The organism is Caballeronia sp. LjRoot34 (assembly GCF_964253815.1).
GTDB lineage: Bacteria > Pseudomonadota > Gammaproteobacteria > Burkholderiales > Burkholderiaceae > Caballeronia.
The window spans coordinates 3056596-3170053 of sequence record NZ_CAXUSB020000001.1; the positions used below are offsets into that span (position 1 = coordinate 3056596).

At 60.2% G+C, this 113458-nt stretch carries 103 protein-coding genes, 1 tRNA gene and 1 other RNA gene (2 of these 105 running past the window's edge); 46 read left to right on the forward strand and 59 right to left on the reverse strand.

The annotated features are described in order from the left end of the window. Positions 1-400, reverse strand: the 5' end (the start) of a protein-coding gene (pncB, locus tag ACSQ36_RS13735) for a nicotinate phosphoribosyltransferase (protein ID WP_436182281.1). The gene continues 791 nt to the left of window position 1, outside the view; only the first 400 of its 1191 coding nucleotides appear in the window; its start codon is at positions 398-400; its stop codon lies off the left edge, out of view. A 441-nt stretch (positions 401-841) separates the two neighbouring features. Between pncB and fdxA the strand changes: the two genes are divergently transcribed. The 8 genes from fdxA (at position 842) to kdgD (ending at position 7561) form a co-directional block, all read left to right on the forward strand. After that, positions 842-1165, forward strand: a complete 324-nt coding sequence (fdxA, locus tag ACSQ36_RS13740; RefSeq protein ID WP_089159225.1) for a ferredoxin FdxA — start codon at positions 842-844, stop codon at positions 1163-1165. A gap of 132 nt (positions 1166-1297) precedes the next feature. Next, positions 1298-1373 (forward strand) — tRNA-Asn (locus ACSQ36_RS13745). Positions 1374-1754: 381 nt separating this feature from the next. Beyond that, positions 1755-1997: an antitoxin gene (locus ACSQ36_RS13750; protein ID WP_436182282.1), complete on the forward strand. Its 243-nt coding sequence runs from the start codon at positions 1755-1757 to the stop codon at positions 1995-1997. Next, entirely contained in the window at positions 1994-2386 is a 393-nt protein-coding gene (locus tag ACSQ36_RS13755; RefSeq protein ID WP_436182283.1) for a type II toxin-antitoxin system VapC family toxin, read from the forward strand. The genes ACSQ36_RS13750 and ACSQ36_RS13755 overlap by 4 nt, the downstream gene beginning before the upstream one ends. Positions 2387-2695: 309 nt before the next feature. After that, the gene (locus tag ACSQ36_RS13760; RefSeq protein WP_436182284.1) at positions 2696-3439 is read left to right on the forward strand and encodes a FadR/GntR family transcriptional regulator; all 744 of its coding nucleotides are present in this window, start codon (positions 2696-2698) and stop codon (positions 3437-3439) included. 512 nt (positions 3440-3951) lie between these two features. Next, entirely contained in the window at positions 3952-5199 is a 1248-nt protein-coding gene (locus ACSQ36_RS13765) for an MFS transporter (protein ID WP_436183172.1), read from the forward strand. A gap of 31 nt (positions 5200-5230) precedes the next feature. Beyond that, positions 5231-6589: a glucarate dehydratase gene (gene gudD, locus ACSQ36_RS13770; RefSeq protein WP_436182285.1), complete on the forward strand. Its 1359-nt coding sequence runs from the start codon at positions 5231-5233 to the stop codon at positions 6587-6589. Between the two features lie 54 nt (positions 6590-6643). Then, positions 6644-7561, forward strand: coding sequence for a 5-dehydro-4-deoxyglucarate dehydratase (gene kdgD / locus ACSQ36_RS13775; RefSeq protein ID WP_436182286.1), 918 nt, complete (start codon positions 6644-6646; stop codon positions 7559-7561). 220 nt (positions 7562-7781) lie between these two features. Here the strand turns inward: kdgD and ACSQ36_RS13780 are convergent, their stop codons facing one another. The 3 genes from ACSQ36_RS13780 to ACSQ36_RS13790 are packed head-to-tail and all read right to left on the reverse strand — an operon-like array spanning position 7782 to position 10515. Continuing rightward, on the reverse strand, positions 7782-8366 hold the full coding sequence (locus tag ACSQ36_RS13780; protein ID WP_436182287.1) for a LutC/YkgG family protein: 585 nt from the start codon (positions 8364-8366) through the stop codon (positions 7782-7784). Between the two features lie 2 nt (positions 8367-8368). Next, the gene (locus ACSQ36_RS13785; RefSeq protein ID WP_436182288.1) at positions 8369-9775 is read right to left on the reverse strand and encodes a lactate utilization protein B; all 1407 of its coding nucleotides are present in this window, start codon (positions 9773-9775) and stop codon (positions 8369-8371) included. Further along, positions 9772-10515, reverse strand: coding sequence for a (Fe-S)-binding protein (locus ACSQ36_RS13790; protein WP_436182289.1), 744 nt, complete (start codon positions 10513-10515; stop codon positions 9772-9774). Before ACSQ36_RS13790 ends, ACSQ36_RS13785 begins: the two co-directional genes overlap by 4 nt. Positions 10516-12220: 1705 nt before the next feature. Here ACSQ36_RS13790 and ACSQ36_RS13795 point away from each other — a divergent pair. From ACSQ36_RS13795 to ACSQ36_RS13810, 4 genes are all read left to right on the forward strand, one after another. Then, the gene (locus ACSQ36_RS13795; RefSeq protein WP_436182290.1) at positions 12221-13006 is read left to right on the forward strand and encodes a FadR/GntR family transcriptional regulator; all 786 of its coding nucleotides are present in this window, start codon (positions 12221-12223) and stop codon (positions 13004-13006) included. Beyond that, entirely contained in the window at positions 13003-14064 is a 1062-nt protein-coding gene (locus ACSQ36_RS13800; protein WP_436182291.1) for an aldose epimerase family protein, read from the forward strand. The genes ACSQ36_RS13795 and ACSQ36_RS13800 overlap by 4 nt, the downstream gene beginning before the upstream one ends. 337 nt (positions 14065-14401) lie before the next feature. Continuing rightward, positions 14402-14875, forward strand: a complete 474-nt coding sequence (locus ACSQ36_RS13805) for a CreA family protein (protein WP_213769025.1) — start codon at positions 14402-14404, stop codon at positions 14873-14875. 169 nt (positions 14876-15044) lie between these two features. Continuing rightward, positions 15045-15809, forward strand: a complete 765-nt coding sequence (locus tag ACSQ36_RS13810) for a DUF4088 family protein (RefSeq protein ID WP_213769024.1) — start codon at positions 15045-15047, stop codon at positions 15807-15809. A 12-nt stretch (positions 15810-15821) separates the two neighbouring features. Here the strand turns inward: ACSQ36_RS13810 and ACSQ36_RS13815 are convergent, their stop codons facing one another. The 3 genes from ACSQ36_RS13815 to ACSQ36_RS13825 form a co-directional block, all read right to left on the reverse strand. Continuing rightward, on the reverse strand, positions 15822-17900 hold the full coding sequence (locus tag ACSQ36_RS13815) for an ATP-dependent helicase (protein ID WP_436183173.1): 2079 nt from the start codon (positions 17898-17900) through the stop codon (positions 15822-15824). A gap of 221 nt (positions 17901-18121) precedes the next feature. Further along, on the reverse strand, positions 18122-18382 hold the full coding sequence (locus tag ACSQ36_RS13820; RefSeq protein ID WP_213769022.1) for a hypothetical protein: 261 nt from the start codon (positions 18380-18382) through the stop codon (positions 18122-18124). Positions 18383-18441: 59 nt separating this feature from the next. Beyond that, positions 18442-18843, reverse strand: coding sequence for a hypothetical protein (locus ACSQ36_RS13825; protein ID WP_436182292.1), 402 nt, complete (start codon positions 18841-18843; stop codon positions 18442-18444). Positions 18844-19211: 368 nt separating this feature from the next. Between ACSQ36_RS13825 and ACSQ36_RS13830 the strand changes: the two genes are divergently transcribed. Further along, positions 19212-19433 (forward strand): RNA-binding S4 domain-containing protein, encoded by a 222-nt coding sequence (locus ACSQ36_RS13830; protein WP_213769020.1) that lies wholly within the window; start codon positions 19212-19214, stop codon positions 19431-19433. Positions 19434-19656: 223 nt separating this feature from the next. Here the strand turns inward: ACSQ36_RS13830 and ACSQ36_RS13835 are convergent, their stop codons facing one another. Next, the gene (locus ACSQ36_RS13835) at positions 19657-19785 is read right to left on the reverse strand and encodes a hypothetical protein (protein ID WP_436182293.1); all 129 of its coding nucleotides are present in this window, start codon (positions 19783-19785) and stop codon (positions 19657-19659) included. Between ACSQ36_RS13835 and ACSQ36_RS13840 the strand changes: the two genes are divergently transcribed. The 3 genes from ACSQ36_RS13840 to fumC all read left to right on the forward strand — a co-directional run bounded on the left by ACSQ36_RS13840 (position 19784) and on the right by fumC (position 24918). Continuing rightward, entirely contained in the window at positions 19784-21208 is a 1425-nt protein-coding gene (locus tag ACSQ36_RS13840) for an MATE family efflux transporter (RefSeq protein WP_436182294.1), read from the forward strand. The two genes, ACSQ36_RS13835 and ACSQ36_RS13840, sit on opposite strands and share 2 nt — an antisense overlap. 598 nt (positions 21209-21806) lie before the next feature. Continuing rightward, positions 21807-23447 carry a phospholipase D family protein gene (locus tag ACSQ36_RS13845; protein ID WP_436183174.1) on the forward strand — a complete coding sequence of 547 codons (1641 nt, stop codon included), beginning with the start codon at positions 21807-21809 and terminating at the stop codon, positions 23445-23447. A gap of 76 nt (positions 23448-23523) precedes the next feature. Next, complete coding sequence (gene fumC, locus ACSQ36_RS13850) at positions 23524-24918, forward strand: class II fumarate hydratase (protein ID WP_436182295.1); 1395 nt, start codon at positions 23524-23526, stop codon at positions 24916-24918. Positions 24919-24999: 81 nt separating this feature from the next. On the opposite strand, the gene ACSQ36_RS13855 is transcribed toward fumC, so the two are convergent. The 3 genes from ACSQ36_RS13855 to ACSQ36_RS13865 all read right to left on the reverse strand — a co-directional run bounded on the left by ACSQ36_RS13855 (position 25000) and on the right by ACSQ36_RS13865 (position 27657). Further along, positions 25000-26553, reverse strand: a complete 1554-nt coding sequence (locus ACSQ36_RS13855; RefSeq protein WP_436182296.1) for a class I SAM-dependent methyltransferase — start codon at positions 26551-26553, stop codon at positions 25000-25002. A gap of 309 nt (positions 26554-26862) precedes the next feature. Then, a complete protein-coding gene (locus ACSQ36_RS13860) occupies positions 26863-27390 on the reverse strand; it encodes an acyl-CoA thioesterase (RefSeq protein ID WP_218627507.1) in 528 nt (175 codons plus the stop codon). 123 nt (positions 27391-27513) lie between these two features. Beyond that, positions 27514-27657 (reverse strand): hypothetical protein, encoded by a 144-nt coding sequence (locus ACSQ36_RS13865; protein ID WP_213769015.1) that lies wholly within the window; start codon positions 27655-27657, stop codon positions 27514-27516. A 160-nt stretch (positions 27658-27817) separates the two neighbouring features. Between ACSQ36_RS13865 and ACSQ36_RS13870 the strand changes: the two genes are divergently transcribed. Beyond that, entirely contained in the window at positions 27818-28585 is a 768-nt protein-coding gene (locus ACSQ36_RS13870; protein ID WP_436182297.1) for an ArsR/SmtB family transcription factor, read from the forward strand. Between the two features lie 89 nt (positions 28586-28674). Next, complete coding sequence (locus tag ACSQ36_RS13875) at positions 28675-28854, forward strand: alkyl sulfatase C-terminal domain-containing protein (RefSeq protein ID WP_436182298.1); 180 nt, start codon at positions 28675-28677, stop codon at positions 28852-28854. A 64-nt stretch (positions 28855-28918) separates the two neighbouring features. On the opposite strand, the gene ACSQ36_RS13880 is transcribed toward ACSQ36_RS13875, so the two are convergent. Further along, entirely contained in the window at positions 28919-29752 is an 834-nt protein-coding gene (locus ACSQ36_RS13880; protein ID WP_436182299.1) for a thymidylate synthase, read from the reverse strand. 302 nt (positions 29753-30054) lie between these two features. Continuing rightward, complete coding sequence (locus ACSQ36_RS13885; RefSeq protein ID WP_158940049.1) at positions 30055-31431, reverse strand: sigma-54 dependent transcriptional regulator; 1377 nt, start codon at positions 31429-31431, stop codon at positions 30055-30057. A 732-nt stretch (positions 31432-32163) separates the two neighbouring features. Between ACSQ36_RS13885 and ACSQ36_RS13890 the strand changes: the two genes are divergently transcribed. The 3 genes from ACSQ36_RS13890 to ACSQ36_RS13900 all read left to right on the forward strand — a co-directional run bounded on the left by ACSQ36_RS13890 (position 32164) and on the right by ACSQ36_RS13900 (position 34921). Next, positions 32164-32478 carry a hypothetical protein gene (locus ACSQ36_RS13890; RefSeq protein ID WP_436182300.1) on the forward strand — a complete coding sequence of 105 codons (315 nt, stop codon included), beginning with the start codon at positions 32164-32166 and terminating at the stop codon, positions 32476-32478. A gap of 454 nt (positions 32479-32932) precedes the next feature. After that, positions 32933-34336, forward strand: coding sequence for a sigma 54-interacting transcriptional regulator (locus ACSQ36_RS13895; protein WP_436183175.1), 1404 nt, complete (start codon positions 32933-32935; stop codon positions 34334-34336). An 84-nt stretch (positions 34337-34420) separates the two neighbouring features. Continuing rightward, a complete protein-coding gene (locus ACSQ36_RS13900) occupies positions 34421-34921 on the forward strand; it encodes a dihydrofolate reductase (RefSeq protein ID WP_436182301.1) in 501 nt (166 codons plus the stop codon). A 119-nt stretch (positions 34922-35040) separates the two neighbouring features. Here ACSQ36_RS13900 and pmbA read toward each other — a convergent pair whose 3' ends face one another. Further along, positions 35041-36411, reverse strand: a complete 1371-nt coding sequence (gene pmbA / locus ACSQ36_RS13905; RefSeq protein WP_436182302.1) for a metalloprotease PmbA — start codon at positions 36409-36411, stop codon at positions 35041-35043. Positions 36412-37741: 1330 nt separating this feature from the next. On the opposite strand from pmbA, the gene yjgA reads away from it, so the two are divergent. Continuing rightward, the gene (yjgA, locus tag ACSQ36_RS13910; RefSeq protein WP_436183176.1) at positions 37742-38392 is read left to right on the forward strand and encodes a ribosome biogenesis factor YjgA; all 651 of its coding nucleotides are present in this window, start codon (positions 37742-37744) and stop codon (positions 38390-38392) included. Next, positions 38376-38996: a molybdopterin adenylyltransferase gene (gene mog, locus ACSQ36_RS13915; protein WP_436182303.1), complete on the forward strand. Its 621-nt coding sequence runs from the start codon at positions 38376-38378 to the stop codon at positions 38994-38996. Before yjgA ends, mog begins: the two co-directional genes overlap by 17 nt. A 12-nt stretch (positions 38997-39008) precedes the next feature. Here the strand turns inward: mog and orn are convergent, their stop codons facing one another. Further along, positions 39009-39647, reverse strand: a complete 639-nt coding sequence (gene orn, locus ACSQ36_RS13920; protein WP_436182304.1) for an oligoribonuclease — start codon at positions 39645-39647, stop codon at positions 39009-39011. Positions 39648-39783: 136 nt separating this feature from the next. On the opposite strand from orn, the gene ACSQ36_RS13925 reads away from it, so the two are divergent. The 3 genes from ACSQ36_RS13925 (at position 39784) to ACSQ36_RS13935 (ending at position 42367) form a co-directional block, all read left to right on the forward strand. Beyond that, positions 39784-41052, forward strand: coding sequence for a M48 family metallopeptidase (locus ACSQ36_RS13925; protein WP_436182305.1), 1269 nt, complete (start codon positions 39784-39786; stop codon positions 41050-41052). Then, positions 41049-41975, forward strand: coding sequence for a ribosome small subunit-dependent GTPase A (gene rsgA, locus ACSQ36_RS13930; RefSeq protein ID WP_436182306.1), 927 nt, complete (start codon positions 41049-41051; stop codon positions 41973-41975). Before ACSQ36_RS13925 ends, rsgA begins: the two co-directional genes overlap by 4 nt. Positions 41976-42040: 65 nt before the next feature. Continuing rightward, positions 42041-42367 carry a DUF2007 domain-containing protein gene (locus ACSQ36_RS13935; protein ID WP_436182307.1) on the forward strand — a complete coding sequence of 109 codons (327 nt, stop codon included), beginning with the start codon at positions 42041-42043 and terminating at the stop codon, positions 42365-42367. Between the two features lie 37 nt (positions 42368-42404). Here ACSQ36_RS13935 and ACSQ36_RS13940 read toward each other — a convergent pair whose 3' ends face one another. The 6 genes from ACSQ36_RS13940 to rpsP form a co-directional block, all read right to left on the reverse strand. Beyond that, positions 42405-43343, reverse strand: a complete 939-nt coding sequence (locus ACSQ36_RS13940) for a CobD/CbiB family protein (RefSeq protein WP_213769035.1) — start codon at positions 43341-43343, stop codon at positions 42405-42407. 114 nt (positions 43344-43457) lie between these two features. Next, on the reverse strand, positions 43458-44144 hold the full coding sequence (locus tag ACSQ36_RS13945) for a CoA pyrophosphatase (protein ID WP_436183177.1): 687 nt from the start codon (positions 44142-44144) through the stop codon (positions 43458-43460). A gap of 195 nt (positions 44145-44339) precedes the next feature. Further along, the gene (gene rplS, locus ACSQ36_RS13950) at positions 44340-44729 is read right to left on the reverse strand and encodes a 50S ribosomal protein L19 (RefSeq protein WP_213769036.1); all 390 of its coding nucleotides are present in this window, start codon (positions 44727-44729) and stop codon (positions 44340-44342) included. 140 nt (positions 44730-44869) lie between these two features. Then, positions 44870-45640, reverse strand: coding sequence for a tRNA (guanosine(37)-N1)-methyltransferase TrmD (gene trmD / locus ACSQ36_RS13955; RefSeq protein WP_436182308.1), 771 nt, complete (start codon positions 45638-45640; stop codon positions 44870-44872). Between the two features lie 27 nt (positions 45641-45667). Next, positions 45668-46375 carry a ribosome maturation factor RimM gene (gene rimM / locus ACSQ36_RS13960; RefSeq protein ID WP_436182309.1) on the reverse strand — a complete coding sequence of 236 codons (708 nt, stop codon included), beginning with the start codon at positions 46373-46375 and terminating at the stop codon, positions 45668-45670. 79 nt (positions 46376-46454) lie between these two features. Beyond that, complete coding sequence (gene rpsP, locus ACSQ36_RS13965) at positions 46455-46709, reverse strand: 30S ribosomal protein S16 (RefSeq protein WP_213769038.1); 255 nt, start codon at positions 46707-46709, stop codon at positions 46455-46457. A gap of 213 nt (positions 46710-46922) precedes the next feature. On the opposite strand from rpsP, the gene ACSQ36_RS13970 reads away from it, so the two are divergent. Together ACSQ36_RS13970 and ACSQ36_RS13975 are read left to right on the forward strand one after the other, a co-directional pair. Beyond that, positions 46923-48128, forward strand: a complete 1206-nt coding sequence (locus ACSQ36_RS13970; protein WP_436182310.1) for a PQQ-dependent sugar dehydrogenase — start codon at positions 46923-46925, stop codon at positions 48126-48128. Positions 48129-48298: 170 nt separating this feature from the next. Beyond that, positions 48299-48793, forward strand: a complete 495-nt coding sequence (locus tag ACSQ36_RS13975) for an NINE protein (protein WP_436182311.1) — start codon at positions 48299-48301, stop codon at positions 48791-48793. Between the two features lie 66 nt (positions 48794-48859). On the opposite strand, the gene ACSQ36_RS13980 is transcribed toward ACSQ36_RS13975, so the two are convergent. Together ACSQ36_RS13980 and ACSQ36_RS13985 are read right to left on the reverse strand one after the other, a co-directional pair. After that, positions 48860-50005: a PA0069 family radical SAM protein gene (locus ACSQ36_RS13980; RefSeq protein WP_436182312.1), complete on the reverse strand. Its 1146-nt coding sequence runs from the start codon at positions 50003-50005 to the stop codon at positions 48860-48862. A 68-nt stretch (positions 50006-50073) separates the two neighbouring features. Next, entirely contained in the window at positions 50074-50562 is a 489-nt protein-coding gene (locus tag ACSQ36_RS13985; RefSeq protein WP_213769041.1) for an Lrp/AsnC ligand binding domain-containing protein, read from the reverse strand. Between the two features lie 150 nt (positions 50563-50712). Here ACSQ36_RS13985 and ACSQ36_RS13990 point away from each other — a divergent pair, with 150 nt between their 5' ends. Further along, positions 50713-52005, forward strand: a complete 1293-nt coding sequence (locus tag ACSQ36_RS13990) for a D-amino acid dehydrogenase (RefSeq protein ID WP_436182313.1) — start codon at positions 50713-50715, stop codon at positions 52003-52005. Positions 52006-52235: 230 nt separating this feature from the next. Here the strand turns inward: ACSQ36_RS13990 and ACSQ36_RS13995 are convergent, their stop codons facing one another. The 5 genes from ACSQ36_RS13995 to ACSQ36_RS14015 all read right to left on the reverse strand — a co-directional run bounded on the left by ACSQ36_RS13995 (position 52236) and on the right by ACSQ36_RS14015 (position 56836). Then, positions 52236-52541, reverse strand: a complete 306-nt coding sequence (locus tag ACSQ36_RS13995) for a type II toxin-antitoxin system RelE/ParE family toxin (RefSeq protein ID WP_436182314.1) — start codon at positions 52539-52541, stop codon at positions 52236-52238. Between the two features lie 7 nt (positions 52542-52548). Beyond that, entirely contained in the window at positions 52549-52818 is a 270-nt protein-coding gene (locus ACSQ36_RS14000) for a ribbon-helix-helix domain-containing protein (protein WP_213769044.1), read from the reverse strand. A 434-nt stretch (positions 52819-53252) separates the two neighbouring features. Next, entirely contained in the window at positions 53253-55043 is a 1791-nt protein-coding gene (locus ACSQ36_RS14005) for an acyl-CoA dehydrogenase (RefSeq protein WP_436182315.1), read from the reverse strand. A 94-nt stretch (positions 55044-55137) separates the two neighbouring features. Next, positions 55138-56073, reverse strand: a complete 936-nt coding sequence (locus ACSQ36_RS14010) for an electron transfer flavoprotein subunit alpha/FixB family protein (protein ID WP_436182316.1) — start codon at positions 56071-56073, stop codon at positions 55138-55140. A gap of 13 nt (positions 56074-56086) precedes the next feature. Then, a complete protein-coding gene (locus tag ACSQ36_RS14015) occupies positions 56087-56836 on the reverse strand; it encodes an electron transfer flavoprotein subunit beta/FixA family protein (RefSeq protein ID WP_436182317.1) in 750 nt (249 codons plus the stop codon). A 266-nt stretch (positions 56837-57102) separates the two neighbouring features. Between ACSQ36_RS14015 and ACSQ36_RS14020 the strand changes: the two genes are divergently transcribed. Continuing rightward, positions 57103-57999, forward strand: a complete 897-nt coding sequence (locus ACSQ36_RS14020) for a lysophospholipase (RefSeq protein ID WP_436182318.1) — start codon at positions 57103-57105, stop codon at positions 57997-57999. A 35-nt stretch (positions 58000-58034) separates the two neighbouring features. On the opposite strand, the gene ACSQ36_RS14025 is transcribed toward ACSQ36_RS14020, so the two are convergent. Further along, complete coding sequence (locus ACSQ36_RS14025) at positions 58035-58958, reverse strand: histone deacetylase family protein (RefSeq protein WP_436182319.1); 924 nt, start codon at positions 58956-58958, stop codon at positions 58035-58037. Positions 58959-59266: 308 nt separating this feature from the next. Here ACSQ36_RS14025 and mltB point away from each other — a divergent pair, with 308 nt between their 5' ends. After that, entirely contained in the window at positions 59267-60439 is a 1173-nt protein-coding gene (mltB, locus tag ACSQ36_RS14030; protein ID WP_436182320.1) for a lytic murein transglycosylase B, read from the forward strand. 94 nt (positions 60440-60533) lie between these two features. Here mltB and cysM read toward each other — a convergent pair whose 3' ends face one another. The 17 genes from cysM to gyrA form a co-directional block, all read right to left on the reverse strand. Beyond that, positions 60534-61436, reverse strand: coding sequence for a cysteine synthase CysM (cysM, locus tag ACSQ36_RS14035; protein ID WP_213769051.1), 903 nt, complete (start codon positions 61434-61436; stop codon positions 60534-60536). Between the two features lie 1252 nt (positions 61437-62688). After that, positions 62689-63012 (reverse strand): ComEA family DNA-binding protein, encoded by a 324-nt coding sequence (locus ACSQ36_RS14040; RefSeq protein ID WP_436182321.1) that lies wholly within the window; start codon positions 63010-63012, stop codon positions 62689-62691. Positions 63013-63086: 74 nt separating this feature from the next. Continuing rightward, positions 63087-64079 carry an ADP-glyceromanno-heptose 6-epimerase gene (rfaD, locus tag ACSQ36_RS14045; protein ID WP_436182322.1) on the reverse strand — a complete coding sequence of 331 codons (993 nt, stop codon included), beginning with the start codon at positions 64077-64079 and terminating at the stop codon, positions 63087-63089. Further along, on the reverse strand, positions 64076-65077 hold the full coding sequence (rfaE1, locus tag ACSQ36_RS14050) for a D-glycero-beta-D-manno-heptose-7-phosphate kinase (RefSeq protein ID WP_436182323.1): 1002 nt from the start codon (positions 65075-65077) through the stop codon (positions 64076-64078). Before rfaE1 ends, rfaD begins: the two co-directional genes overlap by 4 nt. Continuing rightward, positions 65055-66446, reverse strand: coding sequence for a UDP-glucose dehydrogenase family protein (locus tag ACSQ36_RS14055; protein WP_436182324.1), 1392 nt, complete (start codon positions 66444-66446; stop codon positions 65055-65057). The genes rfaE1 and ACSQ36_RS14055 overlap by 23 nt, the downstream gene beginning before the upstream one ends. A 138-nt stretch (positions 66447-66584) precedes the next feature. Continuing rightward, positions 66585-67760: a lipopolysaccharide assembly protein LapB gene (gene lapB / locus ACSQ36_RS14060; protein WP_436182325.1), complete on the reverse strand. Its 1176-nt coding sequence runs from the start codon at positions 67758-67760 to the stop codon at positions 66585-66587. Between the two features lie 82 nt (positions 67761-67842). Further along, positions 67843-68136 carry a LapA family protein gene (locus ACSQ36_RS14065; RefSeq protein WP_213768313.1) on the reverse strand — a complete coding sequence of 98 codons (294 nt, stop codon included), beginning with the start codon at positions 68134-68136 and terminating at the stop codon, positions 67843-67845. Positions 68137-68504: 368 nt separating this feature from the next. Then, positions 68505-68843, reverse strand: a complete 339-nt coding sequence (locus ACSQ36_RS14070) for an integration host factor subunit beta (RefSeq protein WP_213768314.1) — start codon at positions 68841-68843, stop codon at positions 68505-68507. Between the two features lie 21 nt (positions 68844-68864). Then, positions 68865-70580 carry a 30S ribosomal protein S1 gene (gene rpsA, locus ACSQ36_RS14075; RefSeq protein ID WP_031361047.1) on the reverse strand — a complete coding sequence of 572 codons (1716 nt, stop codon included), beginning with the start codon at positions 70578-70580 and terminating at the stop codon, positions 68865-68867. A gap of 172 nt (positions 70581-70752) precedes the next feature. Next, positions 70753-71433 (reverse strand): (d)CMP kinase, encoded by a 681-nt coding sequence (gene cmk / locus ACSQ36_RS14080; RefSeq protein WP_213768315.1) that lies wholly within the window; start codon positions 71431-71433, stop codon positions 70753-70755. 73 nt (positions 71434-71506) lie between these two features. Continuing rightward, positions 71507-72814, reverse strand: coding sequence for a 3-phosphoshikimate 1-carboxyvinyltransferase (aroA, locus tag ACSQ36_RS14085; protein ID WP_436182326.1), 1308 nt, complete (start codon positions 72812-72814; stop codon positions 71507-71509). Between the two features lie 17 nt (positions 72815-72831). After that, positions 72832-73755: a prephenate dehydrogenase gene (locus ACSQ36_RS14090; protein ID WP_436182327.1), complete on the reverse strand. Its 924-nt coding sequence runs from the start codon at positions 73753-73755 to the stop codon at positions 72832-72834. 99 nt (positions 73756-73854) lie between these two features. Beyond that, positions 73855-74970, reverse strand: a complete 1116-nt coding sequence (gene hisC, locus ACSQ36_RS14095) for a histidinol-phosphate transaminase (RefSeq protein ID WP_436182328.1) — start codon at positions 74968-74970, stop codon at positions 73855-73857. 25 nt (positions 74971-74995) lie between these two features. Continuing rightward, complete coding sequence (gene pheA, locus ACSQ36_RS14100; RefSeq protein ID WP_436182329.1) at positions 74996-76078, reverse strand: prephenate dehydratase; 1083 nt, start codon at positions 76076-76078, stop codon at positions 74996-74998. Between the two features lie 66 nt (positions 76079-76144). Then, positions 76145-77227, reverse strand: a complete 1083-nt coding sequence (serC, locus tag ACSQ36_RS14105; RefSeq protein WP_436182330.1) for a 3-phosphoserine/phosphohydroxythreonine transaminase — start codon at positions 77225-77227, stop codon at positions 76145-76147. Between the two features lie 203 nt (positions 77228-77430). Beyond that, the gene (locus ACSQ36_RS14110; protein WP_213768319.1) at positions 77431-78036 is read right to left on the reverse strand and encodes a DUF2059 domain-containing protein; all 606 of its coding nucleotides are present in this window, start codon (positions 78034-78036) and stop codon (positions 77431-77433) included. Between the two features lie 128 nt (positions 78037-78164). Next, a complete protein-coding gene (gene gyrA / locus ACSQ36_RS14115) occupies positions 78165-80879 on the reverse strand; it encodes a DNA gyrase subunit A (RefSeq protein ID WP_213768320.1) in 2715 nt (904 codons plus the stop codon). 743 nt (positions 80880-81622) lie between these two features. Between gyrA and ompA the strand changes: the two genes are divergently transcribed. From ompA to ssrA, 4 genes are all read left to right on the forward strand, one after another. Continuing rightward, positions 81623-82279, forward strand: coding sequence for an outer membrane protein OmpA (ompA, locus tag ACSQ36_RS14120; protein WP_436182331.1), 657 nt, complete (start codon positions 81623-81625; stop codon positions 82277-82279). 206 nt (positions 82280-82485) lie between these two features. Next, positions 82486-83184: a bifunctional 2-polyprenyl-6-hydroxyphenol methylase/3-demethylubiquinol 3-O-methyltransferase UbiG gene (ubiG, locus tag ACSQ36_RS14125; protein ID WP_436182332.1), complete on the forward strand. Its 699-nt coding sequence runs from the start codon at positions 82486-82488 to the stop codon at positions 83182-83184. A gap of 77 nt (positions 83185-83261) precedes the next feature. After that, positions 83262-83978 carry a phosphoglycolate phosphatase gene (gph, locus tag ACSQ36_RS14130; RefSeq protein WP_213768349.1) on the forward strand — a complete coding sequence of 239 codons (717 nt, stop codon included), beginning with the start codon at positions 83262-83264 and terminating at the stop codon, positions 83976-83978. Positions 83979-84069: 91 nt separating this feature from the next. After that, positions 84070-84438, forward strand: a transfer-messenger RNA (tmRNA) gene (gene ssrA, locus ACSQ36_RS14135). 256 nt (positions 84439-84694) lie between these two features. On the opposite strand, the gene ACSQ36_RS14140 is transcribed toward ssrA, so the two are convergent. The 3 genes from ACSQ36_RS14140 to ACSQ36_RS14150 form a co-directional block, all read right to left on the reverse strand. Next, positions 84695-85771 (reverse strand): glycosyltransferase family 4 protein, encoded by a 1077-nt coding sequence (locus tag ACSQ36_RS14140; RefSeq protein WP_436182333.1) that lies wholly within the window; start codon positions 85769-85771, stop codon positions 84695-84697. Between the two features lie 500 nt (positions 85772-86271). Further along, positions 86272-86535, reverse strand: coding sequence for a hypothetical protein (locus ACSQ36_RS14145; protein ID WP_436182334.1), 264 nt, complete (start codon positions 86533-86535; stop codon positions 86272-86274). 180 nt (positions 86536-86715) lie between these two features. Next, on the reverse strand, positions 86716-87804 hold the full coding sequence (locus tag ACSQ36_RS14150) for a substrate-binding domain-containing protein (RefSeq protein WP_436182335.1): 1089 nt from the start codon (positions 87802-87804) through the stop codon (positions 86716-86718). 139 nt (positions 87805-87943) lie between these two features. Between ACSQ36_RS14150 and ACSQ36_RS14155 the strand changes: the two genes are divergently transcribed. From ACSQ36_RS14155 to ACSQ36_RS14170, 4 genes are read left to right on the forward strand one after another with little or no spacing between them, the layout of a single operon-like run. Beyond that, complete coding sequence (locus ACSQ36_RS14155) at positions 87944-88441, forward strand: NAD(P)H-dependent oxidoreductase subunit E (protein ID WP_213768350.1); 498 nt, start codon at positions 87944-87946, stop codon at positions 88439-88441. Further along, positions 88438-89994, forward strand: a complete 1557-nt coding sequence (locus ACSQ36_RS14160) for a formate dehydrogenase beta subunit (protein WP_436182336.1) — start codon at positions 88438-88440, stop codon at positions 89992-89994. Before ACSQ36_RS14155 ends, ACSQ36_RS14160 begins: the two co-directional genes overlap by 4 nt. 15 nt (positions 89995-90009) lie before the next feature. Further along, a complete protein-coding gene (fdhF, locus tag ACSQ36_RS14165) occupies positions 90010-92931 on the forward strand; it encodes a formate dehydrogenase subunit alpha (protein WP_436182337.1) in 2922 nt (973 codons plus the stop codon). Positions 92932-92950: 19 nt separating this feature from the next. Then, positions 92951-93196 (forward strand): formate dehydrogenase subunit delta, encoded by a 246-nt coding sequence (locus tag ACSQ36_RS14170; RefSeq protein ID WP_436182338.1) that lies wholly within the window; start codon positions 92951-92953, stop codon positions 93194-93196. An 86-nt stretch (positions 93197-93282) separates the two neighbouring features. Here the strand turns inward: ACSQ36_RS14170 and ACSQ36_RS14175 are convergent, their stop codons facing one another. Further along, the gene (locus ACSQ36_RS14175; protein ID WP_436182339.1) at positions 93283-94302 is read right to left on the reverse strand and encodes an IS701 family transposase; all 1020 of its coding nucleotides are present in this window, start codon (positions 94300-94302) and stop codon (positions 93283-93285) included. 212 nt (positions 94303-94514) lie between these two features. On the opposite strand from ACSQ36_RS14175, the gene ACSQ36_RS14180 reads away from it, so the two are divergent. Continuing rightward, entirely contained in the window at positions 94515-94967 is a 453-nt protein-coding gene (locus tag ACSQ36_RS14180) for a hypothetical protein (protein WP_436182340.1), read from the forward strand. 121 nt (positions 94968-95088) lie between these two features. Further along, complete coding sequence (locus tag ACSQ36_RS14185; protein ID WP_436182341.1) at positions 95089-95361, forward strand: CopG family ribbon-helix-helix protein; 273 nt, start codon at positions 95089-95091, stop codon at positions 95359-95361. A 324-nt stretch (positions 95362-95685) separates the two neighbouring features. Here ACSQ36_RS14185 and ACSQ36_RS14190 read toward each other — a convergent pair whose 3' ends face one another. The 3 genes from ACSQ36_RS14190 to ACSQ36_RS14200 all read right to left on the reverse strand — a co-directional run bounded on the left by ACSQ36_RS14190 (position 95686) and on the right by ACSQ36_RS14200 (position 98859). Further along, positions 95686-97431, reverse strand: a complete 1746-nt coding sequence (locus ACSQ36_RS14190) for an FAD-dependent monooxygenase (protein ID WP_436182342.1) — start codon at positions 97429-97431, stop codon at positions 95686-95688. A 66-nt stretch (positions 97432-97497) separates the two neighbouring features. Further along, positions 97498-98529 carry a cation diffusion facilitator family transporter gene (locus tag ACSQ36_RS14195; RefSeq protein ID WP_436182343.1) on the reverse strand — a complete coding sequence of 344 codons (1032 nt, stop codon included), beginning with the start codon at positions 98527-98529 and terminating at the stop codon, positions 97498-97500. Beyond that, complete coding sequence (locus ACSQ36_RS14200) at positions 98530-98859, reverse strand: ArsR/SmtB family transcription factor (RefSeq protein WP_089163376.1); 330 nt, start codon at positions 98857-98859, stop codon at positions 98530-98532. Between the two features lie 127 nt (positions 98860-98986). On the opposite strand from ACSQ36_RS14200, the gene ACSQ36_RS14205 reads away from it, so the two are divergent. Next, entirely contained in the window at positions 98987-100855 is a 1869-nt protein-coding gene (locus ACSQ36_RS14205) for a tetratricopeptide repeat protein (RefSeq protein WP_436182344.1), read from the forward strand. An 89-nt stretch (positions 100856-100944) separates the two neighbouring features. Here ACSQ36_RS14205 and ACSQ36_RS14210 read toward each other — a convergent pair whose 3' ends face one another. Further along, positions 100945-102243 (reverse strand): MFS transporter, encoded by a 1299-nt coding sequence (locus tag ACSQ36_RS14210; protein WP_436182345.1) that lies wholly within the window; start codon positions 102241-102243, stop codon positions 100945-100947. A 378-nt stretch (positions 102244-102621) separates the two neighbouring features. On the opposite strand from ACSQ36_RS14210, the gene ACSQ36_RS14215 reads away from it, so the two are divergent. The 3 genes from ACSQ36_RS14215 to ACSQ36_RS14225 all read left to right on the forward strand — a co-directional run bounded on the left by ACSQ36_RS14215 (position 102622) and on the right by ACSQ36_RS14225 (position 105575). After that, a complete protein-coding gene (locus tag ACSQ36_RS14215; RefSeq protein ID WP_436182346.1) occupies positions 102622-103074 on the forward strand; it encodes an N-acetyltransferase family protein in 453 nt (150 codons plus the stop codon). A 361-nt stretch (positions 103075-103435) separates the two neighbouring features. Beyond that, positions 103436-104764, forward strand: a complete 1329-nt coding sequence (locus ACSQ36_RS14220) for a hypothetical protein (RefSeq protein WP_436182347.1) — start codon at positions 103436-103438, stop codon at positions 104762-104764. Positions 104765-104870: 106 nt separating this feature from the next. Next, a complete protein-coding gene (locus ACSQ36_RS14225) occupies positions 104871-105575 on the forward strand; it encodes a DUF2968 domain-containing protein (protein WP_436182348.1) in 705 nt (234 codons plus the stop codon). Positions 105576-105708: 133 nt separating this feature from the next. Here ACSQ36_RS14225 and ACSQ36_RS14230 read toward each other — a convergent pair whose 3' ends face one another. The 5 genes from ACSQ36_RS14230 to ACSQ36_RS14250 form a co-directional block, all read right to left on the reverse strand. Then, the gene (locus tag ACSQ36_RS14230; protein ID WP_436182349.1) at positions 105709-107223 is read right to left on the reverse strand and encodes a gamma-glutamyl-gamma-aminobutyrate hydrolase family protein; all 1515 of its coding nucleotides are present in this window, start codon (positions 107221-107223) and stop codon (positions 105709-105711) included. Positions 107224-107342: 119 nt separating this feature from the next. Further along, positions 107343-109103: a cation:proton antiporter gene (locus tag ACSQ36_RS14235; protein WP_436182350.1), complete on the reverse strand. Its 1761-nt coding sequence runs from the start codon at positions 109101-109103 to the stop codon at positions 107343-107345. 206 nt (positions 109104-109309) lie between these two features. Next, positions 109310-109648, reverse strand: coding sequence for a P-II family nitrogen regulator (locus tag ACSQ36_RS14240; RefSeq protein WP_031361078.1), 339 nt, complete (start codon positions 109646-109648; stop codon positions 109310-109312). Positions 109649-109811: 163 nt separating this feature from the next. After that, on the reverse strand, positions 109812-111863 hold the full coding sequence (locus ACSQ36_RS14245; RefSeq protein ID WP_436182351.1) for an NAD(+) synthase: 2052 nt from the start codon (positions 111861-111863) through the stop codon (positions 109812-109814). A 197-nt stretch (positions 111864-112060) separates the two neighbouring features. Further along, positions 112061-113200, reverse strand: coding sequence for a GNAT family N-acetyltransferase (locus ACSQ36_RS14250; protein WP_436182352.1), 1140 nt, complete (start codon positions 113198-113200; stop codon positions 112061-112063). 178 nt (positions 113201-113378) lie between these two features. Here ACSQ36_RS14250 and ACSQ36_RS14255 point away from each other — a divergent pair, with 178 nt between their 5' ends. After that, a protein-coding gene (locus tag ACSQ36_RS14255) for a GIY-YIG nuclease family protein (protein ID WP_436182353.1) crosses the window boundary here: on the forward strand, positions 113379-113458 show its start. 226 nt of this gene lie beyond the right edge of the window; the window shows 80 of its 306 coding nt (coding positions 1-80); its start codon is at positions 113379-113381; the stop codon falls past the right edge of the window.

Below are 113458 nucleotides of genomic sequence, written 5' to 3' on the forward strand. Positions count from 1 at the left end.
TGCGAAAATAGACCTCGTTGACAATCGCGAGGATCGGGATCTCGAACAGGATGGTATGCAGCCATGGTCCGACAATATCAATGTCGATCTCGCCGTTCTGCTTGGCGGACGGCTTGATCGTGACGGCCTTCTCGTTGAGATGAAAGAGCGCGAGGAAGTCGATGAAATCGCTCTTGATAAAGCGCATCCGGCGAAGGTATTCGAGTTCGTCTTCCTTGAAGCGCAGATGGCAAAGCTGGCGCACTTCGTCGCGTATCTCATCTATATACGGCACGAGATCGACATCCGGCGTGCGGCAGCGGAACTTGTATTCCGCGTGCGCCGCCGGGAAGTGATGCAGCACGACCTGCATCATCGTGAACTTGTAGAGATCGGTATCGAGCAGCGAATGGATAATCATGGTTCCAGACGAACGGCTAGGAAAACGGGTAAAGGCGCGGGTAGAACCGCCCACAAGAGCGCGGATAAAACCGCAAACGGACCCGGCACGCCCCGACGCACTGGATGCTTTGCCCCCGGCGGCCTCCAGCGCATGTTACCCGAAGTGTCCGCCCGGAGCGCCGTCCCCACGCGGCCGATACACGCCGGACAGCGGGCGCGTGGAAGCTGATTGGCGGCCCATAAACAAATCACTAAAGGATATAAGGCCTTCTGGCCGGGGGTCGCGCTCAAATATACCGGTACGCTACAATATCGGTTTTGGCGCGCAGATCGTGCACAGTCGGGCTATATACCGCCCCGAATAGAGATACTCGGTTAGAGACCCTCGGTTCGCTGGTTGGACCCCGACGTTCATGTCGCCCTTGCCGCCGCCCCACGAATTCCGTATGCAGGAGCCTGAATGACTCACGTTGTGACCGAAAGCTGCATTAAGTGCCGCTATACCGATTGCGTGGACGTGTGCCCGGTGGATTGCTTCCGCGAAGGACCCAACTTCCTCTCGATCGATCCTGACGAGTGCATCGACTGCGCTGTTTGCGTCGCCGAATGCCCGGTCAATGCAATCTATGCCGAAGAAGATGTCCCCGGCGATCAACAGCACTTCATTGAACTGAACGCCGAACTATCGCGCGGCTGGCCGAGCATCACCAAGACCAAAGCGCCGCTGCCCGAAGCCGACGAATTCAAGGACGTGAAAGACAAGCTCGAACTGCTGGCGCGCTGAGCCGGAGGGACCGTGCGTTGTCGCATCATGAGTAACGCTTCGCCTGTTTGTGACTTTTTGAATTGAGATGAACGCAGGGTGTTGACAGGCTAGATTCCCCTCCATATAATTTCATTTCTCTGCTGCAGATGTTCCTCGATAGCTCAGTTGGTAGAGCGCCGGACTGTTAATCCGTAGGTCCCTGGTTCGAGCCCAGGTCGAGGAGCCAAGAAGGTTTCAGCTCAAAAAGCCCAATCGAAAGATTGGGCTTTTTGCATTTCCGGGCATCAAATCAAGTCGCCCAGATCTACGCTAATGTTCGGCACCCTGCCCACGTTTCTGCGAGATTTGCATGGCTTGCGCCGAAGGATCGCGCAACTCGATTTATCGTGCCATCGCCTTCATTCGTGCGAGGCAAATCGGGCAACCCGGGCTCGCCACCTCTCCTGCCAACTTTCCACGGACTGCTAACGATATTGAGCAACCGAACCGACAGCGGAATGCGCGCTTATCAGCGCGCGCAATCAGCGCATCCAGCATCGACAACGGGCTCACCGAGCCGGCATTGAATGGTATATACTTTTGCTATATATCATTTCACGAGGTGCTTATGGACACCGCAAAGGTTTTTTGGTCGGGCCGGTCTCAGGCCGTGCGCCTGCCGAAGGAATTCCGGTTGGATGCCGACGAAGTGCGCGTTCGCCGTCATGGCCGCGCCATCATTCTCGAGCCGATCGCGAGTGACTGGGCGTGGCTGGATTCAGTCGTCGGTCCGCTAGACGACGACTTCGCTGAAGCCGCACGCGAGAAGCTGCCAGAACAAGATCGCCCGGATCTGGACTTTTTCAAGTGAATTATCTGCTCGACACGAATGCCGTTATCGCCTTGATGAAGGGCCATAGCGGTTTTTTGACGCGGCTCCGTCAGCACCAGCCGCGGGATTTCGCCATGCCGTCTATCGTCGCTCATGAGCTCTATTTCGGCGCTTACAAGAGCCGGCACGCCGCGGACAATCTCAGGCGCGTTGAAGCGCTGCAATTCGAAATTCTCGACTTCGATCCGGAAGACGCTCGCCGCGCCGGTGAGGTCCAGGCGCAGCTCGCTTCGGCAGGAACACCAATTGGGCCCTACGACGTCTTGATTGCCGGGCAGGCGCTAGCGAGATCGCTCACGCTCGTGACTCACAATATGCGCGAGTTTCAGCGCGTGTCCGGCCTGAGCGTCGAGGACTGGGAAAGCTGACCGCTACACGCGTGAGCCCTGCCGGACCATCGCATCGCGCAGAATAAGCCGACCCCTGCGCCCACTCCACGCCGATATCCGACCGACATAGCGCGCAATCCGCTGCCTTACCAAAAAAGAGACTGGAAGCAGACACCTCGCGTGATGCCCTTCTCCACGCCTCACCCTTCTCCACCACGCCTAAACCGACTTCGATCACCGCCCCCATCGAATCTTTAAGATAGTCGTCAGACAACGGTATAATCTGGCAATCCAACCGCATCTCTGAACTACGACGTCGCCACCCCGCTGACCCAAGGAGCGCTTCTGATGGTCGAATCCCTCACCTCTGTCGTGACACCCCGACGCGCCCGTAACCTGGCGGAGAGCGTGTTCGACTACGTGATCGAACAGATCGAATCCGCCGCGCTGAAGCCAGGCGACAAACTGCCCACCGAAGCGAAACTCATGGTGACGCTCGGCGTGAGCCGCACGGTTGTGCGCGAAGGCATTTCTCGTCTGCAGGCCAACGAGGTCATCGAAACACGTCATGGTATTGGCAGTTTCGTGCTGGAACCGCGCCGCGAAAAACTGGGTATCGACATGGTGCCGGCCACGACGCTGCGCGACGTGTTGTCCGTACTCGAACTGCGCATCAGCCTGGAAACCGAATGTGCCGGCCTGGCAGCGCAACGCGCACAGCCGGAAGATCTTGTGCGCATGCGAACGGCGCTCGACGCGATAGAAGCCACCAGCCGCAACGGCAGCGACAGTGTCGCGGCCGACCTCCAGTTCCACATCGCGCTCGCGCAGGCGACTGGGAACCGCTATTTCGTCGATATCCTGACCCAGATGGGCACCGCCCTGATTCCGCGCAACCGCATCGATTCAGCGGGGATCGCGAAAGCCGATCCGAAAGCGTATGTCTCGCTCGTCAATCTCGAACACGAGAGCATTCTCGAAGCAATCACGCGACGCGACGCCGAAAGCGCGCGCGCCGCCATGCGCATGCATTTGTCGAACAGCCGCGAACGCTTGCGCCGCGCGAATCAGTCAAGCGAAGCGGCCGGCTGAAAGCGGCCCGCGTAGCAAAACGCTTATTTGCCGGTGGTCGAGGCGGTCGAGACGGCATAACCAGCCCGACCCATCAAGCTAAGCACCGACCCATCAATCTCACAGGCGGGCGCCTGCAGCCGCGCAGCAGCAGGCGCCCACCGATCCAATCACGAACCTTTCAATATCAATCATCTTGTCTGACGTCCGACTTTAATACATAATTTCGCCAGCCCACATAATGGAGCTACTGCCCCGTTCATCAAGAATTTCAGCACGATTCCGGGTTAACACCCATTTTGACAGTTCTCATACAACTCTTAGAATGTCATCAGACAACATATCACACGTTAGAAACTGCCAATCTGCTCGCTATTGCCTAGCCGCATAAGCGCTCGCGCCGATAGCCCGGACTGACCGGGCCGCCATCCGGAGATGAATTTTTGACACCCGATCCCGCCTTATCGACATCCGACGCGCTGACATCGGCGGCCTCAAAAGTTAAACGCCACGTGCTGCCGCTTTTCCTGATCATGTTCATCGCGAACTACATCGACCGGGTGAACATCGGCTTCGTCAATACGCATATGCAGACGGACCTGGGGATTGGCGCAGCGGCCTACGGGCTGGGGAGCGGCTTGTTTTTCATCGGCTACGCGTTGTTCGAAGTGCCGTCGAATGTGCTGATGGCGCGCTTCGGCGCACGCGCGTGGCTCACACGGATCATGTTCACATGGGGCCTGGTCGCCGGCGCGATGGCCTTCACCTGGAACGACACCTCGTTCTATGTCATGCGGTTCCTGCTGGGCGTGGCCGAAGCGGGCTTTTTCCCGGGCGTGGTGTATTACTTCACGCAATGGCTGCCGCAAAAGGAGCGCGGCAAGGCGGTCGCGATTTTTCTGGGCGGCTCGGCACTGGCGTCGGTGTTATCGGGGCCCGTGTCGGGCGCCCTGCTTTCGATACGCGGCTTCGGCCTGCACGGCTGGCAGTGGATGTTCCTGGTCGAGGGCCTGTTTTCGATCCTGCTGTGCGGTGTGAGCTGGTTCATGCTCAAGTCCCATCCCCGCGATGCCAAATGGCTGACGGCGCAAGAACAACAGGCGCTGAGCACCGCTATTGCCCGCGAGCAGGCGGAGCGCGAAGCGGCCGGCAACGCGCATCTGCCGATCACAAAACTGTTGAAAGACCCGCAGATCGTGCTGTTTTGCGTGCTGTATTTCGCGATCCAGTTGACTATTTATGCAGCGACGTTCTGGCTTCCGACCATCATCCGCAAGATGGGCGGCCTGAGCGATTTCCAGGTCGGTCTCTATAACGCCGTGCCGTGGCTGATCGCCATGTTCGCGATGTACTGCTTCGCGGTGTTGTCGGCGAAATGGCGCTTCCAGCAAGCGTGGCTCGCGCTCGCGCTGGTCATTGCCGCGTGCGGACTGTTTGCATCGACATCGGCGAACCCGGTCTTTTCGTTCGTCGCCATCTGCTTCTCTGCGATCGGTTTCAAAGCGGCGGCGTCGCTGTTCTGGCCGCTGCCTCAGGGATACCTCGATGCACGCGTCGCCGCCGGCGTGATCGCGCTGATCAACTCCGTCGGCAATCTGGGCGGCTTTTTCGCGCCGGCGGCGTTCGGCTATCTGCAGCAGCACACGGGCTCGATCTCGGGCGGTCTGTACGGACTCGGAATTGCATCGATCATTGCGGCTGTCATCGCGTTTTTCGCGAAGGACCGGTTGACCGGCCGTCCCGAACACGCCACCGAACCAAACCCGACCCCGGCCGCTTAAGAGCCCGAATCAACTCACACTGACCACATCCATGTCCACGAACCCAAGCGTTTCAACCGCTGCGAACGCCACGCCCACCGTCATCGAACTGCGCGTGATCCCGGTTGCCGGCCGCGACAGCATGTTGCTGAACCTGAGCGGCGCACACGGCCCGTTCTTCACGCGCAACATCGTGATCCTGCGTGACAGCGCGGGGCACACGGGTGTGGGCGAAGTGCCGGGCGGCGAGAGCATTCGGAAGACTATCGACGACGCGCGCCCGCTCGTCGTCGGCCAGTCGATCGGCAATCTGCACGCCGTACTCAACACCACGCGCAAACAATTCGCCGATCGCGATGCAGGCGGACGCGGCACGCAGACCTTCGACTTGCGCACGACCATCCATGCCGTGACGGGACTCGAAGCCGCGTTGCTCGACCTGCTCGGCCAGCATCTGGGCGTGCCCGTCGCCGCGCTGCTAGGTGAAGGCCAGCAACGCGATGAAGTGGAAATGCTCGGCTACCTGTTTTATATCGGTGATAAAAACAAGACCGACCTGCCCTACTCCTCCGGGACCGATGCGACCGATGACTGGACCCGCCTGCGCCACGAAGAAGCGATGACGCCTGAAGCTGTCGTACGACTCGCGGAAGCCGCGCACACGCGTTATGGCTTCAACGACTTCAAGCTGAAGGGCGGCGTGCTCTCGGGCGATGCGGAAATTGAAGCGGTCACGGCACTCGCCGAACGCTTCCCGAACGCCCGGGTGACGCTGGACCCGAATGGCGCGTGGTCGCTGTCCGAAGCCGTGCGCCTGTGCCGCGACCAGCATCACGTGCTCGCCTACGCCGAGGACCCGTGCGGTGCCGAAAACGGTTATTCCGGCCGCGAGGTCATGGCTGAATTCCGTCGTGCCACGGGCCTGCCGACGGCGACTAACATGATCGCGACCGACTGGCGTCAGATGGGCCACGCGATCCAGTTGCAATCGGTGGACATTCCCCTCGCCGACCCGCATTTCTGGACGATGCAAGGCTCGGTGCGCGTGGCGCAAATGTGCAACGAGTGGGGCCTGACGTGGGGGTCGCACTCGAACAATCACTTCGACATTTCGCTCGCCATGTTCACGCACGTCGCGGCGGCGGCGCCCGGCAAGATTACTGCCATCGATACCCACTGGATCTGGCAGGACGGCCAGCGATTGACGCGCGAGCCGCTGCAGATCGTTGGCGGCAAGGTGAAGGTGCCGGCGCGGCCGGGACTGGGCGTGGATATCGATATGGACGAACTCGAGAAAGCCCACGCGCTGTATCGGGAACACGGTCTCGGCGCCCGCGATGACGCCATCGCGATGCAGTACCTGATTCCGAACTGGACCTTCGATAACAAGCGCCCGTGCCTCGTGCGCTGATTTCCTTAATGGCTTGCTGTAACTGCTGATTCAAAAACCAACTCGCGACCGACCATGACGACACCTCAAGAGCTCAAGCAAATCGTTTCCGAAGGGCTGCTGTCCTTTCCGCTGACCGACTTCGACGAACAAGGCGATTTCCGCGCTGATACCTATGCCGCGCGTCTGGAGTGGCTTGCGCCCTATGGCGCGACGGCGTTGTTCGCGGCCGGCGGCACGGGCGAATTTTTCTCGCTGACGCAGAGCGAATATTCAAACGTGATTCGCACAGCGACGGAAACCTGCAAGGGCCGTGTGCCGATCCTCGCCGGTGCGGGTGGCGCGACGCGGGTGGCTATAGCATATGCACAGGAGGCCGAACGGCTTGGTGCGAACGGCATTTTGCTGATGCCGCATTACCTGACTGAAGCCAGCCAGGAAGGCATTGCCGCGCACGTCGAACAGGTGTGCAAGGCGGTGAAGAATATTGGCGTGATCGTGTATAACCGCGCCAATTCGAAGCTCAACGCCGACATGCTCGAACGGCTCGCCGATACCTGCCCGAACCTGATCGGCTTCAAGGACGGCGTGGGTGAGATCGAAAACATGGTGACGATCCGTCGCCGGTTGGGCGACCGGTTCTCGTATCTCGGCGGTTTGCCGACGGCCGAGGTTTATGCCGAAGCGTACAAGGCGCTGGGCGTGCCGGTGTATTCATCGGCGGTATTCAACTTCATTCCGAAAACCGCGATGGAGTTTTATAAAGCGGTGGTATCGCAGGATCATGCGACGACTGGCCTTCTGCTCGATGAGTTCTTCATGCCGTATCTGGCGATTCGTAACCGCAAAGCGGGTTATGCAGTGAGTATCGTGAAGGCAGGGGCGAAGCTGATTGGTCGCAGCGCCGGCCCCGTGCGCGCGCCGCTGACCGATCTGACCGAAGACGAAATGGCGCAACTCGATGTGCTGATCAAGAAGCTCGGCGCTCAGTAAAGTCCGTAATAAGCTTCCCCGCCGCAAGCAGCGGGGTATTGCTGCACAGAGACTCGTACGCTTCGCGCCTCGGGTCTGGCTCCAGTGCCCTGACGGACACGGCAAAGATCGCTTACGCTGCAAGCAGCGGGGATTCGATCCGAAGAGATTAAAAGGCCGTTCCAACGCGAGTTGGAACGGCCTTTCTGCGCTTGGCGTCACGTATGAACGCACTCTCGATCTAAGCCGCGAGCAACACCACCGTCAGCGACCGCACGCCTTGCGCGCCGCGAATCAGCACGCCTTCGATATCCGCCGTCGCCGATGGCCCCGTCACCAGCACGGCATAACGCGCGGCCTTGAAGTCATCGCGTCGATACACATCCTGCAGCCCATCCACAATCTGCGCGGGATCGAGCAGCACGATCAGATGCTGCACGAGATAACCGATCGAATTGACGATGTATTCGTCCTCGCTGAACCACACCGAGCCCGTTTCCGCCACGCCGAAGCGCGCGCGTACCACGCCGGCATCGACGTCCTGCAGTAACGCGGGCGACATATCGGCGGTGAGCGCGCGGTTTCCTTCTATACCCGGCACGGCCGACGCGACTATCGCGTCCGGGGCGAGACGCTCGGCGAGCAGCGCACGCACCGTGTCCAGCGATTCGCCTTCGATGATTGTCCCTCCCATCGCGGTCAGGGCGGTGCGAAAGCGTTCGAGGCGTTCACCGGGCGGGGTATCGAAGAGCGGTACGTCGGGGCGCGGCCTTGCAGCCGGTTGCGCCGCGCGGATCTTGGCGAGAAAAACGTCACGCGTGGTCATCGTCATTTTGCTGCCTTGCGATTTTTCTTGTACCACTCGTGGAAGGTTTCAGCGGGCGTTTCGGGCAGATCGCGTTGCCGGCCCCAGATGTTCAGCGGGTTATAGAGCACGAAGTTCGGCAGCCGCTTAAGCGCGCCGCCCAGCGACGCAACGGTGCCTCGATACAGCGTCGGACTGGCCAGCAAGCGCCCCGCCATTTTCAACACTTCCTGCTTCACGAACGGCACTTCATGATTCGCCGCGATGACTTCGCGCCACTTGTAGATCTGCTCGTGAATGTTGACCTTCGTGGGGCAGACGTTCGTGCAACTGCCATTGAGCGTCGATGCAAACGGCAGGCTGCTGAAGCGTTTCATATCGTAAGTAGGATTGATGATCGCGCCGATCGGCCCGGAGTACGTAAAGCCGTACGACAAGCCACCGCTGCGCCGATACACCGGGCACGTATTCATGCAGGCGCCGCAGCGGATGCATTTGAGCGAGTACCAGAAATCCTCCATCGCGAGGCGTTCGGAACGGCCATGATCGACAAGGATGTAGTGCATCTCCGAGCCCGGCCGGGGCGCACGAAAATGCGAGGTGTATTGCGTGATCGGCGAACCGAGCGCACTGCGCGACAGCATGCGGATAAATACGCCGAGATCGGAAATCCTCGGAATCAGCTTTTCGATACCGATCGATGCAATGTGCAATGGCGGCACATTCGCCGACAAATCCGCATTACCCTCGTTCGTGCACACGACGACCGTTCCGGTCTCCGCGACCGCGAAGTTGCAGCCGGTCATGCCCGCAGTCTTTTCGCGCACGAAATACGGGCGCGTGTTCATGCGCTGGCTTTCGGCGAGATAGTGGATATCGCTGTTCTTGGGATCGGTGCCGATCGTGCGGCCAAAAAGTTCGGCGACATCCGCGCGAAGTTTATGCACGGCGGGCACGACCATGTGGCTTGGGTCCTGATTATCCAGTTGCTGGATGCGCTCGCCGAGGTCCGTTTCCATCACCGTGATGCCGCGCGGCTCGATGTACTCGCGCATCTTGCATTCATCGGTGAGCATGGATTTGCTTTTGACCAGCGTGGTGAGGCCCCGCTCGGACATCAACTGGTAGACGATTTCGTTGTGCTCTTCGGCCGTCGACGCGTAATGCACGATCACGCCGTGCGACTCGGCCTGGGTGATGAACTGGTCGAGATAATCGGCGAGATTCGAAAGCGTGTGTTCCTTGATCCCCGATGCCAGGTCGCGCAGCGTCTCCCATTCGGGTATGCCGTGGGCTTGGGCGTCACGTTTGCTGCGCAGATCCCAGAGGCGTTTATCGTGGAAAGCGACGTGATCTTCCTTCGCGATGAACGCGCCCGCCGCCTTCGCGTGGTCGAGCCGTTTGCTTTTTCCCTTCACGACGTCGCTCATGAGCGTGCTCCGTTCAGGACTTGGGCGATGTGGATAAACCGGGCATCGAGTTTCAGGCGTTCGGCGCAGCCTTGCTGATGCATGAGGCAGGACATATCGCCGGAGACAATATATCGCGCGCCCGCGCCGAGGTGATCGCGGACCTTGTCCTGCCCCATCCTCACCGATACCGCTTCTTCGGTCACTGAAAACGTGCCGCCGAAGCCGCAGCATTCGTCGGGGCGTGTGAGCGTGACGAACTCGATGCCTTTGACGCCTTCGAGTAGCGTGCGGGGTTTGGAAAACGGCGCCCCGCCAATTTCCGATGCCGAGACTTCCTTCAAATGTCGGATCGCGCTGCAGCTATTGTGCAAGCCCACGCGGTGCGGGAATTCGGCCCATGGGAATTCGCGCACTTTCAGGACATCGTGGAGAAATTCGACGAGTTCGTAGGCGCTCGTCCGGACCTTGCGCACGGATGCGGTCTGCTCGATGGCCGTTAGATGCTCGCGCACGTGATGGATACAACTCGCCGATGGGCCGACCACGTAGTCGTAATCAGCGAAATTGCGGGCGAATACGCGCTCGGCGCCGGCCGCTTCTTTTTGCGCGCCGCTGTTCGCCATTGGCTGGCCACAGCAGGTTTGTTCCTCTGGGTAATCGACTTCTACGCCCAGGCGTTCGAGCAATTCGAGTGTCGCGATGCCGACTTCGGGATAGAACGCATCGATGAAACAGGGAACGAACAGGGCGACTTTCATTGGGCGGGGTGGCCTGAAAACAGGCGGTTTTTGAAGTTTGGTAAACTTGCGCCAAGTTGGTAAGCTTGGTCTGACCACGACTTTAAAGTTTGCAGTGTTTCAAGTCAAATGGGGTCGATGGCCGAATGGGGTCGCTGGCGCTTTTTTTGGGGAGGGGGTGAGGGGGGCAGCGGGTGGGGGCGGGTTGGTCGGTTCTGGGGTTCGTGGTCGGGGTCAATGCCGGGTTGTTGCTTTCAGCGTTAGCAGTCTGCGAGAGTCGGATTTTCTCTTTATCACTATTAGCCACTGTGCGTGGCGGCACGTCATTTCTTTGTCCAAAGCGACAAAGAAACGAAGCAAAGAAAACGCTTTCAACCACGCTACCCTAAGTGTCCACAGCGTGCAGTTTCTATTCATAGGTGCCCCAAAAGCACGGTGCTCGCCAGAGCGAAGGATGTGTGAACCCCTCCTTCTCGCGAATCCTGACACGAACACGCTTCGCCCCCAACGCTCTCGGGCAAGCACCATTTCCAAGGAACCACCACGGATGCGGGAACCCCTCCTTCTCGCGAATCCTGACATGAACACGCTTCGCCCCCAACGCCCTCGGGCAAGCACCATTTCCAAGGAACCACCACGGATGCGGGAACCCCTCCTTCTCGCGAATCCTGACATGAACACGCTTCGCCCCCAACGCTCTCGGGCAAGCACCATTGCCAAGGAACCACCATGGATGTGTGAACCCCTCCTTCTCGCGAATCCTGACATGAACACGCTTCGCCCCAACGCTCTCGGGCAAGCACCATTGCCAAGGAACCACCACGGATGTTTGAACCCCTCCTTCTCGCGAATCCTGACATGAACACGCTTCGCCCCCAACGCTCTCGGGCAAGCACGAATTGCCCAGGAACCGGTACGGCCTCACGCGTTCTGCATGCTTCGTTTTTTGGTGGATTGGCTGCTTGGTCGGCGTGGTTATTTTGTGGGGTCACAGCTTGATCCGTAGCAGCTCGACGCGACGCGTATTTACTGCCTCAGTCTTTGGTGAGTTGGCTACGCGGCCTACACCGCTATTTTCGTCGGCTACGGCCTTGCATATTTTGGGGCTTTATTACTTGGTAGGTTGGCGGCGTGGTTCGAGACGCGTACAAATTCGAAGGTCGGTTATCCGCGGCCGCACCCACGCAAATAACTGTGGGGGCCACGCGGGTAACTCAGCAAAACTGGAGCAGTAACACGCGTGGTGCCGTGACCTACCGACATAACCGTCGGACCACGTAGCTGACACGCGAAGAGCGCGGCAGCCAGAACGCGTGAGGCCGCGCGGGTTCCTTGGCAATGGTGCTTGCCCGAGAGCGTACGGGGCGAAGCGTGTTCGTGTCAGGATTCGCGAGAAGGAGGGGTTCATACATCCGTGGCTCTGGCGAGCACCGTGCTTTTGGGGCACCCATGAATCAAAACTGCACGCTGTGGACACTTAGGGTAGCGTGTTTTAAAAGCGCTTTCTTTGCGTCGTTTCTTTGTCGCTTTGGACAAAGAAACGACGTGCCGCCACGCACAGTGGCTAACAGCGATAAAGAGAAAATCCGACTCTCGCAGACCACTGACGCCGAAAGCAGCAACCCGGCACTGACTCAGACCGCTGACCTAGGAGCCTGGCCCCCTAACCCCAAGACCACCCCCCGGACCAACCCCAAACCCCGAGTGCGAACGAACATCTCCTTTCATGCCTTTTAAACCCGTCCATTCCTACACCCGCACACGCATCGCCGATGTCGTCTCCGACCAGATCCGGGCGCTGATCACGAGCGGCGCATTAACGCCCGGGCAGCGCCTCCCCGCCGAACGCGATCTCGCGGAACAACTCAACGTCTCGCGCCCATCGCTGCGTGAAGCGCTGATCCGGCTGGAATCGGATGGATTTATCCAGACTGCTGCGCGCAGCGGCTTCGTCGTATCGGATGTCACCGCACCGCTCGTCTCCGCGCCGCTCGCCGCGTTACTGAGCCAGCATCCAACCGCCAGCGCCGATGTCCTCGAACTCCGTCACGGCCTCGAATCGCTCGCAACGGGCTACGCGGCGGAACGGGCAACCCCAAGTGATCTGGCGCGCATCACGGACGCGTTCAACGCACTGAAAACCGCCGCGATCGAACCAAAACGCACCCACATAGCGGAACACGACGCCGCATTCCATCTCGCTATTGCCGATGCCACCCACAACCTCGCCCTGGCCCACGTGATGCACGGCCTGCAAGAACTCGTGCGCGAATCAATGCTGACATCGCACCGGCTGGTCGACTACGACAACGACGTGGAAGCGAACTTGCTGGCGCAACATCAAGCTATCTTCGATGCCATCCTCGCCCGCGATCCACCACGCGCCCGCGAAGCCGCAGGCGCCCATCTGGATTACGTCAGCGCGCTTTATCGCGACCGCTTACTCCGCTTATCCAAGCCTGAAGCACCCCGCCATCCCGCAAAAAATCAGAATCCGGAGACCACACCATGACTATTTCCAGCGCCCACTGGGGCAATCTCGCGGACGGCACGCCCGTCGATCTCCACACGCTCAGCCATGACAATGGCTTGGCGGTATCGGTGACCAATCTGGGCGCGGCCCTCGTCTCCTGGCTCGCGCCGGATCGCGACGGCCATCTGGCCGATATCCTGCTCGGCCACGACACTCCTTCTGAGTACACAACCGGTCCTGCCTACATGGGCGCGATCGTCGGACGCTGGGCGAACCGCATCGCGGACGCTCGCTTTTCACTCGACGGCGTGGAGTACCAGCTCGAAGCCAATCAGCCGCCGAACTCACTGCACGGCGGCTTCCAGGGCTTCAGCCACAAACTCTGGCAAGCCCGGCACACCGAGGACGCATTGGTCCTCACGCTGGAATCGCCCGCCGGCGACAGCGGTTTCCCCGGCACGCTCACCGTCCAGGTGACCTACACGTTCACCGACGCGGGCGAACTGACGATCACCTACCATGCCTTCACGGACGCCCCCACGCCGCTCAATCTCACGAACCACGCGTACTTCAACTTGTCGGGCGTGGACTTGACGACTATCGACGATCACGAGATCGAGCTCGCCGCCGATCAGTTTTTCGCCATCGATAAACATACGATTCCGACCCATCTGGAAGACGTCGCCAATACCCCGTTCGACTTCCGCACGGCCGCGCTTCTCGGACCGCGTCTCCACACCCGCGACAACGAGCAAGTCACGCTGGCGGGCGGCGGTATCGATCATTGTTATGTATTGCGCACCGCAGCGCCGGTCACCGAACTGCCGGAAATGCGGCGTGTCGCGGCCGTTTATCATCCGGGCAGCGGACGCGAGCTGATTGTCTCGACCACCGAACGCGGGTTGGTGTTCTACACCAGCAACAGTCTTGAAGGCGTGCCGGGCAAGCGCGGCGTGACCTATCAGAAACACGGCGCGCTCTGCCTGGAAGCAGGCGGATTTCCAAACCAGATCAACATGGACGACGCGGAAGACGTCGTGTTGCGCCCCAACGAGCGATACAGGCAAATCACGCGCTACGCCCTGCGCGTGAGGTAAAAACGAGGCGAAAAAAAACGTGCCGCCCGCCATGCCGTCGATAGGAACCCGCCTACAGTCGAATAGGACGCTCGCGGGTATCGGCGGACCGGCCTCTCATCGATACTGGATTCATCGAATCAGAGATCGACTGGAGGAAGACAATGCCTTATCTACTGGGTTGGCTGCTTGGCGTGCCGGTGATCGTGTTGGTGATCCTGTATCTGATCTTTCACTGACCGCCGCATTGCGCACACTATTGAACGCGAACGCGCGGAATGCGGTTTCACGTGGACTGAACGAAGGCGTCGTTACAATACGACGCCTTTTTTAATTCCTCATTCCCCGAAGGATTCCGATGAAACGCGCTCTCCCCGTACTTGCGTCGCTTGCGGCGCTGCTTGCCGTTCCCGGTCTTCACGCCGAGGAAATCGCCAGCGTCAACACGAATTTCCGGTTTACCGGCTCGGATCGCGTCTCGGTCGAAGCCTACGACGACCCGGCAGTCGCGGGCGTCACGTGTTACGTCTCCCGCGCGCGCACGGGCGGCGTTAAAGGAACGCTTGGAATAGCCGAAGACCCGTCTGAGGCATCGATAGCTTGCCGCCAGGTCGCGCCGATCAGGATCGATGCGCCACTCAAGCAGAAATCCGATGTATTCTCGGAACGTATGTCGTTCATTTTCAAGACCTTGCACGTGGTGCGTATTGTCGATGCCAAGCGCAATACGCTGGTCTATCTGACGTATAGCGACCGGATTACGACCGGGAGCGCGAAGAACAGCGTGACAGCGGTACCCATGCCCGCCGGTACGACAATTCCCGTCAAATAAGACGGGAGCGCCGCTTGGCCGGCCTTTGACCTGACAGTTGAAAGCTGGCCTAAAGTTTTCCCCTCCCCGCGCCGATATAAAGACGAACGGCCGTCGCCCTCATGGCGACGCCGACTGTCTTCCCGCGCCGGCTCAACCCGGCCAACGGGATCGGGAACCGGGAAACATCATGGGTCAGATCACCCTTTCATTTAAAGACGAAACGATCGCGGCTCTACGCCGCGACTTCGAGACGTTGATTCGTCTATCGCTCAAGTTCGACCCGCAATTCGTCACGCCTACGTTCGAGGATTTCCTGCGGGCAAAACTGCTCGACAACCCCACGCCGCTCACCGAACTGGCCGTCCAGCGAATGCTGCAGAACGGTCAGTACGCATGGGCGAAACGTGCGCTCGACAAGGAATTCCCGGACGTCGTCGAAATGATGATGCGTCAAGCCGCTGAACACGGTTTCGGCTTCGCGGTGCGCTCGGACTGGAAACCGGACGATCTCGTGAAGGCGTCACGCGCGTGGGCCACGGCTATCGTGACCGAAGCAAACGGCGACCCGGCACAGATCGACACGCTCGCGTCCCAGATCAAAGCGGCAGCATCGGACATCCAGGAGCTGGAGATGAAAATGCAGACGCCCGCATGGCGTCTCGCCGATTCACTGCGTCAACGCGTGTACGAAACCAAGATTGCGACCGAACACAGTGTGGGATCGACGTCGCGCGAGAAGCTCGGTGAACTGCGCTGCCTGCTGCGCCTCGGCATGTTTCATGGCTCGATTTCAAAGCAGGAAGCGCAGCAAGTGCTCGAACAGTTACGCATGATCAAGCCGGAAATTTTTATTGAAGAGCCGTACGACGGTTTCACCCGCTTCGGCAACTGGCTGCGTACGATCTTTACGCCCGAGCGCAAAATGCCGAAGCCTTCGCGCGCGGAACGTTGAGTTTGAACCCCTTCACTCCCACATCTTCTTGAGCCGCGCGGCGATATCGACTTTCGCCTTCGCCGCAGCGGCTAGCCCCGCCGCCGTCGGCGCGCTGGGCTCAGGAACCGGCGGCCACGCGCACGCTTCGAACTGCGGCATCAGATGCGGGGGAATGAAACGCGTACGCGCCGCCCAGATATGCCGGTCACCCATATGAGTCTGGTTGTGCACGTAGAAACGCTGCGGCGTGACAATGTGCAAGTCCTCTTTCGCACGCGTCATGGCGACGTATAACAGCCGCCTTTCTTCATCGATTTCCTCGTCGCTGCCCGTGCCCATATCGGATGGAATGCAGCCATCCACGCCATTGAGCACGAACACGTTCTTCCACTCCTGGCCCTTGGCCGAATGGATGGTCGAGAGAATCAGATAATCCTCGTCGATGAGCGGCACACCCGATTCGTCACTGGTGGCATCGGGCGGATCGAGCGTCAGTTCGGTGAGAAAACGCTCGCGCGTGGGATAAGTGGACGCGATGCTTTCCATCTGCAACACGTCGCCATGACGAATTGACGCGTCTTCGTGATTGCGCTCCAGATGCGGTTCGTACCAGCGCCGGATCATCTCGAATTCAGCGGGCCAGCCGCTTTCGCGCGCGCACACCTTCGACATCATCGCGACGAGCACCGGCCAGTCTTCGCTCGCGCGCAACGGCGCGGCGAATGCGGCCAACGCGGCCGGCGTGTCGCCGCGCTCGGCCACCTGATCGAGTGCTCGCCCGGCGATGGCAGGCCCAACCCCCGGCAGCAACTGCAGCACGCGAAACCCGGCCACGCGGTCCCGCGGGTTCTCGCCCCAGCGCAAGACCGCCAGCACGTCCTTCACGTGGATGGAGTCGAGGAATTTCAGGCCGCCGAACTTCACGAACGGGATGTTGCGCCGCGTGAGCTCGATTTCGAGCGCGGCGCTATGATGCGCGGCGCGAAACAGCACCGCTTGCTGCTTGAGCGTCATACCGCCTTCACGCGCCTCCAGCACCTGCTCGACGACATAACGCGCCTGATCGGCTTCATCGGCCACCGAGACCAGGCGCGGCCGTTGCGCCGATGCCTTGTCGGTCCACAAGTTCTTCGTATAACGCTCGGCGGCGAGACCGATCACCGCATTCGATGCCGCGAGAATGGGCTGTGTCGAACGGTAATTGCGCTCCAGCGTCACGCATTTCGCGGGCGGATTGAAGTGATTCGGGAAGTCGAGAATGTTGCGCACCGTCGCGCCGCGAAACGAATAGATGGACTGGGCGTCGTCGCCGACTACCGTCAGGCCGCGGCCGTCGGGTTTCATCGAAAGCAGGATGGACGCCTGTAGCTTGTTCGTGTCCTGGTATTCATCGACGAGCACGTGGTCGAAACGGCTCGACAGCTCCGCCGCAATGGACGGCTCGGCGGCGAGATGCGCCCAGTACAACAACAAATCGTCGTAGTCGAGCACACTTTGCTGCTGCTTCGCGTTGACGTACGCGGCGAACAACCGGCGCAGGTCGTCTTCCCATTCGCGGCACCACGGGAACGCCTGGTCGAGCACGGCGGCAAGCGACACGCCGGTGTTGACCACGCGCGAGTAGATGGCGAAGCACGTGGATTTGGCCGGAAAGCGCTTTTCTTTCGCCGATAACCCGAGTTCGTGCCGCACGAGGTTCATGAGATCGGCGGAATCCTCGCGGTCGTTGATGGTGAACGACGGCGATAACCCCACGAGATCCGCGTAATCGCGTAACAAACGCGCGCCCACGCTATGGAAGGTGCCAGACCAGGTGAGGCCTTGCGCGATCACGCTGCGGTTACCCAGAGCGTTCACGGCGATACGCGTCACGCGCCGGGTCATCTCGCTGGCTGCGCGCCGCGAAAACGTCAGCAAGAGGATCCTGTGCGGGTCCGCGCCCTTCACCAGCAAATGTGCCACGCGATGCGCCAGCGTATTCGTCTTGCCCGATCCCGCCCCGGCGATCACCAGCAGCGCGCCGGCCGGGTCGCCCGCGTTCGACGCCTGCGTGCCGTACTCGACCGCCTCGCGCTGCGCGTCATTCAGTTTGGTCAGATACGACGCGATGTCCTCCCGCGCCGGCTTGGGCGCGAGATCGTCGTCGGTGGCGGAATTGAGCGTGAGCACGTCGTGTGGCTTTAAAAAAGGGTGACGCACACTGTATATCCATACAACTCTTCCACGCAAGCGACTGATGCAGCAGGCTTTTGGCCCTATAAAATAAATGGCCCGATGCGCTTGCACGCACCGGGCCATCATCACTTCCCTACAGCGGAACTTGTCGCGAATCAGTCTGCTTTCTTCGCGTTTTTCAGGTTCGCATCGGCGGCGGCTTGATCCGCCTTTGACTGCGCTTCCGTCTTTTTCTTGTCCGCCTTGGCCTGCGCTACATTCGCATCCTTGTCCGCTTTGGTCTGCTTCTTCGCTGCTTTTGTGTCGGCGTGCGTAGGTTCCGCGGTGGTCTGCGTCTGCGCAACCGAAACGGTCGCGGCGGTCGCGAATACACCCGCGAGTAATGCAGCGCATAAGCGCTTCGTGGTCGTAGTCATGAATTCCTCCTTGCTGCGGCCCGCTGAAGGGGCCGCGTTCTATTCATCGCGCTGAAAACTTAGTGCTGCAAGCCGGTGTCCTTCGGACCGTCCGGCTCGGTGGCCTTGAGTTCGTCGTTGGCGGTCTGCTTGTCGGCCTTCTTGTTGATCTTTGCGTTGCTCACCTGCTCCTTGTACTGCGCCTTCGCTTCCTTGTTTGTCGCCTTCAAATCCTGCTTCGATGCCTTCTTCGACGCCTTGTATTCAGCATTAGCCTGCGCGTTGGCATTGCGCTTCACGACCAGCGGATCGGTCGGCGCCGGTGCGACGATATTCTGCGGCGGCGGCGCGGTTTGCATGGACGGCGCGGACATCTGGCCGGCGTCGGCGGCTGAAGGCTGCGCGGTCTGCGCGAACGCGGATGCGGACAGACCCATGGCGGCAATAGCGGTACCCAACAGCATTTTCCTGACTTGCGACATGTTCATTTCCTTTCTGGCAGTTTTTATTCGGGTGGCCGGTTGCAACCGTCGCAACCAGCCGCGACGCCCAGGCGATGTGTGTTGTGTCCTCAAACACCGCGCCTGGAGCACAGCGCCGCAAATACCCGTCTACACTTCTGGTGACCGGCATGAACGCTCAAAAGAACGCGCCAATCACTCTGACTGACCCGGCGCCGGACGCTGGAGTTCGCTGAAACGCGTCATTGTTACCGAAGGTTTCACTTCCTGACATATTGCAAACAGCCAAACGCCCGATATCCGGGGGTTGGTGCTGCAGACGCACGTCGCGTGCCCGGCTGGTTTATCATGGGCGCCCTTTCCACCCCCACCCTGCGAAGAACGCTCACATGCCGCGCCTCGAATTCACGCTCACGGGCGACTACGTCGAACTGCACAACCTGCTCAAGCTGATGGGCCTGGCCGATAGCGGCGGCTCGGCGAAAGCACGCGTCGCGGAGGGCGAGGTGAAGGTCAATGGCAAGATCGAGTTGCGCAAGACGTGCAAGATCCGCGCGGGCCAGACCGTGGTTATCGAAGACACCACGATCAAGGTTCTCAAGCCGAAATGATCCGCCTGTGCGCGATCTGGACAACGTTAAATACCGCGCCATGATCGACATAAGCGCGATCAAGCAATAAGCTAGACGGCTTTCGTTCCCTTTCGCCGCTTTCAGCTTGTTGACGGTTGAAGCCAGCTTTTCAAGTTGGCGTGCCTCAAAACCGAGATTCCAAGTTGAGATTCGAAGCCGGGTTTCATAGCTGAAATTCATAGCAGAAATTCAAAGCGGAGCTTCACGCCAACAAGCTGAAGCGCGGCCGGAACGAACGGGCGATGCAGGACCGGTAACGGTTTGCTGCATCGCCCGTTGCCGTTTTTGCACGGTTTTTGCCGTGCAGCAAAGTATCCAGATAATCCGCCATGCCATCCAGAATGATCCGCGCGAACGCGCCGCCAAGCCTTTCCCGTCATGCCGTCGATACCGCCAGGCTCGCCGCGCCGCTCGCCATCTCGCAACTGTCGCAAATGGCGATGGGCGTCACCGACACCATCCTGCTCGGCTCGCTCGGCCCCGATTCCCTCGCGGCCGGTGGTCTGGGCGCAAACCTGTTCTTCGTGGTCGTGGTGCTGCTGCAAGGCGTGCTGACATCGGTGAGCGTATCGGTGTCACATGCGCGCGGCGCGAACAACGATCACCTCGTGCCGAACATCTACTGGACCGGGCTGGTGCTGTCGCTGCTGCTCGCGATACCCGCATTCACGCTGCTGAGCTTCGCCGAACCGATCCTGCTCGCGTTCCACGAACCCGCCATGCTGGCCAGGAACGTCGGCGAATATTGCGCGATCCTGCGCTGGGGTGCGCCCGGCAGCCTGATCGGGATCGGCATGATGCGCGCGTTCCTGCCGGCTATCGGTGCGGCGAAGCGGCTGCTGTGGGTATCGATTGGCGGTGTGTTCGTGAACGGCTTTCTCAACTACGGACTGATTCACGGCGCCTACGGCCTGCCGGAACTCGGCTTTCTCGGCTCGGCAGTCGCGACCACGATCACCGTCTGGACGACAGCGCTGGTGCTGATCGCGTTCCTGCATTTGCGGCCGCGTTACAAACATTTTGTGGTGGCGTCGCGGCCGCGCCTGCCGCTGATGGGCGAACTGTTTGGCATCGGCTGGCCGGTCGCGATCACCTACGGCGTCGAATCCACCCTGTTTCTTGCCACCGGCATGACCGTCGGCACGCTTGGCGAAGCACCGCTCGCCGCGCACCAGATCGCGCTGAACGTGGCGTCGGTGGCGTTCATGGTGCCGCTGGCTATTGGCCAGGCAGCGAACGTGCGCGTCGGCTACTGGATCGGCGCAGGGCAGCCTCTGGCCGCGCGCCACGCCGGGTTCGTGGCGATCGCGCTGGGCGTGGCGTTCATGGCGATGTCGGGCTGCGTGCTGGTGCTGGCGCCGCACGCAATCGTCGGGCTATATCTCCATCTCGATGACCCGAAGAACGCCCAGACCGTTGCGCTGGCCGCATCACTGCTGGGGGTGGCGGCGGTGTTCCAGATTGTCGACGGCATGCAGACGGTCGCGTCGGGCGTGCTGCGCGGACTGAAGGACACGCGCGTCCCCATGCTCGCGGCGGCGCTCGGTTATTGGGGCATCGGCTTTCCGACGGGCTACATGTTGGCGTTTCACTTCAACGGCGGCACGAAAGGTTTGTGGTGGGGCCTGGCTGCGGGACTAGCGAGCGTCGCGGTACTGATGACCCTTCGCTTCGATCGCATGAGCCGCCGTCTGGTCACGCGCGGCGCAGTTGAACCCGGCAAATCCGGGCAGGCGCCCCAGCATACGGCCTGAAGCAGTGGCTACGGATCTTCGGTTGCCACGGTTGCCGCGGTTTCCGCTGCATAAGTTAAGCAGACATTGTTGGTTGGAATCGGAGCGGCGTGGAGATACGATCAAGCCGTCTCCTTGAGATTCATCCAGTAACAGGGGTATTAGGCCCGCTTCGTCGAAGCGGGCTTTTTTTCGTCCGTGCATCGCCAATCACGCGGTTCCTCGCGGCCTCGAATCCAGCGTTCAACGGCTCGATGTTGGCCTTGAGACAAGCCACGAGCCACCACCTCACCGCCGCTCCACTTTTTCGCAAATCGACCCATCCCCCGTGTCCGTAGCCGATTTCCCATAAAATAACCGCGCATGATCCTTGGCGTACTCCCGAGATCCGGCGCTACACGTGGCCACTGCGCGCGCAACAACCGCAAGCAGTTCAGAAAAATCGCTCGGGCAAACAAGAGGAATGGACGTGTCGGAATGCAGCAGGCAGTTATCCCGGTCATCAAGTTGGTCGTCGACGCGGCCATCCACGCAGTCATCAATATCCAGGGCCGCACAAGGCCGGCATTCCAGCAGCCGCACGGGGTCGACACAAACCGCACAGGTTTCATCCCGGCCGATCCCTCCAACGCGAGACCCCACGCCACGGCTATCGCGCGGCCTCGCGTTCGCCGCCGCCGCGCTCACGGCGCTGACACTCGCCGCCTGCGCCACGCGTCCGCCCGCGACCGCGTTCGACCGCCCCGCCACGCACGCGCTCTCCGCCACCGCCGATACCCCCTTGCGCACCGCGCTCCTGCCGAAAGAAGCGGCTCATCCGGACGAGTCCGGCGTGCGTCTGCTTCCCACCGGCACCGAGGCGCTGCAGGCCCGCATCGCGCTCGCTCGCGCGGCGACCAAGACGCTCGACATGCAGTACTACATCGCCAACGAAGACAACACGGGCAAGCTGCTGCTCGGCGCGGCGCTTTACGCGGCGGATCGTGGAGTCAAGGTGCGCATGCTCGTCGATGACCTGAATTTCAAGGACATCGACCAGATCATGGCCGCGCTGAATTCGCATGACAACATCGATATCCGCGTGTTCAATCCGTTCGGCAGCGCGACCCAAAGTTTCGGTGAACGCACGCGCAACCTGTTCACGAAGGTCGATCATTTCACGCGCCGGATGCACAACAAGGCGATGATCGCGGACAACCAGATCGCGATCGTGGGCGGCCGTAATCTCGGCGATGAATACTTCAGCGCGAGCGCGACCCTGCAGTTTCGCGACCTCGATGTGTTCGTGGCGGGACCGGCGACGCAAGCGATATCGGCGAGTTTCGACGATTACTGGAACAGCTCGATCGCGTATCCGCTGCGCGCGCTGAACAAGCAAAAATTCGATCCCGCCGATCTCGACAAGACCCGCGACGACCTGCGCCAGCACTGGAAAGATCAGGCCGATCCGCTGAACGCCAAGCCGCTCAACGCTACGCCGATCGCCCAGCAGATAGCACAGGATGGGCTGGGCCTGACCTGGACGCGCACGGAGTTCGAAGCTGACTCACCGGTGAAGATCGAGCATCCCGACAAGGACTACAAAAGCCCGCCCATGCAGCGCCTGGTCGAACTGGCGAACCAGGCACATAGCGAAGTGCTGATCATTTCGCCGTATTTCGTGCCGCACGACGCTGGCGTGAAGGCGCTTGCCGCCCTCACGGCGCGCGGCGTGAAGGTGAAAGTGCTGACCAATTCACTGGCGGCCACCGACGCCGTCGCGGTCCAGGCGGGCTACGCGCCGTATCGCGTGCCGATGCTTACGGCCGGCGTAGAGTTATACGAGTTCAAGCCAGTGCAGGCAGAGGGCGACCGCCGGCCGCGCGCCGGGCTGTTCGGCTCGCAATCGCGCGCAAGCCTGCATGCCAAGGCTTATATGATCGATCGCAGTATCCTTGTGATTGGGTCGATGAATCTGGACCCGCGCTCGGCGTCGCTCAACACGGAACTCGCGCTGGTAATCTACAACCAGAAAATCGCGAGCGAAGCCGCGCAATTGTTCGATGCCGGCACTGCGCCGGCGAGGGCGTATCGTGTGGAACTCGCTTCGCCCGCGGTGCTTGCGGGCCTGAAGAACGCCGGTTCGCCGATGTCCCCCCTCATCTGGACGACCGAGGACGACGGTCAGGTGCGCACCTACAATTTCGACCCGCTAGCGGGCCTTTACCGCAATGTGTTGACGGGTCTGTTCATGCTGCTGCCCGTCGACTCGCAGCTTTGAATTTTCAGATTCTGAAATGTGCAGGCAAACCCCGATTCAAACCCGAACCTGAAGCAAGCCGAAGGAGCATGAAGCCATGACGGACGACGTAAGACTCGAGAAGGACACTTTCGGCGAAATCGCCGTGCCGAACGCAAAACTCTGGGGCGCACAAACGCAGCGTTCCCTGCAGAATTTCAAGATTTCGAGCGAGAAACAATCGCCTGAACTGATCGATGCGCTCGCGATCGTGAAGCGGGCATCGGCGGAAGTGAATGCCGAACTGAAGGTGCTCGCCGCCGATAAAGCGCAGGCGATCATCGCGGCTGCCGACGAAATCCTGGCGGGCAAACATCCCGATGAATTCCCGCTCGCCGTGTGGCAAACGGGTTCCGGCACGCAGACCAACATGAACCTCAACGAGGTGATTGCGAACCGGGCCAGCGAGTTGATGGGCGGCGTGCGTGGCGAAGAGCGCAAGGTGCATCCGAACGACGACGTGAATCGCGGGCAATCGTCGAACGACGTGTTCCCGACCGCGATGCACATTGCCGCCGCGGTCGCGATCACGAAACATCTCGTGCCGTCGCTCAAGACCTTGCGCGAGACGCTCGATAAAAAATCGAAGGCGTTCGATTCAATCGTGAAAATCGGCCGCACGCATTTGCAGGACGCAACGCCGCTTACGCTTGGGCAAGAGTTTTCGGGTTATGTCGCGCAACTTGACCAGGGCATCCGGCACGTTGAATCGACCTTGCCGCATCTGTATCAACTCGCGTTGGGCGGTACCGCGGTCGGCACGGGGTTGAACGCGCATCCCGAGTTTGCGGTGAAGGTCGCTGGCGTGATCGGCAAGCTGACCGGCTTGCCGTTCGAAACCGCGCCGAACAAGTTCGAAGTCATGGCCGCCGCCGACGCGCTCGTGTTCGCGCATGGCGCGCTGAAGACCATCGCGGCGAGCTTGATGAAGATCACCAACGACATCCGCTGGCTCTCGAGCGGACCGCGTTGCGGACTGGGCGAGTTGTCGATTCCGGAAAACGAGCCGGGTAGCTCGATCATGCCGGGCAAGGTCAACCCGACGCAATCCGAAGCCGTCACCATGCTGTGCTGCCAGGTGTTTGGGAATGACGTGGCGGTGAATATCGGCGGGGCGAGCGGCAATTTCGAACTCAACGTCTTCCGCCCGATGATCGCGCACAACGTCCTGCAATCGGTGCGTCTGCTGGCCGACGGCGCGCAAAGTTTCAACGACAACTGCGCGGTCGGGATCGAGCCGAACGAGTCGCGGATCGAGAGCTTGCTGAATGAGTCGCTGATGCTCGTGACGGCGCTCAATCCGCATATTGGCTATGACAAGGCCGCGAAGATCGCGAAGAAGGCGCACAAGGAAGGCACGACCCTGAAAGCGTCCGCGCTGGCGCTTGGGTTCGTGACCGAAGCCGAATTCGATGAGTGGGTGAAGCCGGAAGAGATGGTGGGGAAGAAGTAACGTCAGGATAGGGAGCAGCGGTTGACAGGTTCATCGCCTATCAACCGCTGTGGCCGGGTATTGTTCTTCTTGTCGTCCTGCTTATTGCCCCGATGTTTTTTGGGCAACCAGGAAGTCCAGCCCGATCGCATGCTCCACGAGCGCCTTGCCCGAATCCTCAAAAATGTGACGCAGGCGTGTGCTTGTCTCTTCCAACGAAACATCGGCATTTCCCACCTGCAGCTTGAGGCCGGTCGCAGCCAGCGAACGTGAAACGCGTACGATCAATTCGTCGATATCCCTGGCGAGCGCTTTTGCCGGATCGGCCTTTGCATACAGCGACGCGAGCATCAACTGGTCCAGTACGCTGATACCCGCACCTCCGCCCTGCCGGGGCGACGCCAACGCCCCCAAAGCCTCACCCCTTTCAGCCTTCGCGAGCAACAAGGCATTTAAGCGGTCAGCCGTCGTTCGAGGCTGTACCGCGCCGTAGCGCACGAACGTTTCACCAACCGCTATCGACAAACGAAGTAGCTTCAAGATGGCGTCGAGCGTGAGCCCCGCAAACTCGGGCGCATCGAAAACCTGCGCCAAAGTCATTTCCGCGCCGTGCAACAGATCAAAGAGCGGTTTGTGAAAGGTGTCGCTGCGCGTGAGCGTCGCGTGTTCCAGGGCCACCGCCGTTTTGTATGGGACAGCCGGATTCCCCCACAAATGGATGTGTTCAGCCTGTTCGCGCAGGCGGAGATCACTCAGAGGCGCTTTTCCACGCACGAAGATGTCCGAGCGGAACCTGCGGTTCGCGAAGTAGTCACGAAGCTCTTCGGCTTCGATGGGATCGGTGACCGTCTCCAGCATTTCCCGCTGCTGTTCTCCCAGCCACCCCACCGGGGACATGTAGGCGAAACGCGCGCTGCCGGCGAAGCTGAGCTTCGCTCCGGCCATCTCGCGCACAATGTCGGTGAAATAAAACGGCGTCCACTTCTCGTGCAGATACTCGTGGACGAGGTAACGTTCATCGTGGTTGTCGAAACCCTCGACCCGGCCCAGTGAATCCGGGTTGCGCTTAAAGTGCAGCGCGTCGAGATTCACCATCTTCCTGGCAAACTCGGACGCCTGGGTCCACGCAGCGTTTCCTCCGTCGGCTCCCAGCATCAGCAAGCGTTGCAACGGCAGCACCTGTGCACAACCCACCATCGCGTTGTAGCTCACCTGGACGACATCGCCCGGCTTCAAATCACGTGTCAGGAATCTCATGATCTGCGCACGGGTTTCGTCCGAAATCCACGAGACGATGCCGTGCATGGTGATGTAATCGAACAAGGGCAATGCGACCTTCCCCTGCGCGAGATCATCGAAACTGTTCTCCAGCAAGGTGAGATTCGACAAGCGGGCTTCGTTGCGTATGGACGAAGCAGCGAGCACGTGCAAGGGATTGAAATCGCACGCGTAGAAGTCGCCGGTGGGATGAGTTGCGGCAAGAATCAGGGACGTCAGGCCTTGGCCGAACCCAAGCTCGCAATAGGTGAATTTTTCGAGGGACGGTGGCGATACGCGCTGCATCGCGAGGCAGGCATTCAGGAAGGTCGGGCTCTGTTCATGATAGTAGTCGGTCGTGTAGGCAACCGAATTGTTGTAGCCGGCCGTCCAGTTCATGGTGTTTCCTCATTTCATGTTGGGTATTTGCGTGTTCAGCCGGTCGGCGGCCTTTTTCGCACTGCGCCGAACTATGCCGATAACGCATACATTCGTGAATGAGAAACGTCTTATTTGTTTGTTTCGTTTTTCGATATAACGCCGCGCGACGGTCGATTCGCGGCTACGTACGGATTTTTACCCCACTTGCGAGCGCCAAGGCTCGCTCCCATTTTGTAGTTATACTAATAATCTGGTTGTTCGCAACGACATAGCTATGGCACGGTACGTCGCGCCGACGAATCTTCCCGCCAGCGCCCTTCCTCGCTTTTAAACCTTCCCGGCCGCCACTTCTTCCGGCTTCAATTCCACGATCGCGTCCAACGCGTCCTTGACGTCCATCGCATATTTCGCCAACCGCTTTTGCTCATCCGTCACGGGCACGAACGAAGGAACCGGCACCGGCTTGCCCTCTTCATCGACGGCGACAAACACCATCAGACAATCCGTGGTCTGTTGCAGCACGCCACTCTTCGGATCGCCCGCGTGCACCGATATATGCAGATGCATGCTCGTGCGCCCCGTTGCCACCACGCGCGCGCGCAATTCGACCAGATTGCCCACCAGGATCGGCCGGCGAAAACGGATATTGCCCACGCTGACCGTCACGCAATAGCGCCCGGACCAGACTGCGGCGCACGCGTAAGCCGTTTCGTCCATCCACTTCATCAGCGCGCCGCCGTGAACCTTGCCACCGAAATTGACGGAAGTCGGCTCGGCTAGAAAACGAAACGTGGTTTCGGACCGATCGGTGATCGGGGCATCGTTGGATTGAGGGATGGGCGCTGCAGTATTCATGTAGATATAAGGCAAGCTGGACGGGCCTGCCCGGTAAGTGGAGTTGCCGAATTATACGAGTCTCAAAAAACGCTCGCCGCCCTGCTCCGGCGAGCCTGGACACACTTCGGCACACTTGTGCGGCTACTTGCGCACGGAAACGCCCTCGTCGACCACCCCGTACATGGTGATGCCGCTCGACCCGCTTGCTGACGGCGACCCGCCTGACGCTCCCGCACAACCTGCACACGCCGCCACAAGCAGCGTTGCTATCAAAATTTTAATCATGAGAGTCCCCTGCACAACCTTCACTCAACGCGAAACATCATTCTAGCGCGGGGCTTGCATAGCGCTCTGATGAGTTCCAGCCCTGAATCGATACTTCACGTTACGATGAAACATCGCATGCGCCAAGCCGCTAAAGTAGAGCTAATCCAAGGAGGCTGCGATGACGCTCGATCACGACGATGCACGCCCATTTCCCGGTTTATCACGCATAGGCGCACTGCTCGCGGACCCCGGCCGCGCCGCCATGCTGTGGTCGCTGATGGACGGCACCGCCCGGCCTGCCGGCGAACTCACGATGATCGCCGGCATCTCGCCATCCGCCGCCAGCGGGCACTTCGCCCGGCTCGTCGAGAGCGGGCTGCTGGCGCTCGAAGTGAGCGGGCGGCATCGGTATTACCGCATTGCAACACCCGATATCGCGATGGCGATTGAAGCGCTGGCTAATCTGGCGCAAGCCAGCGCGCCGCTGCGGGAAGCGGCGCAGGCGCATCGGCCTGCGCCGCGGCCGGCGTCCGCCGTGCCGCTCGACATGCGTTATGCGCGGACGTGTTACGACCATCTCGCGGGTGAACTGGCTGTGCGTCTGTTCGACCGCATGCTGACATCGAGGTGGCTGGAAGTCGTGCAGGGCGTGCCGGCCGGCTCGAAGCGGCCCGGCCCCACCGCGCTCGATGCAACACCGCAAGGAATCGATGAATTTTCTCGGCTCGGTATTGATCTCACGGCGCAGAAAGCACGGCGGAGACGGTTCGCCTGCACGTGCATCGACTGGAGCGAACGCCGGCCGCATTTGGGCGGTGCGCTAGGCGCAGCGTTCCTCGATGCATGCGCAAAACATGGCTGGCTTGAAACAACCGCCAAGCGGCGAGTCCTGCGAGTCACACCCGCCGGCGAGCGGCATTTCGCCGCCGTACTTACTGGCCTCTAGCGGCATGGAACCGACATAGCACCACACGTGGTCACGGCCATCCAGACCGGGAACCCAACCTGGCGCAATGATTACCCGATGAATACCTGATGGGCGCATTCGAACTGCGCGACGGCGTACCGAAGGTAAAGGGGGTCAACACGGCGACGCCCGATGCAATCGCCGCGATGAGCCCTGATTGGCTGCTCGATTACAGGGGCATCCGGCTCAACGGCCCGAAGGCAGACGGCGATGTTCAACATCCGATGCCCAACATCACTACGCCTTGATGTTTTAAAGGGCACGCCCCCCGGTTTTGGATAATCAACCAGATTCGGGACGCGCAAAGTCCTTTTAAACCGCGATCGGCGCCTTGATGCCCGGATGATATTGATACCCTTCGATCACGAAGTCTTCGTATTGGTAATCGAAGATGGATGCGGGTTTTCTCGCCAGTTCGAGCTTCGGCAGCGGATACGGCTCACGCCTCAATTGCAGGTCCACCTGCTCCAGATGGTTCAGGTAGATATGGCAATCGCCGCCGGTCCAGACCAACTCCCCCACATCCAGATCGCATTGCTGCGCGAGCATGTGCGTGAGCAACGCATAACTCGCAATATTGAACGGCGTGCCCAGGAACACGTCCTGGCTGCGGCAATACAGCAGACAGCTCAGCTTGCCTTCGTTCACGTAGAACTGCGCGAGGCAATGACACGGCGCCAGCGCCATCCTGCCGGCACGGGCGTTATCGACGGGCGACATGGACTCGTCCGGGAAATCCGCCACGTTCAAGGCAGTCAGCATCAACCGACGCGAGTTCGGCCGCGTCTTGATCTGATGCACGAGCGCGCTCACCTGGTCGACCACCGTGCCGTCGCTCTTGGGCCAGAAGCGCCATTGATGGCCGTACACCGGACCGAGGTTGCCGTTTTCATCGGCCCATTCGTCCCAGATGGTCACGCCGTTGTCGTTCAGATACTTGATGTTCGTATCGCCGTTCAGGAACCACAGCAGCTCGTAGACCACGCTCTTCATGTGGATGCGCTTGGTCGTGACGATCGGAAACCCCTCGGCCAGATCGAAACGCAATTGACGGCCAAACGTGCTGATCGTCCCCGTGCCGGTCCGGTCCATCTTGCGAGCGCCGCGTTCGAGAATGTCTTTGAGCAGTTCGTGGTACTGGATCATGAGGAGGATCGTGTGTAAAAGGAGGACGTGCCGCTATTCTGGCAGAACATTTCCGCGCGCCTGCCACGCACTTTCGCGCCAGATTCCTCCAGCCATGGAAAACGCGGGAAATCTGGAAAACGCAGCCGCCGACAAAACCAAACCACGATTTTACCAAGCGCTGGCGGGCGAGGTGCGAAGGCGTCTTGCAGGGGACAAATGCGAGCGATCCGCGGCGTTCCAGTGAACCCCGGGCATGAATGTATCAAGCAGAAACCTTGGCGACCGACGAGCGGCCGGCGGCCGACCGTCAAACGCGGCCCTTAGCCGCGCGTGACGTGCTCGGTCGGTGCATCGACTTCAATGTGCCGCATGCCATGCGCGCTCAGAAGGCGGTACAGCGTGACCCGCGAAATGCCAAGTTCCTGCGCGGCGTCGCCAAGACGGCCACGATGGCGCAGCAAAGCGAGTTCGATAGCCTGCCGTTCGGCAGCCTCCCGTGCCTGCGCCAGCGACACCGGTGCCACTTCCACGTATTCGCCGAGCTCCAGATCACGCGCACTGATCTGGCGCCCTTCCGACATCACGATGGCGCGGCGCACGCGATTGATCAGCTCGCGCACATTGCCCGGCCAGCCATAGTTGTGGATAGCCGCAATGGCATCGGGCGCGAAGCCGCGCAGACGCCGGCTCGCGTCCTTCTTGAAGCGGTCCAGCATGTGCTTGGCGAGCAACTCGATGTCCTTGCCACGTGCCCGCAGCGGCGGTTCATCGATTTGCAGCACGCACAGACGGTGATACAGGTCGGCACGGAACCGCCCTTCGATCATGGCCGTCTGCATATCCACGTGGGTGGCCGAAATAATGCGCACGTCCACCGGCGTTGACCCATGTCCGCCAAGCCGTTCAACCTTGCGTTCCTGCAGGAAACGCAACAGGCTTGCCTGGCTTTCGAGGGGCAAGTCACCGATTTCATCGAGGAACAGCGTGCCGCCGTTAGCTGCTTCAACACGGCCGATCTTGCGTTGATTCGCGCCGGTAAACGCACCGCGCTCATAACCGAACAATTCCGATTGCAACAGGTGCGCGGGAATGGCGCCGCAATTGATGGCGACGAACGGCTGCTCGCGCCTGACCGAACGTTCGTGAATGGCGACTGCGGTGAGCTCTTTGCCGGTGCCCGATTCGCCCGAGATGAACACAGGCGCGTCGGTCATGGCGACCTTGCGGATGGAGCGGAACAACGCGAGCATGGCGTCGCAAGAACCGACCATCTCGCCTTCGGCGCGGCCGTCGCGCGCATCGTTGGAGGCGTTCTCGTGCAGCGCCACCATTCCATATGCATGGCCGACCGCGTCCACGACGCGATCATTCGATGTAGGTAAGGTGACGTAGTCGAAGCAGTAGTCGCGAATCAGCCGGCGCACGGCCGCATCTTCGAGTTGACCTGTCACGGTCGCCGCAACCCAGCCGACATTGGTCAGCGTCAGCGACGCTTCGAGCGCCGCGAGTTCGTGAGCTTCAAAGCTGCTCGACAGATCCAGCAAGCCACCGGTTGCCAGGTCGTTACGAAGCCATCGGCGTGCGTCCTTCGCGTTCGATACCACCTCTATGTGCCAGCCCCTTTCCTCAAACCGGGCACACAAAGGCGCGCTCGGGTCACGAGTCACGTAGATTAGTTGCCGCCGAGCGACTTCCATTGTTTTGATCCTTTCGTCAACGGTCGTTGAAAAGGTCGCGCCGGTAATTGCCCTCAACCACGCTGCAGACGTCGAAGACTCGCATGCCCCAAGCGAACGGTCATTCGGAAAACTGCAAACGGTGAAACCCCGGAAGCGACGAGTGCTGTCGCGCGGTTCTATGCGAACCCTGTTTTGTTTCAGATGCTGTTTTTGAGAGACTACTATAAAGCGAATACTTCGAAAACAAATATCCGCAACAATGTCTGCACACCGCGCCTGAAGCACGGCCACTGTGCGTTTCAACAACGAAGCCCAGTTTTAATAAGCAGTTTGCAAATAGCTTAAATAAGACGATAGCATTTACGCAATTTTTGATAAAAATGACAGTTAACCGTCTATCGTTTCAATCATGAAACGTTTTTGTCTTTTTCCCGATTCAGTTTTTCAGTTAGCTTGCCGCGCGCTCAATAACACCAACGGAATGCGTGCGATGGCATATGTTTCGCTAAATGACAGTGAATCAGGGAGACCGCCATGGAAAGCACCGGCCGCGTCGTCAAACGAGAAAATACTGCAACAGCACATAAGATTGCTGTCATTAGTGCCGCGTGCTTTCTACTGGGCAGCTTAGCCGACAACGTTTGCGCACAAAATGCCGCAAACGAGGATCGCGTGATCCAGCCCACGTCCCCGGCCGTAATGTCCGGATATGAAACATTCGTGACCCGGCCAAATCCGTCAGCCATTTTTATGGAAAGAAAAATTGGAAGCGCCGACGCTGGCGAAGCGGCATCGAACGAGCGCATTATTGTTAATCCTGCAATGGAACGGGAACAGCCCGCATCGGTTCAACCCATTGCATCGGCGCCGCTTGCGGTGCAGGCCGATACCACGCTTGAAAAAGTCACGGCGACGACGGAGGAGTCGCCGGCCACCGCGCACACGACCAGCGTCACGCTTTGGGATGAGATCTCGCCGCCGGTGCCGGCTCCCGTTCCCGTCGATGCAGCCACCCGCGTCACACCGGGGGACGTCGCGAGCGCGGGCAGCCAGAGGACGCAGTAGCCGGGAATTTGCGAACCGGTGCAAAGCAAGCCGTCTGAAGAACGATCGCAAGATACGCGATGCAGCTACGCAACAACGCAGATAACAGGATTTGAACGACACGCCGGACAGTAGGACACTTAACGTATTGCTCAGCGAGCAGCGAAGCCGCGTGATCGCGGTACGTGGACGTGCCGCGCAATTACGCGAGGAACGCACCTGCGGGCTTCAGGGCTTTATGCAGGGACTTTACGCAGGACTTCACGCAACTCCCGTTCGACGGTCGTATGGAATCGACAGCGCATGCATCGCCGTGTCCGCCAAGACACCGTTTGCGCCCGCTGCAAAAAGGAGATCGCCCGTGCTCGAATCCGCCCCCGTCTCGCTACCCGCGTCGGGTAAAGACGCATTGGCTTCAATGCTGCCAATGAGCACCGTACCGGCCAGCGCCTTGGTCGCGCCGGGTTTCTCCGGTATGCAGGGCCTCCCGATCGTTCCAATCATCCCGACGCCCCATGCGGCGTCTGCTGTCCGTAACCTGCTCTACATCGCACAGGCGCCGAATGAGACGCTGGTCACGTACTTGAAGAGCCTTGGCTGGAAGGTATCGGCGGGTACGCTCGCCACCCAGTCCAGCATGCTTAAAACTGATACGCCAGTAGCCGGTATTGTCGATATGACCAGCTTTTCGGCGCGCGAACTGGCCGTGCTCGAGCCCGCCCTGCGTCATCAGCGAGCCGGCTGGATCGCCCTTACCGACGACATCCACCTCGCAGACCCGGTCGTCTGTCACTTGATTCGGCACTACTGTTTCGACTTCGTGAAAGGCCCGGCCGCACACGCGACAATAGGCTATCTGGTCGATCACGCGTACGGCATGGTGAGCCTCGGCGACATCGACCTCGCCGATACCCCGACCGTGTTCGGCGACGAGCAGATGGTCGGCACCTGCGAGGCCATGCAGCAGCTCTTTCGCACTATCCGCAAGGTCGCGAACACGGACGCCAATGTGTTCATCACCGGCGAATCAGGGACCGGCAAGGAATTGACGGCCGTGGCTATCCACGAACGCTCGCCGCGCCGCAAGGGTCCGTTCGTCGCGATCAATTGCGGCGCGATCGGCAACCACCTGATCCAGTCCGAACTGTTCGGCTACGAGCGCGGTGCGTTCACGGGCGCGAACCAGCGCAAGATCGGCCGGGTGGAAGAAGCCGACGGCGGTACGCTCTTCCTCGATGAAATCGGCGACCTGCCTCTCGACAGCCAGGTGCATTTGCTGCGTTTCCTGCAGGAACGCAAGATCGACCGGCTGGGCGGCCATGATCCCATCGCCGTTAACGTGCGGGTCATTTCCGCGACCCACATCGACCTGGAAGCCGCCATGGTCAGTGGCCGGTTTCGTACCGATTTATTCCATCGGCTGTGCGTGCTGCGCGTGGACGAACCGCCGCTGCGGGCGCGCGGCAAGGACATCGAAATTCTCGCGCTACACGTGCTGCACAAGTTCAGGAGCGACGGCAGGCGCAAGATCATCGGCTTTGCGCCGTCGGCGATCGAAGCGATGTACAGCTACGCCTGGACCGGCAACGTGCGCGAGATGATCAACCGCGTGCGGCGCGCGATCGTGATGGCGGAGAACAAGCTGATCACCGCCGACGACCTCGGGCTCGGTCACTGCACGGGCATTGAATCGACCACGCTGGCCGCTGCCCGCGATGCCGCCGAGAAGCGCGCGATCGAACTGACGTTGCTGCGGCATCGGCACAAGCTCAGCGAGGCGGCGGCGGAATTGGGGATCTCGCGGGTGACGTTGTACAGGCTGATGGTCGCGCATGGGTTGCGCGGCGCGGCGATGGTGAATGGCGCGGACGCGGGGTGAAGAGGCTCGCGGCGGTTGGGCGCCGGGTGTCGGGTAGAATCTGCGGCTTGAGTTATCTCGAAGCCGGATACGGATCTCCACACCATGACGACACTGACCTTGATTGTCGCCCGCGCGCGCAACGGCGTGATCGGACGCAACAACCAATTGCCCTGGCGCTTGCCCGAAGACCTCGCGTTCTTCAAACGCACGACGATGGGCGCGCCCATTGTGATGGGACGCAAGACGCATGAGTCCATTGGACGGGTGTTGCCGGGGCGGCGAAATATAGTCGTGTCGCGTGATGCCCAGCGCCGCTTCGACGGCTGCGATACGGTGACCCGGCTTGCCGATGCGTTGGAACTGGCCGCACGGGACGACGCCGGCGAAGCGTTCCTGATCGGTGGCGCGGAGTTGTTTCGCGAAGGGTGGCCGCTCGCGCAGAAGCTGATTTTGACCGAGATCGATGCCGATTTTCCCGGCGATATTTCCATTGACCCGCCCGATGCAGCCGTCTGGAAAGAGGTTTCGCGGGAGACGCATCACGCGGCGGCGCCGAATGATTTCGACTATTCGTTCGTGGTTTACGAGCGCCGCACGGCGTAGCTTCAGATTTCGGGTTTTTGATCGGCTAGCGGGTTAGTCCATCACGCTTTGTACTTTTCCATTGAAAAAGCCCGGAACGGTCAGCGCCGTTCCGGGCTTTTTCTCTTCCGCAGATTCTCTTACTGCCCCGCGATCGTCATCTTCTCGATCAGCACGGAGCCAATTTCCTTGTTGCCGCGCACGACCGTGTCCGCACCGATAGCCTCGATGTGCCGGAACATCTCCTGCAGCGTGCTGGCGACAGTGATCTCTTCAACCGGATACTGGATCTTACCGTTCTCCACCCAGAAGCCGGATGCGCCGCGCGAATAATCGCCGGTGACGTAGTTCACGCCCTGCCCCATCAGTTCCGTCAGCAGCAGGCCCGTGCCCAGCTTCTTGAGCATTTCCTCGAAGTCATCGCCGGGTTTGGTCAACGAACTGCGCAGCGACAGGTTATGCGAACCGCCCGCGTTGCCCGTCGTTCTCATACCCAGCTTGCGAGCCGAATACGTCGACAGGAAATAGCCTTGCACCACGCCGTCTTCCACGACGTTGCGGCGTTGCGTACGCACGCCTTCTTCATCGAAAGGCGCACTGCCCATGCCGCCCCTCACGTGCGGATCTTCCAGCACCTGGATGTGCGGTGCGAACACCGGTTTGCCGAGGCTGTCGACGAGGAACGTGGTCTTTCTATATAGCGCGCCGCCGCTGACCGCTTGCACGAAGGCACCCAGGATGCCGGCCGCCAGCGGCGCCTCGAACATCACGCGGCATTTGCGTGTATCGAGCCCGCGAGCGCCCATGCGGGCGAGCGCGCGATGCGCGGCGTACCGGCCGATGGCTTCCGGTTCGGCGAGATCGGCGGCGTTGCGTTTCGATGTGTACCAGTCGTCGCGTTGCATGTCGCGGCCGGAACCTGCGATTGGGGCACACGCCACGTAATGACGCGAGAACGGGTAACCGCCCATGAACCCGCGCGATGTAGCCAGCACGAACTGCGAGTGCTGCGCCGAGACGCTTGCGCCTTCGGAGTTCTGGATGCGTTTATCGACTGCGAAGGCGGCGTCTTCTGCCCGACGGGCGAGATCGGCGGCTTCTTCGGCGTCGATATCCCACGGGTGGTAGAGATCGAGGTCCTGCGGGGCCTTTTCGAGCAGTTCTTCTTCGGCGAGGCCCGCGGCGCTGTCTTCGGCTGTGAAGCGCGCGATGTTGTAGGCGGCGGCGACCGTGTCTTTCAGCGCTGCGCGCGTGAAGTCCGAGGTGCTGGCGTTACCGCGTTTATTCCCGATAAACACGGTCACGCCGACCATTTTGTCGCGATTGTGCTCGATGGTTTCGACTTCGCCGCGGCGCACGCTGACCGAGAGGCCGTCGCCTTCGGAGATCTCGGTGGCGGAGTCGGTGGCGCCGAGTTCCTTTGCATGCCGCAGGATGTCGGACGCGATTTCCTTCAGCTCGTCCTGGGTGTGCGGGAAAAAGCGTTGCCTGACGTCCATATCTGCTGCCATTTTATGTCTGCCTGTGGGTGCTCGACGTGTCGAGCGTGTTCGCGTTGTTGGTCGTCGTGGCGACGGGCGGTTAGCGCCCGCTGTGCGCTTGAATGCCGCTGTGTGACCGGTTTTCGACTATCGCACGATCATAGCAAGTCCGGCGGGGGTTTGGTTTCACCGGGGAGGGGGTTCCGTTCGCACTCGGGGTTCTGGGTGGGCTAGGTTTGGGTGTTAGGGCGTTAGGGTCAGGGTTTACGGTCGGGGGTTGCGGTCGGGGGGGTTGCGGTCGGGGGGGTTGCGGTCGGGGGGGTTGCGGTCGGGGGGGTTGCGGTCGGGGTCAGTGCTGGGTTGGTGCTTTCGGCCATGGTGGTCTGCGAGAGTCGGATTTTCTCTTTATCACTATTAGCCACTGTGCGTGGCGGCACGTCATTTCTTGGTCCTTAGCGACAAAGAAACGAAGCAAAGAAAGCGCTTTAACCGCTCTACCCTAAGTGTCCACAGCGTGCAGTTTCTATTCATAGGTGCCCCAAAAGCACGGTGCTCGCCAGAGCCACGGATGTTTGAACCCCTCCTTCTCGCGAATCCTGACACGAACACGCTTCGCCCCGTACGCTCTCGGGCAAGCACCAGTTGCCAAGGAACCACTACGGCCTCACGCGTCTTTCCGGTTTCGTTTTTTGGTGCGTTGGCTACGTGGTCTGAACAGTTGTTTTCGCCGGCAACTGCATCTCGCGTATTGGCACTTCCGTATTGGCACTTCCATGTTGGCGGGTTAACTGCGTGGACCACGCGCTTATTTTCGCCGACTATGACCTCACGCATTTTCGCGGTCTTGTTTCCAGAGGGGTTAGCCAGGTGGTTCGAGGCGCGTGAACATTTGGTGGTTGGTCGTCCGCGGATAGCGCGGGGTGCCCTTTGGGCAGGTTCAATCACTGGTGGCGAAGCGTGTGGGTATCGGTGTTCGGAGAAGGAGGGGTTCACACATCCTCCGCTCTGGCGAGCACCGTGCTTTTGGGGCACCTATGAATAGAAACTGCACGCTGTGGACACTTAGGGTAGCGTGGTTGAAAGCGTTTTCTTTGCTTCGTTTCTTTGTCGCTTTGGACAAAGAAATGACGTGCCGCCACGCACAGTGGCTAATAGTGATAAAGAGAAAATCCGACTCTCGCAGACCACTAACGCTGAAAGCAGCAACCCGGCATCAACCCCGACCACTAACCCCAGAACCGACCACCCCGGCATTAACCCCAACCGCCAACCCCAGAACCTGGCAACCCCGACCAGCCCCCAACCCAAACCCACCAAACCCACCCCCGAGTGCGAACGAACACCCCTGTACAATACCGGCATGAACCGTAAAACCCGCACGCAACCGATAAACCCGGCCGAGGCCTCCGAACAGGACGGCAGCGAGCACGGCTACGACCGTCCCAGCAAATCCCAGCTCAAACGCGACATGCTTGCGCTGCAAGTACTCGGCGTAACGCTGATCGAACTGCCGAAAGACGCGCTAAAACGCATGCCCATGCCGGAAAAGCTCGACGACGCCGTCCGCGCCGCCCGCCGCATCACCGACCACGAAGGCAAACGCCGGCAACTGCAGTACGTCGGACGGGTAATGCGCTCACTGACCGACGAGGAAACGGCAGCGATTCGCACCGCGCTGGACTCATATCGCGGCGTGAACCGGGCCGAAACAGCCAAGCTGCACTGGATCGAAAGAACCCGCGAAAAACTCCTCGCCGACGACGCCGCTCTCACCGATTTCATCCGCCAACACCCCGGCGTCGACCCGCAAGAAGGCCGCACGCTGATCCGCAACGCCCGCAAGGAACGCGAACAGGCCAAACCGCCACGCTACTTCCGCGAACTGTTCCAATGGATCAAGACCGCAGCGGGCGTGGAAGACGAAGAAGACGAGAGCTTGATCGAAGGCGAAGATGAAGACGAAGGCGTCGAATTCCCCGAACGAGACGACGACGATGGCTACAAAGCGTAACCATCCCGACGAATTGGTGATCGGCCTGATGTCGATCAGCGACCGCGCTTCGCAGGGCGTGTACGAGGACAAGGGCATTCCATCGCTGCAAGAGTGGCTCACAAGTGCACTGAGTTCGCCCTGGCGCGCGGAAACCCGGCTGATCCAGGACGACGCGGCGACCATCTCGGCCACGCTGATTGAACTCGTCGATGAAACTGGCTGCGATCTGATCCTGACCACCGGCGGCACAGGCCCATCACGTCGCGACGTAACGCCAGAAGCCACACTCGCAGTCGCCACGAAGCCCATGCCCGGTTTCGGCGAACAAATGCGCCAGATCAGCCTGAATTTCGTCCCGACAGCCATCTTGTCGCGACAAGTGGCCGTGATTCGCGAAACGGCAGATCACGCGGCGCTGATCGTCAATTTGCCCGGACAACCGAAATCGATCCGCGAAACGCTGGAAGGAGTACGCGACACCGACGGCAAACCCAAGGTACCGGGCATTTTTGCCGCCGTGCCCTATTGCATCGATCTGATCGGCGGTCCATACGTCGAAACGCGGCCCGAAATAGTGGCCGCGTTCAGGCCGAAAAACGCGATCCGGCCGCCAAAATCCTGACCCTCTACGCGCTTAAACCGACGTGGTCGGCGTGGTGGCCGTGGCATTACCCGCCGCCGACGGAATCAGGAAATGCTCCCGGTAATATTTGAGTTCGTCGATAGATTCGTGGATATCGGCGAGCGCCGTATGCATCGCGCGCTTCTGAAAACCCTTGTAGATGGCCGGCTGCCAGCGGCGGCACAATTCCTTGAGCGTGCTGACGTCGAGGTTGCGATAGTGGAAAAACGTTTCCAGTTCGGGCATCCACCGGGCCATGAAACGCCGGTCCTGACAGATGGAATTGCCGCACATGGGCGACTTGCCCGGCGGGACATACTGGCCCAGGAATTCGCGGATTTGCCGCATGGCCTCTGCTTCATCGACCGTCGACGCCCGCACCCGCTCCGTCAGTCCCGACCGGCCATGCGTGTTGCGGTTCCATTCATCCATCTTGCCCAGCGCCGTTTCGTCCTGATGGATCGCCAGAACCGGCCCTTCCACGAGTTTGTCGAGCGTCGAATTCGTCACCACCACCGCAATTTCGATAATGCGATCGGTATCGGGTTCGAGACCCGTCATCTCCATGTCGAGCCACACGAGGTTCATGTCGCTGCGGACGAGGTCGGAGGAGCTTGGGGAAGAAGCGGGATCGAGCACGGAATCGGCCATATGAGAGCAACCTGAGAGGGGTTTGACGCCTTGCCAGGCGCGGTTTTAGATATCACACAGACCGCGCGCGACGACGGCCAAGAACCTATAATTCTCGCATAATTCAATCGCGCATATTTCAATCGGGTTTCCGCTGATGTCCAATTTCAATCTCGCCTTCTCGGTCGTGTTCGTCGTCGCGCTGGTCGGCATGGTCGGCACCAAGCTGTGGCTGGCATCGCGCCAGATCCGGCACGTCGCCGCGCATCGCAAGGATGTGCCGCCGCAGTTCCTGCAGACCATTCCGCTCGCCGCCCACCAGCGCGCCGCCGATTACACCGTCGAGCGCACACGCCTGACCATGGTCGAGGTCGTGATCAGCGCAGCGCTGCTGATCGCGCTAACGCTGCTTGGCGGCATCCAGCAGATCGAACTGGCCGTCTCCGACTGGCTCGGCCGCGGTTATGTGGGGCAAATGGCGCTGGTGGCTATCGTAGTGGCAATTACCAGCGTGGTGGACCTGCCGTTCGACTATATCCGGCACTTTGTTATCGAAGAGAAATTCGGCTTCAACCGGATGACGAAAAAGCTCTTTTTCCTCGATCTGGTGAAAGGCGTCGTGCTGGGCGCGGCGATCGGCTTGCCGGTACTGTTCGTGACGCTGTGGCTGATGAATCAGGCGGGCGCGTTGTGGTGGCTGTGGGCGTGGGTGCTGCTGGTCGCGTTCCAGATGCTCGTGCTGATCCTGTACCCCACGTTTATCGCGCCGATGTTCAACAAGTTCGAACCGCTGAAAGACGAAGCGCTGCGGGCGCGCATCGAGAACCTGATGTCGCGTACGGGGTTCGCCGCGAAGGGTTTGTTCGTCATGGACGGTAGCCGCCGTTCAGCGCACGGCAACGCGTATTTCACAGGTTTCGGCGCGGCGAAGCGAATCGTTTTCTTCGATACCCTGCTCGCCCGGCTCTCCGGCAACGAGATCGAAGCAGTGCTCGCACACGAACTCGGCCACTTCAAGCGGCGCCACGTGATCAAGCGCCTGATCGTCACGTTCGTACTCAGTCTCGTGATGCTTGCGCTGCTCGGCTGGCTGGCGCAATGCGTATGGTTCTATGAAGGACTTGGCGTGCGGCCATCGCTGCTGGGTAACAACAACGGCCTCGCACTCGTGTTGTTCATGCTGGCATTGCCCGTCTTCATGTTCTTCGTGACGCCGTTGGGCAGCCTGAGCTCGCGCAAACATGAATTCGAAGCTGATGAGTTCGCCGCGAGCCAGACCGATCCGCGCGACCTCGTCAACGCGCTGGTCAAGCTTTATGAAGACAACGCCTCGACGCTCACGCCGGATCCGCTCTACTCCGCGTTTTATGCATCGCATCCGCCTGCATCGCAGCGCATCGAGCGCTTGATGCAGTACGCCGCATGAGGCCGGGTAACGCGAAGAAAGCGACAAACGCGCGCATCGAAGGAAAGGTCATCGCCGCGCACGGGCGGCATTATCTGGTCGCCCCCGCCGACGGCAGCGCCATGCTCCAATGCTTCCCGCGTGGCAAGCGCAGCGAGATCGCGGTCGGCGACCGGGTGAGTTACGAGCAGTCATCGGCGGACCAAGGGGTGATCGTCGAGATTGGCGAGCGCCGCAACCTGCTTTATCGATCCGACCAGTTCAAGTCGAAGCTCTTCGCCGCCAACCTCGATCAATTGATGATCGTGCTCGGCACGGAGCCGCATTTCAGCGAAGACTTGCTCGGGCGCGCGCTGATTGCCGCCGAGGCGCACGGGCTCGAGCCGTTGATCGTGCTGAACAAGATCGATATGGAAGGACCACTCGCGGTCGCTCGCAAGCGGCTGGCGTTGTATCGGGAGCTTGGGTACACGGTGGTGGAGCTATCGGCGAAAGCGGCGCCTGAGCACGTGCATGAAGAACTCGATGCGCGACTGGCCAACCGTGCCACCTTGCTGCTTGGACAATCGGGCATGGGTAAGTCGACGCTGGTGAATATCCTCGTGCCGAACGCCGAAGTCGCGACGCGCGAGATCTCGAAGGCGTTGAACAGCGGCCGGCACACGACCACGTTCACGCGGCTGTATCCGCTTCCGGGAGGAGGATCGCTGATCGACTCGCCAGGGTTCCAGGAGTTTGGACTGCATCACTTATCGGAGGGACAACTGGAGCGTTCGTTCGCGGACTTCCGGCCGTTCCTCGGCAAGTGCCGCTTCTACAATTGCAGGCATCTGCATGAACCGGGCTGCGCGATTCTAGAGGCAATGGCGGAAGGCAAGATCAGGCCGGCGCGACATCAGTTGTATGCGCAACTGGTGCATGAAGCCAGCCAGATCGTTCGATGATTTCATCGACCTGATGAGTATGCACAACTGCATCTAAACAGACCGCTAAAACAGATTGCGACGGGATGAAGAAACTGACGCGGGCTCCGAATCTGATTACAGCGCATCACTGGGTGAACGTGCTGGCGACAGCGGGGATAGCGTGCGAGTTACACAATCGTTACTTGAGCGGTGCGATGGGTGAGATTCCGGCGGAGCAATGCGCGCCAGAAATATGGATACTGGATGATCGTGACGAGGTATTGGCGACAGGCATCCTGGACCGCGCCCGAAGCGGCCCGGCCACCAACGCCCGGGGATGGCGCTGCCAGCAGTGCGGTGAGCCGCTGGAAGCGCAATTCACCGTGTGCTGGCAATGCGGGACAGAGAGGGACCCGCTGAACGACGAGTAGGGCTACGGACACAACGCCTCAAGTCAGGCGCGTTGCTTCAGGCCAGCCACACCGCGATGCTGAGCATGAGCAACAACAACATCCAGAGAATCACGGCACGCCAGACGAGGCCGACGGCAGACTGCAAAGTCCGCGGCGTGCAGTCATCGCCAACGGGCAGCGGGCTTGCATCGCCAACCGCTAAAGCCTCGACGCTCAGCGGCTCCGCTAATGGTCCCGCCAAGCGGGCTCCAAGCGCCCCGCTCCCGGCAGCGAGCAGAACCCCTTCGTTGGCATCGGGCCATTGCCGGGCGTGGTTGCGCCAGGCATAGATCGCGTCCTCGAAATTCCCGACAATGGCGAAGCCCAACGCAGTCAACCGCGCCGGCACCCAGTCGATGAAAAAGAACGCCCGCTGCGCGAAGGTGGAAAACGCCGGCGTGCGTTCATCAGTCGGCTGGACCCACGACCTCGCCAGATACTCCGCGATCCGATAAAACACCGCGCCCGCCGGTCCGATCGGAATCAGGAACCAGAAGAACACGCCAAACACGTGCCGATGCGACGCCACGACCGCATGAACCAGGGTATGCCGGACGATCTCGCTGACGGGCATATCAAGCGTATCAATGCCGGTCCACTCATTGAGAACCTCGCGAGCGCGAGGCACGTCGTCGTTGTTCAGGGCAAGATGGATATCGGTGAAATAGTGGCTGAACTGCCGGAAGCCCAACGTGAAATACACGATCACGACGTTCCACAGGAACGCCAGCGCGAAGTTGATGCGATAGAGCACGTAGTAGACAAGCCCGACGGCTAATGTCCATGGCACCACGACCACTAGCCAGGCGAGCACGCCGTGCCGCTGCTTGCCGGCATCGAAGCCATGAGCCGCGGATTCCGCATGGTACTGAAGCAACGCCGAAATGGGGTTCTGCGGCGAGAGCGCGCGCAACTGCTCAATGATGAGAGCCAGTAATACCGAGAAAAAAGTCATGCGATGCGCCGAGACACTCGAGTTTTACGAATTTCTTGTAAAGATAGCACAGCACCGTCCGCGCCAGAGGGACACATCGGCTGCACGGCTAGCCGAGCCTCTGCACGTTAGGCGTCAAGCCGCGAGAAAGCGATAGAAATTGCGTAACATACCCGCCGTTACGCCCCAGATGAAATACGGAGCCACATTCTCGGCGGGCGAAAAAGGCATCGCAAAAAAACGACGCTCGCCGCCTTCCCAACGAAACACGCGGACCTGATGATTAGCCGGGTTCATGAGAAATGCGAGCGGGACCTCGAAGATATCGGCGACTTCGAGGGTATCGGCGTGCAGTTCAAACGGGGGATGCACCAGCGCCACGACCGGCGTCACGCAAAAACCCGTGCCCGTCAGATAGTCCGGCAACTCACCGAGCACTTCCACGTGCTTCGCCTCCAGGCCCACTTCCTCTTGCGCTTCGCGAAGCGCGGTCGCCACGGCGTCAATATCTTCCGGTTCGCGACGTCCTCCCGGAAAGCTGATCTGCCCCGCGTGATTCGAAAGATGGTCGGCACGTTGAGTGAGCAGCACGCTCAGGCCGGTCTCCCGCAAAACCAGCGCAATCAGCACCGATGCCACCCGCGGATCGCCACCCAGCGCCTTGATCCGGTCGTCGCGCGCGTCCGGTGTCCAGTCGAGCGTCTGCTTGAAGCGCGCGCGCAGTCCGGCCGGCGTCAGGCGTTCGCCGCGCACAGGCGGCAGATCTGCGCCGGTCGATTCGATCGGCAAGATCTCAGGCTCGAGGATTCGGGGAGTCGACAGCTTGGTCGGAGGCACGTGGGGCTTTTAGTTCTTGGGTAGGTCTAGTCTGGTTCTGATTCTCGTTTTGAAAAAACGTTGCGCTCAGGACGCAAATAAGACTCGAGTGGAGCGCACGAAACGGCAAGACACGATTTGACCACACCAACGGAAAAAGCACCCGTGAAGGTGCTTTTTTCCGGTACAGCTTCGGTGCAGTTACTGCGCCTTGGAAGCGCTGCGGTCTTTCAACACGAGCTTTTCCTTGATCCGAGCCGACTTGCCCGACCGATCGCGCAGGTAGTACAGCTTTGCACGACGCACGTCGCCGCGACGCTTCACGACAATGCTCGCCAGGATCGGCGAGTAAGTCTGGAACGTACGCTCGACGCCTTCGCCCGACGAAATCTTGCGGACGATGAAATTCGAGTTCAAACCACGGTTGCGCTTCGAGATCACAACGCCTTCGTAAGCCTGGACACGCTTGCGCGTACCTTCAACTACGTTGACGCTAACGATCACCGTATCGCCGGGGGCGAATGCGGGGATGGTCTTCTCGCCGAGCGCGCGCGCGATTTCTTCCTGCTCTAGTTGTTCAATCAGATTCATTACTGACTCCTGGAGCCATCTTGCCGGAGTTGTTTGCCATATTAGTGGCCCCGGTAGAGGATGGGTTCACTCTGGCGCCCACTTGAATTCACAAGCCTGGCACCACCCTTTCGTCTCGCCTTGTATTTGCCTTCCAACGCCTACTGCGCTTTCGATCGTTCCTTGGCGAGACTTGCGAGCCATGTCTCATCGACACGGCTCAACATTTTAGCCTTGCGCGCCCGCTCGATCAGATCGGGCCGCTTTTCCTGCGTATTCTTTAGCGCCTCACGCCGACGCCATGCATCGATTTCCTTGTGATGGCCGCCAAGCAGCACATCCGGAACCCGCACACCGCCGTATTCTTCCGGGCGTGTGTAGTGCGGGCAATCGAGCAGCACATCGACGAAACTGTCCTGCACAGCCGACTGCGAGTCGTTCAGCACGCCGGGCAACTGGCGCACCACTGCGTCCATGAGCGCCATGGCCGGCAATTCGCCACCCGACAACACGAAGTCGCCGAGACTCACTTCTTCGTCGACCACACGATCGATCAAGCGCTGGTCGATGGCCTCGTAACGGCCGCACAGCACGACGAGACCCGGTTCCTGAGCGAATTGCATCACCCGCTCATGATTCAGCGTTTTCCCTTGCGGCGACATCATCACCACACGCGATCCGCTGATGCCCTGCTCCGCCTGCGCCGCTTTCGCAGCCGAAATCGCGTCTTCCAGCGGCCTTGCCAGCATGACCATACCGGGGCCACCGCCGTACGGACGATCATCGATGGTTCGATAATTGTCCGTGGTGAAATCGCGAGGATTCCACGTGCGCAGACCAAACCGTTCCTGCTTCACTGCCCGGCTGGTAATACCCCAATCGGTCAGTGCGCGAAACATCTCGGGAAAGAGCGTCACGACGTCAAACTGCATCGCTCTCTCCTTGAAATAATCGATCAATCAATAGTCAGCGTCCCAGTCGACGACAATCCTGCGCGCCGCCAGATCCACTGTTTTGACATATACGCCAACGAATGGAATCAGCCGTTCGCCAGTGGCGGGCGAACCGTCCTTGCCCGTAGTCGGAAATTCCACGCGCATGATGGAATGCGCGCCGTTGTCGATCATGCTCGCGACCTGGCCTAAAGCCACGTCCGCGTCATTCACGACGTCGAGGCCGATCAGATCGACCCAGTAGAATTCGTCATCACCGGTCAGCTTCGGGAAGTCGCTGCGCAACACATGGATACTGTGACCACGCAACGCATACGCCGTCTCGCGGTCATCGCAGCCGGCAAAGTGCGCAACGACCGTGTCACTATGCACTTTGGACTGCAGACACCGGACCACCTTGCGCTCGGTTCCCTTGACCAGCCACCAGCGCTTTGCCGCGAGCATTGCGTCACCGCCATGACCCGCATGCGCGTGCGGCGCAATCTTGACCCAGCCCTTCAGTCCGTAAGCGTCGACGATCGCACCCACTTCAATGGCGTCATCAGGCAAACTTTCTACAGGCTCGATCGATCCCGCGCTATCTGAAGCGTCGATAGCCACGCGACGCGCTGCCGGCTTGCGGACAAACGCGCCAAACGTGGCTTCGTTCGGCTCAGATTTTTCGCCACGTGCGGCTGTCAAACCTGAGTCTGAAGCAGAATCACGCGTCGACATGAGCCAATCTCCCGCGAACCTCGGCAGCTGGAATCGATCGGATCACAAGTACCCGAACGATCGACTGCAGCAAGCGCACTTAAGCAGCCGGCTGAGCTTGTTGCGATTGCTTGACCAGACGTGCAACCGTCGGCGACATCTGCGCGCCGTTGTCTTGCCAGTACGTCAGGCGGTCCTGGGCGATACGCAGCGATTCGCCTTTGGTCGCGATCGGGTTGTAAAAACCCACGCGTTCGATGAAGCGGCCATCACGGCGGCTACGCGAATCGGTTGCAACGATATTGTAAAACGGGCGCTTCTTGGAGCCGCCACGAGCCAAGCGGATGATAACCATGCTGAAATCCTTGAAAACCGGGGTTCGGAACTACCAAAACACGCGATTATAGCGGCAAAACGGAGCCTTAACAAACACTTGCGTCGATTAATCAAGATGGAACGTGGCCTGACGCATGTCGTTGAACCGGCCATCGCCCGCTCTGACACGGCGCAAAGCGGATTTTTCAAGACTTCGCGCGGCAGCGCGAGGTGTCATTTTGGGGAGACAGATTTGAACTCGCTCATGACTTTCACCGGTAAAGCTTTCTCTTACGATGATTCGCCTCGGGCTCGCGGTTTTGTCCGCAGTGTCACCCGATCTCTGGCGCGTTCTACGTTTTTAGCGGCGAATTTGCTGATCGCGCTGGCCGGTTCGTTGATCGCAGAGGGCGCCCATGCGGCACTGCCGGTTGATGAGATCAAGCTGCCGCCGGGCTTCAGCATTGCTGTTCTCTCCGACGACGTCCCGAGCGCCCGCGCCATGGCTTTGTCGCCTAAAGGCGTGCTGTATGCCGGCAGCCTCGACGGGCACGTCTACGCGCTCGAGTTGAAGGATGGGCGCGTGACAGCGAAACACGTGATCGCGTCGGGTCTGGACGAGCCCGCGGGCGTGACGTTCCGCAACGGCGCGCTCTATGTCTCCGCGATCTCCCGCATCCTGCGCTTCGACGACATAGACAATCATCTCGATGCGCCACCCAAGCCTATAGTGGTCACTGACAAACTGCCTTCTGACCGGTCACACGGCTGGAAATTCATCGCGTTCGGCCCGGACGGCAAGCTGTATGTGCCAACCGGCGCGCCGTGCAACATTTGCAATCCGGATCGCAAACGATACGCACTGATCGCCAGGATGAACCCGGACGGCACCGACTACGAAGTGTTTGCGAACGGCGTGCGCAACACGGTGGGTTTCGACTGGGATCCGCGGACGAAAGAACTCTGGTTCACCGACAACGGCCGTGACATGCTCGGCGACGATATCCCCGACGACAAGCTCAACCACGCGCCGAAGGCCGGCATGGACTTCGGTTACCCTTATTGCCACGGCGGCGACGTTGCGGACCCTGAATTCGGCGCCGGCCATCCGTGCTCCGGATTCACACCGCCGGTCGTCAAGCTGGGCGCACACGTGGCATCGCTCGGCATGCGCTTCTATACAGGCACCATGTTCCCCGCCGACTATAAGAACAACATATTCATCGCGGAACACGGCTCCTGGAACCGCAGCACGAAGGTGGGATATCGGGTAGTACGGATCGTGGTGGGTGCGAATGGCGAGAAGCCGCGCATGGAGCCGTTCGCGCAAGGCTGGCTCCGTCCGAAGGAAGATGTCTGGGGTCGCCCCGCCGATGTCCTGCCAATGCCCGACGGCTCGCTTCTCGTCAGCGACGACTACGCGGGCGCAATCTACCGGATTACGTACGCGCAACCTTGACGCTGCCGTGATCTTGCAGTGACATTGCCGCGACCCGGTCGCCGTGCGCTGAGCCGTTTAGCCGCGTGAGCGTCGACCCCGCGGGCGTAGAATGCCGCGTCGGCGCAAAACTGTTGCCGTTTGTGCCAATCCGCGTCCATTGCTCACTGCATTTTCCTTTTCGTTTCCCGATGAACAACTCGCCGTCCACTGCCACGCACCCATCGAAACCGACGTCAAACGGGCGTTTCCGCTCGAAAACACTGACCGCCGCGCTCGCCTTCTTTTTCGGCAGTATCGGCGCGCATCGCTTTTATCTGTACGGTTTGCGCGACAAGTTCGGCTGGGCGCACATTGTTGGCATCCTGCTGGGAGTAGCCGGTTACATGCTGCTCGCGGCAACGGATCGGGCTTCGACTCCCGGCTGGGTCCTGGTCGTGCCCGGCTCCATTTCACTGCTGGCGGCGTTCTTGTCGGCGATCGTCTACGGCTTGCGCCCCGATGAAAAATGGGACGCTCAGTTCAATGCGCAAACTGGTCAACATAGCGAATCCGGCTGGACAGTCATTTTCGTCGTGATCTTTGCTTTGTTCTTCGGCGCGCTCCTGCTGATGGCAGGTCTTGCCGTCACCTTCCAGACTTACTTTGAAGGCCAGGTTCAAGCAGCTAAAGAGTTGTCGCAATAAGTGTCGCAGCAGTGCGCAAGGGTCGTGGCGGCTCTGCCCGGAAACCGCCACGGCTACGGCCATGCTTCAAAACAACTTCATCTGCGCAGTGTCCACGACTGCACGCGGATTTCTACTCACCGCCTTCTCAACCTGCCGAAATTCCGACATATCCAGAATCCCGCGCTGCCGTTGATTCAGGCCAAGCCGCTTCGTGGCGTTATGAAAACGCTGCTTGAGCATGTCGGCCCATAAACCTTCGCCTTTCATGCGCGTCGAGAAATCCGAGTCGTAGTCCTTGCCGCCGCGCATATCGCGCACACGCCCCATCACACGCTCCGCGCGATCCGGGAAATGTGCCGCGAGCCAGTCCTTGAACAGCGGCGCCACCTCCCACGGCAAGCGCAAAACAATGTAACTCGCACTCGTCGCGCCCGCTTCTGCGCAGGCTTCCAGCACCCGCTCCATGTCCGGTTCCGTGACGAACGGAATCATGGGCGCGACGCTGACTCCAACCGGAATGCCCGCCTCGGTCAGCGCCCGGATAGTGCGCAGCCTTCTTGAAGGCGTGGCTGCGCGCGGTTCGAGCGTGCGGGCAATATCCGCATCGAGCGTGGTAATGGTGATAGCGGCCATGACCTGGCCCTTCTGCGCCATGGGTGCGAGCAGGTCGATATCCCGCTCGATCAGCGACGACTTCGTGATTGCCGCGAACGGATGCCCTCGCTCGCTCAGTATCTCGATCACCCGCCGCGTGATCCGCAAATTCCGTTCGACGGGCTGATACGCGTCGGTAATCACGCCCAGCGCGATGGGCTCCGGCTGATAGGACGGTTTGTCCAATTCCCGCTCGAGCAATTCGCCGGCATTGATCTTGGCGTATATCCGGCTTTCGAAATCCAGTCCCGGCGATAACCCCAAATAACTATGCGTAGGCCGCGCGAAGCAATAGATACAACCATGCTCGCAGCCACGGTATGGATTAAGCGACACCCCGAACGGAATATCCGGTGACGAATTGCGCGTCAGAATGCTCTTCGCGCATTCCTCGAATACTTGCGTGCGCAGGACCGGTGCGTCATCGGTTTCTCCGTTCTCGCTGATATGCGTCCAGCCGTCATCTACACGCTCGCGCTGGTCCTTCTCGTAACGCCCCTGAAGGTTCGTGACCGCCCCTCGGCCCTTGAGCGGCGCGGGAGGAGCAACAGGATATTCGTGGTCGTGAGAAGCCATGGCCGGGAAATGAAAGCAGGAAAGAACTGTATAAATATACAGTAAATTGCCCCAGCCGCAAGCTCATTTCAGGCATCGACCGCGATGGTCAGCGTTTCCTTGATTTCCTCCATCACCACATAGCTTTTCGACTGCACGGCGCCCGGCAGTTGCAGCAGGATGTCGCCGAGCAGCTTGCGGTAATCGGCCATTTCGCCAATACGCGCCTTGATCAGATAGTCGAAATCACCGGAAACGAGATGACATTCCAGTACCTCGGGAATGCGCTGCACCTCGCGCCGAAACTGCTCGAACATGTTGCCGCTTTTATGATCGAGCGTGATCTCGACGAACACCAGCAGCGACGCGCCCAACTGATGCGGGTTCACCCGCGCGTAATACCCCGCGATCACCAGGTCACGTTCCATGCGTTTGACGCGTTCGATGCACGGCGTCACCGAGAGCCCGACCTGCTCGGCCAGGTCTTTCATCGCAATACGGCCGTCCTGCTGAAGGATTTTCAGGATTCGGCGATCGATCTTATCGAGTTCTCGTACTGAATTTCGCTGCGTTCTCATTGTTTTCCACTGAAAAGTGAATAAATACAATAACAAAAACTGCCTCTGTATCAATACTATAGTCGATACCACTATGTAACCCGCTACTCACCACGGCTTCAGTCGAAACGAAGCGAATGACCGGCGGACACACTTTGCACGGAGCAAGGCATGCGAGTCGTAATTCTGGGAAGCGGTGTTGTTGGCGTCACGAGCGCCTACTATCTGGCGCGCGCGGGGCACGAAGTGACCGTGATCGATCGTGAAGCGGGACCGGCGCTCGAAACGAGTTTCGCGAACGCGGGTCAGATCTCGCCTGGTTACGCGTCGCCGTGGGCCGCGCCCGGCGTGCCGCTCAAGGCAATCAAATGGATGTTTGAAAAACACGCGCCGCTGGCCATCCGTCTGGACGGAACGTCGTTTCAATTGAAGTGGATGTGGCAGATGCTGCAGAACTGCACGCAGGCGCGTTATTCGGTCAACAAAGGCCGCATGGTGCGCCTGGCCGAATACAGCCGCGATTGCCTGCAGGCACTGCGCGCGGACACCGGCATCAACTACGAAGGCCGGACCGGTGGCACGCTGCAGGTTTTCCGGACCCAGCAACAACTCGATGGCGCCGCGAAGGACATCGCCGTGTTGCGCGATGCGAACGTGCCGTTCGAATTGCTCACGCCGGCTGAGTTGCAAAACGCGGAACCGGCGCTTGCCGCCGTATCGCACAAGCTGACCGGCGGTTTGCGCCTGCCGAACGACGAAACCGGCGATTGCCAGAAATTCACCACGCGCCTCGCCGCCATGGCCGAACAGTTGGGCGTGAAGTTCCGCTACAACACGCCAATCGACGCGCTCGCGGTAAGCGGTGGCCGAATCGCCGGCGTGCAGTGCGGTGGAGAGACCATTCGCGGTGATTCATACGTTGTTGCGCTCGGGTCCTACTCCACGAAACTACTGGGCAGTCTTGTCGATATCCCCGTGTATCCGCTGAAGGGTTATTCGATCACGGCACCCATTGCGAACGAAAGCGCCGCGCCGGTTTCCACGGTGCTCGACGAAACGTACAAGATCGCGATCACCCGTTTCGATGACCGGATTCGCGTCGGCGGAATGGCGGAGATTGTCGGTTTTGACAAATCGCTAAGCCAGGCGCGTCGCGAAACGCTGGAAATGTGCGTGAACGACCTGTTCCCCGGTGGCGGCGATACTGCGAAGGCATCGTTCTGGACCGGCTTGCGCCCCATGACGCCGGACGGCACGCCCATCGTTGGCCGTACGCCGCTGCCGAACCTGTTCCTTAACACAGGCCACGGCACGCTGGGTTGGACCATGTCGTGCGGATCGGGTCAGTTGCTGGCCGACTTGATGTCGGGCAAGCAGCCGGCGATCCAGTCCGACGATTTGTCGGTGCATCGGTATCTCGGCGAGACGCGTACGAGCGCGCGGCCGTCGTATGCAGGTGCGTGAGTTGGAGTTTCACGCGTAGCCGCGAGCACATGCTTTAAAAAAATGCCGTCCCGGCGAAAGCCGGGCGAATGCACCCCAAAAGTTGGAGATCGATCCAACCTTTGGGGTGTTTTCTTTGATGGCGCCGACAATGGGAGCAAAGAAAAGCTACGGCCCTTGCCAGAGGGTGCCTCGGTGAACTTGCGCCAAAAAGCATTCAAGGGTCCTGCTCGTTTGCGTTCTTAAACTGCCTAATCTGCCAGCGCAGTTTCATAGTCCTGGCCGCCATAGAACACCCCAAGAATGGTCGGCTGTTCCTCTTGCACGACAAAAGCAATGACCGTACGGCCGCGATAATTCGAAATGCGCAAGCCCGGCCGTATATCGTCGCGTTGAGTGCCTCGATTCGGGAAGCTCTGCAAACTTTCGCAATAAGACACGATAGCGTCGATGTACCCTGCCGCCACGGTCGAAGAAGCCACTTCCGCGATGTACTGCTCTAGGCTGTCGAGCTGCTCCAATGCCTCCGGAGCGAACTTGATGCCGAATGTTGTCATCTGGCTTTTACGTCCGCGCTTTCCGTTTCGCCACTAGTGCCGCCCGCACCTCGTCCACCGTCAACGCGCGCGAAGAATCTGCCTTGAGTGCGTCATATGCCGGACCGACCTCGTCACGCAGCCAAGACTCCACTACGCGGTCGCGGGCAGCCAAGGTACGCAAACCATCGCGGATAACCTCGCTATCAGTGGCGTATTCCCCGCTCTCAACCTTGGCGCGGACCAGTTCAGCCAGTTCGTTCGGCAAGGTAATGCTGAATTGTTGGGTGGAACGCATGGTGGTTACTCCGGTGAATCGAATAGGATTTAATCCTACACCACTTCGAACGGCAGTGCAGTTTCAGCGCGAACGCTTGTGCCACCACGTAGACGCGCAAAAAACTGTGTGGAAAACAGGCATCTGGCTGGGTTCGAGTGGTTCAGGGAGCTTGCTCCCTGAACAGACAGTGAGCATGCCGATCGCAACTTGCGTGCAAGCTAGTTTCGCGCTGGGAAATGGGAACGTCGGCGGAGTACCCGCAGTATCCAAATTCACCGCCGCTCTGAGAAAGCGGCTCGTCCACCTTAGCGAAAGCGCCCATCCAGCCCAACGCCCGCTTCGAGAAAACCTGCGGATTTGCGTTTATATGTACGTGTTTTTTCGTTGAGACCGTCCCCGAGGAAAGTCAAGGACGGCCTTTTCGTGCCGCGGACGCTGGAACGCTCAGCAAATCAGAATTGATCCTCGCTCAGCGCGAGATACCCTTCCTGCCCGTTGCCGCTGACGATGGACGCTTCAATGCCGGGCGCTTGCGACAAGATATGCTCCGCGAAAAACTGGGCCGTCGCGATCTTGGCGCCATAAAACGCATCGTCCTCGCCACGCTTGTCCGACGCCACCAGCAGCGCGCGCGCCATTTGCCATCCCCCCAACACAATGCCTGCCAGCTTCAGATACGGCACGCTGCCGGCGAAGACCGCGTTCGGATCGCTTTTCACCTTGGTCACCATGAACTCAACCACCCGCGCCAGCGACAGGCTTCCCGCGCTCAAATGCCGATGCATTGACTTGAACGCCTGCCCTTCATGCTCGGCTAGCTGCGCGATGGTCTGATCCATCTGCGCGAAAATCGCCTGCGCCGTCGCGCCGCCATCACGCACGGTCTTGCGGCCGATCAGATCGTTGGCCTGAATAGCGGTCGTGCCTTCATAGATGGTGAGAATGCGGGCATCGCGGTAATACTGCGCCGCGCCCGTTTCTTCGATGAACCCCATGCCCCCGTGCACCTGCACGCCGAGGCTCGCGACATCGATGGAAAGCTCGGTACTCCAGCCCTTCACGATCGGCACAAGAAACTCGTAGATCGCCTGATGGCTGGCCCGCGCAACCTCATCGGGATGATGATGCGCGAGGTCGCAATGCGCCGCCGCGACGTAAGCCAGCGCGCGCGACGCCTCTGTCAGCGCGCGCATGGTGGAGAGCATGCGGCGCACGTCGGGGTGATGAATGATCGAGACCGGCTGTTTGGCGGAACCATCGACCGGCCGGCTTTGCACGCGCTCCTTCGCGAACGCGACGGCCTTCTGATACGCGCGCTCCGATACGCCCACGCCCTGCAGTCCGACTGCGAATCGCGCCGCGTTCATCATGATGAACATGTACTCCAGCCCGCGATTTTCCTCGCCGATCAACTGGCCAATGGCGCCGCCGTGATCGCCGAATTGCAGCACGGCGGTCGGACTCGCCTTGATCCCGAGCTTGTGTTCGATCGATACGCAATGCACGTCGTTGCGCGCACCGAGCGTGCCGTTTTCATCGGTGATGAACTTCGGCACCAGGAAGAGCGAGATGCCTTTCACGCCGTCAGGCGCGTTGGGCGTGCGCGCCAGCACGAGATGGACGATGTTCTTCGCCATGTCGTGCTCGCCGTAGGTAATGAAGATCTTCGTGCCGAACACCTTGAACGTGCCGTCGCCTTGCGGCTCGGCGCGCGTGCGGACCAGCGCGAGATCGGAGCCTGCTTGCGGCTCGGTGAGGTTCATCGTCCCGGTCCAAACGCCCGAAATCAGCTTGGGCACAAAGAGCTGTTTTTGCTCCTCGGTCCCGGCGGTAAGCAACGCTTCGATAGCGCCATCGGTGAGCAGCGGACACAACGCAAACGAGAGATTCGCCGCGTTCAACATTTCGATGCAAGGCGTCGCGATCAGCTTGGGCAACCCCTGGCCTTCGTATTCGACCGGATGCAGCACACCCTGCCAGCCACCTTCGCCGAACTGGCGGAAAGCCTCCTTGAAACCGGGCGTGGTCGTGACCTCGCCGTTCTTCCAGAAGCTCGGATTCTTGTCGCCTTCGAAATTCAACGGCGCGACGACTTCGTTGTTAAAGCGCGCGGCTTCTTCGAGTACGGCCTGCGCGGTGTCGAGACTGGCGTCCTCGAAACCCGGCAATGCCGCGATGCTTTCTATATCGGCTAGTTCCTTCATCACGAACAGCATGTCCTTGACGGGCGCTCTATAGCTCATGATTTGTCTCCCCCAACAGATGTGAAAAGGGGCGCACGTATGTCGCCCCTTTTTGCGGTCCTGCTTTCCTTCCAGCCAGTGGCTCTAAGAACGATCAACCAAGTTCTTTCACGAGCTCCGGTACGACCGTGAACAAATCGCCCACGAGGCCATAATCCGCCACGCCAAAGATAGGTGCTTCGGCATCCTTGTTGATCGCGACGATGACCTTGCTGTCTTTCATCCCGGCCAGGTGCTGGATCGCGCCCGAGATGCCGACGGCAACATACAAGTTAGGCGCCACGATCTTGCCGGTTTGGCCGACCTGATAGTCGTTCGGGACGAACCCCGCATCGACTGCCGCACGCGATGCGCCCAGCGCCGCGCCAAGTTTGTCCGCCAGCGGTTCGAGCACTTTCGTGTAGTTCTCGCCGTTGCCCAAACCCCGTCCGCCCGACACGATGATCTTCGCCGACGTCAGTTCCGGTCGGTCCAGCTTCGTCAACTCGCGGCTCACGAACTTGGAAATACCGCTATCGGCCGAGGCTTCGATCTTCTCTACCGATGCACTGCCGCCTTCTGCTGCCACCGGATCGAAACCCGTGGTACGCACGGTGATGACCTTGATCGCATCGCTCGATTGAACCGTCGCGATTGCGTTGCCCGCGTAGATCGGACGCTCGAAGGTATCCGGCGAATCTACAGCCGTGATGTCGCTGATCTGCGCCACATCCAGATGCGCCGCAATGCGCGGAGCGATGTTCTTACCGTACGGGGTCGCCGGCGCCAGGATATGCGAGTAGTTCTTCGCGATCAGGACCACCGTTGCGTCGATGTTCTCAGCCAGGCCATCGGCGAGTTGCGGTGCGTCGGCGAGCAGTACCTTTGCCACGCCCACAATCTTTGCCGCTGCATCGGCTGCTGCTTGCGCGTTCGAGCCTGCGATCAGCACATGGATATCGCCACCGATCTTCTGCGCTGCCGCGATGGTGTTCAACGTCGCCGATTTGATCGACTCGTTGTCGTGTTCTGCAATTACAAGAATAGTCACTTTGGAAACTCCCTCACAGAACCTTGGCTTCGGTCTTCAACTTCTCGACCAGCGTCTTCACGTCCGGCACCTTCACGCCTGCGGAGCGCTGCGGCGGTTCAGCCACTTTGAGCGTCTTCAGGCGTGGCGTCACGTCGACACCGAGGTCCGCCGGTTTGAGCGTTTCCATCGGCTTCTTCTTGGCCTTCATGATGTTGGGCAGCGTCACATAGCGCGGCTCGTTCAGGCGCAAGTCCGTGGTAATCACGGCGGGCAACGTCAGGGAAAGCGTTTCCGAACCGCCATCGACTTCACGGGCCACCGTGACTTTACCGTCGGCCACTGTCACCTTCGAGGCGAACGTCGCTTGCGGCAAACCGGCCAATGCGGCGAGCATCTGACCGGTCTGATTCGAGTCATCGTCAATGGCTTGCTTGCCGAGGATGATGAGTTGCGGCTGCTCTTTATCGACCAGCGCCTTCAAAATCTTCGCCACCGCCAACGGCTGCAATTCCTCAGTCGATTCGACCAGGATCGCGCGATCCGCACCGATCGCCATGGCGGTGCGCAGCGTCTCCTGACATTGCGTCACGCCGCACGACACCGCGATCACTTCTGTCGCCACGCCCGCTTCGCGCAGGCGCACGGCTTCTTCCACGGCGATTTCATCGAACGGATTCATCGACATCTTCACGTTCGCGATGTCCACTGCGCTGCCATCCGGCTTGACCCGGACTTTCACGTTGTAGTCGACCACGCGTTTGACTGGCACCAAGATTTTCATGCACACGCTCCTAAGTTACGAATACATCATCCCAAGCCCATTATAACGAGTGACTCCCGCCGCCGAATGCTTACAGCGGACTCGCGAGGAGTCCGTCAGGCTCTGCACAATCAGTAGGTGCTTATTTTTTACAGCACGATCGTTCGATTTTACGCATGAAACAGCATGGATGACAATCGGGAATGCGCTCTAAACGGCGCATTCCCGACTTTTCCGCCCACGCATCGGGACTATCATCTGCGGAATCCCGATTTTGCCGACAGGCCATGCAAAAACCCTCGCACAGCACGTATTCCACCAGCAGCATTGCCACCGCCGATGGCATCGACCTTCATCTTCATCGATGGCAAGCCGCCGCCACATTCCCCAAACCGCTGGCGCGAATCGCATTGGTGCACGGGCTGGCCGAACATGCTCGCCGATACGACGCCTTCGCGCTGCGCCTGAACGCGGCGGGCATCGAATTGATTGCCGCGGATCTGCGTGGTCACGGCAAATCGCCGGGCGAGCGCGTGTGGATCAACGCCTTCGACGACTATCTGCTCGACACCGGCGCGCTCCTCAACGCTGCGGACACAACCGCGCCGCTCAAGATCCCGCTGTTCCTGATGGGGCATAGCATGGGTGGCGCAATCGCAGCGCTTTATGCTGCCGAGCGCTTGCCGGAAAGCGGCCGGAAGCTGGCCGGGCTGATCCTGTCGAGCGCCGCGCTTAAAACCCCGGCCGACGCGCCGCGCTGGAAGCTCAAGCTGGGCGGCCTGATCAGCCGCGTGATGCCGCATTTCCCCGCCCTGACCATTGATCCAGCCGCGTTGTCCCGTGCGCACGGCGTGGTCGAGGCGAACCGGCGCGATCCGCTGGTGCATCATCGGCCAATACCGGCCAGGACGGCGGCGCAGATAGTGGTCGCCATGCGCCGCATCGCTGCACGACGCACGTCCATCGACTTGCCGCTCTTCGTGTTTCACGGCACGAAGGACGCGCTCGCCAACCCCGACGGCAGCCGCGAATTCGAAGCCAACACCGGTTCCACGGATACCACCCTGCTGATACTGGAAGGCAGTTATCACGAGACGCTCAACGACCTCGACCGGGATCGGGTAATCAAGGCGCTGATCGACTGGACGCTCGTGCGTGCCGAACTTCAGCGTTCGCGCATGTAGGGTCGGAGGCTTGCCGCGAGTCCTGCCATGAAGCGTCAGATGTCGGCGAGCGCGCGCACATGCGCGACCACGCTGCGCCCAAGCGCCGACAGGTTGTACCCGCCCTCCAGACTGCTCACTATCCGGCCCTTTGCATGCCGCTTCGCCACCGCACGGACCTGCTGGGTCAGCCACGTATAGTCGTTCTCGACAAGACCCATGTTGCCGAGATCGTCCTCGCGATGCGCATCGAAACCTGCGGAGATGAAGATCATCTGCGGCTTGAATTCGTCGAGTCTCGGCAACCACATCATGTCGACGGCTTCGCGCACAGCCATGCCTTTCGTACGCGCGGGCATCGGCAGGTTGACCATGTTCGATGCCTGATTATCGGCGCCGCTGTACGGATAGAACGGGTGCTGGAAAAAGCTGCACATCAGCACGCGCGGATCGCCCGAGAATGCGGCTTCCGTGCCGTTACCGTGATGCACGTCGAAATCGATGATAGCCACGCGCTCAAACCCATGCACTTCAAGCGCGTGACGCGCTGCGATTGCGATGTTGTTGAAGAAGCAGAAGCCCATCGCGCGCGCCGGTTCAGCATGATGTCCGGGCGGCCGCACGCTGCAGAACGCGTTGTCGTAGGTGCCGGCGATCACGGCGTCGGTGGCGGCGACCGCCGCGCCCGCCGCGCGCAACGCCGCGTGGTAAGAACCCGGGGACATCAGCGTGTCTGGATCAATTTCCGCGCGGCCCACGGAGGGCGCCGTCTCCCTGACGAAATCGATATGCGCCCGGGTATGAACCCGCGCCAGGTCCTCTTCGCTCGCGAGCGGCGCTTCTTCGCGCTCGATCAGCGTGTCGATACGGCTTGCGATCAACTGATCCTCGATCGCCTGAAGGCGCGCGGGGCATTCGGGATGCCACGGCCCCATGTCGTGAAGAAGGCAATCTGGATGGGTATAAAAGCCGGTAGCCATGATGGGTTGCGCAGCCGGGCGAGCCGTGCCGCGTGTCTCGTATCGTTCAGATGTTTTTGTCGGTCGCGGCGCTTGGCCCTTCCTGCCGCGCACCAGTGAGCGGCCGAACGCCGCACCGCGCGGGTTCTCGTTAAGTTACCACATTGGAAATGGTGCGGCCGTATGGCATCGCTTTTGCAGCGTCCGCGCCCGCTCACAAGGCTTTCGGGATAGCGTCGAAAACACGTCGGTTATACTGATCCGACTCTCGTATGCCCTGCGCGTTTTTCCAGCGCGCCTCGCGTTACACCGCCACAATTACGCACACTATGAACTTCAAGTTTGCTTCGACCGTCTTGCCTCTTTCGGCGCGAACCGCGCGCCTCGCCTCAGTCGCTGGTCTTGCTTGCGCACTTGGCACACTCGGTATCGGCCAGGCAGTTGCGCAATCGCAGCCGCAATCCGCACCAGCGCAAGGGCAAGTGTTCGAAGAGGAGATCGTGCCGCAGCGTTACGCGAACAATCCCAATGTGGACGCGTTCATTAACGACCTTGTTGCGCGTTACGACTTCGATTCCGCCGCCTTGCACGACCTGTTCAATCGCGTCAGTTATTCGGCAACAGCCGTGAAACTGGTCCTGCCCTCGCCTACGCCCGCCACCAAGAACTGGCGCGCGTATCAGGCGCGTTTCGTGGAGCCCGTGCGTATTGCCGCCGGCGTGAAATTCTGGCGCGCGAACCAGGCTGCTTTGCAGCGTGCATCGGATCAGTATGGCGTGCCGCCCGAAGCAATTGTCGGGATTATCGGTGTGGAGACAATCTATGGACGGTACATGGGTAATTTCCGCGCGCTCGATGCACTGACCACGCTCACCTTCGATTACCCCAACACGCCGAACCGCGCAGAACGGCAAGCGACGTTCCGCAAGAATCTCGAAGATCTGCTGGTGTGGACGCACGATCAGCAAATCGATCCGACCACCGTGCTCGGTTCGTATACGGGCGCGATCGGCATTCCGCAATTCCTGCCGAGCAGCATCGTGCAGTACGCGGTGGATTTTGACGGCAACGGGCACATCGATTTGCGGACCAGTCCCGCCGATGCCATCGGCAGTGTTGCGAACTATTTGAAGCAGCACGGCTGGGAATCGGGACGGCCGGTGGTCTGGAAGATTGCTGGCGACATGGGTAGCCAGGGCATTGCACAAGCCGCAGCCGATGGTCAGCCCGAGCCGCACTGGTCGCTCGCGCAGCTCACGAAAGCGGGCATGCTGATGAGCGAGCCGGGGCTCAATACCTTGGCGGAAGCGGGTACGCCGGTGACGGTCGTCGATTTGCCGACGCCGGGCCGCGCGACCGAATACACGCTCGGCCTGAAGAACTTCTACGTGCTTACGCGCTACAACCGCAGCTTCTTCTATGCACTCGCCGTGTATCAGCTTGGCGAAGCGGTGAAGGCGCAGATGGGCGCGGGCAATGCTGGCGTTTCAGCGTCGCAATGATGTCGCCGTCAGGCGTTTTTGATTCGCGCACTATGTAAAAAGCCCGGCAAATGCCGGGCTTTTTACATAGTGCTTCTGGCTTTGCTTTGGTGTCTCAGGCCGGGAATACGCCTGTCGACAGGTAGCGGTCGCCGCGATCGCAGACAACGAACACGATGGTCGCGTTCTCGACCTGACGCGCCACGCGCAACGCTACTTCGCACGCGCCGGCAGCGGAAATCCCGCAAAAAATGCCTTCCACCGATGCCAGCCGCCGTGCCATCGCTTCGGACGCAGCCTGGCTGACGCTTTCCGTGCGGTCCACGCGGCTTCGATCGAAAATTTTCGGCAGATAGGCTTCCGGCCACTTGCGGATACCGGGGATGCGCGAACCTTCTTCCGGTTGCGCCCCGACAATCTCGATATTCGCGTTCTGTTCCTTGAGATATTGCGACACGCCCATGATGGTGCCGGTCGTGCCCATGGCGGAAACGAAATGGGTGATGCGGCCTTCGGTGTCGCGCCAGAGTTCCGGGCCGGTGGTCTCGTAGTGGGCGAGTGGATTGTCCGGATTCGCGAACTGGTCGAGGATGATGCCTTTGCCGTCGCGCTGCATTTGCTCGGCGAGATCGCGGGCGTATTCCATACCGCCGGTGACCGGCGTCAGCACGATTTGCGCGCCGTAGGCGGCCATGCTTTGGCGACGTTCGATCGACAGGTCTTCCGGCATGAGAAGCACCATTTTGTAGCCGCGGATGGCGGCGGCCATGGCGAGTGCGATACCGGTGTTGCCGCTGGTCGATTCGATCAGCGTGTCGCCGGGCTTGATGCGGCCGCGCTCCTCCGCCTTCTTGATCATCGAGAGTGCCGGGCGGTCCTTCACTGAACCCGCCGGGTTGTTACCCTCGAGCTTGCCGAGGATCACGTTGTTGCGGCTGCGGATTTCGTCGTCCGGGATGCGGACCAGTTGCACCAGCGGCGTATTGCCAATGGTGTCTTCGATAGTCTTGTAAGCCATAGCGGTCGTGGGGTTGCTGCGGTCGATAAGCTATTGATTGTAGCCCAGGGGGGGTTCGTTCGCACTTGAGGGGTTTTGGCTGGGTGGGGGTGATGCCGAGGGGATGGGGATGGGGGGCAGTGCCGGGGTGTTGGGTTCTGGGGCAGCGGTCGGGGTCAATGCCGGGTTGCTGCTTTCAGGGTTAGTGGTCGGGGTCGATGCCGGGGTGGTCGGTTCTGGGGTTAGCGGTCTGGGTCAATGCCGGGTTGCTGCTTTCGGCGTTAGTGGTCTGCGAGAGTTGGATTTTCTCTTTATCACTATTAGCCACTGTGCGTGGTGGCACGTCGTTTCTTGGTCCTTAGCGACAAAGAAACGAAGCAAAGAAAACGCTTTTAAACCACGCTACCCTAAGTGTCCACAGCGAGCAGTTTTCATTCATAGGTGCCCCAAAAGCACGGTGCTCGCCAGAGCCACGGATGTGTGAACCCCTCCTTCTCGCGAATCCTGACACGAACACGCTTCGCCCCGTACGCTCTCGGGCAAGCACTATTGCTAAGGAATCCAAATGGCCTCACACATATTTACGGTCGCGGTTTTTTGGTGGGTTGACTCCCCGGTCTACGCGCCCATATTCACGCGTCACAGCCCGATGCGGATTTACTACCATTCAGTTTTTGGTGAGTTTGCTGCACGGCCTAGACAGTTATTTTCGTTGGATACGGCCTTACGCATTTTGGGGCTTTGTTACTTGGTAGGTTGGCTGCGTGGTTCGACGTGCGCACATATTTAGTGGGTGGTGTCCGCGGATAGCGCGGGGTGCCCCTTGGGCAGGTTCAATCACTGGTGGCGAAGCGTGTGGGTATCGGTGTTCGGAGAAGGAGGGGTTCACACATCCTCCGCTCTGGCGAGCACCGTGCTTTTGGGGCACCTATGAATCAAAACTGCACGCTGTGGACACTTAGGGTAGCGCGGTTTAAAAGCGTTTTCTTTGCTTCATTTCTTTGTCGCTTTGGACAAAGAAATGACGTGCCGCCACGCACAGTGGCTGACAGTGATAAAGAGAAAATCCGACTCTCGCAGACCACTAACCCTGAAAGCACCAACCCGGCATTGACTCCGACCGCTAACCCCGGAACCTGGCACCTTGGCACTAACCCCGACCGTAAACCTAACGCCCTAACGCCCAAACCCAGCCCACCCAGAACCCCGAGTGCGAACGAAAATCCATGGCGCATCAGGTCGACCGGCGCGCCGACCGATGCGCCGCATGGCATTACTTCTTGACGACACCTGCGCCAGCAGCCGGCTTAGCACCGGCAACCGCCACCGGCGTCCCACCCGGCCCAATGGTCAACCCTTCGGCCTGCAAGCGCTCAACCGTCTTGCCGCCCATACCCTTGACGCGTTTGCTCAACTCGGCCGCGTCTTTAAACGGACCATGTGCCTCACGCTCGTCGAGAATGGCTTTGGCCTTGGCCGGCCCAATACCCTTGATGCCGCGTAACGCATCGGAATTGGCGTTGTTGATATCTACGGCGGCGAACGCCGAACCAATCGATACAGCCAGCGTGAACGCCGCGAGAAGTTTCTTGATCATGTGAGTCTCCCTTGAAAACCGGTCCGCGATGATCGCTGACCGGGAGACCCAGTGTAAGAAAACGGCAGGTGCTTTTACAGCTGACCGAACAGCCAACGCACGTATCTGTTGACACCTTCCTGAACCGTCAGGAACGCCGCGTCATACCCTGCCTCGCGCAACTTCGACTGATCGGCCTGAGTGAAGCACTGGTACTTGCCGCGCAACGCGTCGGGAAACGGAATGTACTCAATCAAGCCACGCTGCACCAACTCCGACAGAGACAACGGCGCTTCGCCGTCAATTGCGCGCAACGAGTTCACCACCGTCGACGCAATGTCGTTGAACGGCTGCGCGCGCCCCGTTCCAAGGTTGAAAATGCCCGACGTCTCCGGATGATCGAAGAAGTGCAGGTTGACCTTCGTCACATCTTCAACGGACACGAAATCGCGCGTCTGCTCGCCCGCACCATACCCGTTGTATTCGCCGAACAGCTTGACCTTGCCCTCGGCGCGGAACTGGTTGAAGTTATGGAACGCAACAGACGCCATGCGTCCCTTGTGATCCTCGCGCTGCCCGTACACGTTGAAATAGCGGAACCCAGCAATCTGGGTACGCGCTTTCGGCAAGATCTGGCGCACGATCTGATCGAAGAGGAATTTTGAATAGCCGTACACGTTCAACGGCTTTTCGACATCCCGACGTTCCACGAATTCGCTCGATCCGCCATACACTGCCGCCGACGATGCATACAGGAACTGCACGCCCTGCTCCAGGCACGTGTCCAGCACGTCACGGCTATAGCGGAAGTTGTTGTCCATCATGTAGCGGCCGTCGGTTTCCATCGTGTCCGAACACGCGCCTTCATGGAAAATCGCCCTGACCTTGCCGAAATCACCGCGTTTAAAGCGCGCGACGAATTCGGTCTTGTCGAGGTAATCGTCGACTTCGCAATCGACCAGGTTCTTGAACTTGTCGGCGCGCGTGAGGTTGTCGACGGCGATCACACGCCGTTCGCCACGCTCGTTGAGCGCCTTCACGATGTTGCTGCCGATAAACCCGGCCGCGCCGGTAACAATAATTGTCATGGTGATGTCAGGGCGAAAAGTTCGTTGTAGTCAACGGTCGCCGTACCCAGCTTCCCGACGACAATTCCCGCCGCACGGTTGGCGTAAGCGATACAGTCGACCAGCGGCACACCCGCACCCAGCATAGTTGCAACGGTTGCAATGACCGTGTCGCCGGCACCCGAAACATCATACACTTCGCGCGCATCGGCCTGCGTGTGGACCACTTGGCCGGCGGTGAAAAGCGTCATGCCCTCCTCCGATCGCGTCAGCAGCAACGCACCGAGATCGAGCGATTCGCGCAGCGCCGTGACCCGTGCAAGCAAATCTTCTTCCGAGCTCCAGCGCCCAATCACTTCGCGCAACTCCGCGCGGTTCGGCGTGATCAGCGTGGCGCCGCGATACCGATCCCAGTCGTCGCCCTTCGGATCGACCAGCACCGGTTTGCCAGCCCGCTTCGCGTCCGCAATCATTTGCGTCACATGCGTCAGGCCGCCCTTCGCGTAATCCGACATCAGGATCACGTCATGTTGCGGCAAGAGCGTCCCAAACCGGGCCAGGCATGCGCTCAGGACTTCGTGAGTCGGCGTATTTTCGAAGTCGACCCGCAACAGTTGTTGCTGCCGCGACAACACGCGAAGCTTGATGGTGGTGAGCAATTCGGGATCGCGCTCGAGGAACGCAGTGACCCGGCTCTCGCCCAGCAATTCCACAATGCGTTCACCCGGCTCGTCGTGTCCGACCACGCACAGCAGGCCCGCCCGCGCGCCCAGCGCGGCCGCGTTGCGCGCCACGTTCGCCGCGCCGCCAAGCCGGTCTTCCTGGCGCTGCACATGCACGACGGGCACGGGCGCTTCCGGGGAGATGCGGTTCACATCGCCGAACCAGTAGCGGTCGAGCATCACATCGCCGACCACCAGCACACGTGCCGCCGCAATGCGCGCACGCGGAACCGGTGGAACGGGAGCGTGTGCAGCGATTGCAGGCACCGCTGCGTCAGGCGACAGGGAGTTCGACATGGGGACGTCCTATTGCAAAATAGTCGATGCCGAGTTCCGCCATCGCTTCCGGTTCGTACAGGTTGCGGCCATCGAAAATGACCGGTATTTTGAGCTCGCTCTTCAAATGCGCGAAATCCGGGCTCTTGAATTCCTTCCACTCGGTCACGATGACGAGGGCGTCCGCGCCGGGCAACGCGTCCTTTTGTGAATCGACGAAATGCAGGCGTTCGAGTTGCTGCGGTTTATCGGCGAGATCGAGCGCAAATACGCGGCGGCTTTCCGCCAGCGCCACAGGGTCATAAGCGCGCACCGTGGCGCCGCGTTCGAGCAGCGCGCCAATCAGCCGGCGGCTCGACGCCTCGCGCATGTCGTCGGTATTCGGCTTGAACGCCAGGCCCCACACGGCAAACGTGCGGCCGCGCAAGTCTTCACCCATGCGCTTCGTGATCTTGCCGACAAGCACTTCCTTTTGCAGATCGTTCACTTCTTCCACGGCTTCGAGAATCCGCAACCGATGCCCGTTCTCACGCGCCGTCTGCGCCAACGCCTGCACGTCCTTCGGGAAACACGACCCGCCGTAGCCGCAACCGGCATACAGGAAGTGGTACCCGATACGCGGATCCGAGCCAATACCGCGACGCACCGCTTCGATATCCGCACCCACGGCATCGGCGAGATTCGACAAATCGTTCATGAACGAGATACGCGTGGCGAGCATGGCGTTCGCCGCGTACTTCGTGAATTCGGCCGAACGCACGTCCATATAGAGCGTGCGATCGTGGTTGCGGTTGAACGGCCCGTAGAGGCGCTTGATCTTCTCGCGGGCGATCTGGCCGGCTTCATCGTCATCTACGCCGAGCACGATGCGGTCGGGACGCATGAAGTCGTCGACAGCCGCCCCTTCCTTCAGGAACTCCGGATTCGATAGAACCGAAAACCCGTGCTTCCCCGTCGGCTGGATTCCGCGCGCCTTCAGTTCCTGCTCGACTACGTTGCGCACGTGCTGGGCTGTGCCGACCGGGACCGTCGATTTATCGACGATCACCTTGAAGCCGTTTGCATAACGCCCGATGTTGCGCGCGGCCTCGAGCACGTACTGCAAGTCGGCGGAACCATCTTCGTCCGGCGGCGTTCCCACGGCGATGAACTGGATCTCACCGTGCTCGACGCTTTCCTGGATATTCGTGGAAAAACGGATGCGGCCGGCAGCACGCGTACGTTTCAGAATCTCGTGCAAACCCGGTTCGTGAATCGGCACGCCGCCGTTATTGAGGATGTCGATCTTGCGTGCATCGACGTCCAGGCAGAGCACGTCGTTGCCAATTTCAGCGAGGCACGCGCCGGTCACTAGTCCGACGTAGCCCGTCCCGATGATGGATATTTTCATAAGCGTTCCGGAGAGACCGGTAATTGTCGAAGGATCAGGCTAAAACAGCCGCGGAGTCCGATCGCGTCAAAGGTTGTGCGTCCTGAGCGGTCCGGGCCACGCGGGCCGCGGTCAGTCCGTGGATTGCGCAATCCGCGTTCAGACGGATGCGGTGATCGGCTCGACGCGGCGTGGCGCATAGGTTTCCCAGCCGCTACAGCCAGGACATTGCCAGTAAAAAAGACGCGCGCGGAAACCGCAATTCTGGCACGTGTAGCGCGGCAGGTTCTTGGTCCGCTGCTTCACGAGCGTGCGCATCAGTTCGAGTTCGCTGCGACGCGGTTCCTCGGCCGTAGCCACTTGCGCTTCCAGCAGCCGCGTCATGCCGGCGACATTCGGCGATGTCTGCATCTGGTGCCGCGCCAGCGCGTGGGCCGCGTCCATTCCGCGCAATTGCGCGACGTGCTTGAACGCCACGTCCAGCAGATCGTTCGACGGATAACGATTCACGTAGTCGACCAGCAAATCGACGCCTTCAGCCGTACGGCCGAGTTGTTCATAAGCCTGGACCAGTTTTTCGGCCACCAGGGGCAGATAGGCCGCATTCTGCCCTTCCACGCGACGCCAGCACACGATGGCCGCTTCCAGATCGCCACCGGCGGCATCCACGTCGCCCACTAGAATGGTCGCGCGCACATTCTCGGGATTGGCCGCGAGCGCGAGCTTCAGTTCCGCGCGGGCGTCTGCCGGATTCTTGCGCTGCAGCGCTTCTTGCGCGAGCTCGCAATGGAACTGGGCGACTTCCTTTTCAAGGGTCGCCGCGCCCATTTCCTGGATCCGGCCGGCGGTTGCGATCGACTTGTTCCAGTCCTTCTCGATCTCGTAGATAGTCAGCAACGCCCGTTGCGCGCCGAGCGCATATTCGCCCGCTTCGAGCGACCGGAACGTTTCCTCGGCGCGATCCAGCAGACCCGCCTTCAGGAAATCCTGGCCGAGTTCGAACAGCGCGTGATCGCGTTCGGCGACTGGCAGATCAGCGCGGCTCAGCAGGTTTTGGTGCACGCGAATGGCCCGGTCCGTCTCACCGCGGCGGCGAAACAGGTTACCGAGCGCAAAGTGCAATTCGATGGTTTCAGGATCGAGCTTCGCAACTTCGATAAAGGCGTCGATGGCCTTGTCGTGTTGTTCGTTCAGCAGGAAATTGAGGCCGCGAAAATACGAGCGCGGCAGATTCGCGTTTTCGGACAGCAGCGTTTTCAGGTCATAGCGCGATGCCATCCAGCCGAGAGCGAACGCGACCGGAATGACAAGCAGCCACCAGAAGTCTAGATCCATGCGAATTCTTGGAAAGGGTTAAGGACCAGCGCAGAATGCCGGAAATGGGCACCCACCGCGGGGCCAGGCAACGCGCGACCCGTCAGATCAGCGGCGGCATAGGCGGTTCCATCGGTACGACGGGCGCATCGCGCGCCACGCGCAGTTCGCGTTTGAGCCGGGCATTTTCCATCCGCAGGCGAAACAACGACGGCAGCGACGAGAGCAGTCCAGCAACCAGGCCGACAACAAAAAACGCCAGGCCGATCAGGATCAGCGGCGCCTGCCAGAAATAGCCGGCGAGAAAATTGAGCGTCGCGCTCTGCGTATTGGCCAACGCCAGCACGAGCAGGAGCACGAAAACCAGTACACGGATCAGCCAAACAAAAAATTTCATAAGGGTCTCTTTGGCGACAATAGCGGAACGACGCAGGACGTAACGTGGGCGGCGGGTGCAACACCGATATCCACGAGGGACGCAAAGCGCGGGCCACGCTGTCCTTGATCATTGGCGTCCGGTATTGTAATTGAAGCGTATGAGGCAATGCGCAACGGCTTGGACGATAGGCCGATCAGCAGGACGTTTGCGGGGGGTTTACTGTCTTATGGTGACGCGAAAGGAGACAGTGGCGAACGAGCGTGCACAAAGGTAGCGCCGTTGACGTGCGTCCGGCCAGGGCAAAAAAAAGCACCCTCGCGGGTGCTTTTTTCGGTCATTTGCCTCTGGCTGAGATCGGCTTGATACGGGATGAACTCGGACGCCGCTTAAACATCGTCGTCTTCGTCACTATCCGGTCCGTTCAACTGTTTCAGCGGCTCGCCCGCGCGACCGTCTACCCGTTCGCGCAACTCCTTGCCGGGCTTGAAGTGCGGTACGAATTTCTCCGGTACCTCCACCTTCTCCCCCGACTTGGGATTGCGTCCAACGCGTGATGGACGACGATTGAGGCCAAAACTGCCGAAGCCGCGAATTTCGATGCGATGGCCATTGGCCAAAGCATCCGACATCGCATCGAGCATCGTCTTCACCGCGAAATCCGCATCTTTAAGAACAAGTTGCGGAAATCGCAGCGCCAGTTGGGCGACCAATTCCGATTTGGTCATGCTGCAGCAATACCTTGCGGCTTAGCCGTTCTGGCCGTCGAGCTTGGCTTTCAACAGCGCGCCAAGGTTCGTCGTGCCGGTTGCAGCCGTGCTCGAATCAGCCGAAGCCAGACCACGGATTGCTTCCTGCTGTTCAGCCGAATCCTTGGCCTTGATCGACAGGTTGATGCCACGCGACTTGCGATCGATGTTGATGATCATTGCGTTGACCTTGTCGCCTTCCTTCAGCACGTTGCGAGCATCTTCCACGCGGTCCTGAGCGATTTCCGACGCGCGCAGATAACCTTCCACGTCCGCCGTCAACGTCACGACTGCACCCTTCGCGTCAACCGACTTGACCACGCCGTCAACCGTCGCGCCCTTGTCGTTCATTGCCACGAAGTTGCTGAACGGATCGCCTTCGAGTTGCTTGATACCCAGCGAAATGCGTTCCTTCTCGACATCGATGCCCAGAACGATAGCCTGGACTTCGTCGCCCTTCTTGTACTTGCGAACAGCTTCTTCGCCCGTTTCGCTCCACGACAGGTCCGAGAGGTGAACCAGACCGTCGATGCCGCCCGGCAAACCGATGAACACGCCGAAGTCGGTGATCGACTTGATGGCGCCTTCCAGCTTGTCGCCCTTCTTGAAGTTGCGGCTGAAGTCGTCCCACGGGTTCGGCTTGCACTGCTTCATGCCGAGGCTGATACGGCGGCGGTCTTCGTCGATTTCGAGAACCATGACTTCGACTTCGTCGCCGAGTTGCACAACCTTCGACGGTGCAACGTTCTTGTTCGTCCAGTCCATTTCCGACACGTGAACCAGGCCTTCGATGCCCGATTCCACTTCCACGAATGCGCCGTAGTCGGTGATGTTGGTAACCTTACCGAACAGGCGCGTGCCCGACGGGTAACGGCGGGAAATGCCTTCCCACGGGTCGTCGCCGAGTTGCTTGATACCCAGCGAAACGCGGTTCTTCTCTTGGTCGAACTTGAGGATCTTTGCAGTAACTTCCTGGCCAACCGACAGCACTTCGCTCGGGTGACGCACACGACGCCATGCGATGTCCGTGATGTGCAGCAGGCCGTCGATACCGCCGAGGTCCACGAATGCGCCGTAGTCCGTGATGTTCTTGACCACGCCTTCCACGATCGCGCCTTCCTTCAGCGTTTCGAGCAGCTTTGCGCGCTCTTCGCCTTGGGTAGCTTCGATCACAGCGCGGCGCGACAACACGACGTTGTTACGCTTGCGGTCAAGCTTGATCACGCGGAATTCGAGGGTCTTGCCTTCGTACGGAGTCGTGTCCTTGACCGGACGCGTGTCAACCAGCGAACCCGGCAGGAACGCGCGAATGCCGTTGACCATGACGGTCATGCCGCCCTTGACCTTGCCCGTGATCGTGCCGGTCACGAGTTCGTTGTTGTCCAGCGCTTTTTCCAGCGACAGCCACGAAGCCAGACGCTTCGCCTTGTCGCGCGACAGGATTGTGTCGCCATAACCATTTTCCAGGGCGTCAATAGCCACGGAAACAAAGTCGCCCGCCTGCACTTCTACCTCGCCCGCGTCGTTCAGGAACTCTTCGAGCGGGATGTAGGCTTCGGACTTGAGACCAGCGTTGACAACCACGAAATTGTGGTCGACGCGCACGACTTCGGCGGAAATAACTTCACCCGCACGCATGTCCTGCTTGGTCAACGACTCTTCGAACAGAGCCGCAAAAGATTCGGTAATCGGGGTAGATGTTTGCAGGTCGGACATAAAAATCTATAGTTGCGCAGCTGCTTCGCGATGCCTGCCCGAACTGTTCGGGCCGATGACAAAAAAGGCGAACGCCACACGGGGTTGAGGGGTTAAAACACGCTCCATGTTTCTCATGGAGCTCCAAAACAAAGCCTTCGAAATGTCGGCTTTTTCCAACAATTGCAACGAACTACACGTGAATCGCATTAAACCAACCGATGATCTGATCGACCGCCTGGTCGATGGATAGCCCGGAGGTGTCCAGCGTCTTCGCGTCCACTGCAGGCTTGAGCGGCGCGGCTACACGATTGCTGTCCCGTGCGTCCCGCTCGCGCAAATCTCGCAGCAAGTCTTCCATATTAGCAGAAAAGCCTTTTTGTATCAATTGCTTATGCCGCCGCGCGGCCCGCGCTTCAACGCTGGCCGTGAGAAACACCTTGAGCGTTGCATCGGGAAAAATGACGGTGCCCATGTCGCGGCCGTCGGCCACCAGCCCCGGAAGCTTGCGGAACGCCCGCTGGCGCGCAATCAGCGCTGTCCTAACCTGGCCGTGAACAGCAATCGCTGAAGCCCGGTTGCCGATTTCCTCGGCACGAATTTCCGTCGATACATCCACGCCGTCGAGCTGCGCACAGCCTTCCCGGAACGTGATGTGGAGTTCCGCGACGAGTTCAGCGAGCGCGTCGCCGTCCTCGGGATCGATGTTGTAGCGCGCGCTCGCGAGCGCGGTGAGCCGGTACAGCGCGCCGCTATCGAGTAAATGGAAGCCTAGCGTGGCGGCAACCAGCGCGGCGACCGTGCCTTTGCCCGAAGCCGTCGGGCCATCGATGGTGATAACCGGAGTCTGGTGAAACGGACGAATGTGTTTCATCGGAGGCGTCCGGATCGGCGGGTGGCTGCGCGCGGGGTCGGGGCTTTCATCGCTGTGGTTATATTGGTCATGGTCATCGGGCCTTCGCGAGCTTGGCGAATTGCTCGAAGTAATCCGGGAAGGTCTTGCCGACGCATTTCGGGTCATTGATGCGCACCGGCACGCCCCCAAGGCTCACGAGCGAAAAACACATGGCCATGCGGTGGTCGTCATAAGTGTCGATAGCGGCATTCGGCGTCAACGCGGCCGGCGGCGTGACGATCAGGTAGTCCTCGCCCTCCTCGACCGTCGCGCCGACCTTGCGCAACTCGGTCGCCATCGCGGCAATCCGGTCCGTTTCCTTCACGCGCCAGCTCGCAATATTGCGCAGCGTGGTCGTGCCGGTCGCGAACAGCGCGGCGACGGCAATGGTCATGGCGGCATCGGGGATCAGGTTGAAATCCATGTCGATGGCCATCAGCTTGCCGTCGTCGGATTCCACACCGCGCACTTCGATCCAGTCATCGCCCAGCATGACGTTCGCGCCCATGCGGATCAGCGCATCGGCGAAATTCACGTCACCCTGAATGCTCGCACGGCCCACGCCCTCCACGCGCAGCGGACCACCGCCCAGCGCGCCGGCCGCGAGGAAATACGACGCCGACGACGCATCGCCTTCCACTGCAATGGTTCCCGGCGACGCATAGCGCGCGCCGGCTGGCAGCGTAAAACTCTTCCAGCCGTCGCGTTCGACGGTCAGGCCGAAACGCTCCATCAGCTTGATCGTGATGTCGATATACGGCTTCGAAATCAGCTCGCCATCCACTTCCACAACAATCGGGCCGCGCGATTTCTGCGCCAACGGCAAGCTCATCAGCAACGCGGTCAGGAACTGGCTGGAGACATCGCCACGCACGCGGATCGGTTGATCGACGGCAATGTCGGCCGGATGAATCCGCAGCGGCGGAAAACCGTCATTCGCTTCGTAATCGATCTTCGCGCCAATCTGACGCAAGCCATTGACGAGATCGCCGATCGGCCGTTCGTGCATGCGCGGCACGCCATGCACGCGATATTCACCGCCGTTCAACGCTAACGCGGCGGTGAGCGGACGCACCGCGGTGCCCGCGTTGCCAAGAAAAAGCTCCGCCGATTTCACCGGAAAACGGCCGCCGGTGCCTTTCACGACACAGCGTTCGCCATCGTTTTGCACCTCGACGCCCAATGTATTGAGCGCCGCGAGCATCACGCGGGTGTCATCGGAATCGAGCAGGTTCGTGATCACCGTTTCGCCCTCAGCCAGCGCGGCGAGCAGCAGGACGCGGTTTGAAATGCTCTTCGATCCGGGCAGCCGGACCGTGCCGGACGCACGCGAAAAAGGTCCGAGATCGAGGTGTTCCATGAGTCAGTTCCAGTTAGCTATTGTGCGGAATCGTCGGCGGCTTTGATCGCGCCGCCGTGTTGCCAAACGGTCCGCGCCGTGCGCGAGCGTTCGAAGGCAGCTTCGAGCGCGGCGCCGTCGGAGGTGTCGATAGCCCGGCGAAAACGCGCCAGCACGTTGGTATAAGCATCGATTTCGCTCAGCAGCGCTGCCCGGTTCGCGATGCATATGTCGCGCCACATTTCCGGACTTGACGCCGCGATCCGCGTGAAATCGCGGAACCCGCCGGCGGCGAACGAAAACTTCAGCGCTGCATCCGGCGCTTGCAGAATCATCTCGACCAGCGCGAACGACAACACGTGCGGCAAATGGCTCACCGACGCGAGGACGCTGTCGTGCTGCTCGGCCGTCATTCGATGCACGATTGCGCCGGTCGCGAGCCACATATCAGCAACGCGCTCCACGACTTCCGGCGAGTTCTCCGGCAACGGACACAGCACGACATTACGGTCAACGTAAAGATCAGGGATGGCGGCATCGGGACCACTTGATTCCCGGCCGGCGATCGGATGGCCCGGCACAAATTGCGCAACGCGCTCGCCCAGCGCTGCACGCGCGGCCGCGACAACGTCATTTTTTGTGCTGCCAGCATCGGTCACGATGGTGCTGGTGTCCAGAAACGGGGCAATCCGCCGCAGCAGCGGCTCGGTTTGCGCAACCGGCGCGGCGACCAGCACGAAGTCGGCGCCACGCAGCGCGAGTTCGAGCGCGCGGTCGTCGTCGAGAAACACGGCCGAATCGATTACGCCAAGTTCCCGCGCACGCTCGACGGTCTTGATCGAGCGCCCGACGCCCACGACTTCACCCGTCGCGCCAGCCCGTTCGCGCAAAGCGCGCGCGAGTGAGCCGCCGATCAGGCCGACACCAAAAATGACGATTTTATTGAAAGAGAACGCGGCCACGAGACATCGATGAAAACGCGCCTTTCGGCGCGAGGGTGAACAATCGAAACAATCCGTGCATTTCTAGAAAATAGAAACGCATGGCCGAAACAGAAACAATCAGGCAGTTGCCGCCAACGACTTTTCGAGCGCCGCGATAAACGCGTCGTTCTCTTCCGGCAAGCCGATCGTGACACGCAGCCATGGCAACAAACCGTAGTTGGCGACTGGCCGCACGATCACGCCTTGCTTGAGCAACGAGAGATTCACGCGCTGCCCGGCGGCGTCGTCATTACCTACGCGCACCATCACGAAGTTGCCATCGGACGGGACATATTCCAGGCCGAGTTTGTCGAAGGCTTCCGTCAGCCGACGATACCCCGCCGCGTTGATCTCGGCGCTCTTCGCCAGGAACGCGGTGTCCTTCAACGCGGCAATCGCGGCGGCTTGCGCCAGCGAATTCACGTTGAACGGCTGGCGCAGGCGATTCAGCAGATCGGTTTGCTCCGGTTGCGCAATGGCGAAACCCACGCGCAGTCCAGCCAGCCCGAACGCCTTTGAAAATGTCCGCGACACGAGCAGATTCGGATAACGACGCACCCATTCGATGGAATCGTAGCGCTTGCTCTTCGACAGGTATTCCGTGTACGCCTCGTCCAGCACGATCGCCACGTGACGCGGCACGCGTGCAATGAACGCTTCAAGCGTCCGACCGTCGATAAACGTGCCCGTCGGATTGTTCGGATTCGCAACGAACACGAGACGCGTGTCGTCGGCGATGGCGGCGAGCATCGCTTCAAGATCGTGACCGTACTTCACGGCCGGCACGACAATCGCACGCGCGCCCAGACCCTGCGTGGCAAGCGCATACACCGCGAACGAGTATTGCGCGTAGACAATCGACTGTCCCTTCTCGACGAACGCATGCGCGGCGATTTCGAGGATGTCATTGCTGCCGTTGCCCAGCGTGATCCATTCCGGCGGCACGCCGTGACGTTCGCTCAACGCGGCCTTCAGGTCGAAACCGTTCGCGTCCGGATAACGGCCGAGTTCCTGCATGGCTTGCGCCATCGCGAGCTTGGCCGACTCAGGGATGCCGAGCGGATTTTCATTCGACGCGAGCTTCACGATGTCCGCTTCGTTCAGTCCGAATTCACGCGCCACTTCCGAAATCGGCTTGCCGGCAATATAAGGCGCGATCGCGCGCACGTAGGAAGGGCCGAATTGCGATGTCATGTTTTCTCCAGCGGTTTTAAAGGGCTCAACGAGCGCGCGGGTACGAGCCGAGGATCTTGAAGAACTCGGCCTTTTCGCCCAGTTCCTTGAGCGCGGCGGCGACCGCTGCGTCCTCACGATGTCCTTCCACGTCGATATAAAAGTAATATTCCCACGTGCCGACGCGCGCTGGACGCGACTCGAAACGGGTCATCGATACCCCGTGACGAGCCAGCGGTTCCAGCAGTTTCAGCAACGCGCCCGGCTCGTTCGCCACCGACACGATCAATGACGTCTGGTCATACCCGCTTACGCCTGTACGCTCCTTGCCAATCATCACGAAGCGCGTGCGGTTGTGCGGGTCGTCCTGGATCAGCGCGCTGACCACGCCAAGTCCATAATGCGTGGCCGCGCGGTCCCCCGCGATAGCCGCGATAGTCGGGTCACCCACCGCCAGCCGCGCCGCTTCCGCATTACTCGATACCGCCTGGCGCGCGAGCGTGGGTACATTCGCCGTCAGCCAGTGCTGGCATTGCGCGAGCGCTTGCGGGTGCGCGAACACGCGCGTCACGCCATTGAGCGTGCCGGACGCCGTCAGCAGGTTGTGGTGAATCGGCAAAGCCAGTTCGCCGCTGATCACGAGCGACGTTTGCAGCAACAGATCGAGCGTGCGCGAAACCGCGCCTTCCGCTGAATTCTCAACCGGCACCACGCCGAACTCGGCCGCGCCGGCTTCGACCGAGCGAAACACTTCGTCGATGGAAGGGCACGGCAGACCTTCGATGGAATGTCCGAAATACTCGACCATCGCCTGCTCGCTGTAGGTCCCGACCGGGCCGAGATAAGCCGCGCGCAGCGTCTTTTCGAGCGCACGGCTCGCGGCCATGATCTCGCGCCAGATCGAGCTGATGTGATCGTCGGCGAGTGGCCCTTCACTCATTTCCTGGAGCCGCGCGATTACCTGCATCTCGCGCTCGGGGCGAAACACCGGCGCGTTGAAATGCTTCTTCACCTCGCCCACTTCGAGCGCGACGGCGGCGCGCTGGTTCAGGAGCGCGATGAGCTGCGCGTCGAGCGCGTCGATGCGTTCGCGCAGCGGTATGAGTCGTGAATTAAGGTCGTCGTCCATGCGTTGTATGAGATGAGTCGATCCGGCTTGGCGGGGCAAGCATCGGACGGGAGGCCAGACCTGCTTTCAGGCGCTGGCCTGCTCGAATTCCTTCATATACTCGACGAGCGTCTTCACCGCTTCGAGCGGCACCGCGTTATAGATGGACGCGCGCATGCCGCCGACCGACTTGTGGCCTTTCAGCTGCAGCAGGCCACGCGCTTTTGCGCCGGCCAGGAATGCTTCGTTACGGGATTCGTCGGCGAGAAAGAACGGTACGTTCATCCTCGAGCGCGACTGACGCTCGACTTTGTTCAGATAGAAACTGCTGGCGTCGATAGTGTCGTACAGCAGCGTCGATTTTTCGATGCTGCGTGCTTCCATGGCTTCCAGGCCGCCCTGCTTTTTCAGCCATTTGAACACCAGGCCGGCAATGTAGATGGCGTAGGTGGGCGGCGTGTTGTACATGGAATTGTTCTCGGCGACGGTCTTCCATTCGAACGCCGACGGGCAGATGGCCAGCGCGCGGTCGAGCAGATCCTCGCGCACGATCACGACCGTCACGCCCGCCATGCCGATATTCTTCTGCGCGCCGCCGAACAGCACGCCGTATTTCGCGATGTCCATCGGGCGGGACAGAATGTGCGACGACGCGTCGGCGACGAGCGGCACCGAACCGAGATCGGGAATCTCAAAGGTCTCGACGCCGTCGATAGTTTCGTTCGTGCAGATATGGACGTAGGCCGGATCGTCGGAAAGATGCCATTCGGCGATCTTCGGCACATGGGTGAAACCCTGTTCCGTCTTGCCGTTTGCAGCAATGTGCGGCGTGCCGTACTTCTGCGCTTCCTTGAACGATTTCTGCGACCACGAGCCAGTCACGACAAAATCCGCGGTTTTCCGCGCGCCCAGCATGTTCAGCGGAACGATCGCGTTCTCACCTATGCCGCCGCCCTGCAGGAACAGGATCCTGTGCGACGCGGGCACTTTCAGCAGGTCACGAAGATCAATCAGCGCAGCTTCATGGATCGACATGAACTCAGCGCCGCGATGGCTCATTTCCATCACGCTCATGCCGCTACCGTGCCAATCGAGCATTTCGTCGGCAGCTTGACGGAGTACTTCCTCGGGCATTGCTGCAGGACCAGCGGAGAAATTGAAGACGCGCATCTGATAAACACCCCGAAAAACCGGACGCAATAAAGAGAACGCCAGCGAGGAAAACGCCAGCGAAAAACCGCTGAATAACGTTAAACCCCGCCACGAAAAACAAATGGCTGTTTGCGTCTGAACGCAAACAGCCATTATCGCACCGTCCCATAAACCCGCCAAACTACAGCCGCCCGGGCGGCAGCGGGTTTTGGCAGCCTGGCTTACTTGGCCGGCTTGACAGCAGCCACTTCCTTGTCCGCTTGCGTGCGGGTGGCCTTGATCGATTGCGGCATGTACTTCTGCATCAGACCGTTCACCACGTCACGACCAACCTGGTCCTGAACCTGGATGAACTTGCGACCCGTCGGGCTCTTGTAGAACGACGTCAGGTCTTTGATTTCAGCCGTCGTGTAGTACTTCGCGTATGCGTCGTACTGTGCCTGCATGGCGTCCTGACGGAACGAGTCGGTCGCGAAGACCTGACCTGCCGAATCAACCAGCTTCGGTACCGTGTCCTTCTGGAGCTGAGGAACAGCGGCTTGCTTCTGCTTGTCGTTCAGCGTCTTGTTTTCGCTCAAAGCGTCGGACAGGATGGCAGGAACCAGTTGCTTCGACTGCATTTGTGCGCTGTTACCAATGGCGCCGACGAGCTTTTGCGCGTCGATTGCGTCCAGCAGGTCCTTGATCGCAGCTTGCTTCGCCGGATCCGGTGCCGCTGTGGCTGCGTCTGCAGCCGGCGTCGTCGCTTGGCTCTGGAGCGATTGAGCCGATGCGAAAGCCGGTACCAAAGCAGCCAGCAACATCCATTGTTTAAACTGTTTTTGCATCATTACTCCCTTAAAAAAATTTTGCTTTCATCGCGGCGCGACTCGGCATTTGCTCAAGTCGCGCAGCTTATCCATTCAAGCTTTCAGAAACAGAACAGGCAGAACAGGCGCTGGTTGCGAACATTCGGTCAGGACGTGCCGTCCTCATCGCCTTCCGGCGTGTCGTCCGGCGTATCGCCAACGTCAGCGTCATCCGCTGCATCGGTCGAATCATCAGCCGCAACGCTGGCCGATGGTTCGCCGGCCTCGCCTGCATCACCTTCCAGATCGGCGTCGAGTTCGACTGCCACTTCCGCCTCGGCGATATGCTGCAAGCCGGACAGCTTCGTGCCGTCGTCAAGACTGATGAGTGTAACACCTTGGGTTGCACGGCCCATTTCACGGATCTCCGACACCCGCGTGCGAATCAGCACACCGGTATTGGTGATCAGCATGATCTCGCTTTCCGGCTCGACGAGCGTTGCGGCGACCACCTTGCCGTTACGTTCCGACGTCTGGATAGCGATCATTCCCTTCGTGCCGCGGCCGTGACGGGTGTATTCGTCGATCGGCGTACGCTTGCCGAAACCGTTCTCGGTCGCGGTCAGTACCGACTGGTTTTCACCGCCGGCGACGAGCAACGCGATGACCTGCTGCCCTTCTTCCAGTTGCATGCCGCGCACGCCACGCGCTTCGCGGCCCATGGCACGAACGTCGTTTTCGTCGAAACGCACCGCCTTGCCCGAATCCGAGAACAGCATCACGTCATGCTGACCGTCCGTAATGGCCGCACCGATCAGGAAATCGCCGTCGTCAAGACCGACCGCGATGATGCCCTTGCGCAGCGGCCGGCTGAATGCCTCCAGTGGCGTCTTCTTGACCGTACCCAGCGAGGTCGCCATGAAGACGTATTTATCGGCGGAGAATTCCTTGATCGGCAGCACGACGTTGATCTTCTCGCCGTCCTGCAACGGGAACATGTTCACAATCGGCCGGCCACGCGAATTCCGCGAACCCTGCGGCACTTCGTAGACCTTGATCCAGTAAACACGGCCACGGTTCGAGAAACACAGCATGTGGTCGTGCGTGTTCGCGATGAAGAGCGTGTCGATCCAGTCGTCTTCCTTCATCTGCGTGGCCTGCTTGCCGCGGCCGCCACGCTTTTGCGCCCGGTATTCGGACAATGGCTGCGACTTGACGTAGCCGGTGTGCGACATGGTCACGACCATTTCCTGCGGCGTGATCAGGTCTTCGGTATTCAGTTCGGTCGCGTTCAGTTCGATGCGCGAACGGCGGTCATCGCCGAATTCAGCACGAATGGACGTCAATTCCTCGACGATGATCGCGCGAATCCGTTCCGGGCGCGCCAGGATGTCGAGCAAATCGGCGATTTGCGCCATCACTTCCTTGTACTCGCCGACAATCTTGTCCTGCTCGAGCCCGGTCAGGCGTTGCAGGCGCATTTGCAGAATTTCCTGCGCCTGAACGTCGGACAGCTTGTACATCCCGTCGGCCTGCATGCCGTACGCCGGATTCAAGCCTTCCGGCCGATACGCCTGACGCCCGCCCGATTCCTCGGTTTCGGCGCGCGACAACATTTCGCGCACGATTTCCGAGTCCCAGGCGTTGTTCATCAAGTCCTGCTTCGCGATCGGCGGAGTCGGCGCGGCCTTGATGATGCGGATAAATTCGTCGATATTCGCCAGCGCGACCGCCAGGCCTTCCAGTACGTGGCCACGATCCCGCGCCTTGCGCAGCTCGTATACAGTGCGCCGCGTCAGCACTTCCCGCCGATGCGACAGGAAACACTCCAGCATCTGCTTCAGGTTCAGCAAACGCGGCTGGCCGTCGACCAGCGCGACCATGTTGATGCCGAACGTGTCCTGGAGCTGCGTCATCTTGTACAGATTGTTCAGCACCACTTCCGGCACTTCGCCGCGCTTCAGCTCGACCACCACGCGCATGCCGCTCTTGTCGGATTCGTCGCGGATGTCCGAGATGCCTTCGATCTTCTTCTCGTTCACCAGCTCCGCAATGCGCTCAAGCAGCGTGCGCTTGTTCACCTGATACGGGATTTCGTCGACGATGATCGCCATGCGCTGGCCGCGGTCGATCTCTTCGAAGTGCGTGGTCGCGCGCATCACGACGCGTCCGCGACCCGTTCGATAACCGTCCCTCACACCCGAGACGCCATAAATCACGCCGTACGTCGGGAAATCCGGCGCCGGAACGATTTCCATCAGTTCGTCGATGGTCGTGTCGGGGTTATTCAGCAGATGCATGCAGGCATCGACGATTTCGCGCAGGTTATGCGGCGGAATGTTCGTCGCCATGCCCACGGCAATGCCGGCAGACCCATTGATCAGCAGATTGGGAATTCGAGCCGGCAGGACCAGCGGCTCGCTTTCACTGCCGTCGTAGTTCGGACCGAAGTCGACCGTTTCCTTGTCGATATCCGCCAGCAATTCATGGCCGATCTTCGCCATGCGGATTTCGGTGTATCGCATGGCGGCGGCGTTGTCGCCGTCGACCGAACCGAAATTGCCTTGCCCGTCGACCAGCATGTAGCGAAGCGAAAACGGCTGCGCCATCCGCACGATGGTGTCGTAGACCGACTGGTCACCATGCGGGTGATATTTACCGATAACGTCGCCCACAATACGCGCCGACTTCTTGTAGGCGCGATTCCAGTCGTTGTTCAGTTCGTGCATGGAATACAGCGCGCGGCGGTGGACTGGCTTGAGGCCGTCGCGGACATCGGGGAGCGCTCGCCCCACGATCACGCTCATCGCGTAATCGAGATATGAGCGGCGCATTTCCTCCTCAAGGGAGATTGGCAGGGTCTCTTTGGCGAATTGATCCATTTATCCGTGTCTTGAACTGTGCGGCGCCGGCGCGGAATAAAAGCCTCTTTTGCGGCGTTTTACCCGGATTCACCGTCGTTTAGCATCGGCATTGCGAACGCAACGCATCACGCGATTCTAACATGCGCGACATCCGCTCCCGGAGCACATGCGTATACATAGAGTCGGAACAGCGCGGATTGGGAAATTCAGGGACACAACAGCGTGACGAGAGATCGAGCGGGACAGCACGGACCGGCGCGGGCCGATAACCAGCATGGCATCAGCGTGAAAGCGCATGAAGCGAGCCCACGAAACAAACGGTAGCGAAAGCTTACAAATTGCCGCACGCAACAAAGTGAAAACGTCAGACTAACCCGCTATCATTCGGCCTCACGGGTTTTGACGCCGCCAATTACCGCGCGAAAAACCGTCGAAAAAAAATGTATTGATGTTTTGGGAAAAAGTTCCGGGGTGGCACGCATTGTGCGCATGTTCGGCACGCATCAAACCCTGCGATTCCCATGCCCCGTCTTGTTGCGCATGCACCACATAAGGTTGCGGGCGTTGGGGGGCCGGGGATATTTTTATCGTTGCAAGGGAACGATATGGCAAAATGCGAACGCACAAAGTTAGACACTGCTCGAAGTCTACACACAGCGTTTTGTTCCGCGGTAATGTTATACTTCGAGCAATGTATGACTTGTCTTCGTCAACAAGGCTCGCAGTAAACCTGCGGTAATCTCAATTTCGAGAGGAGAAATATGAATAAACTTTCAAAGCTCGCGTTCATTGCAGCTACCGCAGTTATGGCTGCATCGGCTATGGCGCAATCGGTCCCGGCTTCGCGTCAGGCAGTGGACGACAACTGGGTGAACGGCACGGGCGAGTGGGTGTGGATGAACGGCACGAACGAGCTTTGCTGGCGTAACGCGTTCTGGACCCCGGCAACGGCCAACGCAAAGTGCGACGGCGCGCTGGTAGCGACAGCACCGACGCCGCCGGCTCCGGTCGCTCCTGTTGCTCCGGTCATCCAGAGCCAGAAGATTACGTACCAAGCTGACGCTCTGTTCGACTTCGACAAGGCTATCCTGAAGCCGGCTGGTAAGGAAAAGCTTGACGATCTCGCATCGAAGATTGGCGACCTGAACCTGGAAGTTGTGGTCGCAACGGGTTACACGGACCGTATCGGTTCGGACAAGTACAACGATCGCCTGTCCCTGCGTCGTGCACAAGCTGTCAAGGCATACTTGGTCAGCAAGGGTATCGAAGCCAACCGTATCTATACGGAAGGCAAGGGTAAGCGTAACCCGGTTACGACGGGTTGCAACCAGAAGAACCGCAAGCAACTTATCGCCTGCCTCGCACCGGATCGTCGCGTGGAAGTCGAAGTTGTTGGAACCTCGCGTCAGTCGCAGTAATACGCGACAGATTGCCGCAGGATCAAAGCCCCGCTTCGGCGGGGCTTTTTTTATGTCCGGCGCATCTAGCTGCACTCTTGCTGCACACCCGGCGCGTCCCTTTGCTCGACCGGCCTGGGCTCGTGACGCGTTTCACCGGCTCTCGCCACCGCCTATATACTTGGTGCTTGACCGTTCCTGACCTTATGTTTCAAGGCTATCCGCACATGATCAACGCCGATCCCCACGAGCTTCAAAAATTCAGCGAGCTGGCTCATCGCTGGTGGGACCCGAATGCGGAGTTCAAGCCATTGCACGAACTCAATCCTGTGCGGCTCGACTGGATTGACGCTCTCGCGCATCTACCGGGCAAGCGCGCGCTGGATATCGGGTGCGGCGGCGGCATCCTGTCTGAATCAATGGCCCTGCGCGGCGCGAAGGTGAAAGGCGTGGATCTTTCATCAAGCGCGCTGGGCGTGGCCGACCTGCATAGCCTGGAGAGCGGCGTTGAGGTCGAATACGAAGAGATCGCGGCCGAGACGCTGGCGGTGCGGGAACCCGGCAGTTATGACGTGGTGACCTGCATGGAGATGCTCGAGCACGTGCCCGATCCGGCCGGGATCGTGCAGGCTTGCGCAACGCTCGTCAAACCCGGCGGCTGGGTGTTTTTCTCCACGCTCAACCGCAATGCCAAGGCGTATTTGCTCGCGGTGATCGGCGCGGAATACATTGCCCGGATGCTGCCGCGTGGCACGCACGATTACGCGCGGTTCATCAAGCCGTCAGAACTTGCGCAATACGTGCGTTCCGCGCAACTTGATATCGTAGAGATCAAGGGGATTACCTACCGGCCGCTCAGCAAGCGCTTCAGTCTCTCCGACGACTCCAGCATCAACTATCTGATGGCTTGCCGTCGCCTAGCCTGACGGGAACAGACATGAACGATCGCCCAAGTGATGCCGATCCCACGCCTCCGAGCGTCATCGAACCTGTACGGACTTTCATGAGCGACGACCCGACGCCCCTGCCCCAGCATCAAATCGACAAGACCCGGCTGAAGCTCTGCCAAGCGGTCTTGTTCGATCTCGACGGTACCATCGCCGACACCGCGCCCGATCTCGTCGCCGCAGTCAACAAGATGCGGCACGACCGCGGGCTGGAAATGCGGCCGCTCGAAACCCTGAGGCCGTTGGCATCGGCGGGTGCGCGCGGTTTGCTGGCCGGCGCGTTCGAGATCGAGCCGGAGCATCCCGATTACGCGTCCATGCGGGAGGAGTTTCTCGCCAACTATGAGGCGGATTTGTGCATCGAGACGACGCTGTTTCCGGGTATCGACGAATTGCTCGATCAACTCGATGCACGCGGCGTGCGCTGGGGCATTGTGACCAACAAAGCAACCCGGCTGGCCGAACCGCTAGTGGCGCTGCTGGGACTGGCTGAGCGCGCGGCGTGTCTTGTTTGCGGCGATACCACCCCGCATTCGAAGCCTCATCCGGCGCCGTTGCTGCATGCCGCGGAATTGATGGAAGAGAAGCCTGAGCGTGTGGTGTATGTGGGCGACGACCTGCGCGACGTCCAGGCCGGTTTCGCGGCCGGCATGGTCACGGTGGCGGCCGCCTACGGGTACTGCGGGACGGACTTGCCGCCCACCCGGTGGCATGCGGATCACGTGGTGGAAACGACCATTGAATTGCAACATCTGCTACGCGATGTGCAATAACGCGCATCAATGTACCGTGACGGCTGTGGCGTCCCGGACCGGTTCTGCGGTGAAAACGCGGACGAAACTGTGAGATAATGAGCAATGCTTCGGGGGCGACCTGGTTTCGACAGGGGTTGCGAAGCGGCTAGGGCATACCGAGGACCCGTCACCTCGTAAATCAATGGGAAAAACGTAACTGCAAACGACGAAACGTTCGCACTGGCAGCCTAAGGGCCGCCTGCCTCTCCCTAGTTTACTGACGGACTAGAGTCGCAAGACCGGTAGCAATACCGCGAGAGGTCATATACGTCAGATAAGCCTTGGTGGCGTCATGACATCCGGGTCGAAAATTTAGTGAATCGCCGAAGCGAAGCGTGTTCGTCCGCGTCGCCAGGTTAAATCAAATGATAGAACTAAGTATGTAGAACTGGTCGTAGAGCGCTACTGGACGCGGGTTCGATTCCCGCCGCCTCCACCAAATAGCCTTCTGTAACACTAAAGTTTGAACAAAACCCCCGCGCAGCTTGAGCCGCGCGGGGGTTTTTTGTTTGTTGGCGACGGTCGGGTGCTGCCGCTGACTGGCGCCCCGTGTGAATACGGCACGTCCGTAGCCGCATTCAAGCGCGGGTTGCCATGCCTGCTGCAGATCCAGACCGCGCGGCGCCCCACAGCAAAAGCGCGCCGCCGAAAATCCGGCGACGCGTTGCACATCGAATCGATCCGATTCAACTAGATCAACTCAGCCCTACCCGTGGGTTGAGCACGTCCCAGGCAATTGCGAGATAACGGTCCGCCGTGCTTTGCAACGTCAGGCCGTTGAGCGGCCGCGTGGTTCTCGGTTGCGACAAGGCATCGAGCAACGCGCGGCCGTAGGCATCGGCGTCGCTGGTGTTGAGTAGTTCAACGCCCGGAAAATCATCGGCGAACGCGAACGAGGGAATCGCATTGCCCACGACAGGAATTCCCGACGCCAGCGCCTCCAGGAACCCGATGCTGTGCGCCTCGAAACTCGAAGGCATAGCGAACGCGTGCGACCCGCGCAAAATCTCCGCGACATTCGATTGCGGACCAATCACCTTCACACGATCGTTCAACGCCAAGTCATCCACGAGTTTCAGGATGGCCGCGTGATACTCAAGGTTTTCAATCACGCCGCACAGCAGCAACCGCACATCGGGCTCGGCGGCGGCAACGCGCGCAAACGCCTGCACCGTCTGCAACTGATTCTTCTCCGGGATATATCGGCCGATCTGGACAATTTGCCTGAAACCGGTCGATGGCAATGGCTCGCTCGCTTGCTCGAAACGCGAAATATCAACGCCGTTCGGCACCACGATCATGGAGGGATGCGAACCAACTTCCTTGACGTAATCGTCGATATTCTTCTGCGACACGCCGATCACCGCTTTCGCCCGTCCCGACAGCAACCGTTCGGCAAGTAGCAGCGCGTTGTTCGCGAAGTCGTTGGCGCCAGAATGCATGACCCAGACGATCGGCACGCGCGTCGGCAATGCACGCACGTACAAGGCCGGAATAGTGGCGTGCGCAAAAATGATGTCGGGTTTGAACCGTCGAATGGCACGATGCAGGAACAGCAGTCGCCCTGCTTTGCCAAGCGAGTGCTCCGGGAAAAAACATACGACATTGTTAACACGCAATTCAGCGCTGATGTGCTGGAAATCGTTGTGCTCAGGCATCAGCGAAGTAATGCAAACGTCGTGACCGCCCCGCTGATGCCCAATGGCCACACCCTTGGCAAGCACCTCTGCACCAGATAAGCGGGGTGCAAGAATGACTTGAAGAATTCTCATTTTGTTGTCTTCCCCTCGGCGATCCGAATGTCCCATTGCGGCCATGCCGTCATGCGGATAAGTGCCTATCCGCATCCCCTCGTCCACGCTTCTCTGGCGCGGGCGTCGGCCGGCTCGCTTGATTGTTTTTAATGAATTATGAAATGCGTCTGTCATCGAACTCCGCTCAATGCACGCACCATTAAGATACCCGAGCGCATTCAGCGCACGCCGCCATCAGGTAGCATTAATCGGTCGGTAATGAGCGGTAACAAACGTTGCGCCGGGGAACTCGTTTAAAAGACGCCGGCGTGGCTGAAGATCGAGGCAAAAAGGCAGGGTTAACGCTGTTTGGCAGAACTAAGCCGTAGAAATAACCCGTAGAACAGGCCCTATTATGAGACGGCCGTGTCGGGCTGCAGCGGTGTGGCGGTTTTAAGCCAATGGCACACAGCAAGCCAGCGGCTTCGATACCAGCCGCCGCGTGCGAGCCTGGACTTCTTGTCAGCAGTCTTGCAGGCTTATTGGTCCTGCGGACATTGCAGGTTACAACCGTTCGGGTCCCCCAGGTCACCGCGCTTGCGCTTCGCCGACACGCCGTTTTGATACTTGTCCGAAGGAGCGGAAGCAGCAAACGGGAGCTGTGGGTGTTGTTTCAGGCGAAACTGATCCTGCAAGATGCCACCGGGAACACCAGGGGAATTCTGGGCAAACGCGACGGGCACAAAAGCAACGGCGCTAACAACAAACGCGATCAACGCGGCAAGGCTCAAAAGCAATTTCATGGCAGCAGTAACGGTGAGTAAAACGGTCGACGGTTAAACGTTTGGCCAGAGGCATCTCCGGCGTGGTGAACGGTGATAAAACGTCCTGCGCAACACCACCGGCATTCCCCGCTAACCATCAGGTTAACGTAATTCTAAACGTAAGGCTCCGGATCAGCCGGACAGGCCGGGTCTAAATGGTTACCGCGCGTTTCCGGTCGCTCCGCTGAGCGCCGCCTCGAGCTCAAGCAGTTGCCCGCAAAAAGCCGGGTCGTAGCCCTCCAGATGCGCCACGCTGTCCCGGAACACGTCGCTGCGCAGTACCGCCAGCAGGCCGCTGAGCCCCGCATCGTTGAGTTTGTCGCGATCGCACGCGAACAAGTAGTCCTCGTCGATCACCGGAATGAAGTCCAGCGCAAACTGCTGCGCGGCCGGCTGTACGCCGAAGCCAAGATCGGCCATGCCGCTCGCGACAAATGCAGCGATAGCCGAATGCGTCAGTTCGGCGGTGGCATAGCCGTTAATGCTCGCGGGATCGACGCCTATCTGGCGCAGCGCCAGATCCAGCAACATGCGCGTACCCGATCCGGGCTGGCGGTTGACGAAGCGGATGTCGTCGCGAGCGAGGTCATGCAAACCGCGTATGCCTTTGGGATTGCCCTTGGGCAGAAACAGGCCCTGCGTGCGCCGCGTCAGATGGATCAGCCGATGCCGCCCTGCGTCGAGCCAGGGCCGGTAGATCTCGGCGCAACTCGCGCGGAATTCGCCGATCGGCAAGTGGAAACCTGCCAGCTCGCACTCGCCGCGTGCGAGCGCGGTGACGGCTTCAGCGCTCTCGCGGTATTTGATGTCGGCGGGAATTTGCTTCGTGGCCAGCGCGTCCACCAGCGCCGCAACGGCGTACCCGTGCGAGGCGTGAATCCGTACCTCGCCAACGGCGCGCGACAGCCGCCGGTTCAGTTCGCCGGCCACTTCGCTGGCCAACGCCTGAAGTGGTCCATCGAGCCGCTCGTTCGACAAACGCTGCGCCCGCAGCACTGCTTCGCCGAGCTCCGACAGCACCGACCCGCGTCCACGCGACTTCGTAATCAGCGCCCCACCCAACCGCGTCTCTATGTCGCGCAAAAGGCCCCACGCGTGCCGATAGGACAAACCCTTAGCCGACGCAGCTTGCGCGATGCTTCCCGTCTGCGAAACCAGCAGCAGCAACGGCACGGCCGCGCTGAGACTGGCTTCGCGGCCCGCAGCGTCACGCAGGACGAGCTCCGTACGGCATTCGACATCGATCATATGTAGTCCCAGTTCCTATTGCCATCGACCGATTAGCCTCGTATCTTGCATATCACGGGCTCGGTGCAGCAAATTATAAGACCGATATATGCATTTATAAAACATATACCGAGCAATGGAGACTCCCCACATGGTCCAGATGCCTCACAACCACCAGAATCAGCCCGCCGGTACGCCCGATGAGCGCGTCGCGCGCCATCTGAAAAAGGGTGCGTCGCTGCTTGCCGTGCTGCACGCCATTCAGGACGAAGCCGGTTACATTCCCGCCGATGTCATCGCCCCGCTCGCTCAGGCCATGTCGCTGTCGCGCGCGGAAGTGCACGGCGTGATCACCTACTACCACCATTTCCGCTCCGAGCCGCCTGCGCGCGTGACCGTGCAGTTGTGTCGTGCCGAGGCTTGCCGGAGCATGGGAACGGAGGCGCTGGCGGCACATATCGAAGGGCATACGGGTTGCAAGTTCGATTCCGGTCATCAAGTCGATACCGAGCTCGAGACCGTGTATTGCCTTGGGCAATGCGCGTTGTCGCCGGCCATGACGATCAACGGCGAGCTGTACGCCCGCGTCACCCCGCAGAAGTTCGAACGGCTGTATGAAGCGGCGCGCGTTCATTCGAGCGCGGAGGATCTGGTATGACGCGTATCTACGTCCCTTGCGATTCGTCGGCACTCGCGCTCGGCGCTGATCGCGTCGCGCTGGCAGTGGCGGCTGAAGCCCAGAGACGCGGGATTGAAGTTGAAGTCGTGCGCAACGGTTCGCGCGGCATGCTGTGGCTCGAACCGCTGGTCGAAGTGGAGACGGCTGAAGGCCGTATCGGTTATTCGAATGTGGATGAAGACGATGTCGCCGCGCTCCTCGATGCCGACCTGGCAAACGGCGGCGCGCATGAAAAGCGCGTCGGCGTAGTCGACACCTTGCCGTGGCTTGCGAAACAACAACGCCTGACGTTCGCGCGCATCGGCATCACGGACCCGCTTTCCACCGATGACTACGTGAAGCATGGCGGCCTCGAAGGTTTGCGCAAAGCGCTTGAAACCGATGGCGACGCCGCCTGCGAAGCGCTGCTCGAATCAGGCCTGCGAGGACGCGGCGGTGCAGCGTTCCCGGCCGGTATCAAATGGCGCACGGTGCGGGCTGCATTGGCGCCGCAAAAGTACATCGTCTGCAACGCCGACGAAGGCGATTCTGGCACGTTCTCGGACCGGCTGGTCATGGAAAGCGATCCGTACATGTTGATCGAAGGGATGATCATCGCGGGGATCGTGACCCGGGCAACGAAGGGTTATATCTATGTGCGCAGCGAATATCCGCACGCGATTGCAACGCTGAACCGCGCCATCGATAAAGCCGGCGATGCAGGCTGGCTTGGCGCGAGTGTGCTCGGCAGCGACAAGGCATTCGAACTGGAAGTGGCCAAAGGCGCCGGTTCGTATGTCTGCGGCGAAGAAACGGCGTTGCTCGAGTCGCTTGAGGGCAAACGCGGGGTAGTCCGCGCGAAGCCGCCGGTACCTGCTTTGGTCGGTTTGTTTGGGCAGCCGACGGTGATCAATAACGTCATCACCCTGGCGACGGTGCCCATCATCTTCGCCAAAGGCGCCGCGTTTTATCGCGACTTCGGCATGGGTCGCTCGCGCGGCACGCTGCCGTTCCAGATTGCTGGCAACGTGAAGCAAGGCGGCCTCGTGGAGCTGGCGTTCGGCGTCACCCTGCGTGAACTAATATATGAATATGGCGGCGGCACGGCAAGCGGCCGGCCGGCGCGCGCCGCGCAAGTCGGTGGTCCGCTCGGCACGTATCTGCCCGAAAGCCAATGGGATATTCCCATGGACTACGAAGCATATGCAGCGGTCGGTGCGGTGGTCGGGCATGGCGGTATCGTGATTCATGACGACACGTCGAACCTCGCCGATCTCGCCCAGTACGCCATGCACTTTTGCGCCGTCGAATCGTGCGGCAAATGCACGCCGTGCCGCATAGGTTCGACTCGTGGCATTGAAGTCATCGCGAAGATCCGTGCAGGAGACACCTCGCCAAAACAGGTCACGCTGCTGCGCGATCTCTGCGACACCATGGTTTCTGGCTCACTCTGCGCGATGGGCGGCATGACGCCGTATCCGGTGCTGTCGGCACTCGACCATTTCCCTGAAGACTTCGGTCTGTCCAGAAAGCCGTCGCAGAAAGCGGCTTAAAAGAAGGAACACAACATGTCCAACTCATCCTGCGGTTCCGGCAATTGCGCGTGCAAGACAAAACTGCGCGATCCCTTCGACGATACCGACTACGGCACGCCGCTGCGCCATGCGGATATCGACGTGACGCTCGACATCGATGGTACGACGGTGACCGTGCCGGCGGGAACGTCGGTGATGCGTGCGGCGATCGAGGCCGGCGTCAACGTCCCGAAGCTTTGCGCGACGGATTCGCTTGAGCCGTTTGGTTCGTGCCGTCTGTGCCTGGTCGAGATTGAAGGCAAGCGCGGTTATCCAGCGTCGTGCACGACGCCCGTGGAAGCCGGGATGAAAGTGCGGACACAGACGAACAAGCTGCAATCGCTGCGCAAGAACGTGATGGAGTTGTATATCTCCGATCACCCGCTCGACTGCCTCACCTGCCCTGCCAACGGCGACTGCGAGTTGCAGGACATGGCGGGCGTGGTCGGCTTGCGTGAAGTCCGCTACGGCTATGAAGGCGCGAATCACCTGAAGGACAAGAAGGACGAATCGAATCCGTATTTCACGTACGACGCGTCGAAATGCATTGTCTGCAATCGATGCGTGCGCGCGTGCGAGGAAACGCAAGGGACGTTCGCGCTGACCATCGCGGGACGGGGTTTCGAGTCGCGCGTGGCCGCGAGTGAAAACCAGCCGTTCATGGAATCCGAATGCGTGTCGTGCGGCGCGTGCGTGGCGGCTTGCCCGACCGCGACGCTGCAGGAAAAAACCGTGATCATGCTCGGCCAGCCCGAGCATTCGGTTGTGACGACGTGCGCGTATTGCGGCGTCGGCTGTTCGTTGAAAGCCGAGATGAAGGGCAGCGAAGTCGTGCGCATGGTGCCGAACAAGAACGGCCAGGCAAACGATGGTCACGCGTGCGTGAAAGGCCGCTTTGCATGGGGCTACGCCACGCACAAGGATCGCATCACCAAGCCGATGATCCGCGCGAAGATCACCGATCCGTGGCGCGAAGTAAGCTGGGAAGAAGCGCTCTCGTACGCGGCCAGCGAATTCCGTCGCATCCAGGACAAACATGGCGTGGATTCGATTGGCGGGATTACATCGTCGAGATGTACGAACGAGGAAACCTACCTCGTGCAGAAACTCGTGCGCGCGGCGTTCGGCAACAACAATGTCGATACCTGTGCCCGCGTTTGTCACTCGCCGACCGGTTATGGCCTGAAGACGACGCTGGGTGAATCGGCGGGAACGCAGACGTTTGCGTCCGTCGAGAAAGCCGATGTGATTGTGGTGATCGGCGCGAATCCGACCGATGGCCACCCGGTGTTTGCATCGCGGCTCAAGCGCCGGGTGCGTGAAGGTGCGCAACTGATCGTGGTGGACCCGCGCCGTATCGATATCGTGAATACGCCGCACGTGAAGGCGTCGCATCATCTGGCATTGCGGCCGGGCACGAACGTCGCCATGGTCAACGCGCTCGCGCACACGATTGTGACCGAGGGCCTGGTGAAGGAAGAGTTCGTCGCCGAGCGCTGCGAACCGCGTGCGTTCCAGCAATGGCGCGACTTCGTGACGCTCGAAGAGAACTCGCCCGAAGCCATGGAAGCCATTACCGGCGTCCCGGCGCAATCCGTGCGCGAAGCCGCGCGCATCTATGCGAATGCCGGCAACGGTGCGATCTACTACGGCCTGGGCGTGACGGAACATGCGCAAGGCTCGACGACGGTCATGGGCATCGCGAACCTCGCGATGGCTACCGGCAACGTGGGGCGTGAAGGCGTGGGCGTGAATCCGTTGCGCGGTCAGAACAACGTGCAGGGTTCCTGCGACATGGGTTCGTTCCCGCACGAGTTGCCGGGTTATCGCCATATCAGCGACGCGGCGGTGCGCGCGTTGTTCGAAGAAGCGTGGAGCGTCAAGCTGCAATCGGAGCCGGGCCTGCGCATTCCCAACATGTTCGATGCCGCGGTTCATGGCAGCTTCCTTGGCCTTTACTGCCAGGGCGAGGACATTGTTCAATCCGATCCGAATACGCAGCATGTAGCGAAGGCGTTGTCGTCGATGGAATGCATCGTCGTGCAAGATATCTTCCTGAACGAGACGGCCAAATACGCACACGTGTTCCTGCCGGGTTCATCGTTCCTCGAGAAAGACGGCACGTTCACCAACGCCGAACGCCGCATCTCGCGCGTGCGCAAGGTCATGCCGCCGCTGCCGGGACTGGCTGATTGGGAGGTCACGATCAAGCTCGCCCGCGCGCTCGGTTATGAAATGAACTACACGCATCCGTCGCAAATCATGGACGAAATCGCGCGCCTCACGCCTACGTTCACCGGCGTGTCGTACAAGCGTCTCGATGAACTCGGCAGCATTCAGTGGCCGTGCAACGCGCATGCGCCGAACGGCACGCCGACGATGCACATCGACGAATTCGTGCGCGGCAAGGGCCGATTCGTCATCACGAAGTTCATCGCGACGCCGGAGAAGGTCACGCGCAAGTTCCCATTGCTGCTCACCACGGGTCGCATCCTGTCGCAGTACAACGTGGGCGCGCAGACGCGGCGCACGGAGAACTCGCGCTGGCATGACGAGGATCGGCTGGAGATTCATCCGCATGACGCCGAGGATCGCGGCATCAAGGCCGACGATTGGGTGGGGATTGAATCGCGTGCCGGGCAGACCGTGCTGCGCGCAAAGGTCACCGAGCGGATGCAGCCGGGCGTGGTGTACACCACATTCCACTTTCCGGAGTCCGGCGCAAACGTGATCACAACCGACTCTTCAGACTGGGCCACGAATTGTCCTGAGTACAAGGTGACGGCGGTGCAGGTCATGCCGGTGGAACAGCCCTCGCAATGGCAGAAGGATTATTCGCGCTTCAATACGCAGCAGTTGGAGTTCCTCGAGTTGCGCGATTCGACGGTGGCGGCGGTGACGTCGTCGGGGAAATGAGCATGGATGGGAACAAATCATGGATGTGAACAGCCTGGTCGAGATGGCGAACCAGATCGGTGAATTCTTCGATTCGATGCCGGATCGTGCGGAAGCGGTCGACGGCGTAGCCGATCACATTCACCGGTTCTGGGCGCCGAGGATGCGGATTGCGTTGCTCAACGGGCTGGATGATCCGGACATTGCTTCCGCGCTTGTTCCGATTGTGGTGGAAGCGCTGACGAAACATCGGGTGGCGTTGACGCCGGCGGGGGCGGTGGCATAGCTAGCGCCTACGTTTTCTGAATGGACCTCCCTGTGGGGTCCATTTTCTCGCCACTTCTTAATCAAGTTTAACCAGTTAGTTAGGACTTACGCAAAGCGCATGGGAACCGAGGGATTTCGGAGCTCACAGCGCAAGAATTCATCGAGCATGTCGTGTTTGACTCGATAAAGTGTGCGGCCAGTGCGCCGGGCAATGTCGGCCAGGCGAACCCACACCAATATGGCGCTGGCGATATGATTGCGCTGGCTGCGAGCCTTGCGGCACTGGCAGCGCTCGATGCCCGTAAGCTGCTTCGCCTCACGGTGAAACTGCTCGATCTTCCAGCGCAGGCGGCACGCGTCTTGTGTCGCCTGTACCGAATCCTGAGTCCGGTCGTTCGTGACGACCCAGTCCGTGCGATGTGTGGACACCGCTACCCGGAACAGCTTCATCTTGTGATGCTTCGGAAAGCCCTTGGTCTTGACTGCCTTGCCGTGAGCCAGAATGTCTTCATCCCATTGCAGCGAATCAACCCGCCGGTACGGTGACTCACCGCCCGAATCATCGACCAGACGGTTATCACGCAGCGGGCAATAGTACGTCTTGCTCAGCGATTCGATGAACAGCATCAGATCTCGCGTGGCGTACCACGTGTCCATCAGTACCCGCCTGAACAGCAGCCCCTTGTGATGAACGAGGTTGCCGAGCATATCGCGTACGTGATCGAGCTTCGATTTACCGTCGCCATCGGGATCGTAGATGCGGTAATCAATGATCCAGTATTCGCCGGTTTGCGGATTCACGTACACGCAGTTCACCACGCCGATGCCCTTGATCAAGGCATGGGCGTTCCCGCTATACTGGCGCCGTACGAGTTCGATCCTGTGCGAGTGATTCTTGTCGAGCACGGTGTCGTCAAACAGCACGCAGCCGTGCGCATGGGCCACGACCTGCGTGCGCACGTTGTCCCAAACTAGGCGTGGCGTCAGGCGCTCGACGCGAAGATAGCGGGTAATTGCATCGTGGCTCATGTCGTCAACATGATTGGCAAAATTGGTCAGCGTGTAGTTGGTCGGGCTCGTCAGCAGGTACTGGCAGTAACCCAGGCGGCTCAGGTGTTTGCTCATGCCCCGAACGATATGCACTTCTGTATTCAATCGGGCTTACGCAAAGATGTAACGTTTTATTTCGAATGCATGCCTGATCTCGCCAGCGACGCGCATCGCCTGATCAATCGAAATGACCTGCGATTTCAGAATGGGCGCCGATGTGTCACACTGACTTTCTTTTGCAACACATGAGGGTTGTTCGCCGCCCGAAATTCGTGAATGAGCACCCGATGGGAAAAGCCAGCCGCCGCAAGAAAATACCGCAATCCTTCGTGTCAGCACTGCCCGCATCGCTGAGCAATCTCCCGTTTGCCTCCGGATGCAACCCGTACGGCAAGATCTCCGCATCCCTGATCGAGCTCATCGATCCGTATGCCGACGAAGACCTGCCGCTCGACACGATGCGCAAGCTGGTCGGCATGGGAGTAGTCGCCTGGAACATTGCCTCAACGAGCAACACACTTGACGACGCAACTGTCGAACTCGACCGCTTCATCCGCGACACCCCGGCGCTCGGTGCATCCGTCGGCACCGCTGCAGACGACTTTCGCGTGGCCGTCCTAGCTCTCGTCCGACGCAAGTACCTTCTGTTTCCCCAGGACAAACGGCTGGTGGCCTCATATGAGCTCAGTCGTGAACGCTCCGGACTCCATCTGCGCGCAGCGGCTGTGCAGCACGGATAGGCAGGTGTTACCGCCAAGCCAGTCTTGAATCAATCCGCTGCCACCCCGACCCGCCGCGTCACCGCCCTTCGCTGCGTAAGTCCTAATAGTCACTTCGATTAAACTTGATTAAGAAGGCACCATGCCTCGAACAATGACTGCGCACGTGGACGACGTGCTGGCGGAACGTGTAGACGAACTCGCGAAGAGGCTGGATCGGCCGCGCGGTTGCTTGATCAGCAAAACGCTCGAACAATTTGTCGAACTGGAAGACACGCGGGACCGCTTGACCCGCGAGGGTATGGCAAGCCTACGTGCCGGCACCGGCATTCCTCACGCCGATGTCAGGGCTTGGGCCGAAAGCCTGAACACGGATAAACCTCTGCCGTTGCCGAAATCGAAGCGTGGCGCTTAACGTTACATGGTCCCAGGAAGCGCTGAACGATTTGAAACGCTTACACGACTTCATCGCTCTCAATAACCCGAGCGTAGCCGCAGAGCACTATTGAGTTGATCGACGGAGCTGACTTCATCGCGAACAACCCCGGTCTCGCCCGTGACGTTACCGCAGTTCGCACCAGCAGATATTCGAAGGGCTTTCGTGAGCAGGTACGAGATACGCTTTGAGTTCGACTTGCCGCGCAATGAGATAGATATAGTGCGTATTTTTAGCCAGCGGGAGGACCGCTGATTTCTGAGGCTATTGTGTTGCCGGCAAGGAAGGTCATCGCTTAACCCCTCACCCCTCCCCTCGCGGCTGCGTCGAACCAAACCAGGTTTCGCAATGCCGCAGCAGCGCCTGCGTATCCGACGGCGCTCGCCCTCTCGCCGCAATATACCCATCCGGGCGCACCAGATAAAAGCACGGCCGCGTGCGCCCGTACGCATCGGTCAGCGAGTTCGCGCTATCGCTTTCGTTATCGGTGATACGCCACACACGCACCGTATTCGGCAACACTTCTTCGACCAATTCCGCCAGCTCGTCCAGATCCTTATCGCGGATAGCATGCGCGACGGTGAGTGTCGCGGGCGCCAGCGCGATGTCATCTTCCTGCAACGGGTTCACCAGCAAGAACAACGAGAAGCACGCGGGATCGTGGAGATCGAACAGACACCCCACGCCCGGCGCCCGGCCAAGCGGACCATCGATGACATGCACCCACGCGTCCGGCGCGCGCTCACCCGCACGCGGACCGCCATCGAGCAAGCGATCCAGCGTGAGCGGACTGCGCCGGTATTGAATCGACAACTCGCTGACCGTGCGTCGAGCGGCATCGCGCAACGGACCAATCGCCGATAAAGCCGGCATCACGTGATCGCGAATCAGCTTCATCGGCCCATGCTCCGCAGCGGCCATTTGTGTCATGAAACTGGATTGCCGCAGCACTTCACGCTCGATCGGATGACGCTCGTCGTGGTACGTATCCAGCAAGCGATCCGGCGCGACCCCCGCCAGCATCCGCGCAATCTTCCAGCCGAGGTTAAACGCCTCTTGAATACCCGTGTTCATCCCCTGCGCGCCGGCCGGACTATGGACATGCGCAGCATCGCCGGCAAGAAAAATGCGGCCCGAACGCAGCCGGTCAGCCATGCGACTATTCAGATGAAAATACGACGACCATTGAAGGTTCGTCGCCGTCACACGATGATGAATACGCCGTTCGATAATCGCCTTGCATTCGTCAAGCGTCGGCGCCGCGCTTTTATCCGGACTGTCCGCCGCGTTATCGGACGCCACGCCGGACGCTACGCCGGGTACCGCGGCGGACGTCGCACGCTTGTCCGCGATCAGGCGCGTGCGGCTACCGCCCATCGGAAACAAGGTCGCGATTCCTTCGCCGGACGCGAAGATATGGAATTCGTCGTCGGGCCATTCGGTGTCGGCATGAAGATCGGCGAGCAGGAAGGTTTGCTCGAAAGTCTTGCCCGTGAACTCGATGTCCAGACCGTGGCGCACGGTGCTATGCGCGCCGTCAGCGCCAATCAGGTAGGACGGGCGAATCGATTCTTCAGCGCCGTTTGGATGCCGCACGGCCGCGTCCAGCCCCGCCGATCCTTGCCGGAAACGCATCAATTCCACGCCGCGTTCAATGTGCACGCCGAATGACGCGAGGTGCTCCGTCATCAGGCGTTCGGTGACGGATTGATCGAGGAACAACAGATACGGATAGCGCGTTTGCAACGGATCGAAGTCGAGCCGCAAAAGGCGCTGGCCGTTCGAATACAGATTCGCGACACGCGCCCGATGACCGAGTTCGAGAAACGGTTCAACCAGCCGATGCTGCTCGAAGAGCTCAAGCGTGCGTGCCTGAATGCCGATGGCGCGTGACCACGGCGAGGGTTCAGGGGCTTTGTCGATGAGACGCACCGGAATACCGGCACGCGACAAACTCATCGCGGCGGCGAGGCCCGTTGGGCCGGCGCCGGCGATCAGAACCGGCGGCACGTCGAGGACTTTGTGTCGATTCGGCGTCTGCGCGAGCATGCGCTTCTCCCTCAAACTTCACAATGCCAAGTGTACGCCGGTCGCCTCGCGCGAACGACCGCTCACTCAATGCGCATGCGGATGAGGCTGGGACTGTGCTGGCGAACGTTCGTGCAGCGCGCAATGGTGCTCCGTCGTGCCTCTTTCCACTTGCAGCGTGGCGTGGTTCATCGCGTGATCGCGGCGCAAGGTCGCCACGATGCCGTCCACGAAACTATCGCCGGGATGGCCTTCCGGCATCACCAGATGCGCGGTCATTGCGTTCTCCGTGGTGGACAGCGCCCACACGTGGAGATCGTGGACGTCGGTGACGCCCGGCACATCCGCCAGATATCGTTCGATACCCGGCTTGTCCACGCCGGGCGGGACTGCGCCCATCGCGAGACGCATGGCGTCGCGGCCAAGGCCCCAGGTGCCCACCACGATCACCGCGACCACGATAATGCTCATCGCCGGATCGATCCAGCTCACGCCCGTGAACAGGATCACGAGGCCGCTGATGGCAACCGCGGCGGAGATGCCGGCGTCGGCAGCCATGTGCAGGAAAGCGCCGCGCACGTTCAGGTCCTCCTTGCTGCCGCGCATGAAGAGCCATGCCGAGAAACCGTTCACGACCATGCCAAGCGTTGCAACGATAAACACGTCGAAGCCCGCGACGGGCGCAGGATTGAGCAGGCGCTGCACGGCTTCGAGCACGATCGCGCCGCACGCAAAGAGCAGCAGCGCGGCGTTGGCGAGCGAAGCGAGTATCGACGAACTGCCCAGTCCGAACGTGTAGCGCTCCGACGGTTTGCGCGTGCCCAGCCACACGGCGCCCCAGGCGAGCAGCAGGCCGAGGACATCGGAGAGATTGTGGCCGGCGTCGGCCAGCAACGCGGTGGAATGAGCGATAAAACCGTACACCGCTTGCACCACCACGATCAGTATGTTCAGCCCGACTGCGATCGCAAATGTGCGGCCCTGTCCCGCTTGCGGCGCGTGATGGTGATGGTGGCCGCCAGCGCCGTGGTGATGGGCGTGACTCGGCTCATGATCGTGGTCGTGGTCGTGGTCGTGAGCATCCGCATGCTCGTGCTGGTGTTTCTCTTGAGGTTGCATTTATTCGTTATCCGGTCGAAAGTCGGCTTGCGGCTCGGCAACGTGCTCGAGCAATTCGGCCAACATGGCGCTGATGTGGTTATCGGCGGCGAGATAGAAAACCTGCTTGCCTTCACGCTCGGCGCGTACGATCCGCGCCGCCCGCAACAAACGCAGGTGATGGCTGACGAGAGAAGCCGACAATCCCAGCGATTCCGCTATTGCCCCCACCGCGCAGCGCCGGTCCACGCACGTCAGCACAATGCGCAGCCGCGTGGGATCGCCCAAGAGGCGGAACAGGTCGGCAAGCGGAACCACGCGCTCATCGGTTGCTACAAAGGGAGAGGACAAAATAAATCAGCCAACAATTGAACAGGTGTTCATATGTTACAGAAATGAATCCGGGTGCGTCAACGCAAAATTCGTGATCGGCGGCGAACGTGTGTAAAAATGCGGCGTTTGCATTCGATTTTCCTCAATGGATACAGTTTTTGCGCGTGGCTTCGCGGCGCATCGCGATGGCCGCCTCACCGAAGCGGAACGCGACTATCAAGCCGCGCTTGCCGCAGAGCCCTCCCACGTCGACGCACTTCATCTGCTCGGCGTGCTGCGCCATCAACAGGGCCAGCACGCGGAAGCAGCCGAACTGGTGCGTCGCGCGGTGGACCTGCGCCCGGCTGACGCCGGTTTGCAGCTCAATCTTGGCAACGCGCTGAAGGCGCTGGGCCGGATTGACGACGCCATCGAGCGATTCCGCAACGCGCTGCATCTGGAACCCGGTTTTTCGCTTGCGCAGTACAACCTTGGCAATGCGTACTCAGCGGCGGGCCGTCACGAAGACGCCGCCGATGCCTTCGAAAAAGCGCTGCGACTGCAACCGCTGGACGCCGCGACCTGGAACAACTTCGGCAATGCGCTGCTTGGCATGCGTCGTTACGAAGAAGGCGCGAAGGCATTTCGCCGCGCGCTGCAGATCCGTCCCGGCCACGCGGGCGCGCACAACAATCTCGGCATGGCGCTCAATTCGCTGGGGGACACCCACGGCGCAATCGAGCAATTCCGCGCCGCCATGGCGGTCGAGCCGAACTATGTCGCGGCGCATTTCAACCTGGGCAATCTCCTCGATGCCGCCGGCCACCCGCACGAAGCCGTGCCGGTACTCCAGAAAGTACTGCGTATGCAGCCGCAATTCGCGCCGGCGCACTTTGGCCTGGGCCACGCGCTAGCGGCTATCGGCTCGCACGAGGCGGCGTTGCCGCAATTCGAGCGTGCGGTCGGGCTCGATCCCAAGTATGGCGTTGCGTGGCTTGGCCTCGGCAACGCCCATTTGGCGCTCGGTGCGCACAGACCTGCGTTGCGTGCGTTCGATCAAGCCTTGCGGCTCGATCCCGGACTCGCCGCGGCAAATCTGAACCGGGCGCTGACGTTGCTGGCATTGGGTGATTACACGCGCGGCCTGCCCGCCTACGAATGGCGCCTGCGCACGCCGGGCAGCATTACGCCACCGTCGCTGCCGAAGTGGAACGGCGAGCCGATGCCGGGACAGACGCTGCAGATTCGCGCGGAACAAGGTTTCGGCGATACCTTGCAGTTCGTTCGTTTCGTACCCTTCGCGGCGAAGCTCGTCGGACAGATCGTGCTTGAAGTACAGCCGGAACTCGTCGCGTTGCTTGAGCCGGCGGCGCACGCGGCGGGCGTCTTGCTCAAGAGCACGGGCAATGGTTCGGGCAATGCAACCACGCCCCCTGATGCAGACGTTTTCTCGCCATTGTTGAGCTTGCCCCTGGCGCTGGGGGTATCGAACGCCGACAAGGTGCCCGCGCGCACGCCTTATCTCGTGGTGCCGGCGGCGTACAGGAAGAAGTGGCGCGGCTCGCTCGGCGGTCAGTCGAAACGCAAGCTGGGCATTGCATGGTCCGGACGGATTCAGCCGGGCGAAACCCGCTCAGCGTCGTTTGGCATGCTCGAACCGTTGTTCAGGCTGGAAGGCATCGACTGGATCGTCTTGCAGCCCACGTTGACCGACGAAGAGCGCTCGTTGCTGGACACTCATCCGCGCACCCGCTTCATCCAGCGACTGGAAGGCAAGCTCGAAGATTTCGCGGATACGGCCGCGATCGTGGATCGACTGGACGGCGTGGTATCCGTCGATACCGCCGTCGCTCACCTGACCGGCGCGTTAGGAAAGCCGTTATGGCTGATGCTGCCGTTCGCAGCGGACTGGCGCTGGGGTATCGATACCGCGTCGACTCCGTGGTACCCGAAAGCACGTTTGTTCCGGCAACCGAAACCCGGTGCATGGGACGATGTGGTCGCACGCGTGGCTGGCGAAATAGGCGCGTCGTAAAACAGCATGCTCGTTGAGCACACAAACAAAAACCCCCTCGCCATGGCGAGGGGGTTTTGGTTTCAGCGCCGGCGAATCTCACGCCGGCATCACGCCGTCTTGTATTGACTGCGCGCTTCCGTGGATCGATACAGCACCAGCGTCGCGATCAACCCGCAGACCGCGGCAACGGCCATCCACGCGCCCGGCGCCGCCTTGTTGCCGGTTACGTGAATCAGGTACGTGGAGATAGCAGGCGTGAACCCGCCGATAGTCGTCGCCAGGCTATACGCCAGCGAAAAACCCGTCGTCCGGACTTCGACCGGCATGACTTCAGTGAGAGCCACGACCATCGCGCCGTTATAGCTGCCGTACAAGAACGAGAGCCACATCTCCACGCCGAGCAAGCGCAGAAACGACGGATCGGCGACCAGCCACTGCACCGCCGGATACGACGTGAGAATGGTGAGGATCGTGAAGAACAACAGTACCGGGCGGCGTCCGATGCGGTCGGAAATCGCCCCGGAAAGTGGCAGCCACACGAGATTCGACAAGCCGATGAACACCGTCACCACCAGCGCATCGATGGAGGAAAGCTTGAGCACTTCCTTGCCGAAGGTCGGCGTGTAGGCGGTGATCATGTAGAACGACACCGTGGTCATGATGACCATGCCCATGCCGGCAAGCACGATGCCCCAATTCGAGAGCATGGACTTCATGATCTCGCCCATGTCCGGACGATGCTTGCGCGCGAGGAACTCTTCAGTTTCCTGCAACGAACGGCGAATGATGAACAGGAACGGAACGATCAGGCAGCCGATGATAAACGGCACGCGCCATCCCCACGAAGTCATCTGGTCAGGCGGCAAGATCCGGCTCATGGTCACGCCGATCAACGCCGCAAACACCACGGCCACTTGCTGGCTACCCGACTGCCACGAGCAGTAGAAGCCCTTGTTGCCCTTGGTCGCGATTTCGGAGAGATACACCGACACGCCGCCGAGTTCCACCCCAGCCGAGAAGCCTTGCAGCAGACGCCCGAGCAACACGATGATCGGCGCCAGCACGCCAATGGTCGCATACCCCGGAATCACGGCCACCAGCAAGGTGCCGGCTGCCATCATGGCCAGCGTGAGGATCAGGCCCTTGCGCCGGCCGTGATGATCGATATACGCACCGAGCACAATGGCGCCGATCGGCCGCATCAGGAAGCCCGCGCCGAACACGGACAGCGCCAGCATAAGCGACGCAAATTCGTTACCGCTCGGGAAGTAGGTTTTAGCGATGGCCGAGGCGTAATAGCCGTAGACCATGAAGTCGTACATTTCGAGGAAATTGCCGCTGACGACGCGGAACACCGATTTCGCCTTCGACTCGTTCGCGGGCGTTGCATGTGAGGGGCTGGACATGACTATCTCAAAAAACAGTGGCCAGATTCCGCAGCTGATGCGTTGTGAATCGACCGGATGTTGACGACCCGGTAGCACTGCACCGGATGCCTGTGTAAGCTTCGCCGTGCTCAAACCGGCGAAAAATGCTCAAAACGATACGAAAGCGCGCTCGACAACCGTAAATAAGGGTTAACCATAGCAACGCTAAAACCCTGCACGACGCCAATGTTACAGCGGGAAAGTGAAATCCGCCTATTCGGAACATCGTGCATGTGTATGGAAAAACACCTTAAAATTACATTACAAATATCTATCAATCAGCCTACATTTTCCGATCCATCATGGCCCTTCGTGCTGCGGCCGGCCACATCCGCCGATGCGCAACTGATCGCCGGGATGCACGCGCAAAGTTGGGCGTCGGCGTATCGCGGAATCCTGCCGGACGATTTTCTCGATCGCGAGATGTCTGCCGAACGAGAAACGCACTGGCGCACACGATTCGACGAACTGGCTGAAGGTGCGGGCGAGGTATTGATCGCGATACAAGATGATCGGCCGGCCGGTTTCGTTTGCCTGCTTGCACCCGATGAAAACGGCAGCGTGCTCGTGGACAATCTGCACGCGCTACCGGCAGCCAAAGGCAGCGGGTTGGGCACCACCATGTTGGGCGTCGCCGCGCAATGGGCGCGCGATCGTGGCGCGCTCAGCATGCATTTGTTTGTACTCGAACCGAACGTTGCAGCTATTGGTTTCTATGAGTCTCGCGGATGGCGACTGGCTGGCCGTGAAGACGACACAATGGGTGGTATTCATATCATCGCGCTGCGTTACGTCCTGCCGATCGGCTGATGCCTCGTCGTCTTTCTTTGCCTTCGCGGATTGGCCGTTGTAATCCGGTTCAACGCCTGTGTGCTGGCTGCAAAAGCACGTATCCGAAGCATCCTGCGTCGTGCGCTGAAACGTCCGTTGCGTCCGTGTCGAATCAGCGAATTTTTTTCACTCCGAACACCCCTTATTCAAGGAACTAAGAAGGTTCTGAGCGACGCGCCAAGCTGGCGCTGGGTATCATCGAGGGCTGTTCTGTGGCGGGTCCGGGCAAGGTGAATTATTCGATACCTTTGCAGCAACAACCGGGCGACGTCCACACGGCTGCCCCCGCTTTGGTCGTTCGTTGAGCAGTCCTGACGCCCGCTTTCGGAAATGAGAAAAGATGAATGCTCCTATGGTCGTTGTGCAAGGCGATCTGCTTCTGCCGACGCTGTTCCCGCTTGCCGCTATGCCCAACGCCGTTTATGGCGAAGAGTGGACGTTAACCGGCACGCGTCCGGTCTTGACTGAATACGAAATACCGTTTTACGCGGCTCGTTTCCTCACGGCATATGTCAGCGCGCTTTCTCTTCGCAACGATCGGTTCCCGTATACACCTTGCAGTCTCTGGGGCAAGTTCAAACGCAGCGATGAAGTCAATCACGCCGAGCAAGGCGCTGGGGTTCCCCCGGCTCCCGTCAATGCAGTACCGCAAGCCGCCGAGCCGGCACCCTTCGCGTTCGAGCCGTTCACCGCGCCCGACGACCGGCATGTGAAAACACCGGCGGCTAATCACGATCATCGCAAGCAGCTTGCTGGTGGAGCGATTGCGCTGGCATGCGCTGCGTTTATTGCGTGGGCGTTGTTTGGTACGAAAATCGGCCATCAGGATACCGAAACGCAGAAACCCGAGGTTGTGTTGAGCGCTATCCCAGCGATCAAGCCGACATCTGACTCTGATTCTGATTCTGAAACGGTTCATGCATCCGGTGCATCGAGCGCAACGGTGGTGGTTGCTTCCCCTTCGCCTTCGACTGGTGCTTCGACTTCGGATGGCGCTTCGATGGTGGCTTCGGCGGCAACCAGGACAGCTGCTTCGGCTGAAGCTTCTGCCACTCGCTCCGCTGCTGCCGCCTCCGTGATTGCCGCTTTGCCTGCGGTACAAAAACCTGTCAATCTCAGCAGCGCTATCGGCAACAGCAAGCCGTCGGCGAGCCTGGCCACACGCATGAATGTCATGGCTGGTGATGGCCGCACCGCCGCACCCAACACCGTGGCAGAACGCGCAACCAAAGCGCAAACAGTTGCGCAACCTCTGGAACGCCGTGGTTCGAAAGCCAAGTTGAAAACCAAGGCGAAGGGCAAGCGCGATGCACATCGGTACGAAGTGGTTTATCGGCGTCATGGCCATGAGTATCGTGGGACGCCGGTTTATCGCAGCACCGGGCATGAAGCTCCCCTCACGTCGCCGGGTCACCGCGTGCTCACGCGCAATGACACGCGCTCAAACACGGCAAGCTCATCGCTTAGCGTTACCGATATGTACAACATGCTCGCGCACTCCGCCGTACTCGATGACAACAGCGGCGTAACCCGCCAGCCCGTTCGTGTTGCGCCCCCAGAAGTGGCAGCGGCGCCTTCACGGCGCTCCAGCGGCAGTGATGCACCCAACTGGAATGCCGACTTGAGCCAGCGTCGCGTCACTGACACGCCCTCGCAATTTTCCAAGTGACCGGCAGCCCTCATGGCGACATCGTGCAGCGCGATTTCAACCCGCGCGCTGCACGATGTGTCGATAGTCAGTCGCCGAAACTTACTTAATTTTGAAGCCTCGCCCTATGAAGTACGCCTCTCTCTCCACCCTTCTGAACGCGATGTTCGTTGCTGTGATCGCGCTTGGCTCATCCGTCGCGACGGCTTATCAGCCAGTCGACACGCTGCTCTCGGCAACCGGCGTCGCCGATCCCATCCGGCAACCGACCGCTAACGGTTCCATGGATGATTTTCAGGATGGCGCCGACGCCGCGTCGAATGCTCAGATGCCGGGAAACGTGTCGGAACTCATGCAGATGGTCCAGGCCCATAAGGTGACTGAATTACGCGTCACGTATAACGGCAGCTATGGCGCGGCGCTGTTTTTCTATCCGCAGGACATGGTGTATTACGTCGCGCTGTTCCAGGACAAGAATTTCTGGCGCATCGTGAAATCGCAGGACGATGCACATGCCGAAACGGTCTACGCGCAATTCGCCCGCAAGAGCTATGCGCTCGCCGAGGGTGAGATCAAACGCACGCAGTTGCAGGCGCAAAAGGCGTTGCTCGAACGCGTCATTGCGGTGTCGAATGATCGGGCGCAGCGCCTGACTGCCGATCTCTCCATTGCGCGCGCGCAGGAAAGCGAAGTGTCGCAACGTCAGCAGCAGATGCAGGTGGAATCGGCGGCGTTGCTGAACGAGAAATCCGCCGCCGAGCGCAAGTTGCTCATGTTGCAGCGGCAGGTTCAGCAACTTCAGGATCAGAGCGAAGCAGGACTCGTTCAGTAACGCTCAAGCTCGCACTGGCGTTTGATTCGGCCGATCAAGTGGCAACAAAAAAGCCGTTCCAACTTTCATGTTGGAACGGCCTTTTTGTCATCGCGCTACACGGGCTCGCTGCGCGGCGTTCAACCCATGTATGCTAGAAACGCGTTTCGCGTGCCACGCGCAGGAAGGTATCGAGTAAAGGCGTGCAATCGAGCAACTCGTCGCCACCCGCGCGATGGAACTCCGGATGCCATTGCACGCCCATCACGAACGGTGCACGCCGATAACGCACCGCTTCAATAATGCCGTCGTGCGCTGACACAGCCTCGATGTTCAGGTCACGGCCGATCGTCTTCACCGCCTGATGGTGGATCGAGTTGACGAGCGCTTCGCGGTGGCCCGGAAACATGTTGACGAGCGTGGAGCCATCGGGGAAACGAATCGGGTGGCGATGCTGATCGTATTGCTCGTTCACATGCACACCGGCCGTGGGGACATCGGTCGCAATGTCCTGGTAGAGCGTCCCGCCGAACGCAACGTTAATCAGCTGGCACCCACGGCACACACCAAGCACGGGCTTGCCCGCCTCGATGAATTCATGCAACAGCTCCAGCTCATACATGTCCCGCACGCGGTCGCCGGGCCATTCGTGACGCGTGGCCGCTTCCGTATAGGATTGCGGCGATACGTCAGCGCCACCTTGCAGCAGCAGGCCATCCAGTTGTTTCGCATAGTCGCGCAATCGGATGTTGCTCGGATGCAGCATGCCCTGATGGCCGACCGTCGGAATCATGAAGACGAGCACGTCACGCGACATCACCCAATGCGCAATCGATTCCTCCAGATACTGCAACGTCTTGCCGCGCAGTCCTTTAGCACCCGGCTCAGGATGAAAAATCCGCGCCGACACGCCTATTCTCAATGTCCTCTGCGTGATCCGCTGGCCGGCACGGTCGAAGATCTGCCGCGCGCGCGCCTTGATCACACGGCCGAACACGGACCAGGCGGAGTCACTGTTACGCAGATACGCTGGCGGCGCCTTTGTATCCGGTGAGTCGGGTGGAGTGGGCGGCGCACGGAATGTGCCGAAATCCGGCGCGGCCGAAAATTCCGGCGGCAGGCTGGAAGCTGGCTTCGGCGTGACACTTTCTGTCGCGGTCGCGGTCGCAGTCGCGGTCGCGGCTTCGGCGGCTTGCGCCTCAGTGGCATTTTCAAGCTCCGCCGCGAGACTGGCTTCCGCTTGCGTCGCGGTTTCGACCTCCGCTGCAAGGCTCGCCTTTGCATCGAGCGTTTTGTTCGCAGCGGATGTGGACGATGCGGATGCCGACGATGCGGCTTCACGTGCCGCCGTTTCCTGCTGCGCCATCGCTCTGGCAGCCGATGCACGCGCCTCAGCTGCGTCATCGCGTTGCGCCTTAGCGGTATCGGCAGGTTCTACCGTCGACGCGCTTGCAGGTGCATCCGTCGACGCCCGTTCGGCCGCCGTGGCGTTCGGGCCTGGCTGCGCAGTGGCACCAGGGACATCAGGACTCTTTGTGGATGACGCGGACGCAACGGCCGGCGTATGACCGCCCGGGACGGAACCCGAAGAATCGGCTGCGGGAGAACCACTGCCGGGCGTGCCCGGCGTTATTGACCCGTTTGACTCATTTGACTTGTTTTCGCTCATTCCGATATAGGCGCCAGGCGCTGTGAGAATGGTCAGAGTTTAATTATCCGCCTCTGGTCCGGGGGCGGCAAACCATCGAACAATTGCTCACATTATCGGGGGAAACAATGGGTTCATGCTCAATGATGATCTCTCGGCTCTTCGAATGTTTCGCGCAGCGCGATCTGCATGGTTGCGTGGATCTTGACGCACCAGCGCCACAACACCGTGAGCAACAACGCCGCACAGACCAGCACCGCGATCATCAAGCCGAACGGCGGCAGGATGCCGCCCGAGAGCACGGCCACCAGCAGGAAAACACCGAACATCGCGAGAATCGGAATCAGGCCGGAAATGGCCGATCGCAACGCCCGAGTGAAACGTCCGGCCTTCGCGGGCTGCACGCTCACTTCGGCGAGCATCAGTGCGAGAGACCCCAGTTTGCGATACACCGCAACCAGGAACGGCATGGACACCAGCAACGCTGCGCTCCAAAGCGCGACACGCTGGGCGTCGTTGGTGGGCAACCAGCGCGACAGATATTCAGTGGCAAACGGCGCCGCGTAGGACGCTGTGAGGAAGATGGCGGCCACCAGCGCGAGATTCACCGCGATCTGCACCACGATCCGGCGCGTCATGCTGAACAGCGTCGGGCCTCCGGTATCCGGTGAAAGGCTCGCAAGCCATTGCGAATACAGGCCAAAGGTGTTCGCAACGGGCACCGGCATGGAGCGGGCGATGCGGCGCGTGATCGGATCGGCGGCCTTGATCAGATACGGCGTGAAGAGCGTGGTCAACGCGGAAACCGCGACGGCGATCGGGTACAGGAAGCTGCTGGTCACTTTCAGCGACAACCCCAGTGACGCGATGATGAACGAGAACTCGCCGATCTGCGCCACGCTCATGCCGACGCGCATCGACGTGCGCCCGTCCCTGCCCGCGAGGAAAGTGCCGAGCCCGCAGGACAATATCTTGCCGAACACCACCGCGACGGTGATCACCGCAATCGGCCACCAGTAATCCACCAGCACCGCCGGGTTCAGCAATAGGCCGATGGTCACGAAGAAGATGGCGGAGAACATGTCGCGAATCGGCGCGATCAAGTGTTCGATGCGCTGCAGGTTGCGCGATTCGGCCATGATCGCGCCGATCAGGAACGCCCCAAGCGCGATGCTGTAATCGAGCTTCACGACCAGCAGGCAGAAGCCGAAACAAAAGCCGAGCACAGTGACGAGCAGCATTTCGTCGCTCTTGGCCTTTGCGACATAGTCGAGCGCGCGCGGCACGATCAGGATGCCGACCACCATTGACACAGTCATGAACAAGAGCAACTTGCCCAGTGTGACGAACGCCACGCCCGCCGAGACCGAACCCGTCTGCGCAATCCCCGAAAGCAGCACAAGCATTGCTATCGCCAGAATGTCCTCGACGATCAAAATGCCGAAAATCAGTTGCGCGAACGGCTCGCCCTTCATGCCGAGTTCAGAAAGCGCCTTGACGATGATCGTTGTGGACGAGATGGCGAGCATGGCGCCAAGGAACAGGGAATCCATTGCGTTCCAGCCGAACCACTGCCCGATCTCATAGCCTATCCAGATCATCAGCACGATCTCGGACGCTGCCGCCACGAACGCCGTTGCGCCGACCTTGAACAGTTTCTTCAGGCTGAATTCGAGCCCGAGCGAAAACATCAGGAATACCACGCCGAGTTCGCCGAGCGTCTGAATGGTGGCTTCGTCGTGGATAAGCTGGAACGGCGGAGTGTACGGCCCGATAATCACGCCCGCCACGATGTACCCCAACACGACCGGCTGCTTCAGACGGTGAAATAACACCGTGACGACGCCCGCAATCGCCATGATTACCGCTAGATCTTGAATGAAGCCGATCGCGTGATGCATCCACAAATCCTTACAAAAAGCACACAGGGACGCAGATAGTACCGCAATGGTTTTTTACATTGGTGACGGAAACGGTCAGACGAGGGGCAAAACGGGACACGCCACCGGACAGGGCCGATGTCAGCGTTACTACGTGGTCGCCGGGCAACGCGCCGAGGACACATTCCAGCCTGACACGGGATCAGGCCGGTTTTGGGCAAACGGGCTCAGACAGCCGCTTCGTCTTCTTCGCCCGTGCGAATGCGGATGACGCGTTCCACATCGGTCACGAAGATCTTGCCGTCGCCGATCTTGCCGGTACGGGCCGCACCGATGATTGCGTCGATAACCTGATCCGTCTGTGAGTCGGCCACCACCACTTCGATCTTCACCTTCGGCAGGAAATCGACCACGTATTCCGCCCCGCGATACAGCTCCGTGTGGCCCTTCTGCCGCCCGAAGCCCTTGACCTCGGTGACTGTCAGACCAGTGAGCCCGGCGCCGGCGAGCGCTTCACGGACTTCGTCGAGCTTGAACGGTTTGATGACTGCGGTAATGCGTTTCATGGCGCGCCTCTTGAAAAATTGTACGGATAAGCGAGAAAACGGATTTGGGAATCGATGTATTGATTCTAGCCGCGTTTTCACGGTTAATCGCAGAGATCTCGCGCCATAGCATCGGGATCACGCCGTTATCGGCGCATTTACGCGCAGATATGGTGCAAACGCCTCAATCCACCGGAATATTCTTCAAATCGTTCATCCAGACGACCGATTCCGAATCGCTCGGCGCGCGCCAGTCGCCCCGCGGCGACAACGAACCGCCTGTCCCTACTTTCGGTGCATTCGGAACGCAAGACCGCTTGAACTGGCTGGTCCGGAAAAACCGGTCGAGGAAAATGCCCAGGTTGTGCTTGATGGCCGGCAACGCGTACTCGTTTCGCGCGACATGCGCACCTTCCGGCCAGTCGCCCGCGTCGCGATCCTTCCATGCGGTGTACGCCAGGAACGCCACTTTCGTTGGCGCAAAACCAAAGCGCAACGTGTAATACAGGTTGAAATCCTGCAACTCGTACGGTCCGATGACGCTCTCCGTCTTTTGCTCTGGATTGCCGTTTGATTTACCGGGAACGAGTTCCGGGCTGATGTCGGTATTCAGGATGTTGATCAGGACGTCCGAACCCGAGTTGCCGATCTGCCCGGTTTCCGCGACCCACCGGACCAGATGCGTGATCAGCGTTTTCGGGACGCTGGCGTTGACGTTGTAGTGCGACATGTGATCGCCCACGCCGTACGTGCACCAGCCAAGCGCGAGTTCGCTCAGGTCGCCCGTGCCGACCACGATTGCGCCCTTGAAGTTCGCGAGCCGGAACAGATGATTCGTGCGCTCGCCTGCTTGCACGTTCTCAAACGTGATGTCGTATTCCTCTTTGCCCGCTGCATACGGGTGGCCAAGATCCTTCAGCATCTGCTCGCAGCTTGGCCGGATGTCGATTTCGCTCGCCGAACACCCTACGATCTCCATCAGTTGCCGCGCCTGCAGGAGCGTCCGGTCGCTTGTGGCGAATCCGGGCATGGTCACGCCGAGAATATTCGTGCGCGGCAGCTTCAGCCGGTCCATGGCCTTGGCGCAGACAAGCAGCGCATGGGTAGAATCCAGGCCGCCCGAAATGCCGATCACGACCTTCGATATGCCGCTCGCCGAGAGCCGTTGCACCAGCGCCTGCACCTGGATGTTGTAGACCTCGTTGCAGCGTTCGTCACGGCGCTTCGGATCGGATGGAACGTAGGGGAACCGCTCCACGGCGCGGTCCAGCGGCAATGCGCGGTTGATCGGCAGATCGAGATTGAAGCGCACCGTTTCGAATTTCGATACTTCGTCGGCATGTCGGCGCACCGACTGGCCGAATGTGGTCTGGCGCACGCGTTCACGCGACAGCCGCTCAAGGTCGACATCGGCGAAAACAAGATGGGAGGTGTCCAGGAAGCGCTCGGACTCGGCGAGCAGTTCGCCGTTTTCGTAGATCACCGCCTGCCCGTCCCAGGCCAGGTCGGTTGTGGACTCTCCTCTTCCCGCCGATGTATACAAATACGCCGACAGGCACCGGGCGGACTGCTGGCCGACCAGTTGATGCCGGTAACTCGACTTGCCGACCACCACGTTCGATGCCGACAGGTTCACCAGCACCGTCGCCCCGGCAAGCGCTGCGAACGACGAAGGCGGCACCGGCACCCAGACGTCCTCGCAGATTTCCACGTGAAAGCGGAACAGCGGCATGTTGGCGATTTCAAACAGCAGCGCCGAGCCGAACGGCACTTCGGTACCCAGCAACGTGACGCGATCCGTCGACGCGTTCTCGGCCGCGCTGAACTGGCGCGCTTCGTAGAACTCGCCGTAGTTCGGCAGATAACTCTTCGGCACGACGCCCTGGACTTGGCCGCCCGCGACCACGACGGCGCAGTTGAAGAGCGTATGGTCGACGCGCAGCGGCATGCCCACGATCATTGCAATGGAGAGGCTCTTCGATGCCGCCACGACGGACGCGAGCGCCTCTTCGCAGGCATCGAGCAAGGCCCGCTGGTGGAACAGGTCGTCACAGGTGTAAGCCGGTAGCCCAAGCTCCGGGAACGCGACCAGCACCGCTCCGTTCGCCGCCGCCTGCTTCGCCAGGTCGATGGTTTCGGCGGCGTTGAACGCAGGATCCGCAACCCGGCAACGGGGCACGCCTACCGCCACGCGAGCGAAATCATGGCTATAGAGATTGAAGAATCGGTTTTTCATCTTGAGCTTGTCCATACGATGCCCCGCATTCGGGGATCCTGTTCCGGCGCATAACGGGTTAAGGGCGGGTTAAGAGTTACCGCTGTGAAAGCGAAAGCATTTCGACATGATGATAAGTCGAGTTGCAGTTTCCGGACATCTTATTGGATCAAGCGTTAGCCATCAGGTCAGGTTTCGAGCACGTCGGACGCTCGGCCTTATGCCTTCTTCCTGAAGGGCGTATGGGCTTCCAGCTCCTGGATATGCTGGTCCATCGCCGCCGTTTCTTCATCGAGGAATTCACTGATCGCGTGGGCAAATCGCGGGTCCGCGACCCAATGCGCGGACCACGTGGGAGTGGGCAACATGCCGCGCGACATCTTGTGCACGCCCTGTGCGCCGCCTTCGAAACGGGCAAGGCGGTTCTCGATGCAATATTGGATTCCCTGCATGTAGCAGGTTTCGAAGTGCAGTCCAGAGACGAATTCTTTCGTGCCCCAGTAGCGGCCGAACATCACGTCGCCGCCGATCATGTTCAGCGCGCACGCGAGCCGCTGGCCGTCCGCTTCGGCGATCACGAGCAAGATGCTCTCGGGCGCGGCCGCGTGGATCTGGTCGAAGAATTCGCGCGACAGATACGGTGGATTCCAGTGCTCGCGATAGGTATTTTCATAACACGCGTAGAAGAAATCGAGCGCTTCCTGGTCAATTTCCGCGCCGCGCAGCCACGTGTAGGTGACGCCGGCATCGACTACGCGCCGGCGATCCTGCTTCACCTTCTTGCGCTTGTCGTGGCTCATGGTGGCGAGAAACGCGTCGAAGCTGTCGTAGCCGCCGGGTACATTCTCCCAGTGGAATTGCACGCCTTCGCGCAGCATGTAGCCGGCTTCGGTCAGTGCTTCGAGATCCTGCTCTTGTGGGAACAGCACGTGCAGGGAAGACAGTTCCAACTGCTTGGTCAACTCGATCGCGCCGCGCGCGAGCATTACGCGCTCCTCGTGCGTGGCGGCGATCAGGCGCGGCCCGGTCACCGGCGAAAACGGCACCGCCGATAATCCCTTCGGATAGTACTTAAGGCCATTTCGCTCGAAGGCGTCGGCCCAGGCGTGATCGAAGACATACTCCCCTCGCGAATGTTTCTTGAGGTAGAGCGGCATGGCGCCAGTCAGCTTGCCGTCACGCTTGAGCAGCAGGAAATGCGGGCGCCAGCCGGTGCGCGCAACCGCGCAGCCCGTGTCCTGCAACGCCGACAGGAATTCATGCCGGACGAAGGGATTGTCGCCGGCGAGGCGGTTCCATTCGTCCGGGGTGACGGAATCGAGCGAATCGACCACATGTATTTCGACCTTGCGGTTCAACAGGCTTACCTCGCTTCGGGCGTGTTCTGGCGTGTTCGGGCCAACTGCTGGGCGCTTGATGCAGCGCGGAACAGTTATTCTCGCCGAAGTCGCGGGTTTTTGTTCGGGAGGGGTTCGAGGCGGGAGCTTGAGCGATAATGCGCGGCATTGCGGTTTTCGCCTTTTCCCACGATTTCTCATGCCCTGGTTCCTGTACCTCATCGAATGCGCCGACGGCAGTCTCTATACCGGGATTGCTACGGATGTTGATGCGCGGTT

What these genes read in the sequence shown, in the direction of transcription:
- fdxA (WP_089159225.1), top strand. Translation starts at nt 842, where the DNA reads ATGACTCACGTTGTGACCGAAAGCTGCATTAAGTGCCGCTATACCGAT.
- ACSQ36_RS13750 (WP_436182282.1), top strand. Translation starts at nt 1,755, where the DNA reads ATGGACACCGCAAAGGTTTTTTGGTCGGGCCGGTCTCAGGCCGTGCGC.
- ACSQ36_RS13760 (WP_436182284.1), top strand. Translation starts at nt 2,696, where the DNA reads ATGGTCGAATCCCTCACCTCTGTCGTGACACCCCGACGCGCCCGTAAC.
- ACSQ36_RS13765 (WP_436183172.1), top strand. Translation starts at nt 3,952, where the DNA reads ATGTTCATCGCGAACTACATCGACCGGGTGAACATCGGCTTCGTCAAT.
- gudD (WP_436182285.1), top strand. Translation starts at nt 5,231, where the DNA reads ATGTCCACGAACCCAAGCGTTTCAACCGCTGCGAACGCCACGCCCACC.
- kdgD (WP_436182286.1), top strand. Translation starts at nt 6,644, where the DNA reads ATGACGACACCTCAAGAGCTCAAGCAAATCGTTTCCGAAGGGCTGCTG.
- ACSQ36_RS13780 (WP_436182287.1), bottom strand. Translation starts at nt 8,366, where the DNA reads ATGACCACGCGTGACGTTTTTCTCGCCAAGATCCGCGCGGCGCAACCG.
- ACSQ36_RS13785 (WP_436182288.1), bottom strand. Translation starts at nt 9,775, where the DNA reads ATGAGCGACGTCGTGAAGGGAAAAAGCAAACGGCTCGACCACGCGAAG.
- ACSQ36_RS13790 (WP_436182289.1), bottom strand. Translation starts at nt 10,515, where the DNA reads ATGAAAGTCGCCCTGTTCGTTCCCTGTTTCATCGATGCGTTCTATCCC.
- ACSQ36_RS13795 (WP_436182290.1), top strand. Translation starts at nt 12,221, where the DNA reads ATGCCTTTTAAACCCGTCCATTCCTACACCCGCACACGCATCGCCGAT.
- ACSQ36_RS13800 (WP_436182291.1), top strand. Translation starts at nt 13,003, where the DNA reads ATGACTATTTCCAGCGCCCACTGGGGCAATCTCGCGGACGGCACGCCC.
- ACSQ36_RS13805 (WP_213769025.1), top strand. Translation starts at nt 14,402, where the DNA reads ATGAAACGCGCTCTCCCCGTACTTGCGTCGCTTGCGGCGCTGCTTGCC.
- ACSQ36_RS13810 (WP_213769024.1), top strand. Translation starts at nt 15,045, where the DNA reads ATGGGTCAGATCACCCTTTCATTTAAAGACGAAACGATCGCGGCTCTA.
- ACSQ36_RS13820 (WP_213769022.1), bottom strand. Translation starts at nt 18,382, where the DNA reads ATGACTACGACCACGAAGCGCTTATGCGCTGCATTACTCGCGGGTGTA.
- ACSQ36_RS13825 (WP_436182292.1), bottom strand. Translation starts at nt 18,843, where the DNA reads ATGTCGCAAGTCAGGAAAATGCTGTTGGGTACCGCTATTGCCGCCATG.
- ACSQ36_RS13830 (WP_213769020.1), top strand. Translation starts at nt 19,212, where the DNA reads ATGCCGCGCCTCGAATTCACGCTCACGGGCGACTACGTCGAACTGCAC.
- ACSQ36_RS13840 (WP_436182294.1), top strand. Translation starts at nt 19,784, where the DNA reads ATGCCATCCAGAATGATCCGCGCGAACGCGCCGCCAAGCCTTTCCCGT.
- ACSQ36_RS13835 (WP_436182293.1), bottom strand. Translation starts at nt 19,785, where the DNA reads ATGGCGGATTATCTGGATACTTTGCTGCACGGCAAAAACCGTGCAAAA.
- fumC (WP_436182295.1), top strand. Translation starts at nt 23,524, where the DNA reads ATGACGGACGACGTAAGACTCGAGAAGGACACTTTCGGCGAAATCGCC.
- ACSQ36_RS13855 (WP_436182296.1), bottom strand. Translation starts at nt 26,553, where the DNA reads ATGAACTGGACGGCCGGCTACAACAATTCGGTTGCCTACACGACCGAC.
- ACSQ36_RS13860 (WP_218627507.1), bottom strand. Translation starts at nt 27,390, where the DNA reads ATGAATACTGCAGCGCCCATCCCTCAATCCAACGATGCCCCGATCACC.
- ACSQ36_RS13865 (WP_213769015.1), bottom strand. Translation starts at nt 27,657, where the DNA reads ATGATTAAAATTTTGATAGCAACGCTGCTTGTGGCGGCGTGTGCAGGT.
- ACSQ36_RS13870 (WP_436182297.1), top strand. Translation starts at nt 27,818, where the DNA reads ATGACGCTCGATCACGACGATGCACGCCCATTTCCCGGTTTATCACGC.
- ACSQ36_RS13875 (WP_436182298.1), top strand. Translation starts at nt 28,675, where the DNA reads ATGGGCGCATTCGAACTGCGCGACGGCGTACCGAAGGTAAAGGGGGTC.
- ACSQ36_RS13880 (WP_436182299.1), bottom strand. Translation starts at nt 29,752, where the DNA reads ATGATCCAGTACCACGAACTGCTCAAAGACATTCTCGAACGCGGCGCT.
- ACSQ36_RS13885 (WP_158940049.1), bottom strand. Translation starts at nt 31,431, where the DNA reads ATGGAAGTCGCTCGGCGGCAACTAATCTACGTGACTCGTGACCCGAGC.
- ACSQ36_RS13890 (WP_436182300.1), top strand. Translation starts at nt 32,164, where the DNA reads ATGGAAAGAAAAATTGGAAGCGCCGACGCTGGCGAAGCGGCATCGAAC.
- ACSQ36_RS13895 (WP_436183175.1), top strand. Translation starts at nt 32,933, where the DNA reads ATGCAGGGCCTCCCGATCGTTCCAATCATCCCGACGCCCCATGCGGCG.
- ACSQ36_RS13900 (WP_436182301.1), top strand. Translation starts at nt 34,421, where the DNA reads ATGACGACACTGACCTTGATTGTCGCCCGCGCGCGCAACGGCGTGATC.
- pmbA (WP_436182302.1), bottom strand. Translation starts at nt 36,411, where the DNA reads ATGGCAGCAGATATGGACGTCAGGCAACGCTTTTTCCCGCACACCCAG.
- yjgA (WP_436183176.1), top strand. Translation starts at nt 37,742, where the DNA reads ATGAACCGTAAAACCCGCACGCAACCGATAAACCCGGCCGAGGCCTCC.
- mog (WP_436182303.1), top strand. Translation starts at nt 38,376, where the DNA reads ATGGCTACAAAGCGTAACCATCCCGACGAATTGGTGATCGGCCTGATG.
- orn (WP_436182304.1), bottom strand. Translation starts at nt 39,647, where the DNA reads ATGGCCGATTCCGTGCTCGATCCCGCTTCTTCCCCAAGCTCCTCCGAC.
- ACSQ36_RS13925 (WP_436182305.1), top strand. Translation starts at nt 39,784, where the DNA reads ATGTCCAATTTCAATCTCGCCTTCTCGGTCGTGTTCGTCGTCGCGCTG.
- rsgA (WP_436182306.1), top strand. Translation starts at nt 41,049, where the DNA reads ATGAGGCCGGGTAACGCGAAGAAAGCGACAAACGCGCGCATCGAAGGA.
- ACSQ36_RS13935 (WP_436182307.1), top strand. Translation starts at nt 42,041, where the DNA reads ATGAAGAAACTGACGCGGGCTCCGAATCTGATTACAGCGCATCACTGG.
- ACSQ36_RS13940 (WP_213769035.1), bottom strand. Translation starts at nt 43,343, where the DNA reads ATGACTTTTTTCTCGGTATTACTGGCTCTCATCATTGAGCAGTTGCGC.
- rplS (WP_213769036.1), bottom strand. Translation starts at nt 44,729, where the DNA reads ATGAATCTGATTGAACAACTAGAGCAGGAAGAAATCGCGCGCGCGCTC.
- trmD (WP_436182308.1), bottom strand. Translation starts at nt 45,640, where the DNA reads ATGCAGTTTGACGTCGTGACGCTCTTTCCCGAGATGTTTCGCGCACTG.
- rimM (WP_436182309.1), bottom strand. Translation starts at nt 46,375, where the DNA reads ATGTCGACGCGTGATTCTGCTTCAGACTCAGGTTTGACAGCCGCACGT.
- rpsP (WP_213769038.1), bottom strand. Translation starts at nt 46,709, where the DNA reads ATGGTTATCATCCGCTTGGCTCGTGGCGGCTCCAAGAAGCGCCCGTTT.
- ACSQ36_RS13975 (WP_436182311.1), top strand. Translation starts at nt 48,299, where the DNA reads ATGAACAACTCGCCGTCCACTGCCACGCACCCATCGAAACCGACGTCA.
- ACSQ36_RS13980 (WP_436182312.1), bottom strand. Translation starts at nt 50,005, where the DNA reads ATGGCTTCTCACGACCACGAATATCCTGTTGCTCCTCCCGCGCCGCTC.
- ACSQ36_RS13985 (WP_213769041.1), bottom strand. Translation starts at nt 50,562, where the DNA reads ATGAGAACGCAGCGAAATTCAGTACGAGAACTCGATAAGATCGATCGC.
- ACSQ36_RS13990 (WP_436182313.1), top strand. Translation starts at nt 50,713, where the DNA reads ATGCGAGTCGTAATTCTGGGAAGCGGTGTTGTTGGCGTCACGAGCGCC.
- ACSQ36_RS13995 (WP_436182314.1), bottom strand. Translation starts at nt 52,541, where the DNA reads ATGACAACATTCGGCATCAAGTTCGCTCCGGAGGCATTGGAGCAGCTC.
- ACSQ36_RS14000 (WP_213769044.1), bottom strand. Translation starts at nt 52,818, where the DNA reads ATGCGTTCCACCCAACAATTCAGCATTACCTTGCCGAACGAACTGGCT.
- ACSQ36_RS14005 (WP_436182315.1), bottom strand. Translation starts at nt 55,043, where the DNA reads ATGAGCTATAGAGCGCCCGTCAAGGACATGCTGTTCGTGATGAAGGAA.
- ACSQ36_RS14015 (WP_436182317.1), bottom strand. Translation starts at nt 56,836, where the DNA reads ATGAAAATCTTGGTGCCAGTCAAACGCGTGGTCGACTACAACGTGAAA.
- ACSQ36_RS14020 (WP_436182318.1), top strand. Translation starts at nt 57,103, where the DNA reads ATGCAAAAACCCTCGCACAGCACGTATTCCACCAGCAGCATTGCCACC.
- ACSQ36_RS14025 (WP_436182319.1), bottom strand. Translation starts at nt 58,958, where the DNA reads ATGGCTACCGGCTTTTATACCCATCCAGATTGCCTTCTTCACGACATG.
- mltB (WP_436182320.1), top strand. Translation starts at nt 59,267, where the DNA reads ATGAACTTCAAGTTTGCTTCGACCGTCTTGCCTCTTTCGGCGCGAACC.
- cysM (WP_213769051.1), bottom strand. Translation starts at nt 61,436, where the DNA reads ATGGCTTACAAGACTATCGAAGACACCATTGGCAATACGCCGCTGGTG.
- ACSQ36_RS14040 (WP_436182321.1), bottom strand. Translation starts at nt 63,012, where the DNA reads ATGATCAAGAAACTTCTCGCGGCGTTCACGCTGGCTGTATCGATTGGT.
- rfaD (WP_436182322.1), bottom strand. Translation starts at nt 64,079, where the DNA reads ATGACAATTATTGTTACCGGCGCGGCCGGGTTTATCGGCAGCAACATC.
- rfaE1 (WP_436182323.1), bottom strand. Translation starts at nt 65,077, where the DNA reads ATGTCGAACTCCCTGTCGCCTGACGCAGCGGTGCCTGCAATCGCTGCA.
- ACSQ36_RS14055 (WP_436182324.1), bottom strand. Translation starts at nt 66,446, where the DNA reads ATGAAAATATCCATCATCGGGACGGGCTACGTCGGACTAGTGACCGGC.
- lapB (WP_436182325.1), bottom strand. Translation starts at nt 67,760, where the DNA reads ATGGATCTAGACTTCTGGTGGCTGCTTGTCATTCCGGTCGCGTTCGCT.
- ACSQ36_RS14065 (WP_213768313.1), bottom strand. Translation starts at nt 68,136, where the DNA reads ATGAAATTTTTTGTTTGGCTGATCCGTGTACTGGTTTTCGTGCTCCTG.
- ACSQ36_RS14070 (WP_213768314.1), bottom strand. Translation starts at nt 68,843, where the DNA reads ATGACCAAATCGGAATTGGTCGCCCAACTGGCGCTGCGATTTCCGCAA.
- rpsA (WP_031361047.1), bottom strand. Translation starts at nt 70,580, where the DNA reads ATGTCCGACCTGCAAACATCTACCCCGATTACCGAATCTTTTGCGGCT.
- cmk (WP_213768315.1), bottom strand. Translation starts at nt 71,433, where the DNA reads ATGAAACACATTCGTCCGTTTCACCAGACTCCGGTTATCACCATCGAT.
- aroA (WP_436182326.1), bottom strand. Translation starts at nt 72,814, where the DNA reads ATGGAACACCTCGATCTCGGACCTTTTTCGCGTGCGTCCGGCACGGTC.
- hisC (WP_436182328.1), bottom strand. Translation starts at nt 74,970, where the DNA reads ATGACATCGCAATTCGGCCCTTCCTACGTGCGCGCGATCGCGCCTTAT.
- pheA (WP_436182329.1), bottom strand. Translation starts at nt 76,078, where the DNA reads ATGGACGACGACCTTAATTCACGACTCATACCGCTGCGCGAACGCATC.
- serC (WP_436182330.1), bottom strand. Translation starts at nt 77,227, where the DNA reads ATGCGCGTCTTCAATTTCTCCGCTGGTCCTGCAGCAATGCCCGAGGAA.
- ACSQ36_RS14110 (WP_213768319.1), bottom strand. Translation starts at nt 78,036, where the DNA reads ATGCAAAAACAGTTTAAACAATGGATGTTGCTGGCTGCTTTGGTACCG.
- gyrA (WP_213768320.1), bottom strand. Translation starts at nt 80,879, where the DNA reads ATGGATCAATTCGCCAAAGAGACCCTGCCAATCTCCCTTGAGGAGGAA.
- ompA (WP_436182331.1), top strand. Translation starts at nt 81,623, where the DNA reads ATGAATAAACTTTCAAAGCTCGCGTTCATTGCAGCTACCGCAGTTATG.
- ubiG (WP_436182332.1), top strand. Translation starts at nt 82,486, where the DNA reads ATGATCAACGCCGATCCCCACGAGCTTCAAAAATTCAGCGAGCTGGCT.
- gph (WP_213768349.1), top strand. Translation starts at nt 83,262, where the DNA reads ATGAGCGACGACCCGACGCCCCTGCCCCAGCATCAAATCGACAAGACC.
- ACSQ36_RS14140 (WP_436182333.1), bottom strand. Translation starts at nt 85,771, where the DNA reads ATGAGAATTCTTCAAGTCATTCTTGCACCCCGCTTATCTGGTGCAGAG.
- ACSQ36_RS14145 (WP_436182334.1), bottom strand. Translation starts at nt 86,535, where the DNA reads ATGAAATTGCTTTTGAGCCTTGCCGCGTTGATCGCGTTTGTTGTTAGC.
- ACSQ36_RS14150 (WP_436182335.1), bottom strand. Translation starts at nt 87,804, where the DNA reads ATGATCGATGTCGAATGCCGTACGGAGCTCGTCCTGCGTGACGCTGCG.
- ACSQ36_RS14155 (WP_213768350.1), top strand. Translation starts at nt 87,944, where the DNA reads ATGCCTCACAACCACCAGAATCAGCCCGCCGGTACGCCCGATGAGCGC.
- ACSQ36_RS14160 (WP_436182336.1), top strand. Translation starts at nt 88,438, where the DNA reads ATGACGCGTATCTACGTCCCTTGCGATTCGTCGGCACTCGCGCTCGGC.
- fdhF (WP_436182337.1), top strand. Translation starts at nt 90,010, where the DNA reads ATGTCCAACTCATCCTGCGGTTCCGGCAATTGCGCGTGCAAGACAAAA.
- ACSQ36_RS14170 (WP_436182338.1), top strand. Translation starts at nt 92,951, where the DNA reads ATGGATGTGAACAGCCTGGTCGAGATGGCGAACCAGATCGGTGAATTC.
- ACSQ36_RS14175 (WP_436182339.1), bottom strand. Translation starts at nt 94,302, where the DNA reads ATGAGCAAACACCTGAGCCGCCTGGGTTACTGCCAGTACCTGCTGACG.
- ACSQ36_RS14180 (WP_436182340.1), top strand. Translation starts at nt 94,515, where the DNA reads ATGGGAAAAGCCAGCCGCCGCAAGAAAATACCGCAATCCTTCGTGTCA.
- ACSQ36_RS14185 (WP_436182341.1), top strand. Translation starts at nt 95,089, where the DNA reads ATGCCTCGAACAATGACTGCGCACGTGGACGACGTGCTGGCGGAACGT.
- ACSQ36_RS14190 (WP_436182342.1), bottom strand. Translation starts at nt 97,431, where the DNA reads ATGCTCGCGCAGACGCCGAATCGACACAAAGTCCTCGACGTGCCGCCG.
- ACSQ36_RS14195 (WP_436182343.1), bottom strand. Translation starts at nt 98,529, where the DNA reads ATGCAACCTCAAGAGAAACACCAGCACGAGCATGCGGATGCTCACGAC.
- ACSQ36_RS14205 (WP_436182344.1), top strand. Translation starts at nt 98,987, where the DNA reads ATGGATACAGTTTTTGCGCGTGGCTTCGCGGCGCATCGCGATGGCCGC.
- ACSQ36_RS14210 (WP_436182345.1), bottom strand. Translation starts at nt 102,243, where the DNA reads ATGTCCAGCCCCTCACATGCAACGCCCGCGAACGAGTCGAAGGCGAAA.
- ACSQ36_RS14215 (WP_436182346.1), top strand. Translation starts at nt 102,622, where the DNA reads ATGCACGCGCAAAGTTGGGCGTCGGCGTATCGCGGAATCCTGCCGGAC.
- ACSQ36_RS14220 (WP_436182347.1), top strand. Translation starts at nt 103,436, where the DNA reads ATGAATGCTCCTATGGTCGTTGTGCAAGGCGATCTGCTTCTGCCGACG.
- ACSQ36_RS14225 (WP_436182348.1), top strand. Translation starts at nt 104,871, where the DNA reads ATGAAGTACGCCTCTCTCTCCACCCTTCTGAACGCGATGTTCGTTGCT.
- ACSQ36_RS14230 (WP_436182349.1), bottom strand. Translation starts at nt 107,223, where the DNA reads ATGAGCGAAAACAAGTCAAATGAGTCAAACGGGTCAATAACGCCGGGC.
- ACSQ36_RS14235 (WP_436182350.1), bottom strand. Translation starts at nt 109,103, where the DNA reads ATGCATCACGCGATCGGCTTCATTCAAGATCTAGCGGTAATCATGGCG.
- ACSQ36_RS14240 (WP_031361078.1), bottom strand. Translation starts at nt 109,648, where the DNA reads ATGAAACGCATTACCGCAGTCATCAAACCGTTCAAGCTCGACGAAGTC.
- ACSQ36_RS14245 (WP_436182351.1), bottom strand. Translation starts at nt 111,863, where the DNA reads ATGAAAAACCGATTCTTCAATCTCTATAGCCATGATTTCGCTCGCGTG.